The sequence below is a fragment of the Massilia sp. Bi118 genome, from assembly GCF_918697865.1.
Lineage (GTDB): Bacteria > Pseudomonadota > Gammaproteobacteria > Burkholderiales > Burkholderiaceae_D > Telluria.
The window spans coordinates 170129-285471 of the sequence record NZ_CAKKMV010000007.1 but is presented as its reverse complement, the minus strand read 5'-3'; the positions used below and the strand labels follow the sequence as shown (position 1 = coordinate 285471).

The following is a 115343-nucleotide window of genomic DNA, read 5'->3' as shown; positions in this document are numbered from 1 at the left end:
CCGGTCTACTTCCTGACCCCGGACGTCATCGGCGTGAACCTGACCGGCGCACTGCGCGAAGGCTGCACCGCGACCGACCTGGTGCTGACCGTCACCGAAATGCTGCGTAAAGAGAAGGTCGTCGGCAAGTTCGTGGAATTCTTCGGCGAAGGCACGCGCTCGCTGTCTACCACCGACCGCGCGACCATCGGCAACATGGCCCCGGAATACGGCGCGACCATGGGCTTCTTCCCGGTCGACGAAAAGACCGTCGACTACTTCCGCGGCACCGGCCGTACCGAAGAAGAACTGGCTGCCTTCGAAAACTACTTCAAGGCCCAGAACCTGTTCGGCGTGCCGAAAGAAGGCGAGATCGACTACACCCGCGTGGTGTCGCTCGACCTGTCGACCGTGACCCCGTCGCTGGCCGGCCCGAAGCGTCCGCAGGACCGTATCGAACTGGGCGCGATGAAGTCGACCTTCACCGACCTGTTCAGCAAGCCGACCACCGCGAACGGCTTCAACAAGGCCGCCGACGACCTGAACAAGGTCTACGAGACCACCGACGGCCTGCGCGTGAAGAACGGCGACATCCTGATCGCCGCGATCACCTCCTGCACCAACACCTCGAACCCGAGCGTGCTGCTGGCCGCCGGCCTGCTGGCCAAGAAGGCCGTCGAAAAAGGCCTGACCGTCGCGCCGCACATCAAGTCCTCGCTGGCGCCTGGCTCGCGCGTGGTCACCGAGTACCTCGAAGCCGCCGGCCTGCTGCCTTACCTGACCCAGCTGGGCTTCGGCGTCACCGCTTACGGCTGCACCACCTGCATCGGTAACGCCGGCGACCTGACCCCGGAACTGAACGCCGCGATCACCTCGAACGACATCATCGCCGCCGCGGTCCTGTCGGGCAACCGTAACTTCGAAGCGCGTATCCACCCGAACATCCGTTCGAACTTCCTGGCCTCGCCGCCGCTGGTCGTCGCCTACGCGATCGCCGGCAACGTGACGCGCGACCTGATGAGCGAGCCGGTCGGCAAGGGTTCGGACGGCGTCGACGTCTACCTGGGCGACATCTGGCCGACTTCGCAGGAAGTCCAGGACCTGATGAAGTTCGCGATGAACTCGGAAGTCTTCAAGGCCAACTACGCCGACGTCAAGGGCAACCCTGGCCAGCTGTGGGAAGCCGTGTCGGCAGTCGAAGGCCAGGTCTATAACTGGCCGGAGTCGACCTACATCGCCGAGCCACCGTTCTTCTCGGGCTTCGAGATGACCCCGACGGCCACCGCCGCCAACATCAGCAACGCGCGCGCCCTGGGCGTGTTCGGCGACTCGATCACCACCGACCACATCTCCCCGGCCGGTTCGATCAAGGAAGATGGCCCGGCAGGCAAGTACCTGAAAGAGCACGGCGTGCTCAAGGCCGACTTCAACTCCTACGGCTCGCGCCGCGGCAACCACGAAGTCATGATGCGCGGTACCTTCGCGAACGTCCGCATCAAGAACAAGATGATCCCGCCAAAGGCCGACGGTTCCGCAGTCGAAGGCGGCATCACCATCCACCAGCCGAGCGGCGAACAGCTGTCGATCTATGACGCGGGCATGAAGTACATCGCCGAAGGCACCCCGACCATGATCTTCGCCGGCGAAGAGTACGGCACCGGCTCCTCGCGCGACTGGGCCGCCAAGGGCACCCAGCTGCTGGGCGTGAAGGCCGTGATCGCCCGTTCGTTCGAGCGTATCCACCGTTCCAACCTGGTCGGCATGGGCGTGTTGCCGCTGCAGTTCCTGGGCGACGACAGCGTCGAAACCCTGGGCATCACCGGCAACGAGACCTACGACCTGAAGGGCCTGGAAGGCGAGATCCGCCCGCAGATGCAGGCGACCCTGGTGATCCACCGCGCCGATGGCTCCGTGAAAGAGACCTCGGTACTGCTGCGTATCGATACCCCGATCGAAGTGGACTACTACAAGCACGGTGGCATTCTGCCGTTCGTGCTGCGTCAGCTGCTGGCTGCATAGGGGTCAGAAGTCAGGAGGGGTCAGACCCCGGTTCATCCGGGTGGGGTCTGACCCCGGTGATCAGTGGCAAGCCTCAACAAGAAAGGCCGGAACCCGCAAAGGTTCCGGCCTTTTTTCATTCTCCGGCAAAAGCGCGCCTGGTGAGATTGTGAGGAATTCTGCGGCCACAATCTCGGTATCCTGCACGTTCAATGACAGATGCAGACATACCGACCATGAAATTCCGCCATATCGCCCTCGTTGGCGCAACACTCTTGTCCGGCCTTGCCGCCGCAGCCCCCGGTGTCGATCCTTTGAGCGCCGACATCGACGCCCGCGACGCGCTTCGCTTCGCGCGTCTCATGCAGAACGGCGCCGTGCCGACGGCCGAGGTGCTGCAGCGCGGCTATCTGGACGGCGCCGGACCCGGTGTGAAGATCTTCACGCCGAACCGGATCGGCGACGCGCAACGCCTGGCGCGGGTGGTGGCGGCCAAGCCCGAGAACTACCGCTATGCCATCCGCGAATGCCTGCCGCAACTGCCTGCCCTGCGCAGCGACCTGCAGGCGATCTACCTGGCTTATGCCGGCCTGGTGCCGGAACGCCCGCTGCCCGCCATCCACGTCGTCTTCGGCGCCAGCAGCTCGGGCGGCACCGCGAACGCAGAGGCACAAGTGATTGGCCTGGAAATCACTTGTCTGCCGGGCACCACGCGCCAACAGTTCCGCACCACGATGCGCAGCTTCTTTGCACATGAAACGGTGCACACCTGGCAGGCCGACAGAAGCCCGCAGGAGCTGGCCGATCCCCTGCTGAGCGAGACCTTGCGCGAGGGCGTCGCCGATTACCTGGCGAGCCTGGTGACCGGCGAAATACCGGACCTGGAGCGCGACGCGTGGGCCCGTCAAAGGGAGGCCTGGCTGTGGCAGGAATTCCAGCGCGATCGCCAGGCCATGCTGGAGGACAGCGCCAGCCTGCGCAAGCCGATGGCCAGTCCCCGCTTCCGCCGCTGGATCGCGAACTACGGCTCGCCGCCCGAAGGATGGCCTTCCGAAGCCGGCTACTGGGTCGGGATGCGCATCGCCGAAGCCTACGTGGCGCATGCGCGTGACAAACACGCCGCCATACGCGAGCTGATCGAGCGACGGGATCCGGGCGCGATCCTGAAGGCCAGCGGCTACGGATTGTGAGGCGGTCAAGCAAAGGGGTTTTGATGAAAGCACTGACGATGCGTTGTGCCGTGATACTGCTCGGTCTCGTCGTGTCGACGACGGCGAATGCAGACATGCCTTCAACGAAACGAACGAAACAACAGAAGACCTTCGCGTTCGGCGACATTCGCATCGAGCAGTCTTTCGACTCGACGAAAGACCCCATGTCGCCCGATTTCACGGTACAGGTGTACGACAAGGGACGGCTTCTGCTCCAGCTGAACGACGCGGCCTTCGACACTTTTCACGCCGCGCCGAACGGTGAAGCCTTCGTCGGATTGTCAAACAGCGGCTGGCCTGGCACTGCGGTCATCATCTTCGACAGGCGGGGCCGCATCCTGCTGCTGGCAGAGCATCGATTCGCAAGATTCGATTACTGCATGGAGACATCGACCTTTCTCAAACAGTGGTACGACCCTGAAGATCCTCATGTTACGTTCCCGCCTGTTGACTTAAGCGCCGACAAAGAACCCGGGATTACAATCAAGGACTGCCGCGGCAAAACCATCGATTTGTTAGACACTGTTCTCAAAGCGACCGCACACGGAGATATGTCTCTCCGCCGTCTAATAAATCTGATGTACGGAACGCCTTAGAGTCAGGTCTCCGCCCACTGCCGCAACAGGTTGTGATAATGCCCGGTCAGCCCCACCAGCTCCGGGCCGTCACCGTGCCTGGCCCGCAGCGACTGGATGTTCGTATCGAGTTCGTAGAGCATCGCGCGCTTCCAGTCATCCCGCACCATGCTCTGCACCCACAGGAAGGACGCCACGCGCTCGCCGGATGTCACCGGCTGCACCTCGTGGATGCTGGTCGATGGATACACGATCGCATCCCCCGCCGGCAGCTTCACCTCGTGCGTGCCGTAGGAATCGATCACGCTCAACTCGCCGCCTTCATATTCCTCGGGCTCCGATAAAAACACGGTGCAGGACACGTCGGTGCGCAAGGCCGGCCCGCCGCGCTGCGCGCGGATGGCGCCATCCACGTGCGGCCCGTAATGCTCGCCGCCGGCGTAGCTGTTAAAGAATGGCGGCAGGATCCGCAGCGGCAGCACGCTCGCAAAAAACAAGGGATGCGCCATCAGCGCCGCGGACACGATCTGCCCCAGCTCCAGCGCCAGCGGCGACCCTTCCGCCAGCTGGCGGTTGCGCTTTACCTGCGCGCCCTGGCTGCCGACACTGGCGCGGCCGTCGATCCAGTCGGTGGACGCGAGACGCTCGCGCATCGCCTTCACCTGTTCCGGGGACAGCACGCCAGGGATGTGCAGCATCATGATGTGATCAGAACTTGAAGTTGGCAGTCAGGGTGGCCGAACGGCCCGGCGCCACGCCCGCATAGTGCGGCGACGACACCTTGTCGAAGTACAGCTTGTCCGCCAGGTTCTGCAGGTTCAATTGCAGGCTGATGTCCTTGTTCAGCGCATAGCTGGCCATCGCGTCGAAGCGTGCATAGCCCGGCACCCACTTGTTGTTGTTGACGTTGGCGTAGACCTTCGACATCGCGCTCAGGCCGAAGCCGGCGGTGAAGTCCTTCGTGAAGGCATAGCTGGTCCACAGCGAGGCGCTGTTCTTCGGCGTGGTCGGGAAGCGGTTGCCGTTGAAGGGCGACGCGGTCCAGATCGGCGCTGCGGTCGTGCCGGTGTTGGTAAAGCCGTTGTCCGCGATCTCCGCGTCCAGGTAAGTGTAGCCGCCGAACACGGTCCAGGCGCTGCTCAGCTTGCCCGAGAAGCCCAGTTCGACGCCCTGGATTTCCTTGCGGCCGACGTTCTGGGTAGTGCCGTCCGGCGCCGTCACGCGGGCATTGTTCATGGTGCTCTTGAACAGCGCGCCGGTCACCGACAGGCGGCCGCCCGGCAGCAGGTCCCACTTGGTGCCCAGCTCGAGGTTGCGGCTGCGCTGGGGCTGCAGGTTCTGGATCACCGCGGTCAGCGCATCCAGGCCGTCGCCGCCGTCGTTGCCCGGCGGGGTCGCCGAACTGGCGAAGGACAGGTAGATGCTGCCGTTCTTCGAAGGCTTGTAGACCAGGCCGGCCTGGGTGCTGACGAAATCGGTGTCGACCACGGCGTGGGCGGCGACCGTGGTGGCGGTCGGCAGCGTGTCCAGGGTGCTCTGGAAGTCGTCCCAGCGCACACCCAGGTTCAGCAGCCACTGCGGGTTGATCTCGATGGTGTCGAAGGCGTAGACCGCCTTGGTTTTCGTCGACACATGGGTCAGCGCGCCCGACTTCGTACGGGTGTAGACCCAGGGGTCGTAAGGATTCGGGTTGACCAGGGTGGTGCAGTTGTACAGCGTGGTCGCACCGGAGGTCGGGCAAGTAAAGGTGTTGGTCAGCGGGTTGTTGGTGCCCGGGGTGAACAGCCAGGTGCTGCGGTCGGTGGTCTCGCGGTCGAATTCGACGCCGGTATTGAAGCTGTGCTTCAGGCCCGCGGTCGTCAGTTCGCCGCTCAGGCTCGTCACGTTGGCGAAGGTGCGCGTCTCGGTGGCGCGGGTATTGGCGCGGCGCCAGACGGTGCCGTAGCGGACCGTGTTGCCCTTCGAATCGTCGGGCTGGGTCCAGACGTAGTCGTTGTTCGACTTGCCGTAGCGGGTCACGTTGCGCAGCGCCAGGGTGGGACTGAACTCGTGGCGCAGGTCGATCGTGCCGACATCGCTCCTGGTATCGCGGAAATCGCGGTTGGCCAGGCCGTAGAAGGTCTCGCGGTCGACCGCGAACGGCGTGCCGTTGCCGTTTTTCGACACGTCGGCGCCGGTCGTGACCGGGTTGTTGAAGGGGATGCCGGTATCCGGGATTTCGTGCGAGGTCAGGTGGTAGAGGCTGACGATGGCGCGGTCCGGGCCCTTCAGGCCGAAAGTCACGGTCGGCGCTACGCCCCAGCGATTGCCGCCGACCACCTTGCGGCCGGGGACGTCGTTCTCGTGCGCCATCGCGTTCAGGCGGAAGGCGCTGTTGCTGCCCAGCGCGCGGTTGACGTCGCCGGTAATACGGCGGTACTTGTCGCTGCCGATGCCCACCGAGGCGTTGTTGAAATCGTAGCCCTGCGCCGTCTTGCTGACCAGGTTGACGCCGCCGCCGGCCGAGGAACGGCCGCCGTAGGCCGAGTTCGGGCCCTTCACCACTTCGACCTGCTCGAGGTTGAAGATCTCGCGCGACTGCGAGCCGGCGTCGCGGATGCCGTCGATATAGGTATCGGTCTGGGCGTTGTAGCCGCGGATGAAGAGGTTGTCGCCGACCGGGTTGCCGCCCTCGCCCGCGCCAATGGTGATGCCCGGCACGGTGCGCAGCGCGTCCGTCAGCGAGACGGCGCCGGTCTGGGCGATCGTGTCGGCGGTGACCACGGTCACCGATTTCGGCGTGTCCAGCAGCGGCGCGGTGAACTTGTCGTTGGCGGAGACCGGCCCAGCCTTCGCATTGGCGCCAGTCACCTGCACGGTCGGGATGCTCTGGTCGATCACATTGTCGGGCGCCGCGTGGGCGGACATGCCAAGCGTGGCCAGCATGGCGAACGCGGGTGCAGGAAGAACACGGGCGTGCTTGCGGCTCTTGATGAAGGATGCTTGCTTATTGTTCTTGGTCATGGCGGCGGACAACAGTGAAGGATAATGAGAACGATTCGCATTATGATTCCTGTTGAGTTTTTTGGCAAGCTCCGGACTTGCCTGTGTGTTACAGGCATGTGGCCGAATAAACTACAATACCGTGGATAAGGGTTTATCATGGCCCTCTGAGTCATCGTTCCACATTCAAACACCTACTATGCGTCGCTCCTCCAAAGACTCACCCAAACTATCGGCAGAAAGCCAGCGTCTAGTCAGCATCAGCCAAGCCATCGTGCAGGCCGCCAGCCGCGTTGAAGAACGGACCTGGGAGCGCAATCTCGACTCGCAGCTGCAGAAGCTGCTCAAGACCAACCACCAGGACAGCATCGACGCCGCCCTGAACGTCCTGTTCAAGGGCGACCTGGCCGTCTACGACGTGCTGATGGACGGCGTAGAAGCCGTCAGCGAATCCTCGACCATGACGGAACAGGCGGACGGCGCCGAAGTCACCTGGCAGGCCCTGCTGGTGGCCGCGCCCGTGCTGGCCTGGACCCGCTTCTCGATCGCCTCCGGCACCATCCCCAACGACATCGTCACCACCCTGTCGGCCCACTTCTCGGCCCACCTGCTGGCCGAGGGCGCCCGCATGGCGATGGCGCCGACCCTGTACTCGCTCGACCAGCTGCCGCGCACCCATGCCGAAACCTATGGCCTGACCCACAAACTGGCCCAGGCCGCGCACAAGAAAGGCGCGAGCCTGAAGCCGGCCGCGCCCGGCCCGGACGCTTCGCAATTCCTGGCCGATACCCGCTACCTGCTGGTGGCCGTGATCGCCCCGGTGGGCGCCCCGCTGTTCCGCTGGCAGGAGCCGCAGCACCACGTCAACTTCGAAGCCGTGCGTGACGCCGCGCTCGAGCAATGGCGCGCCCAGGCCGGCCCGAACGTCGCACGCCTGCTGCCCGGCTGCGGCACCGAGCTGCTGCTGCCGGAAGCCTATTACGTGGCCTGCCGCGAGGCGGACAAGCTGATTCGTCCGGTCTCGGTGCGCGCCGCCGTGCATTACCTGACCTACACGCTGGGCGTCGAACCGGGCGACCTGCGCGCCGTGATCGCCGGCTTCGGGGACGAAGTCAACGACAGCCAGGTCGACGAATACCGCGTCGGCTTCACCCTGCGCCAGTCGCCGGACGTCGTGTACGGCATCGTCTGGCCGCTGTACGGCCAGGAAGACGAGGAAGGCACGCCGATGGAAGGCCCGGCCCACAGCGACCGCCCGCTGGCGCCGATCGACGAGATCGTCAAGCACCTGAACGAGATGGGCATCGCCCACGTCAAGCGCATCGCCGAGCGTTATGTGGCCGAGTACTGCGACGACTGCGGCGCGCCGCTGTTCGCCGACCCGACCGGCGAACTGGTACATGCCGAGATGCCGGAAGATACGCCGGCGGGGAACGAGCACTTCCACTAAAGCTGGTAACGGAGTCCCCGCGCCTTAAGTACGTCGTCCCCGCGCAGGCGGGGACCCAAGTTGCACGCGTTTCGATAGCGCACGCAGAACTTGGGTCCCCGCGGCCTCACTATCGTCGTCCAGTCCCACCTGGCACTCGCGCAGCCAGTCGCTGTTCGGATCGGCGCCGACGAACAGGAACATGTGCCGGGTCTCGAAGGCCACCTCGCGGCCGTCGGCGATGCCGCGGCAGTGGACCGTGCTCAAGCCGCCCTCGTCGCCGTCCAGCGCCGCCAGGTCGAGCCGCGTGTGCAGCTGGATGTTCGGCGCTGCGGCGATGCGCTCGATCAGATAGCTCGACATGGTCTCTTCCAGCCCGCTTCGGCGCACCATCAGGTGCACGGTCTTCGCATGCGCGGACAGGAACACGGCCGCCTGCCCGGCCGAGTTGCCGCCGCCGACCAGCACCACTTCCTGCCCGCGGCACAGGCCCGCCTCCACCGGCGAGGCCCAGTAGTACACGCCGCGCCCTTCGTAGCGTTCGAGGTCGGGCAGTTCCGGGCGGTGGTAGCGCGCGCCGGCCGCCAGCACCACCGTGTTCGCGCGCAGGCAGGTGCCGTCGTCGAGTTCCACCTTCAGCGGGCGCTCATGGCACAGCAGGCGCGTGGCCTGGGCCGGGATCGCGACCTCGGCGCCGAACTTGAGCGCCTGCACATAGGAGCGCCCGGCCAGCGCGCGGCCCGAGATCCCGGTCGGGAAGCCGAGGAAGTTCTCGATGCGCGCGCTGGCGCCGGCCTGGCCGCCGTAGGCGCGCTGGTCCAGCACCATCACCGATAAGCCCTCGGAGGCCGCGTACACGGCGGTCGCCAGGCCGGAGGGGCCGGCGCCCACCACCAGCACGTCGTAGACCTTGTCGCGGTCGATGCGCGGCAAGGTGCCCAGGCAGCGCCCCAGTTCGACCAGGGTCGGATTGCGCATCACGAAGCCGTCGGGCAGCGCCACCAGCGGCCAGTCCGACTCGCTCTGCCAGTGCTCGCGCACCAGTTGCGCCGCTTCCGGGTCGCGCGCCGGATCGCGCCGCGTGTAGGGATAGGCGTTGCGGGACAGGAAGTTTTCGAGCTCGAACAGGCCGGCGTGCGCGGGCGGACCGATCAGGATCGGGCCGCCGGGATGGTCGCCGATCAGCAGCACGCGGCGCAGGATGTAGGCCCGCATCACGCGCTCGCCCAGCTCGGCCTCGGCCATCATCAGCGCGCGGATCGCCGGCGCGTCCAGCTGCAGCGCCTCCAGTTCGCCCACGGCGATGCCGTCGACCATGGGCGGGCGGCCCGACAGCTGGGCGACTTCGCCGCTGAACTGGCCCGGCCCGTAGTCGACCACCTCGACCCGCTCGCCGAGCGCATTGCCGCGGCTGCACACGAGATGGCCCTGCAGCACCACCAGCATGCCGGGCGAGGCGCCGCAGGCGTGGAACACGCAGGCGCCATCTGCCCAGCGCCGCAGCTGGCCGAAGCGGCGCACACGCTGCAGCTCGTCGCTGCTCAAGGTGGGAAAGATCTGGTGGCCGCGCGTGGCGAGGTCGACGACCGCGCGCGATTCGGGATCGGCGCCGAGGGCATCGGGTCCGAAGGTAGGGAATTGGTCTTCCATGGCGGGCACCTCATCGAGGATCACGCCCGCCAATCTACCTTACTTTTGCTTGATGGCGGCAATCACCCGCTTCGCGAACTCGGCCGTGTTCCCCGCATGCCAGCGCCACACGACAACCAGGTCGTGTTCCGGTGACACCACGATGTCATTGCTGCCCGCGCCCAGCGCCGCAAACGCGCTGGCCGGCAGGCCCGGCAAGTTCTTGCCTTTGGTGTTGAGCCACCACAGGTAACCATAGTCGGGACCGTGCTCGCTCGGCATCAACGCGGCTTTCACATAGTCCTGCGGCAGGATCTGCTTGCCATTCCAGGCGCCGCCGCGCAGCCACAGGTAGCCGAAGCGCGCCATGTCCCAGGAATTGATCCACATGCCGCCGCCCCAGCGCGTGCCGCCGCTCACCGAGGGCACCAGCTTGCCCTTGAGTTCGACATAGCTGTTCGTGTAGGGCACCCATTTCCAGGTGTTCGAGGCGCCGATCGGATCCATGACTTCCTGCTGGAACACGTCCGGCACCGGCTTGCCGAACACGCGCAGCAGCGACAGCGCAAAGCGGTTGATGCGGGCGTCGTTGTATTCGTAGTGCTGGCCCGGCGCCTCGAGGGTACGTGGCTTGCGCTCGCCGGCGCCGAAAGCTTCGTGGCCGACGAAGTCCGCGTTCTTGCCCCACATGCTGCCTTCCCACTCGGATTCCTGCTGCAGGTGATGCTTCCAGGTGATGGCGGCGTTGTGCGGCGAGGCATAGCCGCCGTCCTGCACGGTCTGGCCGACCGGCTGGTTCAGGTCGGCGATTTTACCGTCGCGCACGGCGATGCCGGTCACGGTAGACAGCATGCTCTTCGCCACCGAATAGGTCGGGTCGACGAAGTTCGTGTCGCCGAACTCGGCCACCACATAGCCTTTATAAATTACCACGCCATTGGTGGCGGCGCGCCGGGTCGGCAAGGAACCGAGCGGCTGGCCGAAGGTCTGCTGCTGGTCCGAAAAGTCTTTTGCGCGCTCGGTCTCGTGGGCACTGGCGTAGGCGATGGCCTCAAGCAGTTTCGCCGGGTCCATGCCCAGCGATGCCGGCGATTTATGGGCCCAGGAACCGGCGGGCGGGAAGTAAGCGGCGGGAGCGGAGAAGACGGGAGCGGCCAGGAAAGCCAGGGGAAGAGAGAACGTCAGCGAGAGGACGGTACGGCGCGTAACACGCATCATGTTTTGTCGTTCCACCTGGAGTATGGCAGCCGGATCAGGCTGGAATTGTAGTAACGCTTCTCGCCCGTCACTTCCTGGCCTATCCAGTCGGGCTTCTCGAAGGCCTCGTCTTCGGAGCCCAGCTCGATCTCGGCGACGACCAGGCCGGCATTCTCGCCCTCGAATTCATCGACTTCCCAGGTGTGCCCGGCATGCGCTATGCGGTGGCGCGTTTTCTCGACCAGCGGCTGCTCGCACAGGCCCTCCAACAGCTCGGCGGCGTCCGGCACGGGAATCTCGTATTCCCATTCGCCGCGGGATGCCCCCGTGCTCTTGCTCTTGATGGTGATGAGGGCGCGCTCGCCCTCGATGCGCACGCGCACGGTGCGCACCGGGTCAGCTACCAGGTAGCCCTGGCGCATCAGGGTCGGCTGGCCCAGCCCGCGCCAGCCGTCGCCCTTGAGGAGGAACTTGCGCTCGATTTCGATGCCCATGATTCTCCCCCGCTCCTATTCAGTCGCTTCAGTCGTCCAGCGACAGCAGGATGGGCTGCAGCATCGCCGCACCCAGCGCCGCGCTGCGCGCGCCGTTCCAGCCGACATAGCTGTCCGGCAGGTTGGCGTTGTCCTTGAAGGGCATCTCCAGGGTCAGCGACAGGCACTTGTAGGTGTGGCCGATGTACTTCGAAGCCAGGGTCAGCAGTTCTTCGTTGTACTTCGAGGCGGCATAGCCGTAGACGTTCTGGAAGTCCGGGCTGGACGCCATGTAGCGCTCGACGAAGGCGTTCTGCGCGGCCAGGCGCTGCGGCGTGAAGTCCTGCAGCATCTCGCTGCCGGCCACGAAGTTGTAGGGCAGCGCTTCGTCGCCGTGGATGTCGAAGAACATGTCGACGCCGGTTTCCTCGATCTTGCGCTTTACGCACAGGACTTCCGGGCTGCGCTCTTCCGACGGCGTCATCCACTCGCGGTTCAGGTTGGCGCCGGCCGCGTTGGTGCGCAGATTGCCGCGCACCGAGCCGTCCGGGTTCATGTTCGGCACGATGTAGAACACGGCGCGCTGCAGCAGCTTGCGCGAGACCGGGTTCGAGTTGTCGAGCAGCGCATCCATCATGCCCTCGACGAACCACTCGGCCATCGTCTCGCCCGGGTGCTGGCGGGCGATGACCCAGATCTTCTTCTCGGCCTGCGGATTGCCGACCACCACCAGATTCATGTCGCGGCCGTCGACCGTGGTGCCGATGTCGTGCACGCGCGCGATCGGGTTCTCGGCCACTTCGCCCAGCAGGCGCAGGTGGCGCTCCCAGGTGTAGGGCTCGAAATAGGCGTAATAGATGCTGTCGAGCTCAGGCGTGTGGTTGATGCTCATCACCTGGCCGTCGAAACTGGTCGGCACGCGGAACCAGTTCTCGGTGTCGTAGCTGGCGACCGCCTGGTAGCCCTCGAAACCCTTCGGATAAGTGGCCTGGCCGGCGTTCAGGAAGCGGATCGTGCAGGCCTGGCCGCGCGCGCCCTGCAGGCGGAAGTGGAACCACTGGTGGATGTCGGCGTGCGAATCCTTACGCAGGTTCAGGTCGATCTTCGACGGGCTCTCGGCGCTGACCACGTCGATGGCGCCGGAGTCGAAATACTGGCTGATCTTGATGGGCATGGCCGCTCCTTTATTGGTCGAGGTCGATCAGGTCCTGGCTGTAGGCGATCAGGATCTGGCGCATCAGTTCGACGTTGCTGCGGTCGAGGACCAGGGTCAGGTCGGGCTTGATGTCGAGGTTGAAGGTCATGCTGATCTTGCCCGGCTGGACCTTGCAATTGACCGTCAATGCGCGCGGAACGTTCGCATCCCAGTCCCACTGGGTGATTTGCGGACCGGCCGGCGGCGGCTGCAGGGTCGGATCCTGGTTGACCGGGAGGTTCTTGATGAGGAAGAACACGATCGAGGCCGGGATGACGAAACAGGCGTCATTCGCACCCTGTGCCGAAAACTTGGCGAGCAAGAGATTACCGACCCGGTCGCACGACATGCTCATGCTCTTGACTTGACGAATGACCGCAGTTTTCACGACAACTCCTATGAGAATGGACAAAAAGGCGCAGCGATTCTACCTTATCCCATACGCGAATTGTGTGAAAGAAAAACAAAACGGGGAGCCTGGCTCCCCGATTTTGTGCCCGGAAGGGACGGCGCCGCCACCGCCCTGCCAAAGCTGCTTACTGTTTGTTGCCGCGCGAGCCGCCGCGCGACGATCCGCCCGATGCCGACTGGCGGTTGCCATGGCTCATGCTGCCTGCGCGGCGAGCCTCTTCCGAAGTGAACTCATGCGCCGTGCCCTTCTGGTGAGCGGCCTTGCCGCCCTGGCTGGCGATTTCGCGCTGACGTTCAGGATCCATCGACGCAAAACCGCGGTTTTTCGTACCGCCACTCTGTTTGTTGCCCTGGTTGTTTGAAGCCATGGTGCTCTCTCCTCTTTGCTCTAAAAACCGCCGCGTCCTGCGGCAGGCCGATTCCGACGCTCTCGGCAGACACCGATGAGCGCCGGTCGGAATCATCTTAGGCATGCGAGATGGATGAGGCTATAGGACGTTTTCAGATGACTTTGTAGGACAATGTGAGACAGAAAATGCACAGCCGAAAGTTACTTCCGGTAGTAAATTGTCAAGAAAGGCAGTCGTCAGTATTAGTCCTACAATCACCCGCTGTCTCTTCCTATACTGAACTTGGCCTCCGGCGCGCATTATCTTTATAAGAATGCATCGTTCCAGTTGAAAGGAGACGACCATGGATGCGAACCAACGCAGCGAAGTCAACAACCAGACGAATAACGTCGCCAACGAAAAATGGACGCCCGGTTCCAAGGGCAAGACCGCGGACGACGGACCGCTCGACCACACCTATCCGCAAGGCCTGGGCGCCCAGCAGCAGGGCAACCAGGGCATCGACACCATGGGCACGCAGCAGTCCGGCGCCGGCCCGGGCGCACAGCCCGGCGGTATGGGGGGCCGCGAGGACGGCGGCAACCAGTCGCAGACGCCGGGCGGCTCCATGCAGACCCAGATGAGCGGCGGCTCCGGCGCCGTGCAAGGCATCACCGACAGCCACCAGCGCCAGATGGAACAGAAGTCCGGCGCCTACGGCCTGCTCGAACAGCCCATCGGTCACCGTTCTCATGATTCCGGCGTGAACGTGACCGAGGGACACGACATGCACCGCGACGTGGTGCGCGGCCAGATGGGTTCGCAGAACCCGAACCAGCCCGATCTGCAGGGCGGCTCGCTGGGCCCGAACCATGGCACCGGCAGCATGCAATCCGCCAGCCAGGGCGGCACCAGCGGCGGCGGCATGCACGGTCCGCAGAGCGCGCCGACCAGCCTGAACGCCGGATCCGCGACCGGCAACCGGCAGCAGGGGAGCAGCCTGTACGTGTCCGACAACTCGACCCGCAATGGCGGCGGCATGCGCGGCCCGCTGAGCGGATCGCAGGGTAACGGCCAGGAAGCCCAGCGGGGCAACACCCAGCTCGGCGTGTCCGGCTCGGGATCGATGGCGAACCAGGCCGCCAGCATCGGCGGCGTGCACGAATCGAACGACGCGGCCGGCGGCCTGCCGCGCTCGCCGGGCAACAGCGGCGCCCGCAACGCGGCCGGCAGCACCGACCGCGCCGGCTCGCAGACCGGCGCCGGCGCCGCCGAGGGCGGACCGCCTGCGCACGAGTCGAACGACGCCGCCGGCGGCTACCCGCGCAGCCCCGGCTACGCCAACAAGCTGTCCGGCGACCAGAACATGGACGACGACACCGGCTTCAAGCGCAAGCCTTGAAAACCTGAGCCCCTGAACGAACGCGCCGCCCACCGGCGCGTTTTTCTTTTTCTACTTGACGCAGATTCAGGCATTCCCGCTGCAAGGGAACCCTGCCATTCCCGCCCCGGTCGAACCCGTCACATCATTCATACGGGGGGAGGCCATGCGCCGCCTGAACATCCTGACCTGGCACACGCACGGCAGCTACCTGTATTACCTGTCCCATGTTCCGCACGACTTCCACGTGCTGGCCAAGCCCGGCCGGCCGCCCGGCTACGGCGGGCGCTGCGGTCCCTTCCCCTTCGGCCCCAACGTCCACGACCTGCCGGCCGGGCAGGCGCACGAACGCGAATTCGACTGCATCCTGTTCCAGGAAGACCACCATTGGGAAAAGGACCAGTACGAATTCCTCACCCTGGCCCAGCGCGCCCTGCCCCGCATCTACCTCGAGCATGATCCGCCCGGCATCGCCGTCACCGGCGGCGCCATGCCACGCCAGGCCTGGCCCACCGATACCCGCCACCTGGTCGACGATCCGGGCGTGCTGCTGGTCCACGTCACGCCCTTCAATGCGCTGATGTGGGACAGCGGGCGCACGCCCACCCGCGTCATCGAGCACGGCGTCGCAATCCCGCCCGGGGTCCGCTATAGCGGCGAGCTCGAGCGCGGCCTGACGGTCACCAACCACCTGGCGCGGCGCGGCCGGCGCATGGGAGCCGATCTGTTCGCCGCACTGCGCGCCGAACTGCCGCTCGACCTGCTCGGCATGGGCGCCGCGGAGCTGGGCGGCCTGGGCGAGATCGACCACCCCGCGCTACCGGCCTTCGCCGCGCGCTACCGCTTCCTGTTCAGCCCGGTCCGCTACTCCAGCCTGAGCCTGTCCACGCTGGAAGGCATGATGGCCGGGGTGCCGGTCGTGGCTCTCGCCACCACCGAAATGGCCACCGTCATCGAGCACGGCAGGTCGGGCTATGCCGTCACCGATGCGCGCGAGCTGGCGCCCTGCATGCGCGCGCTGCTGGCCGAGCCCGAACTGGCGCGCCGCCTCGGTGAAGGCGCGCGCCGCACCGCGCTCGAGCGCTTTTCCATCGCCCGTTTCAGCGCCGACTGGGACGCCGCGCTGCGCCACGTCACCAGCCAGGACGCCCCATGAAACTCGACGACGCTCCACGCATGAAGCGCATCGCCCTCATCAGCGACCACGCCTCGCCGCTGGCCTCCCCGGGCAGCATCGACTGCGGCGGCCAGAACGTCTACGTGGCCCACCTGGCGCGCGAACTGGCGATGGACGGCCACCTGGTGGACGTGTTCACGCGGCGCGACGCCATCGGTCAGAAGCAGCTGGTGCGCTGGCGCGACAACATCCGCGTGATCAACGTGCCGGCCGGCCCGGCCCACCACGTGCCCAAGGAACAGCTGCTGCCCCACGTGCAGGCCTTTGCGCGCTTCACGACCCGTTTTGCGCGCCACCAGCCGGCCCTGTACGACGTCGTGCATGCCAACTTCTTCATGTCCGGCATGGTGGCCCAGCACCTCAGGCAGATGCTCGGCATCCCCTTCGTGATCACCTTCCATGCGCTCGGCCAGGTGCGCCGCCTGGCCCAGGGCCCGGACGACGCCTTCCCGCCGGCGCGCATGCGCATCGAGACCCTCCTCATGCAGCAGGCCGACCGCATCATCGCCGAATGCGCCCAGGACCGGCTGGACATGGAGCAGCTGTACGGCGCCAGCCCCGCGCGCATCGCGGTCGCGCCCTGCGGCTTCGATCCGGCCGAACTGTGGCCGCAGGACCAGCAGGAGGCGCGCAGGCAGCTGGGCCTGGCGCCCGGCCGCTTCACCGTGCTGCAGCTGGGCCGGATGGTGCCGCGCAAGGGCGTGGACACGGTCATCCAGGCACTCGCCCTTCTGCACAGCCAGCACGGCATCGACGCCCAGCTGCTGGTGGTCGGCGGCGACATGCATGCGGGTGGACGCGATGGCTCCGAGATGGCGCGCCTGCGGGCGCTGGCGGCGCGGCTCGGCGTCCTCGGGCACGTGCACTTCGTCGGCCAGAAGCCGCGCGCCGAGCTGCGCACCTGGTACAGCGCCGCCGACGTGTTCGTGACCACGCCCTGGTATGAACCCTTCGGCATCACCCCGGTGGAGGCGATGGCCTGCGCGCGGCCGGTGGTCGGCGCCGAAGTCGGCGGCATCAAGAGCACGGTCGTCGACGGCACCACCGGTTTCCTGGTGCCCTCGCGCGATCCGCAGGCGGTGGCCGAACGCCTCGCCACGCTGCAGCGCAATCCCCTGCTCGCCCGCAGCATGGGCGAGGCCGGCCTGCGGCGGGCCTACCGCCATTACACCTGGCGCAGCGTCGCCCAGCAGGTCGCGGCGGTCTACGCCGCCGTGCTGGCCGACGCGCAGGCGCGCGCCACCACTCTGAACCAAGCCCAGGAGTCACCATGACCGAACAGTCCTTCCCCACTTCCTCAGGCGCCCTGCGCGGCAAGACCGCCTTCATCACCGGCGCCGCCAGCGGCCTCGGCGCTGCCCTGGCCGATGCGCTGGCCGCCGCCGGCGCCGACATCATCGCGGCCGACATCCGTCCCGCCGCCCTGCACGACCTGCTGCCGCGCCTGCGCGCCCACGGCGTGCGCGCGGATGCCGCCGGACTCGACGTCAGCGACCCGGCCCAGGCCTTTGATGCCATCGAGCGCACCCTCGACCGCATGGGCAGCCTCGACATCCTGGTCAACAACGCCGGCACCGACGTCACCCTGCCGATCGACGAACTGAGCGAGGAGGACTGGCTGCGCGTGATCGGCACCAACCTGAACGGTCCCTTCCTGCTGTCGAAGTACGCGGCCCTGCACATGCGCCGCCAGGGCTCGGGCGACATCGTCAACATCGCTTCCACCGCCGCCAAGCGCGCCTGGCCCAACGCCAGCGCCTACCACGCCAGCAAGTGGGGCCTGCTCGGCCTGTCGCACGCCCTGCACGCCGAGCTGCGCCCGCACGGCATCCGCGTCACCGCCGTGGTGGCCGGCGGCATGCGCACGCCTTTCCTGCTGGACCGCTTTCCCGAGCTCGACCCGAACGTGCTGCAGGACCCCGCGGACGTGGCGCAGGCCATCCTCGGGGCGCTGCTGCTGCCGCGCGCGAGCGTGGTGGCGGAGCTGACCGTGCTGCCGGTGCGGGAGACGTCCTGGCCATGAAAGCGGTCTTCCTGGACAAGGACGGCACCCTGGTCGACGACCTGCCGTACAACGTCGAGCCGCAACGCATCACCCTGTGCAACGGCGCCGGCCCGGCCCTGCGCCTGCTGTCGCGGCTCGACTACCGGCTGTTCGTGGTCAGCAACCAGGCCGGGATCGCCTTTGGCCGCTTCGGCGAAGGCGCCATGGAGACCGTCCACGACCGCCTGCAGGACCTGCTGTTCCGCGAACACCTCACGCTGGACGGCTTTTATTATTGCCCGCACCATCCGGACGGCAGCGTCGGCGCCTATGCCTGCGACTGCCACTGCCGCAAGCCCATGCCCGGCATGCTGCTGCAGGCGGCGCGCGACCATGGCATCGACCTGCGCTCGTCCTGGATGGTTGGCGACATCCTGCACGACGTCGAAGCCGGCAACCGCGCCGGCTGCCGCACCATGCTGATCGATAACGGCAACGAGACCGAATGGCGGTTGGGACCGCGCCGCATCCCGACCCGCATGGCGCCCGACCTGTATGCCGCAGCGGTACTGATCGCCAGCCATGGGGACATGGCATGAGGGCTGACATGAAACCGGCGTGGGCGGAGGCGCGCCGCATCCTGTGCGTGCGCCTGGACGCCCTCGGCGACGTCCTGATGTGCACGCCGGCGCTGCGGGCTCTGCGCGATGCCGTTCCTGGCCGCAGCCTGACCCTGTTGAGCTCGCGCTCGGGGGCCGCCGCCGCGCCCTTCATCCCCGAACTCGACGATGCGATCGTGCACGCGGCGCCCTGGATGAAGGCGGCGCAGCCGTCCCGGCCCGACGACCTGTTCGCGCTGGCGGCCAGCCTGGCCGCGCGCCGCTTCGACGCCGCCGTCGTGTTCACGACCTATACGCAAAGCGCCCTGCCCGCGGCCACCCTGTGCTGGCTGGCCGGGATCCCGCTGCGGCTGGCCCACTGCCGCGAGAATCCCTACCACCTGCTCACCGACTGGGTCGAGGAGCCGGAGCCGAAGCTTTTGGTGCGCCACGAGGTCCAGCGCCAGCTGGCGCTGGTGCGGCGCGCCGGGGCGGCGCCGCCGGCGGGAGCGAAGCAGCCGCTGTCCTTCGCGCTGCGTAACGCCGACCTGGCCGCGATGCGCGCGCGCCTGCTGCGTCTGGGCATCGATGCCGACCGGCCATGGCTGCTGCTGCATCCGGGCGCCAGCGCGGCTTCGCGCCGCTATCCCGCGGGCCACTGGGCGCGTGCGCTCGAGCTTCTGGTACGGCGGAGCGGCCTGCCTGTCTTGATCGTGGGCGGCGCGCCAGAGGCCGCCACGATCGCGGAGATCCGCGCCGGCTGCGGCGTGCCCGTGCATGTACTGGCCGGCGAGTTGAGCCTGGGCGAGCTGGGCGCCGCGCTGCGCCTGGCGGCCGTCGCCCTCACCAACAACAGCGGCCCGGCGCATGTGGCGGCCGCGGTCGGCACGCCGGTGGTCGACCTGTATGCGCTGACGAATCCCCAGCACACGCCCTGGCAGGTGCGCAGCCGGGTGCTGTTCCAGGATGTGCCCTGCCGCTTCTGCTTCAAGAGCACCTGCCCGGCCGGCCACCACCAGTGCCTGACCGGCGTGGCGCCGGAGCGGGTGGCGGAGGCCGTGCTGGAACTGCTGGAGGCGCAAGCCGAGACGCGCTGCCTGGCCTGACTCACAGGGTCTCGCGCACCTGGCGCACGGCCTCGGCGGCGTCGTGCGCGATCTCGGCGATGTCCTTGCTGCGGCGCCGCTCGAACCACAGCAGCACCGCGCCGACGATCCACCAGGCCGGCAAGCCCGCCAGCACCAGGAAAGGCGCAGCCACCATCAGCACGCCAAGTTCGGCCGGCCCGCCGGCCAGGATCGCGAACTGCCCGCTCGACGCGAACAGGGCCGGCCACCAGCAGTAGGCGGCGATGGCGAGGATCGGCCCCGCCACCGTACAGGCCAGCAGTGTGCAGACGAAGCGCGCAGCCGCCTCGCGTCCCGACTTCGGCCACAGGAACAGGAAGCCGAGGCCGGTCGCCGCCAGGCCGGCGGCAAACGGAACGGCGGCGAGCTTCAGGAACAGGATCGCGATCATGGTGTGTCTCCAACGTTGATTATTGGCCTGTAAAGGTTTAGTATTCGAAACGAGTATAGAACTCTAAACTGATCTTAGTCAAGAACACTACACCAATCGAGTTTAGGATGCTAAACATGAACTCCCTGGCAGAACGCCTGAACGTCATCCATCACGACCTGCCCGAGCTCGAAGGCGAGCGCGGCCAGACCGGCCTGGTCAAAGCCTCCGGCGCCTCGAAGAGCGTGGTCAACCAGTGGCTGACCGGGAAGATCAAGTCGATGGATATCCGCTACGCCCTGAACCTCGAGCGCGAGCTCGGGATCTCCCACATCTGGCTGATGACCGGCGAGGGCGACCGCCACCATGCGCCCCTGCACGGGGTCCCGGATGCGATGCCGGTGCGCGCCGCCGCCAACGACGACGCCGACTTCGTCCAGATCCAGATGGTCAAGCTGCGCCTGTCCGCCGGCATCACCGGCTTCCAGACCGAGCCCGAGCAGCGCGAAGGCGGCACCCTGGGCCTGCGCCGCTCCTGGATCGAGCGCCACCAGCTGCGCGCCGAGCACCTGATCGCCATCCTGGTCAAGGGCGAGAGCATGGAACCCTCGCTGTTCGAGGATGACATCGTGATCGTCAACACGCGGGACACCAAGCCGGTCGACGGCGCCGTCTACGCCTTCAACTACGAGGGCGAAGCGGTGGTCAAGCGTCTCGTGCGCGACGCCGGCCAGTGGTGGCTGACCTCGGACAATCCGGACCAGCGCCGCTACCACCGCAAGCTGTGCAAGGGCGCCGAATGCCTGGTGATCGGGCGCGTGGTGCGCAAGGAAAGCGACCGGATCTGAGATGAAGATCCGGGTCGCGCTGACGGTGCTGAAAGGCGTGCGGGTGGCGGTGGCCTTCCCGCCCCCGGCCTGGGTCGTGCCCGGCATGGGCGATGCGCTGCTGGCGCGGCTGCAGCCCTGGTTCCCTGCCCTGCCGGTGCTGCTGGCGGCGCCACAGCTGCACGGCGTGCGCGCGCACGCGGCCTTCCAGGCCCAGGCGCTGGTCGAAGGCGCAGAGCTCGCTGGTCTGGAGACGATCGAGGTCGACCTGGACCACATGCCGCCCGAGCCTGAGGAAGCGCCGCCGTTTTAGCGAATCGAATCGCATGCTTTGCCGCAACTTTGTTATGCTGGGAGACCAACATCGATAAATACGTGACGGAGACAAGGTGCCCCCATTCGAGCGTCCCGGGATTTTGGTCGTCAACGACGACCATGCCAGCCTCCTGGCGCTGTCCAGCCTGCTCGATCTCTGGGCCGAGGAACTGAACTACACGGTCGTCAGCGCCCGCTCCGGGCAGGAGGCCTTGCGCCAGGTGCTGCTGCACGACTTCGCCGTGATCCTGCTCGACGTGAACATGCCGGGCATGAACGGCTTCGAGACCGCCGAGGCGATCCAGCAGCACCCGCGCGCTGCGGAAATCCCCATCATCTTCATCACGGCTTACCAGGCCGACGAGGTCGCGCGCCTGCAGGCCTACCAGCGCGGCGCGGCCGACTTCATCTTCACGCCGGTGATCCCGCAGATCATGCGCGCCAAGGTGTCGGTGTTCGTCGCCATGGCGCAGAAGAACGAAGAGCTGCGCCGCCAGACCGCCGCGCTCGGCCAGCATACCCAGGAACTGGTCGACATCAACGAGCGGCTGACCCAGGAGATGGAAGAGCGCCACGCCGTCGAGCGCGCCAGCCATGCCAAGGACGAATTCCTGGCGATGCTGGGGCATGAGCTGCGCAATTCGCTGTCCGCGATCAGCAGCGCGGCCTCGCTGCTGGGGATGCCGGCCATCACGACCGAAATCGCCCTGCGCGCGCGCAGCATCGTCCAGCGCCAGACCAGGCAGCTGAGCGCCATCGTCGACGACCTGCTCGACCTGTCGCGCGCGATGTCGGGCAAGGTGGTGCTGGCGCGCCGCCCGCTCGACCTGGGCAAGCTGGTCGAGACCTGCCTCGCGACCTACCGCGCGACCGGGCGCGCCGAACTCCACACGCTCGGCGAACAGCTTGAGGCGGTCTGGGTGGACGGCGATCCGGCCCGCCTCGAGCAGGTGATTTCGAACCTGGTCGAGAACGCGCTGAAGTACACGCCGCCGGGCGGCGCCATCGATGTCTCGGTCAAGCGGGTCGGCGGCGAGGCGGTGGTGGTGGTCCAGGACAACGGCATCGGCATCGATACCGATCTGCTGCCGCAGGTGTTCGACATCTTCATGCAGGTGTCCAGTGCACTCGACCGCTCGCAGGGCGGCTTGGGCATCGGTTTGTCGCTGGTGCGGCGGATGGTGGAACTGCATGGCGGCGCCATTGCCGTCAGCAGCGAGGGCAGCGGACAGGGAAGCGTCTTCACGGTGCGCCTGCCGGCGATCGAGCCGGCCGAGACGGCGCAGCCCGCGCGCCAGGTAAAGGCGCCCGGCGTCAGGCCGAGCCTCCTGCTGATCGACGATAACGACGACGGCCGCGAAATGATGGCGCTCGCGCTGCGCGCCCAGGGCTACGAGGTGCGCCAGGCCGGCGACGGCATCCGCGGCATCGAAGCGGCGCTGGCGAATCCGCCGCAGGTCGCGCTGGTCGACATCGGCCTGCCGGGGATAGACGGCTACGAGGTCGCGCGGCGCCTGCGCGGGGCCCCGGCCACCAGCGGCATCAAGCTGATCGCGCTGACCGGCTACGGCCTGGTGAAGGACCAGAACCGGGCGCTGGAAGCCGGTTTCGACCTGCACCTGGTGAAGCCGGTCGCTACCAACCGGCTGTGCGGCATCATCGACGAACTCGGTCAGGCAGTACCTTAAACGCTGCTGGCCTCTTCGAGCAGCGACTGCAACGCGGCCAGCGTGAAAGGCTTCGGCAGGAACAGCGGCTTGACCTCGAGACCGGTGGACTCCGGTGCGCCGTAGCCCGACGAGAAGATGATCTTCATGGTGCTGTCACGGGCCGCCACGATGCGCGCCAGCTCCAGGCCCGACATGCCGGGCAGCGAATGGTCTGTCAGCAGCACGTCGAATTCCTTCTGCGCCAGCAGCTCGAGCGCCTGCTCGGCGCTGCCCACGCCTTCGACGCCGTGGCCGAGGATCAGCAGCAGTTCGGACAGCATGCTGCGCGCGTCCTGGTTGTCCTCGACCACCAGGATGGACAGCGGCACTTCCGCCACCGGCAGCGCCGCCTCGCCATTTTCAGCGGCCTGCACCGGCGTAGGTGCAGGTGCAGATGCAGGCACAGATGCGGGCACAATCGCGCTCGCCTCCTTGCGCGCCGTGAGCAGCTGGCGGATCTTGCGCGCCAGCTCGTCGCGGCGGTAAGGCTTGCTGATCAGCTCCACGCCCGGATCGAGACGGCCGCCGTGCACGATGGCGTTCTGGGTATAGCCCGAGGTGAACAGCACTTCGATGGACGGGAACATCTGCTTGGCCTGGCGCGCCACCTCGATGCTGCGCACCGGGCCCGGCATGACGACGTCGGTGAACAGCATGTCGACCGGGATCCCGCTTTGCAGGATGGTCAGCGCGCCCTGGCCGTCGCTCGCCTTCAGCACGCGGTAGCCGAGGCCCTGCAGCATGTCGACCACGGTGGCCTGCACCGCCAGGTCGTCCTCGACCACCAGGATGGTCTCGCTGCCGCCCAGCACCGGCGCATTGCGCAGGTTGGGCAGCTCGACTTCCGGCTGCATCGAGCGCGGCAGGTAGATCTTGATGGTGGTGCCGCTGCCCACTTCGCTGTAGATGCGGATGTGGCCACCGCTCTGCTTGACGAAGCCGTAGGCCATCGACAGGCCCAGGCCCGTTCCCTCGCCTTCGCGCTTGGTGGTGAAGAAGGGCTCGAAGGCGCGCGCGACGACGTCCGGCGGCATGCCGCAGCCGGTGTCCGAGATCGCCAGCATCACGTACTGGCCGGCCGCCACTTCCGGCTCGTGCAGCACGTAGTTATCGTCCAGCATGGCGTTATTCAGTTCGAGCGTGAGGCGGCCGTCGCCCTTCATTGCGTCGCGCGCGTTGATGGCGAGGTTGAGGATCACGTTTTCCAGCTGGTGCGGGTCGGCCATGGTGGTCCACAGGCCGCCGGCGACCACCGTCTCGATCTGCACCGATTCGCCCAGCGCGCGGCGCAGCAGGTCGTCCATGCCGCGCAGGACGCGGCCGATGTTGGTGGCCACCGGCTGCAGCGGATGGCGGCGCGCGAAGGCCAGCAGCTGCGACGACAGCTTGGCGCCGCGGTCGGCCGCGAAGGCGGCCGATTCCAGGCGGCGCTGCGCTTCCGGATTGCCCGCCAGGGACATCTGCAGCAGCTGCAGGTTGCCGGCGATGACTTGCAGGACGTTGTTGAAGTCGTGCGCGACGCCGCCGGTCAACTGGCCGATCGCCTCGAGCTTTTGCGACTGGCGCAGTTGGGCGTGGGTCTTTTCCAGCTCGGCGGTGCGCTCGCGGATGCGCGCTTCCAGCGAATTGTTCAGCTCACGCACGGCTTCCTCGGCGGCGATGCGCTCCTCCATCTCGTGCTGCATCTGCACGTGCGAGGCTTCCAGCGCCTTGGCGCGCTCGCCGACTTCGCCGAGCATGCCGTTGAAGGCGTCGACCAGCACCCCGACTTCGTCCTCGGTGGTCTTCGGTACGCGCATCGAAAAGTCGCGGCGGCGGATCACCTGGTCGACGGCTTCGGTCAGCGCCAGCACCGGCTTGATGATGGCGGCCTGCAGCCAGCTGGACATCAGCATGGCGATCAGCAGGCTGCCCACCAGCACCGCACCGAGGATGCTCAGGTAACGCTTGACCTGGGCCATCAGCGGATATTCGGCCTCGACATAGGCGATGCCGGCGGTCTCGCCGTTGCGCAGCATCCTGACGGCCACGGCGATCTCGCCGCCGGCTATGGTGCGGCCTTCGTGCGGCAGGGCTTTCGGCAGCTTGCGCGCGTCCTCCGGCGTTTTCGAGTACCAGGCGAACAGCGAACCGTCCGGCCGGTAGATGGCCGCGGTGACGATCAGCGGCCTGGCGCGCAGCTGCAGCAGGTTTTCCTGGGCCACTTTCGAATCGTTGAATTCGAGGGCCGGCTGCGTGACCGTGGCGAGGATGTCTGCCTGCGCGCGCAGGTCGTCGGCCCAGCCAGTCTGGTAATTGCGGATGTCGAGCACCAGCATCGTGGCGCAGGCCACCAGCAGCGCGCTCAGGGTGGTCATCAGCACGCCCAGCACCAGCTTGCGCGAGATCGATTGTTTAACGGCGCCAAACATACTCAATGATTCCCTTTCACCACCTTCGTGGCCACACTGAACAGGCGCGAATTCAGGCGCAGTCCGCTCTGCTCGGCCATATCGACGGAGACTTCGAACCGGACCCGCTCGTCGACGGTCCGGAAATTGATGATGCTGCCCTGCTCCAGCGCGCCGTCGGCGGCGCTGACGGTCAGGATGGCCCGGCCCTTCGCCTGGCGCAGCCATTGTCCCAGCCTGGCGCGCTCGTTGCGGCCGACGTAGAGCATGTGCAGGTCGTTCACGGTATCGCCCGGCAGCAGGCGCTTGACGATGACGCCACGGTTGTTGACGCTGCGCCCGGCGGCGATGCGCGCCAGTTCGTCGGCCACCGCATCGTCGCCGGCGACGCCGATCACGTAAGGCGTATCGGCCTGCGGGAAGGAGGCGGGCGGCCAGTCGGCATAGTTCAGGAACTTGTGCAGGTACGCGGCCTGCACCCGCTCCTCGCTGGCCGCGATCTGGGCGCCGGCCGCCACTGCGGGCACGGCGGGCGCCAGCGCGGCGGCGCCGAGCAGGAAGGCCAGGAGCGCGGCGCCAAACCGCTGGCGATGGCGCGGGCGGGTCATCTTATAAAGTCCAGACCAGTTTGAGCAGCGCAGCGCGTTCGTAGGCATGTCGTCCTCCCGCGGCGCCGGCTTCGGCGTGCTTCGGATCGAGCAGGTTACGCCCGATCAGCGACAGCTCCAGGCCCTTGCGGATCCGCCAGCCGTAACGCAGGTCGAGCGCCGTGTACGAAGGCACGACCGGTTTTTCCAGCGCGCCGACGTAACGCAGCGTGAAGTCCAGCTCCTGCCCTTCCGCCAAGTCGTGCGAGGAGCGCAGCATCCAGTAGTGGCTCGGATCGCTGGTGGCGAGGCCGGTCGCGCCGGTGCTGTCGCGGCTGCCGGGGTTGGCGGCCGTGTCGACGCGCTGCACCACGCCGCCGCCCATCAGGCGCCAGTTCTTCGTCGCCTGCCAGGTGGCCCAGGCTTCGATGCCGCGCGTGTCGCCGTGGGCGAAATTGCGGAACACGGAACCGGTGCCGTTCGGGTTCGGCTCCAGGGTGCGCAGCTTGTCGTAGCGGCCGAAGAAGGCGGTGGCCGAATACGACAGCGTTGCCATCGGCTGCGCACGGTAGCCGAGTTCGAACACGTTGGCGACTTCGGACTCGAAGTCCGGGCCGCCGGCGATGCCGTACTGCGGCACGCCATTCACGACGGCCGGCACGGTGGGCGAATACAGGTCGCGGTCGATGCGCGAGGGCGCGCGCACGGAGCGCGACAGCGAGCCCCATACCAGCGTCGACGGCTTCGGATTCCAGGCCAGGCGCAGGGTCGGCAGCACCTCCACCCCGGTGTAGTTGTTGTCCTCGAACTTCAGGCCCGCGGTCAGGCGCAGGTTCTCGCGCAGCGCGAATTCATCCTGCGCGAACAGGTTGGCCCAGTGCAGGTTCATGGTGCCCGGCAGGAAGCCGAAGGCCGGACCGTTCTGCACGCGGTCATGGCCCCAGCGGTAGCCGCCGCCCCACACCAGGCGGTTGCTGTCGCCCAGGTCGACGGCATGCTGCAGCTGCAGGTCGAGCGTGTCGAGATGCTCGACGAAGGCCAGCGGCTGATCGCGCTCGGTATGGTCCCAGTACATCTGCAGAGTCGCGGTGGAGCCGCCTGCGAAGGTCTGGTTCAGGCGGCCTAGCAGGTTGGCGCCGCTCACCTGGATGTCGGCGGTGCCGGCCTGGTGCAGCTTGCCGTCGACGACGTCGCCCTGCACCGTCAGGTTGCGGGTTTCATTGCCCCAGTCGGTGCGGAAGCCCGCCTGCTGGCGGTGCCAGCCGGTGAGCACGGTGCCGCCGTTCTCGTTGCGCAGGTCGTCGTTGTCCGCGTACTTGGCGTACACGCGGTAGTTCCCGCCCTTGCCCAGCGCGCCGCCGTAGCGCACCGCGCCGTTGCGTTCATCCTTGCCCCAGGTGGCGCTGAGCAGCGTGCCCTGGGTCGCCGCGGCCGACTTGGTGATGATGTTGATGACACCGTTGACGGCGTTCGCGCCCCACATGGTAGCGCCTGGACCGCTGATCACTTCGATGCGGTCGACGTCTTCCAGCACGACGTCCTGCACGTCCCAGTAGACGCCCGAGAACAGCGGCGAATACACGGTGCGGCCGTCGATCAGCACCAGCAGCTTGTTCTCGAAGGGGCTGCTGAAACCGCGCGACGTGACCGAATAATTACGCGCATCGACGCGCGCCACTTCCAGGTTCGGCGCCAGGCGCAGCGCCTCGGGCAGCGTGGTGACGCCGGAGCGGTGGATGTCGGTGCCGCTGATCACGAAGATCGACGATGCCGCATTCGACAGCGACTCGGGGCGCTTGGACACCGAGGTGACCTGCACGTTGGCCAGCTCTTCGAGGCTGAGGTCGGCGATGTCCTGCGGGCCCGGGTTGGGCTGCTCGGCGTGGGCGTGCATCACGAACAGGGAAAGGGCGATGCCGCTGGCGATGGGCCGCAGGCGGGGCTTGTTCATTCGAGGACGTGCCATGGGGAAGTCTATAGACGTGAAGGAAGGATTCTAAACCAAAACGTTGCAAACCGTTAAAAGCATTTGCACACGAATTCATCATTTGATGTGGATCGGCGACGGTTTGCCGATCCCGTTCTGGCGAAGTCCCTGCCTATTCGACCGGCTTGTCCAGCCGCGCATCGATCCAGGCGCGCGCCAGCTGCAGGGCGGCTTCCCTGGCCTCGTCTTCGGTGCCGTAGGTCTTGATCTGGTCGCGGGGATGTTCGTACAGGGTGCGCGTGAACATCGGATTCGTGGTCGGCTCCAGGATCATGAAGGCATCCGTCAGGCTGTCTTCAGGCCGGCCGGACGGGTGGATGGCGATGTCGTGCTCGCGGTAGCTTGCGGTGGAGGCAGCACTCGTTCCCATGGCGGATCCTTTGTGGAAAAGACAATCCTAGCATGTCGAGCATAGCTTCCCCGTCGAGTGCTGGTTCTGGGAATGTCCCTGAATTCTTACTGACCGGGCCGCAAATGAAAAAGGCCAGCTAAAAAGCTGGCCAATCTCATCAATTCCATTGGTCGGGGCGAGAGGATTCGAACCTCCGACCCCCTGCACCCCATGCAGGTACGCTACCAGGCTGCGCTACGCCCCGACTCAGCCTGCAATTATATCAGAGGCAAACAAAATGATAAGCCCTTTTGTTACTTCCATTCACCACGCAGCGCCAGCACCTGCTCGTACAGCCCCTCCGGCGTGACCTCCTGCGGCGGCACCGGCCGTCCCACCGCCAGCGCCAGGCGTGAGCGCCAGCCGCGCGCGAAGGAGCGCTCGAAGACGTTGGCCGGGTCGCGCGAGAACACGCTGCCCCACAGGCCGCGCAGGGCCATCGGGATCACCGGCACCTTGCTGCGCTCGACGATCTTGGCGATGCCGCCGCGGAATTCGTTCATCTCGCCGTCGCGGGTCAGTTTGCCCTCCGGGAAGATGCAAACCAGCTCGCCTTGGTGCAGGGCCTGGGCGATGTCGACGAAGGCCTTCTCCATCAGCCACGGGTCTTCCTTGGCGGGCGCAATCGGGATCGCCTTCGCGGTGCGGAAGATGAAGCCGAGCAGCGGCGTCCTGAAGATGCGGTGGTCCATCACGAAGCGGATCGGGCGCGGGCTGGCGGCCATGATCACGATCGCGTCGACGTAGCTCACGTGATTGCAGACCAGGACCGCGGCGCCCTCCTCCGGAATCTGCTCGGCATTCACGGTCGAGACGCGGTGGATGGTATGGATCAGCAGCCAGGCCAGGAAGCGCATCAGGAATTCCGGCACCAGCGAGAAGATGTAGATGGCGACGGCGGCATTCAGCAGGGCCGTGGTCAGGAACATCTCCGGAATCGTGAAGCCCTGGCCGATCAGGAACACGGCGACGCCGGCCGCGGCCACCATGAACAGCGCATTCAGGATGTTCATGCCGGCGATGGTGCGCGAGACGTGCTTGGGGTCGCAGCGGGTCTGGATCAGGGCGAACAGCGGGACGATGAAGAAGCCGCCGAACACGCCCAGCAGCAGCAGGTCGAGCAGGATGCGCCAGGTGCCATGCTGGTGCAGCAGGCCGAGGAAATCCACGGTCGCCGTATTCACATACGCCTGGCTGGCGAAATACAGGTCGATGCCGAACAGCGAGAGGCCGATCGCGCCGAAGGGCACCAGGCCGATCTCGACCTTGCGGCCCGAGAGCTTTTCGCACAGCAGCGAGCCGGTGCCGATGCCGAGCGAGAAGATGGTCAGCAGCAGCACGAACACGCTATGGTCGCCGTGCAGGTACTCCTTGGCGTAGAGCGGGAACTGCGACAGCACCAGCGCGCCGTAGAACCAGAACCAGGAATTGCCGAGCATGGACAGGAACACGGTGCGGTTCTGGCGCGAATAGCCCAGGTTGCGCAGCGATTCGGCGACCGGATTCCTGCTGATGGCGAGATCCGGCGCCGGCGCCGGCGAGGCCGGGATGCGCCAGCTGGTCGCCAGCCCCAGTACCGCCACGGCAATGGTGCCGACGGCCACCATGTGCACGCCCCAGGCGCCATGACCGGCCAGCACCGCGCCCATCACCTCGCCCAGCAGGATGCCGACGAAGGTCCCCATCTCGATCACGCCATTCCCGCCCACCAGCTCTTCCGGCTTCAGGTGCTGCGGCAGGTAGGCGTATTTGACGGGGCCGAACAGGGTCGAGTGCACGCCCATGCCGGCCACCGCGGCGATCAGCAGCCACAGGGTGTGCGTGTACCAGCCGATGCCGGCCACCGACATGATCACGATTTCGAGCAGCTTGACCCAGCGCGCCAGCCTGCCCTTCTCGACCTTGTCCGCGATCTGGCCGGCGGTGGCCGAGAACACGACGTAGGGCAGGATGAACAGGCCCGGGATCAGGTTGTTGAGCAGGCTGGGGGCCAGCGTCGTCCAGGACAGCGCGTCGTAGGTCAGCACGACCAGCAGCGCGGTCTTGAACAGGTTGTCGTTGAAGGCGCCGAGGAACTGGGTCCAGAAAAAGGGACCGAAGCGGCGCTGGGTCAGCAAGGAAAACTGGCTCGTGTGGCTCATGTGCTTCATCGTGGCGTGTGTTTGGATGCCACAATCTACAACACAAGCCGCACCTTGAACATAGAATGTTGCTACACGTTAAGCATAAGCATCATATTCCGATACCCTCGGCTTCACTTTCCGCCGCGACGCCGCACGAAGTCGCCGATCAAGCGCCCACGTTCAGACTCAGTGCAGCCGCTTCCAGCCCCGATAAAGCGGCCCGATCGCCAGCACCACAACCACCATGCGCGACACGTGAAAGGCCGTCACTACCGGCACGCCCAGGTGCAGCACGCGCGCCGTCAGCGACATCTCGGCAATGCCGCCCGGCGAAGTCGCCAGCAGCATGGTTCCCGGGTGCAGGCCGGTCAGCGTGGCCAGGCAGAGCGCGAAGGCGGCGGCCAGCAGCATGGTCACTGCCGTGCAGGCGGCCACGCTGGCCAGGTAGCGCGGCGCGGTGTGCACGAAGCGCGGGGTGAAGCGCGTGCCCAGCGAGATGCCGATGAAGAGCTGGCCGGCGCGGATCATCCACTCCGGCAGGCGCGAAAGCTCGATGCCGGCCGCGGTCAGCGCCAGCGCCACCAGCAGCGGGCCGATCACCCAGGCGTTCGGCAGCTTCAGGCGTTTCAGCAGCAACGCGGCGAACGAAGTCACTGCGATCAGGACCAGCAGGCCTTTCATGTGCACGTTCGCGGCCAGCGGCACGAAAGGATCGATGCCGGCGCCCCAGCCATGGCTGCTCCACCAGCGCACGGCAAAGGGGATGGTGCCGACCACCATCATGATGCGCAGGCTGTGGGCGGCGGCCACCCGTTCGACCACGGCGCCATGGCGTTCGGCCTGCACCGCCATCTCGGACGCGCCGCCCACCGCCATCGCGAAGAAACCGGTGGCGTCGTCGCAGCCGGACAGGCGGCGCAGCATGGCGCCGGCGGCCATCCCAAGACAGATCGCGAAGGCGACCGCCAGCGCGATCCAGGCCAGGTTGCGCGCCAGCGCGGCCAGCACCGGCGCACTGAAGTAAAGACCGAGGGCGGTGCCGATCGCCCACTGCCCCGCTTCGCGCGCCTGCACCGGCGCTCCCAGGCGCGCGCCCAGCATGCAGGCGATGGCGGTCGAGAACAGCGGCCCGATCATCCACGGCAGCGGGGTGTCGAGCGCGATGCAGGCTTCGGCTGCGACGAAGGCTAGTGCCAGCGCCGGCAGGAAAGTGCGCAGCGTCGCCGGCAGACGCAGTGGCAGCGGGCGTCCCGGGTTCAGAACACCCACAGTTTCTCGGCCGGCATCTCGAGCCAGTACTGGCCCGGATCCAGGCGGTGCTTGGAGTAGGCGCGCACGTGCGCATCGCCGCTCTTGAACAGGCATTCCCAGCGGTCGCCAAGGTACATGGAGGTCAGCAGCGGCAGCTCGATGCCGTTGGGGACGGGGCTGCGGCCGATTTTGACTTCCTCGACGCGGATCAGCGCCGACGCATCCTTGCCCTCGCCCAGGCCGCGCGCGGTCGCGTTCAGTTCGCGGCCGCCCACCTGCAGGCGGGCGCCGCTGCCGCTGCGCTGGACCATCTGCGCCGGCAGACGGTTGTTACTGCCCATGAACTCGGCCGTGAACAGGGTGTCCGGCGCCTCGTACATCGACTGCGGGGTGCCCTGCTGCTCGATCTTGCCGTTGTTGAGCAGGAGGATGCGGTCCGAGATCGCCATCGCCTCGGCCTGGTCGTGGGTCACCATCAGGGCCGACAGGCCCAGGCGCACGATCAGTTCGCGCAGGAAGGCACGCGCTTCTTCGCGCAGCTTGGCGTCGAGGTTGGACAGCGGCTCGTCGAGCAGGATCACGGGCGGGTTGTACACCAGCGCGCGGGCGATCGCCACGCGCTGCTGCTGGCCGCCGGACAGCTGGTGCGGGAAGCGCTCGCCCAGGTGGCCGAGGCCGAGCTGGGACAGCACTTCGTTCACCTTGTCCTTGATCGCGCGCGAGGCCATCTTGCGCAGCTTGAGGCCATAGGCCACGTTATCGAATACAGTCTTGTGCGGCCACAGCGCATAGGACTGGAACACCAGGCCGAGGTTGCGCTCTTCCGCCGGCAGTTCCAGCGCGCGTCCACCCTTGGCGCCGCCTTCGAACACGCGGCGCTCGCCGATGTCGATGGTGCCGGCCTTCGGGCTTTCCAGGCCGGCGACGGCGCGCAGCAGCGTGGTCTTGCCGCTGCCGGAAGGGCCCAGCAGCGCCACCACTTCGCCGCGCTGCAGGTGCATCGACACGCCTTTCAGGATCGGGTTGGCGGAAGCGCCGCTGCCGTAGTCGAGGTGCAGGTCGTTGACGGTCAAAACGTTCATGGTCATGTCTCGCAAAAATTAGTTGTGCAGCTTGACGCCGAAGCGCAGCGCGATGCCCAGGCCGATGGCCACGAGCGTGATGTTGATGAAGGACAGCGCGGCAACCAGGTCGGTCGAGCCGCCGGCCCACAGCGAGACCAGCATCGCGCCGATCACTTCGGTGCCGGGCGACAGCAGGTAGACGCCGGTCGAGTATTCGCGTTCGAAGATCAGGAAGACCATCAGCCAGGCGCCCAGCATGCCGAACTTGATCAGCGGGAGGGTGACGTCGCGGGTCACGCGGCCGCGGCTGGCGCCGACCGCGCGCGCCGCTTCTTCCAGTTCCGGACCGACCTGCAGCAGCGAGGTCGAGACCAGGCGCATGCCGTAGGCCAGCCACACCACCGAATAAGCGAGCCACAGCGCAAAGATGGTCGAACGCAGCTGGCGCAGTTGCGGAATGAAATGCTCGGACAGCCAGGTGGCCCAGCCGGCGTCCATCCCCTTCAGCATCGTGTCCAGCCAGCTCGGCACGAATAGGAAGACCCACAGGAAGGACAGGCCGGCCAGCAGGCCCGGCACGGCGCGCGGCACCAGCACGCTGTAGTCGAGCAGGCGGGTCACGCCGTCCGGCTTGCGGTGCATGGCCAGCGCGATGGCGGTGTAGCAGACCACGGCCAGGGCGCCGCCCACCACGCCGATCAGGATGGTGTTGACGATGCCGCGCACCAGCGACGGCTGCTCGAAGATGTCGCGGAAGTGCTGCAGGGTCAGGACGTCGGCCAGCTTGACGCCTTCGCCCCAGTACTGGACGAAGGAGCGCAGCACGATGCCCGTCAGCGGCAGCACGATGGTGACCATGATCCAGGCGCCGATGACGGCCATGGCCAGCCATTTCCACTTGCCCAGCGGGAGCGGCTTCTGGCGCGCGCCCTTGCCCTTGATCGAGACGTATTTGTTGGCCGACTTCAGCAGCCAGCGCTGCAGCATCACCAGCGGCATGGTCACCGCCACCAGGCACACGGCCACCGCCGCCATCAGGTGGTAGGAAGGGGTGCCCAATTTATTCGTGAGTTTGTACAGGTAGGTCGCCAGCACCAGGTGGCCTTCCGGGTCGCCCAGCACCAGCACCAGGCCGAACACCTCGAAGCCGAGGAAGAACACCAGCACGCCGGCATAAGCCAGGGCCGGCATGATCATCGGCAGCGACACGTTGAACATCACCTGCCACGGCGAGGCGCCGGTGGTGCGCGCCGCTTCTTCGACGTCCGACCCCAGGCTCTTCAGGGCCGAGGAAGCGTACAGGTAGACGTGCGGCACGTGGGTCAGGCCGGCGATCACGACGATGCTGGTGAAGGAATACACGTTCCACGGGATGATGCCGAGCAGCTGGTGCACCCAGGTGGTGTAGAAGCCCACCGGGCCCATGGACACCACATAACCGAAGCCCATCACCATCGGCGAGACGAAGATCGGCACCAGCAGCAGCGGCGCGATCCAGCTGCGGCCCGGCAGGTCGGTGCGCACCATCAGAAAGGCCAGCATGCCGCCCAGCGGCACCGCGATCGCCGCCAGGCCGGAAGCCAGCAGCATGCCGTTCTTGAAGGCCAGCCAGAAATCGGGGTCGTCGAAGATGAAGCGGAAGGCGTCCAGCCCGAGCTGCTTGTCGGGCATGAAGAAGGGCGCCGTGAGGACGCTCTGGTAGAAAATCAGGAACAGCGGCAGGAAGATCGCCAGGCAGGCCAGCACCACCACGATGGTACGCGGCCAGTTGAAGCGGAAGCGGCGCGCGGCAGGCGAGCCGTCCGCGCCCTGCGATTTCAGGCGGGCGCCCGGGAGTGAGAAGGTAGGCATGTGAGAGTCCGATCAGGCTGCAAAAAACGGGGTGCGGCGGGCGGGCCTGCCCCGCCGCGGGTGCTTCAGGAAGCTTTACTTCTTGCCGGCGGTGGCTTTCCACTCTTTCAGGAAGGCCATGCGGATTGCCGGGTCCAGGTACTCCATCACGGCCGGGCTGACCGGCAGCGGCTTGATGTTCTTCTCGCCGATCTGCTTGATCAGTTCGCTCGAAGTGGTCTCGCCGGTAACGTCGGCACGGATCGCGTACAGCTTGGAGGCGTTGGAGATGACGGTCTGGCCGCGCTGGGACAGGATGTAGTCCATCCACAGCTTGGCGGCGTTCGGATGCTTGGCCGACTTGTTGATGAACTGGACGCGCGACATGACCAGCGTGTAGTCCTTCGGCAGCACGACGCCGAGCGACGGATCGGTCTTGGCGCGCACCAGCGCGTAGGAGCCGATGACGTTGTAGCCGATCAGGTTCTCGCCCGAGGAGATCCGCTCCAGCATGGTGCCGGTCGAGGATTGCACCCGCACCCTGGCCGTGCCGAAGGCCTGCTCGAGCTGCTTGAACTGCGCGAAGTCGCGCTCGTCCTGGCTCATGAACATGAAGCCGACGCCGGATTTCTCGATGTCGTAGGTGGTGACCTTGTCCTGGAACTTCGGCTGGCTGATGATGCGCACGAAGTCGGCGTGGGTCTGCGGGATGTCTGCGCCGGTCACCAGGCGCTTGTTGTAGACGAAGACGGCCGGCTCGAAGGTGGTGCCGTAGGCCATGTCCTTCCACGAGGCCCAGGCCGGGATCTTCGCCGCTTCGACCGATTTATAGGCCATTGCGTAGCCGCCGGCGGCCAGCTTGATCTGCAGGTCCATCGCCGAGGACCACAGCGCGTCGGCGGTGTCGCCGCCGGCTGCCGCTTCCGAGATGAAGCGGTTGTACACCTCGGTCGAGTTCATGTCGTTGTACTCGACCGTGATGCCCGGGTACAGCGTATTGAAGTCTTTCACCAGCGGCGCGACCGCCTTGCTGTCGGTGGCGCCGTAGATCACCAGCTTGGCTTCCTTTTTGGCGCCGTCGACGATCTGCTGGTAAGCGGCCGGGTAGCCGGCGGGCACCTGGGCCAGGGCCTGGCCCGCGCACAGCGCGGCGATGGCAGTGGCGACGGCGGCGCGCAGGATGAATTTCGTGGTTTGCATGTCTTGTCTCCTTGGGTTGATACCTGGTGGCGCAGGCGTCAATGCTCGCGCACGAGCTTGAACTGCCTGGCCTTCTGTTTGTAATCGAGGACGGCCTGTTTGATATAACGGGTCAAGGGGTCGCCGGTGAGGGAAAAGGGATACAGCCCGGCCTGGGCGCGCAGCTCGGCGAATTCCGGCGTGGCTTGCAGGCGGTCGAAGGCCGCGACCCAGCGCCGGTAGTCGGCATCCGGCACGCCGGGGCCCATCCAGACGCCGCGGATCACCGGCCAGACCAGGTCGTAGCCCTGCTCGCGCGCGGTCGGGACCGCGGCCAGCACGCCGGGCAGCCGGTGTTCGGACAGGACCGCCAGCACACGCACCTTGCCGGGGCCGGCGTACATGGCGGCTTCGGAGGTGTCGCCCGAAATCGCCTGCACGTAGTCGGCCTGCATCGCCGTGAATTCCTCGCCGCCGCCTTCGAGCGCGACGAAGCGCAGCTTGCGCGGATCGATGCCGGCCTGGCGCGCCAGCAGCGCCATCTTCATCCAGTCCTGGCTGCCGATGGTGCCGGACATGCCGATCAGGACCTTCTGCGGATCCTGCTTGAGCGCCTCGACCAGCTCGCCCAGGCTGTGGTAGGGCGAATCGGCCCGCACCGCGATCATGCCGTAGTCGGCGCCGAGCGCCGCGACCCAGCGCACGTCGTCCTCGCTGGCCTTGCCGAACTTGCCCTGGGCCAGGTTCAGCAGCGAGCCGCCGGAGAACGCCACCAGGGTGTTCGGCTCGGCGCGGCGCTGCGACGATTCCATCGTGTGCCACGCTACCGCGCCGATCCCGCCCGGCATGTAGGTCAGCTTGAATTTCGGCGAGCCGGACTTGTCCTGCATGGCTTTCCGGGCCAGTTTGCAGGTCACGTCCATCGCGCCGCCCGGTTTGGACGGCACCAGGCATTCGACATCGCCGGACTGGGCCGCACCGGCCTGTGGGCAGGCCAGTGCGAGGAACGGCAGCAGGAGCAGAAGCGGGAAGGTGCGCAGTATGTTCATGGCGCCCATCATAGCGGTGCGTGGCCGGCGCCGGGTCAGAAGCGGTGCTGGATGCCGGCGGTGATGCCGGTCTGGTTCGAGGCGAAGCCCGGATCGTCGCGCGACAGGCCCACCAGCTGGCCGTGGTCGGCATTCGCATGCGCGGCGGACAGGTAGAGGTCGGTGCGCTTGGACAGCGCGTACATCGCGCGCACCACCAGCATGGTCGGGTCGGCATCCTTGTCGGCAGCCAGGTTCTTGGTGTTGACGTGGTAGACCGCACCGGTCAGGGTCCAGGCATTCGGGTTGTAGCTGACGCCGGCCCAGTAGGTGTCGCCGCGCACGTCCGGGGTCGCGGCCTTGCCCGACTCCAGCTTGTAGCCGCGCATGGCGGCGTCGATGCGCCACGGGCCGGTCCTGTAGTCGGCGCCCACGTGGAAGGCGGTGGTTTCGTCGTGGCGGCCGGTGGCGGCCACGTTCAGTCCGTTGACCTGCTCGTAGGAGGCCATCACCAGCAGGCCGCTGCCGGTCCACGAACCGCCGACCGCGTACTTGCGGCCGTCGGACGGGCTGCCCGCCTGTTCGCCCAGGCCGATGGTGGCGCCGTAGACGAAGCCGCCGGTCTTGCCGGTGTACTTGATCAGGTTGTCGAAAGCGGTGGTCATGCCGTACTTCGACGGGCCGGTGGCGTTGCCGCTGGTGGCCCAGGAATAGTTGGGCGCGAAGCCCATCGGGTCGACCTTGATCACCAGGTCATAGGTGGTGGTGAAGGAACGGCCGATCACGACGCGGCCCAAGCTGCCGTCCAGTCCGACGTAGGCCTGGCGCTTGAACAGCGCGCCGTCCTGGGCGCCGGTATCGAGCAGGATGCCGCCTTCCAGGCCGAACACGGCCTTCAGGCCGCCACCCAGGTCCTCGGTGCCGCGGAAGCCCCAGCGCGAGGTGTTCTTGCCACCCGAGACCACGCGGGTCACGCTGCCGTCGTTGGCGGCGGCATGGTTGACGTGCTCGACGCCGGCGTCGATCAGGCCATAGACCTGGACGTTGGTTTGTGCGTGGGCGGTGGTGCTCAGGGAAAGCGCTGCCAGGACGGCGAGCGCGAGGGCCGACTTCTTCATGGTGTCTCCGGTGGTTGTAATTCTTCGCAGTCTTTTAGCGACTGCTCTGTTTGCAACAACTATATGCGTGCCAAGCTTTCAATCAGCTTTCAACGCCCGACTGTGGAAAACACGTAGACGAAGCCGGCAAGCCCGGCGCTTTTCGCGGGGCTGCCTTTGCGCTTACACTGGCGGGATGAGAATCCTGTTAGTCGAAGACCACGTCGAACTGTCGCACTGGGTGTCGAAGGCCCTGCGCGACGCCAAGCTCAGCGTCGAATGCGCGGCCACCGGCGCCGACGCCGACGCCCTGCTCCATACCCAGGACTACGCGCTGGTGATCCTGGACCTGACCCTGCCGAAGATGGATGGGCTGGACGTGCTGCGCCGCCTGCGCGCACGCGGCGGCGCCCGCGGCCGCACGCCGGTGCTGATCCTGACCGCGCGCGGCGGGCTCGAAGAACGGGTGCAGGGCCTGAACCTGGGCGCCGACGACTACCTGGCAAAACCCTTCGAACTGGCCGAACTGGAAGCGCGCGTCAAAGCCCTGCTGCGCCGCAGCGTCGGCAACGAGGCGGTGGTGCATCAGTGCGGGCAGCTCAGCTTCGACACCGTCGGCCGCATGTTCAGCTATTGCGGCGAGCCGCTGGCGCTGACGCCGCGCGAACACGCGCTGCTGGAAGCCCTGATCTCGCGTCCGGGCCGCGCCATGTCCAAGGAAAAGCTGTTCGACGAAGTGTTCTCGCTCGACGACGACGCCAACCTCGACGCCATCGAGCTCTACATCCACCGCATCCGCAAGAAGCTCGACCGCCGCCCCGACGGCGGCGCCGCCATCGCGACCCTGCGCGGCATCGGCTACCTGCTGCAGGAACGCCCGGCGGCCTAGCGATGAAGACGCCCCGCTCCCCCGGCAGCCTGCGCGGCCAGCTGCTGCGCTGGCTGATCGTGCCGCTGGTGGTGCTGGTGGCGCTGAACGCGGTGTCGCTGTACCGCGATGCGCTCGATGCGGCGGACATCGCCTACGACCGCTCGCTGCTGGCGTCCACGCGCGCGCTGGCCGAACGGGTCTCGGTCCGCGACGGCAAGGTGGTGGCCGACGTGCCCTACGTGGCGCTGGACAGCTTCGAGACCGATACCCTGGGCCGCATCTACTACCGCGTCGGCGGCTTGAACGGCGAAACCGTGTCCGGCTACGACGACCTGCCGCCGGTGCCGAAGAGCGTCAAGCGCTCGGAACTCTACCCGGCCCTGGTGCGCTTCTACCATGCCGACTACAACGGCGAGCCGGTCCGCATCGCCGCCCTGCTGCAGCCGGTGTACGACGATTCGATGCGCGGCATCGCCCTGATCCAGGTCGGCGAGACCCTGGATGCGCGGCGCGCGCTGTCGCGGCGGATCCTGGTGAATACCCTGCTGCGCCAGGCTTTGCTGGTGCTGGCGGTGGCGACCCTGGTGTGGTTCGCGGTGCGCCTGGTGCTGCAGCCGCTGATGCGCCTGAAGCAGGTGGTCGAGACGCGCAAGGTAGACGACCTGTCGGACGTCGACGCCAGCATGGTGCACCGCGAAGTGCGGCCGCTGGTGGCGGCGATGAACGGCACCATGGCGCGCATGCAGACCCTGATCGGCAGCCAGCGCCGCTTCATCGCCGACGCCTCGCACCAGCTGCGCACCCCGCTCACGGTGCTCAAGACCCAGGCCGAGCTGGCGCTGCGCGAGAACGACCCGGCCGCGATGCAGGCCATCGTGCGCTCGATCGCGGCCACCACCGATTCGACCGTGCACCTGGCGAACCGCCTGCTGACCCTGGCGCGCATCGAGCACGGCAGCGGCAGCACGCCATCGCATCCGGTCTCGCTGGCGACGCTGGCCCAGCAGGTCGGCCTGGAGCTGGCCCTGCCGGCGGTGCAGAAAGGCATCGACCTGGCGCTGGAAGCCGAAGACGGCGAGGACACGACGGTGCTGGGCCAGGAACTGCTGCTGCACGAAATGCTGAGCAACTTGGCCGACAATGCGATCCAGTACACGCCGCGCGGGGGCAGCGTGCTGCTGCGCGTGCGCCGCGTGATGGATGCGGTGCTGCTGGAAGTGCAGGACAGCGGCCCAGGCATTGCCGAGGAGGAGGCCGAGAAAGTGTTCATGCCCTTCTACCGCGCCCAGGCGGCGCTGGAAACCAATCCCGGCGGGACCGGGCTGGGGCTGGCCATCGTGCGCGATATTGCCACCTTGCATGGTGCAACCCTGGCCATGGGCAGCGCCGGCGAAGGCCGCGGCCTGAAGGTGAGCCTGCGCTTCGCCGCGGCGGCGGTTGCGCGTCCGCACACGGACGACATTGTGCTTTCTCAAACCTGAACCGGCGGCCAGCGCGGAGCATGGCAAGGACTGCCAGACAGGCCCTTTAGTATCGGCAAATGCTGCTAAACAGGAGCTGTTTGGAAACGCATATTGCGCACCGACAAATATGCGAGACGGCAAAACTTTAGGCGCTTGACCGAGCACAAGACCTATTCTGGACACGCATTCTTGTGCGCTGCAGCGCGGTTAGAATTCGCACATGAACACGACCCGTCACGCTTACAGCCTCCAGGACTACAGCGCCGCCGATGCGCTGTTCGACCAGATCGAGCAGGACCTGCTCGCCCTCACGACCGCGCCGCTCGACAGCCACGCCGCGGAGCCGCCCCAGTGCGTCGACGAATTCGCCGACGACTTTTTCAGTTGCTGGAGCCCGGCGCCAGGCGGCGCCGGCGAGCGTCCCGGGCAGGCCGGGCTACCGAATTAGCCCAGGCTTTCCAGGCGAATCCGCACGACCTTGCCGACCACCGTGGACAGTGCCTCGATCTTGGCGATCGCCGCATTCACGAATTTTTCGCGGGTCTGGTGGGTGATGATGACGATGTCGGTGCGGGCCTTTTCGCCCGGTTCCTTCTGCAGCACGGCGTCGATCGAGATGCCGGCTTCGGCCAGGATGCGGGTCAGGTCGGCCATCACGCCCAGCTGGTCCTGCACGTACACGCGCAGGTAGTAGGCGGTGCGGATCTCTTCCATCGGCAGGATCGGCAGGTCGGCCAGCTCGGCCGGCTGGAAAGCCAGGTGGGGCACGCGCTGGTAAGGATCGACGGTCGCCAGGCGGGTCACGTCCACCAGGTCGGCGATCACCGCGGAGGCGGTCGGCTCGGCGCCGGCGCCCTTGCCGTAGTAGAGCGTGGTGCCGACCGCATCGGCCTTCACCAGCACCGCGTTCATCGCGCCTTCGACGTTGGCGATCAGGCGCGCGGACGGGATCAGGGTCGGGTGCACGCGCAGTTCGATGCCCTCGGCGCCGTCGACCACGGTGCGGCGGGTGATGCCGAGCAGCTTGATGCGGTAGCCCAGCTGTTCGGCGTAGCGGATGTCGACCGCCTGCAGCTGGCTGATGCCCTCGATGTGGCTGCTGGCGAACTGCATCGGGATACCGAAGGCGATCGCCGCCATGATGGTCAGCTTGTGGGCGGCGTCCACGCCTTCGATGTCGAAGGTCGGATCGGCTTCCGCATAGCCCAGCTCCTGGGCCTGCTTCAGCACGGTGCCGAAGTCCAGGCCCTTGTCGCGCATCTCGGACAGGATGAAGTTGGTGGTGCCGTTGATGATGCCGGCCACGGACTCGATACGGTTGGCGCTCAGGCCTTCGCGCAGCGCCTTGATGATCGGCACGCCGCCGGCCACGGCGGCCTCGAAGGCCACCATCACGCCCTTGGCCTGAGCCGCCTCGAAGATCTCGTTGCCGTGCAGGGCCAGCAGCGCCTTGTTGGCAGTGACCACGTGCTTGCCGTTGGCGATCGCCTGCAGCACCAGTTCGCGCGCCAGTTCGTAGCCGCCGATCAGCTCGACGACGATGTCGATGTCCGGGTTGTTGACGACCGCGAACGGGTCGCCTACCACTTCGACGTCTTCGCCGCCGCCTTTAAGCCCTATTACACGGCGGGCGCGTTCGAGATCCCGGGCGGCGACCATCGCCACTTCGATGCCGCGGCCGGCGCGACGGCGGATTTCTTCCTGGTTACGCTGGAGGACGTGGAAGGTGCCGGCACCGACGGTGCCGACGCCTAGCAAGCCTGCTTTGATGGGTTTCATAGTTTCTATTCTGTTCTGTCGTTCTCAGCGCGCGTGGCGGCGCCGGTAACCGTCGAGGTAGCGCGCGATGCGGCCGCAGGCATCCGTCAGGTCGTCGGAATTGGGCAGGAACACCAGCCGGAAGTGGTCCGGGGCGATCCAGTTGAAGCCGGTGCCTTGCACCAGCAGGACTTTTTCCTCGGACAACAGCTCGCAGATGAATTGCTGGTCGTCGGCGATCGGGTAGATCTTGGGGTCGAGGCGGGGAAACATGTACAGCGCCGCTTTTGGCTTGACGCAGGACACACCCGGAATATCGGTAAGCAGCTTGTGCGCAAGGTCGCGCTGGCGCGCCAGGCGGCCGCCGGGCGCCACCAGGTCGGCGATGCTCTGGTAGCCGCCGAGCGCGGTCTGGATTGCAAACTGGCCCGGCGCATTCGCGCACAGGCGCATCGAGGCCAGCATGTTCAGGCCCTCGATATAGTCTTTCGCATGGCGCTTCTCGCCGGACACCACCATCCAGCCGGCGCGGTAGCCGCAGGAACGGTAGTTCTTCGACAGGCCGTTCAGGGTCACGAACAGCACGTCGTCGGCCAGCGAGGCCATCGACACGTGTTCTTCGCCGTCATACAAGGTCTTGTCGTAGATTTCATCGGCGTAGACGATCAGGCCATGCTGGCGCGCCAGCTCGACGATCTCCAGCAGCACGTCGCGCGAATACAGCGCGCCGGTCGGGTTGTTCGGGTTGATGACGACGATCGCGCGCGTGTTCGGCGTGATTTTCTTGCGCATGTCGGCGATGTCCGGCATCCAGCCGGCCTGCTCGTCGCACACGTAATGCACCGGATTGCCGCCGGCCAGGCTGACCGCCGCCGTCCACAGCGGGTAGTCGGGGGTCGGCACCAGCACCTCGTCGCCGTTGTTGAGCAGGCCCTGCATCGCCATCACGATCAGCTCGGAGGCGCCGTTGCCCAGGTAGATGTCGTCGATCTTGACCCCGGAAATGTTCTTTTCCTGGGTGTAGTGCATGACCGCCTTGCGCGGTGCAAACATGCCCTTCGAGTCGGTATAACCGGCCGCGCCGTGCAGGTTGCGGATCATGTCCTGCACGATCTCGTCCGGCGGATCGAAACCGAACACGGCCAGGTTGCCGATGTTCAGCTTGATGATCTTGTGGCCGTCATCCTCCATCTGGCGCGCTTTCTCGAGCGCGGGGCCGCGGATTTCGTAACACACGTCATCCAGCTTGTTCGATTTCAGGATCGGTCGCAAAATGTCACCCTGCCAAAAATAAAATTGTTGCAATGCGAAAAATCCCATTCTGCCCAAAGCGCCGGGATTAAGCAACTGACGGCTGGCGTTGCAACTAAACCCAGTTACAATACGCGGCTTGCGATCCTTGCCATGGCTTTCCTATGAAGCTACATACCAGCAATACCGAAAAATACCAGACCGTCACCGGCTACGACCAGTCCGGCGTCGAGATCAACGCCAAGCGCTACGACTACAGCGTGCTGGTGATGCCCGAGACGCCGCCGCGTCCCTGGAACGTGACCCGCTTCGAAGACCTGACTGCCGAGCATTTCGAGCAGATCGCTCTAGATGCGCCCGACGTGGTGGTGCTGGGCACCGGCGAACGCCAGCGTTTCGTGCACCCGCGCCTCATCGCCAGCCTCTTTAGCAAGCAGGTGGGCGTGGAAAGCATGGACAGCCATGCCGCCTGCCGCACCTATAACATCCTGATGGGCGAAGGCCGCAAGGTAACGCTGGCGCTGATCATCGAATGAGAGAACTGCACAAGAACAAGACGCTCGTCTGGACCCTGTTCCTCGCGTTTGCCGCCGTCCTGCTGGGCGTGCTGAAGATGCGGACCCTGGTCCCTCCCGACGAAGGGCGCTACGCCGAAATGGCGCGCGAGATGTTCGCCAGCGGCGACTGGATCACCACCCGCCTGAACGGCATCAAGTACTTCGAGAAGCCGCCGCTGCAGACCTGGATGAACGCCCTGACCTTCGAGATTTTTGGTCTGGGCGAATGGCAGGCGCGCCTGTGGACCGGCCTGTGCGGCCTGCTCGGCGTCGGCCTGACCGGCTACACGGGCATGCGCGTGTTCGGCAGCCGCGTCGGCTTCTACGCCGGCCTGGTGCTGGCGTCCTCGCTGTACTGGGTCATCTGCAGCCAGGTGAATTCGGTCGACATGAGCTTATCAAGCATGATGACGATCGCCCTGTGCGCCCTGCTGATCGCGCAGCGCGACGAGGCGACGCCTTCGGAACAGCGCAACTGGATGCTGCTGTGCTGGGCCGGCATGGCCCTGTCGGTGCTGGCGAAAGGCCTGATCGGCCTGGTGCTGCCGGGCGGCATCCTGGTCTTCTATACCCTGTTTTCCCGCGACTGGACGATCTGGACCCGGCTGCACCTGGTGAAAGGCCTGCTGCTGTTCTTCCTGATCGCCGCGCCCTGGTTCGTGCTGGTCGGTCTGAAGAATCCGGAACAGCCGCACTTCTTCTTCATCCACGAACACTTCGACCGCTTCCTGAAGAAGGAACACCACCGCGAAGCCGCCTGGTACGTGTTCTTCGTCCTGCTGGCGGCCGGTAGCGTGCCCTGGGTGGGCGTGCTGGTGCAGAGCCTGTGGCTGGGCGCCAAGCGCACCCTTGAACCGGGCCGCTTCAAGCCGCGCCTGATGCTGCTGGTCTGGACCGCCTTCATCATCCTGTTCTTCACCAAGTCGAATTCCAAGCTGCCCGGCTACATCGTGCCGGTGTTCCCGGCCGTGGCCCTGCTGGTCGCCAACTACCTCGAAGACGGCAGCCGCCGCGGCCGTATGCTGACCGCCGGCCTCACCGCCCTGCTGGGTGCGGGCCTGCTCGGCTTCGTGCCCTTCATGCTCAAGCTGGCCCGCCATCCGGGCGAGGACGTGCTGTACGCGGCCTACCAGCCCTGGGTGCTGGCGGCCGGCCTGGTGCTGCTGATCGGCGGCGCCCTGGCCATGCTGTACACGCGCCAGATGCAGCGCGACCTGACCGTGCTGGTGCTGGCCATCGCCGGTTTCGCGGGCGTGCAGCTGCTGCTGGTTGGCTTCGAGCCGATCGGCCAGGTGCGCGCCGGCGCCGGGCTGCTGCCCGCCATGAAGGCGGCCGGCGCCGCCAACCCGGCTACCCGCGTGTACTCGGTCGGCATCTACGAGCAGTCGCTGACCTTCTACCTCGGCCGCCCGGTCACCCTGGTCGACTACACCGACGAATTCGCCTTCGGCCTGGAGCAGCAGCCGGAACTGGGCATCCCGACCATCCCGGCCTTCCTGGAGCGCTGGCGCGCCGACGCCGCCGCCGGCGTGACGAGCATCGCCATCGTCCGTCCGGAATTCGTGGCCGAGTTCCAGCGCCAGGGCGTGCCGCTGCGCGTCGTCGCGGGCGACGCGCGCCGCACCGTGATCGCTACCCGGTGATCGCCCTTATCAATAAGTCATGAACCTCACTACTTTCGCATTCATCATTTCCGGCGTGCTGCTGAACGCCGTCGCCCAGGTGCTGCTCAAGGCCGGCACCAACGCCCTCGGCGGCGCCATCCACCTGACGATGGGCAACGCCTTCGAGACCTTCATCCGGGTCGCCACCCAGTTGCCCATCCTCGGCGGCCTGGCCTGCTACGGCCTGTCGCTGGTGGTGTGGATCATGGGCCTGTCGCGCACCGAAGTGAGCATCGCCTACCCGATGCTCTCGCTGGGCTACGTGGTGGCCGCGGTCGGCGCCTGGCTGTTCCTGGGCGAAACCATCTCGCCGCAGCGCATGCTGGGCATCGCCGTGATCCTGATCGGCGTGGTCGTACTGGCGCGCTCCTGAGCGTCCCGCGGCCGAGCAGGCTGATAAAATGACATCCGCATTTCCACCGATAACATCTACGAACCGATAGCCCTTCCCATGACTGCCGAGCTGCCCTTCCTGCCCTTTTCCCGGCCCACGATCGACGAAGAAACCATTGCCGCCGTCGGCGAGGTGCTGCGCTCCGGCTGGATCACCACCGGTCCCAAGAACCAGGCCTTCGAAGCCCTGCTCTCCGAGTACTTCGGCGGCCGCCCGGTACGCACCTTCAATTCCGGCACCTGCACCATGGAGATCGCCCTGCGCATCGCCGGCATCGGGCCGGGCGACGAAGTGATCACCACCCCGATCTCCTGGGTGGCGACGGCCAACGTCATCATCGAAGTGGGCGCCACCCCGGTGTTCGCCGACATCGACCCGGTCACCCGCAACATCGACCTCGACAAGCTGGAAGCGGCGATCACCCCGCGTACCAGGGCCATCATCCCGGTCTACCTGTCCGGCCTGCCGGTCGACATGGACCGCCTGTACGACATCGCGCGCAAGCACGATCTGCGCGTGGTCGAAGACGCGGCCCAGGCCCTGGGCTCGCAGTGGAAGGGCAAGCCGATCGGCTCCTTCGGCGACTTCGTCTCCTTCAGCTTCCAGGCCAACAAGAACATCACCACCGGCGAAGGCGGCTGCCTGGTCCTGAACAATGCGGACGAAGCGCGCCTGGCCGAGAAATACCGTTTGCAGGGCGTGACCCGCAGCGGCGTGGACGGCATCGACGTTGATGTGCTCGGCGGCAAGTACAACATGAGCGACATCAACGCCGCCATCGGCCTGGGCCAGATGAAGAACCTGGAAAAGCTGACCGCCCACCGCGCGTCGCTGGCCCAGCACTACTTCGACTGCTTCGGCGACGACTTCGAAGCGAAATACGGCGCCCAGCTGCCGGTCAAGGCCTTCGGCACGAGCAACTGGCACCTGTTCCAGATCATCCTGCCGGACAACGGCCCCGGCACCCGCGCCGAGTTCATGACCCGCCTGCAGAAGGAACACAATGTCGGCACCGGCTACCACTACGCGCCGATCCACCTGTTCACCATGTATCGCGAGCGCGGCTTTACCGAAGGCATGTTCCCGGTTTCCGAGAAGATCGGCCGCCTGACCGTGACCCTGCCGATGTTCAATGCCATGAGCAAGGCCGACGTCGAGCGCGCCGTGGCGGCTGTCAAAGCGGTGCTGGCAAAATGACGGTCATGGGCATGAAGCCGGAACTGTCGATCGTCATTCCGGTCTATAACGAGGAAGCCGGGCTGGGCAATCTGTTCGCGCGCCTGTACCCGGCCATGGACAAGCTCGGCATCCCCTACGAGGTCGTGTTCATCAACGACGGCAGCCGCGACAACTCGGTCTCGATCCTGGCCGAGCAGTACCGCCTGCGCCCGGACGTGACCCGCGTCGTGCTGTTCAACGGCAACTACGGCCAGCACATGGCCATCCTGGCCGGCTTCGAACAGACCCGCGGCGAGATCGTGATCACCCTCGACGCCGACCTGCAGAACCCGCCGGAAGAGATCCACAAGCTGGTCGCCAAGATGCGCGAGGGCTACGACTACGTCGGCTCGATCCGCCGCAAGCGCCAGGATTCGGCCTGGCGCACCTATGCTTCGAAGGCCATGAACCGCCTGCGCGAGCGCATCACCAACATCCACATCACTGACCAGGGCAACATGCTGCGCGCCTACGGCCGCAACGTGATCGACCTGGTCAACCAGTGCGCGGAGGTGAACACCTTCGTGCCGGCGCTGGCCTATAAATTCTCGCGCAAGCCGACCGAGATCGTGGTCGAGCACGAAGAGCGCGCGGCCGGCGAATCGAAGTATTCGCTGTACAGCCTGATCCGCCTGAACTTCGACCTGATGACCGGCTTCTCGCTGGTGCCGCTGCAGTTCTTCTCGCTGCTGGGCATCACGATGTCGCTGCTGTCGGCCTTGCTGGTGCTGTTCCTGCTGATCCGCCGCTTCATCCTGGGCGCCGAAGCCGAAGGCGTGTTCACCCTGTTCGCGATCGCCTTCTTCTTCATGGGCGTGATCCTGTTCGGGATCGGCCTGGTGGGCGAGTACGTGGGCCGGATCTACCAGCAGGTGCGCGCACGGCCGCGCTATGTGGTGCAGACCGTGCTGCAGGGCGTGCCGGCGGCCGAGGCTGCAGCTGACGAGGTCGAGAAGCGGCACGTGGTGCGCTGAAAAAAAACACCCGAACGCATGAATATCGTCGTCCCCGCGCAGGCGGGGATCCAAGTTTCGGGCTGAGCCACGAACTTGGGGTCCCCGCCTGCGCGGGGACGACGGCTCATCGGTTATCGCTTAATTGATACGAACATGACCCAACAACCCAAACGCGCAGTCGTCTTCGCCTACCACAACGTCGGCGTCCGCTGCCTGAAAGTCCTGCTTGCCGGCGGCGTCGATGTCGCCCTGGTCGTCACCCACCAGGACAGCGCCACCGAGAACATCTGGTTCGAGTCCGTGCAGTCGCTGTGCGAAACCGAAGGCATCCCCTTCATCACGCCGGACGATCCGAAATCCCCGGAGCTGCTGGCGCAAATCAAGGCCGCCAGGCCGGACCTGATGTTCAGCTTCTACTACCGCAACATGCTGCCGCAGGCCATCCTCGATGTCGCCCCGGCCTTCAACATGCATGGCTCGCTGCTGCCGGAATACCGCGGCCGCGCGCCGACCAACTGGGCGGTACTGCACGGCGCGCGTGAAGCCGGCGCCTCGCTGCACGAGATGACGGCCAAGCCGGACGCCGGCGCCATCGTGGCCCAGCAGGCCGTGCCCATCCTGCCCGACGACACCGCCTTCGAAGTCTTCGGCAAGGTCACCGTGGCGGCCGAACTGGCGCTCTATAAGGTGCTGCCGCAGCTGCTGGCCGGCACCGCGCCGCGCACGCCGAATGACTTGTCGAAAGGCGGCTACTTCGGCGGCCGCAAGCCCGAAGACGGCCGCATCGACTGGAGCCAGCCCGCCCAGCAGGTCTACAACCTGCACCGCGCGGTGGCTCCGCCCTATCCCGGCGCCTTTACGGACATCGGCGCGCGCCGTTACGTGATCGAACGCGCTCGCCTCTACCGCGGCGATCTGGCTGAGAAAATCGCCGGTTTGCCGCCTGGCCTGGCGGTGGTGGATAATGCGATCCTCGGCGTGTGCGGCGACGGCCGCGCCCTCCTCATCCACAGCCTGCTGGCCGATGGCATGCGCATCTCGCAGGCCGAACTGAAAGCCTCGCTTTGAAGACCACCTTATGAAAAAAGTCCTTATCCTCGGCGTCAACGGCTTCATCGGCCACCACCTGTCCAAGCGCATCCTCGAGTCCACCGACTGGGAAGTCTATGGCATGGACATGAGCACGGACCGCATCAAGGACCTGCTGGCCCATCCGCGCATGCACTTCTTCGAAGGCGACATCACCATCAACAAGGAATGGGTCGAGTACCACGTCAAGAAGTGCGACGTGATCCTGCCGCTGGTGGCGATCGCGACCCCGTCGACCTACGTCCAGCAGCCGCTGCGCGTGTTCGAACTGGACTTCGAGGCGAATCTGCCCATCGTCCGCTCGGCCGCCAAATACGGCAAGCACCTGGTGTTCCCGTCGACCTCGGAAGTCTACGGCATGTGCCACGACGGCGAGTTCGACCCGGAGAACTCGGAACTGGTCTACGGCCCGATCAACAAGCCGCGCTGGATCTATGCCTGCTCCAAGCAGCTGATGGACCGCGTGATCTGGGGCTACGGCATGGAAGGCCTGAACTTCACCCTGTTCCGTCCCTTCAACTGGGTCGGCGCGGGACTGGACTCGATCCACACCCCGAAAGAAGGTTCGTCGCGCGTGCTGACCCAGTTCTTCGGCCACATCGTGCGCGGCGAAGCGATCTCGCTGGTCGACGGCGGCGCCCAGAAGCGCGCCTTCACCTACATCGATGACGGCATCGACGCCCTCATGAAGATCATCGAGAACAGGGACGGCAAGGCCAGCGGCCAGATCTACAACATCGGCAACCCGGTCAACAACTACTCGATCCGCGAACTGGCCGGCATGATGCTGAAACTCGCCGCCGAGTATCCGGAATACGCGGCCGGCGCCGCCAGGGTGCAGATCGTCGAAACCAGCTCGGGCGCCTACTACGGCGCCGGCTACCAGGACGTGCAGAACCGCGTGCCCAGGATCGAGAACACGAAGCAGGACCTCGGCTGGGCCCCGACCACCGGCATGGCCGACGCACTGCGCCACATCTTCGACGCCTACCGCGGCCAGGTTGCCGCGGCCCAGGCGCTGATGGATTAAGGGCGCATCTTGGCTCAGTTAGTCCCTCCCCTGCTCGTCCTCAAGATCGACGTCGACACCTACCGCGGCACGCTCGAAGGCGTGCCGAACCTGGTGCGCATGCTGACCCGCCACGCCGCCGGCGCGACCTTTCTGTTCTCGCTCGGCCCCGACCATACCGGCTGGGCGATGCGGCGCGCGCTGCGTCCCGGCTTCTTCCAGAAGGTCTCGCGCACCTCGGTAGTCGAGCACTACGGCTTCAAGACCCTGATGTACGGCGTGCTGCTGCCCGGTCCGGACATCGGCCTGAAAGGCGCGGCCGAGATGCGCGCCGCGCGCGACGCCGGCTTCGAATGCGGCATCCATACCTGGGACCACGTGCGCTGGCAGGACAATGTCCGCGCCCGCGATGCGCAGTGGACCGATGCCATGATGCGGAAGAGCGAGCAGCGCTACGCCCAGGTCTTCGGCGAAGCGCCGCATACCCATGGCGCGGCCGGCTGGCAGATGAACGAGCACGCCTTCCGCCGCCACGATGCGCAGGGCTATGCCTATGCCTCCGACGGCCGCGCGATGCTGCTCGACAGCGGCGCGATGGCCGACCCGCACGCCGGTCCCTACCGCTTGACAAGCATGCGCCACATCCAGATGCCGACCACCCTGCCCACGCTGGACGAGCTGCTGGGCCGCGAAGCCGACGGCGCCGAGCTGACGACGGCGAACATCGCCGCCCACATCCTGAAGCTGACGGCGCAAAACCGCCGCGATCACGTCTATACCTTGCACGCGGAACTTGAAGGACAGAAACTTGCCCCCATCTTCGAGCAGCTGTTGTCAGGTTGGAAAGCCCAGGGCTACCATCTTGCCTCGATGGCGGACTACTATGAGAAGATAAAGCATGACCCGCTGCCCGAATATCCGGTTCAGTGGGGAGAATTACCGGGACGGTCGGGAGAGCTGATCGTCCTTGATACCTGATCCTGACAGGAGAGAACCGTGGCCGACAGCCCCAGCGCAGCACCCACCGCGAATACCCAGCTTGCCAACTTCAGCGCCCCGATGACGGGCGAGCAGACCTTCGAACTGCAGGGCCGTCCGGCCAAGTACACGGTGCTGTATTTCTATCCGAAGGACAACACCCCCGGCTGCACCACGGAAGCCATGGCCTTCCGTGACCACCACGACGAATTCACCGGGCTGGGCGCCGCCATCTACGGCCTCAGCCGCGACTCCCTGCGCTCCCACGAGAGCTTCAAGTCCAAGCTCGGCCTGCCCTTCGAACTGATCTCGGACCCCGAAGAGGCGGTCTGCACCCAGTTCGATGTCATGAAGATGAAAAACATGTACGGTAAGAAAGTACGGGGGGTCGAGCGCAGTACGTTTGTCATTGACGCTAACGGCAAAGTGGTGAAAGAATGGCGTGGCGTGAAAGTCAATGATCACGTCAATGAAGTGCTGGAATTTTTGAAGAGCCAGCCCTGAACGGATGGCTCGGTTAACACTAACCTGATGCCATTACGTCGCCCATTTTGAGTCCCAGTTTTACCTCAACGCATCTTTCCAATCTGGCCACCGGCCCCGCACTCATTTCGAGACGGCCGGTAGCCGCGCAGCTCCCCCCACGGTTGCATCTGTCCTGCCCGGCGGCGCCTACGCCCGCACGTGCATTTTTCCGACTTCCATACGATTGAGAACCTGATGCCACTACCGAAAATACCAAGCAAGCCGGCGACCATTCTGCTGGCAAAAGATTACCCCAAAGCCGAACCCGGCAAATCGCCTGTCCGCGCAGCCGCGAAGGCGGAGAACGACCCCGTCGAAGACCTGATCAGCGGCGAAGCCGTGCCGGCCAAGCCCGCGCGTGCGCGCAAGTCCAAGGCCGCGCTGCTGGTCGAAGCGCCGTCGCGCGAAGCCGTTCCCGAAAATGGCACCGCGAAGGCTGCGCCTTCGCCAGTTCCCGCCCCTGCCCGCGCAGACCGGAGCGGCAAGACCGGCGCCGAAGGAAATAAAACTGCGAAGCTGCGCGAGACCGACATGAACGAGCCGCATCCGGTCAAGCACAAGCCGGTCGAGGTCAACGTCAAGTCTTCGGCCAGCCGCAAGGCCGACAGCGCCGGCGTGGCCAAGATGTTCGTGCTCGACACGAATGTGCTGATGCACGACCCGACCTCGCTGTTCCGCTTCGAGGAGCACGACGTCTACCTGCCGATGATGACGCTCGAAGAACTCGACAACCACAAGAAGGGCATGTCGGAAGTCGCGCGCAATGCACGCCAGGTATCGCGCACGCTGGACGCGCTGATCGCCAACACCGACGACGACGCCATCGAGACCGGCATCCCGCTGGCCAAGCTGGGCAACAAGGATGCGCGCGGCCGCCTGTACTTCCAGACCCGCCTGAACGCCGCCAGCCTGCCGGAAGGCCTCCCCGCGGGCAAGGCCGACAACCAGATCCTGGGCGTGGTTCGTGCGCTCGAAGCGGACCAGTCGGGCCGCGCGATCGTGCTGGTGTCGAAGGACATCAACATGCGCATCAAGGCGCGCGCCCTGGGCCTGGCCGCCGAGGACTACTTCAACGACCACGTGCTGGAAGATACCGACCTGCTGTACTCGGGCATCGTCCAGCTGCCGGACGACTTCTGGACCAAACACGGCAAGAACATGGAGTCCTGGCAGGAGATCAAGGGCGGCAATTCGGCCACCTATTACCGCGTCACCGGCCCCTTCATCCCATCGCTGCTGGTGAACCAGTTCGTGTTCTTCGAACCGAACAACGGCGAAGCGCCCTTCCAGGCCCAGGTCAAGGAAATCAACGGCAAGACCGCCGTGCTGCAGACCCTGCGCGACTTCAGCCACAACAAGAACAACGTCTGGGGCATCACCGCGCGCAACCGCGAGCAGAACTTCGCGCTGAACCTGCTGATGAATCCGGAAGTCGACTTCATCACCCTGCTTGGCCAGGCCGGCACCGGCAAGACCCTGCTGGCGCTGGCGGCGGGCCTGGCGCAGGTCCTGGAAACCAAGGTCTACAACGAGATCATCGTTACCCGCGTGACGGTGCCGGTCGGTGAAGACATCGGCTTCCTGCCGGGCACCGAGGAAGAGAAGATGTCGCCCTGGATGGGCGCCTTCGACGACAACCTCGAAGTGCTGATGAAGGGCGACGGCGACGCCGGCGACTGGGGCCGCGCCGCGACCCAGGACCTGATCCGTTCGCGCATCAAGATCAAGTCGCTCAACTTCATGCGCGGCCGCACCTTCGTCAACAAGTTCCTGATCATCGACGAAGCGCAGAACCTGACGCCCAAGCAGATGAAGACCCTGGTCACGCGCGCCGGTCCGGGCACCAAGATCCTCTGCCTCGGCAACATCGCCCAGATCGACACGCCTTACCTGACCGAAGGCTCGAGCGGCCTGACCTACGTGGTCGACCGCTTCAAGGGCTGGAGCCACGGCGGCCACGTGACCCTGGCGCGCGGCGAGCGTTCGCGCCTGGCGGATCACGCGAGCGACGTGCTGTAAGTTTCAGGTCGCTGCAAAACGAAAGCCTGCGATCCCGAGAGGGACGCAGGCTTTTTATTTGCCCGACGGATCAACGGTTTCGTTCCATCATCGAACGATGCAGTCCACGCCACCCTTGTCCGGCGAACTACCGCTGTTCGACGCCTGCGGCCCTGACGCCCCGCCGTTGAAGCTCGGCGGCGGCGTGAACTGCAGGCCCGTATTCGGCGGCACGATCACCGGCGCCTGGTTCACGCCCGGCACGTAGCCGAACTGGCCGGCCTGGAAGCCGAGCGAGCCGCCGTTGTTCGTCACGACGATCGCGCCTTCCGTGACCGAGACGTGCAGGCCCGGCGGCAGCGCTGGAGCGCCCACCGGCGCCTTCTGCTGCGCCGCGTCCGGCGTGGGCGCCGGCAGCTTGCCCGCCCCCACGCCGACCTCGGTCAGCGGGCTCGGATTCGGATTGATGCGCATCGCGTCGCGTTCCGGCGCCGGCGGCGGCGGCGGCACATACTGCGCAATGAAGGTGGTGCCGCGGATGCCGATGGTGGCGCTCGGCGTCTTCAGCGAGAACTTCTCCTTGTTGCGCTTGCCCAGTAGGCCCGTGATCGAGCGCAGGCCGCCCTTCACCAGGTCGAAGGAGGCGCTGTCGGCCTCCGGCTTGCCGGCATCGTAGTTGAAGTTCTCGACGCGGAAGGTGGTGCCGGGCTTCAGCGTGATCTCGCTGTTGTCGACGAAGCGGATCTGGGCGTAGGTGTTTTTCTCGGACACCAGGGTATCGCCGTTCTCGATTTCCGACTTCGGTCCCAGCACCTTGACGCTGCCGTCGGCCTTGCGGTCGAGCAGCGGGCCGCTCAGGTGCGCCACCACGCCGACCACTTGTGCGGCCCAGGCGCTGTCGCCGGCCAGCAGCAGCGCCGCGCACACCAGGGATTTCAGCATGTTCGCCATCCCCCCAGTGACTAGCTTAGTTGCAGTACAGTTTGGTCGCTGGTTTTTCATTCTTTGCTCCGGTGTTTTCCGCTTGCGCCGGCCCGGCGGCGCGGCCGCCCTGGCCAGGATTCTTGTCGTCTTGTGCCTCGCCCTGCTGACCCGCGCCTGGCGTCGTGGCGCCCGGCTTGCTCTGGTTGATCAGCTGGACCACGCCCTGGACCGCCTGCGCGACCTGCTTGCCGTCCGCGTTCTGGGCGCTGCCGCCGTTGCCGGTGAAGATGGCGCAGCTCAGGTCGGCCGGATGGGCGCCGCAGAAGTCGGGCTTGGGCAGCACCGCTTCGCAGCCCGCGGTCGACGGCGAGGCAGCGCAAGTCTGCAGGCTGGGCAGGCGCACGCCGCAGCCCTGCAGCGAGGGGCTGCCGATACATTGGGCCAGTGTCGGCAGCACGGCGTCGCAGCCGCGCTCGGCGCTCTTGATCACGCACTGCGACAGGGTCGGCAGCACGCCGCTGCAGCTTGGATCGTTCGGATTGGCCAGGCAGGACAGGAAGGTCAATTCCAGCACCTGCGCGCAGCCCTCGGCCGACGGCGTCAGTTTGCAGACCGGCAGCTTGGGCAGCACGTTCTCCAGGCAGCCCGCGCCTTCCGGATGGGCCACGCAGCCCAGGAACCGGTCGCGCGCCAGCACCGGCGCGCAGCCGTAGACGCCGGCGTCGGCGCGGCACTCGGCCAGGGTCGGCAGGGTCTGGGCGCAGCCCGGCGCCTGCGGATTGGCGATACAGGCGCTGACTGCGTCGTGGCGCTGGATCACGGTGCCGCAGCCGTACGACGACGGCGTGGCCTTGCAGGCATCGTAGGTCGGCAGCGTGGCGCCGCAGCCCGGCAGCTTCGGATCGGCCAGGCAGACGTCGATCTCATGGCGGGACAGCACGACGCTGCAGCCCGGGGCCGCCGGGTTGGCCTGGCAGGTCTCGAGTTTCGGCAGCACCTGCGCGCAATTGGCGCCGTTCGGGTCGATGGTGCAGGCCTGCACCGCTTTCGAAATGACGTCCGCGCAGCCGGCCGCGCCCGGGGTGACAAGGCAGGTTTCCAGGGTCGGCGGCTTGTTCTGCCCCGGATCCGGGTCCTGGCCCGGTACAGGATCGGGCTGGCCGCCGGTCGAGCCGCTGTTCACGTGCAGCTTGTCCGGGCTGGACACGCTGATCGCATTCGCCGCGATCTGGGTGGTGCCGGCGGTGATGCTCACGCTGCCGCTGGCGGAGGCCACGCGCGCGCCCTCGGCGATGGTCAGGGCGCCGCCATTGTCGGCGACCAGGCGCACGTTGCCGCTGTCGGTGGTCACGCGGCCCAGGATGCTCAGCGGGCTGTGCGTGGTCAGGCTGATGTCGCCGCTGCCGGTGCGCACGTCGCCGACCGAATAGCCCGGCTCTTCGTTGCCCGCATAGGCCGGCACGGTCATGCCGCCCACGCTGTCGATCGCGATCGCGCCCGTGTTGGCGGGGCCGTCCTGCACCGCGCTGATCAGCACCAGCGCGCCCTGGTTGGCGATGTTGATCGGGCGGCTGCCCTCGCCCGCGTTCCAGGCCATCAGGGCCTTCGCCTCGGTATGCAGGGGCGCGGTGGCGCTGCCGATGCCGCTGGTGGTGCGCAGGGAGACCGTGTCCGCCTGCAGGGTGCCGTTGCCGCTCACGCTGCCGGCTTCCAGCTGGGCCATCACGCCGCCGCGGACATCGGCATCCAGACGCAGGTTGCCGGCCACCTTGAACTGCAGGGCGCCGCCGTTCGCGCTGACGCCGCTCAAGCCGTCGACGCTGCCGATGGTGAGCGCGCCGTCGTTGGTGAGCTGGAAGACGTTGGCGCCGTCGCTGTTGCTGGCGAAGGTGCCGATGCGGTTGGCGCCGCTCAGCACCACCTGGCCGCCGCGCACGGCGACGGCGCTGGCCTCGATTGCGCCTTCCGCAGTCTCGTAGATACCCAGGCCCGAGTTCAGGGCCACGGTGCCGGCGCTGAGCAGCGGCGCGCGGATCGCCAGTTCGCCGCTGCCGGCGTCGAGGACCAGCTTCGGCAATGCGCCTTCGCCGGTCAGGTTGACCATGCCCGCGACGTCGAGGCCGCCGGTGCCGCCGGCCAGGCCGCCGATCGTCAGGGTCGAGGCGTGGATGCTGGACAACGCGTCCTGGCCGATCGAGAAACCGACTTCGTTGCCCGCACCGCCGATCGTCATGTCGGTGCCGGTGTTATTCGGCATCAGGGTGACGCTGCCGCCCGCGCCGGTGGCGTTGACGGCGGCGGCTATCCAGACGCGGTCGCCCTGCAGCAGCACCGATTTCGATGCCGTCACCGGGTTGCCGACCTGGATCAGGCCATTCGACCCGCCGTACAGGCTGGCGATGAAGCGGCTGTCCGGGTTCGCCGTCAGGTTGACCGGCGCCTTTACGTAGATCTTGCCGCTGTTTTCGAGGACCAGGTTGGAAGACGCGTTCAGCGCCGACTCGATGGACACCGGCCCGGTATGCTGGCTGTTGCCCAGGTTGATCTCGAACAGGCCGGCACTCAGGCGGCCCAGGGTCGCCGCATCCAGCCACAGGATGCCGGCATCGCTGCCTGCGCCGACCGCGATCGTGCGGCCAGGGTCGGTCGACGTCAAGGTCAGGATGGGCAGCTGCGTGCCGGTGCCCTTGCCGACCGCGCCGGCCAGCGTCACCTTGTTGGCGGCGATGTCGATGTAGTTGCCGGTTTCGAGCGAGCCGGCGGCGCCGAGATGGAAGGCGTTCCCGGCGCGGAAATCGAGGTCGCCGTCGCGGCTGGCCACGCGGGCGTTCACGGTGATGTCGTTGCCGGCCTGTGCGCGCACGCTGCCGGCGGCTTCGATCGTGTCGCTGATGGTGAGGTCGTGCTGGGCCTGCAGCACCACGTCGGTGCCCGCGGCCGTCAGCGTCGACGGCGCGACGCGGGTGAGGCCGGTCTGCGCGCCGCTGGTGCTGGAGCGCACGTCGTTCACGCCGGCCGTGCCGCCGGCGACCACTTCGATGTCGTAGGGATCCAGCAGCCAGCTGCCGTTCTTCCCCAGCTTGCCGCCGGCCGCGCTGACGGCGATGCCGTCCACGTCCAGCACATGGCCCGAGGTCTCGACCAGGCCCCCGTTGCCGCCGCCGATGCCGCGCGCGGAGATGCTGCCGGCCGCGCGGGTCTCGCCGTCCGACCACAGCACGACCTTGCCGCCCTTGCCTTCGACGGTGGCGTCGGCGCGGATGCCGGCGCCGGCGTCCATGCGGGTGGACTGCGCGCGCTGGACGCTGCTCAGTGTTCCCAACCCGCCTTGATAGTCGCCGCCCACCAGCACCGTGCCGCCGCCCTGCTTGCCGCTGGCGTCGACGCTGGCCCGGCCTTCGATGGCTACCTGCTTGCCCAGCACCTGGATCTCGCCGCCCTGCCCCGCGCCGCTCGCGCTGGTCGTGCTGCCGGCGGCGAGAAGCGTGCTGCCGCTGGCCTTGAGGACGATCTTGCCGTTCGCGCCGACCACGGCGCTGTCCGCGTTCACCAGGCCACGCTGGTTCACCAGCGCGCCGAAGATGCCGATGCGGCCGCCCTGGGCGATGAGCGTGCCCAGGTTGAGCGCCTGGTCGCCGGGCGCCGACACCACCACCTGCAGGTTCGGATCGCTCGAGTCGACCAGCTGCACGCTGCGTCCGGCCGCCAGCACCACTTCGCCGTCCGGCGCCGTGACGATGCCGGTATTCTCGATGTTCGGTGCGACCAGGAAGACCTTGCCGCCGTTCGGCGTGGCGATCGCGCCCTCATTGCGCACCGCGCCCGGCGTCGTGCCTGCGCCGGCCTGGAAGTTCTTCTTCCCGGCCAGGAAATCGGCATCCGACAGGTTCAGGGTCGAGGCCACCAGGCCGTTCACGTCCACCCGCGCGCCCTGGCCGAACAGGATGCCGTTCGGGTTGATCAGGAAGACCTTGCCGTTCGATTGGAGGGCGCCGAGGATCTTCGTCGGGTCCTGGCCGAGGATGCGGTTCAGCACCGCGCTGTCGCTGTTCTGCTGGATGAAACGGGTGATCTCGCCGGCCCCGATATTGAAGCTCTGCCAGTTGATGATGGTGCCGGGCGTGTTCGTGATCGAGAACACGTTGCCCTGCTGGTTGAAGCTGGCCTGGCCGGCCACCACTTGCGGCAGGGTCGGCGCGGCTTGCGCGGCCGGGCCGGCCAGGTAGCAGGCGGCGAGCAGCATTGGCAGCAACTGCGTCGCCTTGCGGCGGAAGCTGCCTCGTTGGATAGTCGTCGTCATTCTCGTTCTCCCTAGTAGGCCAGGCCTACGCGGACATGAAGCTTGTTCTTGCTGGTGGCCTGGACCTGGCCGGTGTGGATGCCGTGGCCGTAGTCGAGCTGCACGCTGGCTTTGGCGCCAGCCGCGAAGCGCAGGCCCAGGCCCACGCTGGAGATCGCGGTGCGGCGCAGTTCACCCGGCAGGATGTGGTTGCGCTGGCCCCAGGCGCTGTCGTAGAAGCCCAGCAGGCGGCACTGCCAGAAAGCGCGCGTGCACAGGTTGGGCGTGTACAGCTCGACGTTGGTGACGAAGCCGGAATCGGTGGCCAGGTCGCGCTCGCCGAAGCCGCGCACCGTGGTCGAGCCGCCGGCGCCGAACTGCTCGCCCGGCACCAGCGCATCGCCGGTGGCCTGGCCGTTCAGCAGCACGCGGGTCTGCCAGTCGCCGGCGATCACGTTCGAGATCGCGGCCGAGAAGCGCAGCATGGTGTAGCTGGCCTTGGCGTTTGCGCGCACCGCGTTGAAATCGCGGGCGCCGCCGCGCGAGCCGCCGGCGATGTTCTGCAGCAGGGTCAGCGCCAGGTTCGCTTCGCCGTCGCTCATGACCGCATTGCCGGCCCAGCCGATGCTGAGCGGGTGCACGGTGACGTCGTTGCCGAAGTTCTGGCCGCCGAACACGACGTTGTTCTTGTAGGCCTTGTAGTCGGCGCCGTAGACCAGGCGCGACTCCAGCTGCCCGCGCTTGGCCAGCGCATGCGTGTAGCGCGCGCCGTAGACCGCACCCTTGCCGCTCAGGGCCAGGTCGAAGATGCCGGCATTGACGGTGCCCGAATCGACGTTCGAGTAGCTGGCGAACAGGTCCACCGAATCGCCGAGCGTGTACAGCGGGATGTGGTAGCCGGCCGACCAGACGGCCACGCGGTCCGGACGCTCGGCGGTGGTGGTGTACTGGAGCGAGCCGACATGGTCGCGGCCCCACAGGTTCGCATGCTGGAGCATCACGCCGGCATGGGTCTCGCCGGTGGCCTCGGTGCCGGTGTTATCGGCGCTGAACATGACTTTCCAGGGGCGCTCGTCGACCACCTCGACACGGGCTTCGACCTCGTCCTCTGCGTCGGCGCCGGCCAGGTTCAGCTTCACCTTCCTGGCGGGGTTCTCGTTCACCAGGCGCAGGTTGGCGGAGACCTCCTGCAGGTTCGGCGTCCGGCCCGGCTGCAGCGACGGCAGGCCGGCGCGGATGTTCGCTTCGCTGAAGTACTGGTTGCCGCTGACGGCCACGCGGGACAGGCGGGTCTGGATCACATTCAGGCGCACCACGCCGCCGTTCAGCTCCTGCTCGGGCAACTGGACGGTGACCACGTTGTAGCCGCGCGCGTGGTACAGCGCCTCGAGCGCTTCGAGGGCGCGCTGGACGTCGCCGAAATCGCGTCCCTGCCCGGTCCAGGGCGCGACCGCGGCCTGCACCTCGGCGGGCGCCAGCAGGGTATTGCCGCTGACCTCGAAGCGGCTGATCGGGAAGCGGACTTCGTCGTCCGCCCATGCCGCGCTGACGGCGGCTGCCAGCACCGATCCTGCGAACAGGCGGGCCAGGCGTAAAGTCATGTTCTTGTTCATTTTTTGTGGAAGAAATCCCAGTGACGGCGAGTGTAAACAAGGTTCACTTGCCCAGGAGAAAATTTCATGAAATTAGGGAATCTTCCCCTCGGGATGGGGGGATGCCGCCGCTGCCTGCGTTGCAGGGGCGATACAGGCTTCGGCTGGACCGAAGGCTACTTGCTGTCGAACGTCGTGACGCCGTCCCACCCCTCGCCCGGCGGCTGCGCGCGCCAGACGGCGATGCGCTCCAGGTAGAGCTGGTAGAGGCCGCGCTCCGGATGCGCTGCGCGCAGCGCCTCGATGCGGCCCTGGGCCTGGTCCCACTGCTGGGCGCGCACCAGCGCCAGCGCCGCATCCCAGTCGCGCAGCTCCTCGAGCACGCCCGGCGCCAGTTCGGCCGCTTTGCCGAGCGGCTCGAAGATCGCCACCGGCTCGTTCTTGCCCTTGACCCGCACCAGGTCCAGCTCGCGGTAGACGAATTCCGGCGCCGCCAGGCGGGTAGCGGCGCCGACTGCGATGCCGACGCCGTAGACCTTGGTGATGCCCTCCAGGCGCGAACCCAGGTTCACGGCGTCGCCCATCACGGTGTAGGCGCGGCGAATGCTGGAACCCATGTCGCCCACGTGCATGTGGCCCGTGTTGATGCCGATGCCGATCTTCAGCTCGGGCCAGCCGCGTTTCAGGAAATCGCGGTTCAATCGTTCGCTTGATGCCTGCATCCGCAGCGAGGTCGCGACCGCGCGGCTGGCATGGTCGGGAAAGGCCACCGGCGCGCCCCAGAAGGCCATCACGGCATCGCCGATGTACTTGTCGAGGGTGCCCTGGTGACTGGCGCGGATGTCTTCCGACATCGCGGTCAGGTAGATGTTGATGTACTCGCGCAGGGCCTTCGGGCTGAGTCCCTCGGAGATGGTGGTGAAGCCGCGCACGTCGACGAACATCACCGACAGCTCGCGGCTCTCGCCGTCCATATTGTAGGCTTCCGGGTTCTCGGCCATCTTTGCCACCAGCTCCGGCGCCACGTATTCGCCAAAGCGCGAGACCAGCGCCCTGCCCTTGCGAAATTCGAAGAAGTATCCCCAGGCGAGGTTCAGCACGAACAGCCCGGCGATCAGGGTCAGCGACATCCCCAGGCGCAGCATCCAGTCGAGCGTGTGGTAGGCGTAGTAGTTGAAACCGCAGACCGCGCCCGCCAGCGCCAGCGTGAGCAGCACGGCGGGCAGCGGCGACAGCAGCGGCAGGGCCAGCGCCAGGGCGATGCCGCTTGCGACCAGCACGATGGCGTCGACGGCATCGGCGTAATCGGGCCTGAACTTGATCGTGTCGTCGAGGATGGACTTGATCATGTTGGCGTGGACCTCGACCCCGGGATATTCCGGGTTCACCGGCGTCGACCGCAGGTCGTTCAGGCCCGGTACCGTGGTGCCGACCAGGACGATGTTCCCTTCGAGCAGAGGCTTTTGCACCCTGCCTTCGATGACGTCGCTGGCCGACACGTAGGTAAAAGCCCCGCCCTTGCGGCCACCGGGACCGCGGAATTCGATGGCGTCGCTCAGGTTCTCGCCGACCCTGACCTGCAGCTGCCGGCGCTCCTTGCCGCTGCCGATCCACAGGCCGATCGCTTCCGGCGCCGCGGTCGCGAGCTCGCTGGCTGACATCTGGTCGGCAGGTTTGGGGAACACCGGCTTCGGCGGACTGGCGCCGAGCGCCGCCGCCACCGTCGCCAGCGACAGGGTCGGGTAGTAGCCGTCACCGATCCTGACCAGCAGCGCGGCGTTGCGCAGAATGCCGTCCGCGTCGAGACTGGCGGTGAAGACCCCACCGCCGGCAGCGGCGTCCTGCAGGCGCGGCAGGTTGGCGATATAGCCCTTGCTGCCGGACGCGGGCACCACCCGCCCGTTCAGGTCGTCGACACGGAAGGCCGGCGCCGGCAGCTTGCCCTTGCGCTCGGCGTCCGTGAAGGTATAGCCCAGAACCACCGGCCTGTCCCGCAGCGCCTTGACCAGCAGGCCGTCGTAGTCGAGGGCTTCCTTCAATCCCCCGACCTTCTGCGCGAAGCCCGGCACGTCTTTCAAATCCTTGTGCGCCAGTTCGTCGAGAACCCCGTAACCCGAACTGTCGTCCGCTTCCGCGAACACGATGTCGTAGCCGACCGCCGCCACGCCGTAATGCTCGGTCAGCCGGGAGGTCAGCTGCGCCATCACCTTGCGGTTCCAGGGGAAGTGGCCGATCTTCGCGATGCTTTTCTCGTCGATGTCGACGATCACGATGCGCGGGTCATGCACGGCCGGCGTCAGGCGCATGCGCAGGCCGGCGATGAAGGTGTCGAGACGCTCGATGGGGTCCAGGCGCAGGTCGCCCGACACCTGCAGCAGGGCCGCCAGGCACAGTAGCAGTCCCGCGGCCCAGCGTGCCCCGACTTTGCGAAACCGTTCGCGCACGTCGCGCCCTTACGCCCGATAGCCCGGAATCGTGCTCTCGTCGACCGGGTCGACCTGGTGCGCATCCATGTGCTCCTGGGCGAACTTCAGGTAGACCTTCTCGCGCACGAAGATGTCAAACAGGTCGGGGTCGATGTGCCCGTTCTGGGCGAACTTGCCGAGGATGGCGAGCGACTCCGACAGCGTCTTGCCTTTCTTGTAGGGGCGGTCGGCGGCGGTGAGGGCCTCGAAGATGTCGGCGATCGCCATGATGCGCGCCTGCACCGACATCTGGTCGCGGGTCAGGCCGCGCGGATAGCCCTTGCCGTCCATGCGCTCGTGGTGGCCGCCCGCGTATTCCGGCACGTTCTTCAGGTGCTTGGGCCAGGGCAGCGATTCCAGCATCCGGATCGTGACCCAGATGTGGTTGTTGATGATCTTGCGCTCGTCGTCGGTCAGGGTGCCGAAGCGCACCGTGAGGTTGCGGACTTCCTCTTCGTCGAGCAGGTCGCGCTCTTGTCCGCCCGGGCCGGTCCAGCGCTGGCGCGCGATGCGGTACACGCGCTCCTGGTCGGCGGGCAGCATGCCCTCGCCGCCGACGTTGGCGCGGCGCAGGAATTCGCGGTCGTCAACCAGGCGCTTCTGCTCCGAGGCCAGCAGGTCGTCGATGGCCGCGTGATTGGCGCCTGGCTCGAGCCTGGCCTTCAGCGCGCGGATCTCGGCGTCGCGCAGCATCACCTCGATGCGGGTGTCGACCATGTGGATGCGGTCGAAGATGGTCTCCAACTTGGTCGACTTGTCGACCACGTGAACCGGGGTCGTGATCTTGCCGCAATCGTGCAGCAGGCCGGCCAGCCACAGTTCCTTGCGGTCGGCGTCGTTCATGCGGAATCCGGCCAGCGGCCCCTTGTCCGTCTTGTGCACCGCCTCGGCCAGCATCATGGTCAGCTCGGGCACGAACTGGCAGTGGCGGCCGGTGTAGGGCGACTTCTCGTCGATGCCGATGTTGATCAGGTTGACCAGCGCTTCGAGCAGGTTCTCGAGCTGCTGGATCAGCTGCTCGCTGGTGAGCGCCACCGCGGCCTGCGAAGCCAGTGCCTCGATGAAGCGCTGGTCGGTGCTGGAGAAGCTGCGGATCGCGCCGGTCTCGGGATCCATCGCGTTGATCAGCTGGAGCACGCCCACCAGCTCGCCCTCGTGGTCGGTCATCGGCACCGTCAGGAAGGATTGCGAGTGATAGCCGAAGGTCTGGTCGAACAGGCGCATGCCCGAGAAGTTGAAGACGTCGGCCTTGTAGACGTCCTCGATGTTCACCGACTGGTTGAAGTTGGCCGCGTAGGCCGCCACCGAGGCCAGGTTCCTGCTGCCGTAGGCATCGAGCAGCGGGATCGGCGGCAGGTCGATCCTGTTGCCGCTGACTCCGCCCTGGTGGATCTCCAGTGTATCGTTCAGCGAGATGTGGAAGGCCAGGCTCTGGCCGTCCGGGCTGGGCCGGTACAGCGTGCCGCCGTCCGCATTGGTCATGCCCTTCGCCACCCGCAGGATGCGCTCGAGGAAGGCCTCTATGTCGTGGTTCTCGCCGAGGGCGACGCTGACTTCGGTGAGCAGGTGCAGCCGCTCGGCGATATGGGACGGGGTAAGCTCTTGCATGGCGGGAGGGGTTGGTGTTGCCGGTGTGTAATAACCAACAGTGTAGCCTCCTTGTCCTTACATGTACAAGCTGGTGATGCGTAAATGCAAATTTAGAAAAATCCCCTCCCCGATGGGGCTATCATGGGCGGATGCACAGGCTGTAAAAAGAATATAAATAATCAGGGACAGACATGAAATTCCGATTCTGGGGCGTGCGGGGATCGATCCCCTCCCCCGGGCCGCGCACCGTCCGCTATGGCGGCAATACCACCTGTATCGAAGTTTGCAGCCGTGCCGGCGCCACGATCGTCCTCGACGCCGGCACCGGCATCTACGCGCTGGCGCAGGCGCTGATGGCGCGCCGCGCCGCGGGCGGCGGCGACATCCGCGCCGACATCTTCATCACCCACAGCCACTGGGACCACATCCACGGGCTGCCCTTCTTCGCGCCGCTGTTCGTGAAGGGCACGCAGGTCTGCCTGCACGGCGCCCACGATCCAGTCACCGGCAAGGGTATCGAGCACGTGATGGGCGTGCAGCTGCAGAACAGCTACTTCCCGGTCAGCGAAGAACGGATGGACGCCACCATCGCCTACCGCACCCTGGAGGCCGGCGAGCCGCACCACCTCGGCGACGTCCGCGTCGACAACGTGGTGATGAACCACCCGGTCACCAATCTCGGCTATCGCATCAGCTGCGACGGCGCATCGCTGTTCTTCACCGGCGACCACGAACCCTTCTACAATCCTTACGCGCCGGACCATCCCGGGCACGCGGCGGCGGCGCGGGAGATGGCGCGCCGCCAGCAGGAGATCGACGCGGTCATGGCCGGCGTCGACGCCCTGATCGTCGACTGCTCGTACACGATCCAGGAATACCCGGCCAAGCAGGGCTGGGGCCACGGCACCTTCGATGGCGCGCTGGAGATGGCGCTGCGGGTCGGCGCGAAGGCGCTGTACTGCACCCACCACGAACCGACCCGCAGCGACGACGAACTGGAAGCCGTGTTCGCCGAGGCCTTGTCGCGCTTCGAAGGGCGTTTGCACGGCCTGCGCGTGGTGCTGGCCCGCGAAGGCCTGGAGGTCGCGCTGTGAGCAGCGAGGCCTTCTTCCGCAAGCTGCAGGAGGTCACCACCAAGATCCACGCAACCGCCAACCTGGACGAGATCATGCTCGACCTGGGCCTGGACTTCTGCGACCTGTTCGACAGCGACCGCTTCACCCTGTACGCGGTCACGCCGGAAAAGGACAGCATCGTCTCGCGCGTGAAGACCGGGCTCTCGTCCTTCCGCGACCTGAAGCTGCCGCTCGGCCCCGGTTCCGTGGCCGGCTTCGTCGCGCAATCGCGCCAGACCGTGAACATCACCGACGTCTACGACGAGCTCGAGCTGCGCCGGCTTTCGCCCGAGCTGCAGTTCCAGCGCGGCGTCGACCAGCGTACCGGCTACCGCACCCGCGAGATGCTGGTGGCGCCGCTGGTGGCCAGGCATGGCGAGTTGCTGGGCGTGGTCCAGTTCATCAACCACCGGGGTGGCGGCCCCTTCCCGGCCATCTGCGTGGAAGGCGTGAAGCAGCTGAGCGAAACGCTGTCGGTGGCGCTCGGCCAGCGCCTGCGTCCACAGCGCCCGCGCGGCAAGTACGACGCCCTGGTGCAGGAAGCGGTGCTGTCCGGCGCTGAACTCGAGCAGGCCACGCGCACCGCGCGCGACCGCGACAGCGAGGTCGAGACCGTACTGATCGAGGAATACCGGGTGCGCCCGGCCACCATCGGCGTGGCCCTGTCCAGCTACTTCGGCGTGCCCTATGAACCGTATCGACCGGACCGCATCAAGCCGGTCGAACTGCTGCGCAACCTGAAGCAGCAGTACGTCGAGGAAAACGGCTGGCTGCCGCTGGAAGACGGCAAGGATGGCCTGGTGGTGATGGCACTGGATCCCGAGCGCGTCGGCGCCAGCCGCATCGTCGGCCAGGTGTTCCAGCGCGCCCGCGTATCCCTGCGCGTGACCACGCGCCACGATCTGCGGCTGTCGATCGAGCAGTTCTTCGGGACCGCAACGACGGACAACGCCTCGGTCGGCGAGCTGCTGTCCAACCTGGACGAAGGCGACGAAGACTACGAGGACGGCGGCGCCGACGTCTCGGAAGCCGTCGAGAACGAGCTGGTCAAGCTGGTCAACAAGATCATCGTCGAGGCCTACCGCCAGGGCGCCTCCGACATCCACATCGAGCCGCAGCCGGGCAAGGGCAAGACCGGCGTGCGCTTCCGCAAGGACGGCACCCTGGTGCCCTATATCGAGATCCCGGCCAGCTACCGCAGCGCGCTGGTGGCGCGCATCAAGATCATGTGCGACCTCGACATCTCGGAGCGCCGCAAGCCGCAGGACGGCAAGATCAAATTCAAGAAGTACGGCCCGCTCGACATCGAGCTGCGCGTGGCGACGCTGCCCTCCGCCGGCGGCGTCGAAGACATCGTCATGCGCATCCTGCAGGCCGGCGAGCCGATCCCGATGGCGCAGCTGGGCATCCTGCCGCACAACCTCGAACGCCTGAAGGGCGCGATCGAAAAACCCTACGGCCTGTTCTTCGTTTGCGGCCCGACCGGCTCGGGCAAGACCACCACCCTGCACTCCATCCTCTCGCACCTGAACACGCCGGAGACCAAGATCTGGACCGCCGAAGACCCGGTCGAGATCACGCAAAAGGGCTTGCGCCAGGTACAGGTCAACCGCAAGGCCGGCATGGATTTCGCCACCGTGATGCGGGCCTTCCTGCGCGCCGATCCGGACATCATCATGGTCGGCGAAATGCGCGACCGCGAGACCGTCAGCACCGGCATCGAAGCCTCGCTGACCGGCCACCTGGTGTTCGCCACCCTGCACACCAACAGCGCGCCGGAATCCATCGTGCGCCTGCTGGACATGGGCATGGACCCGTTCAACTTCGCCGATGCGCTGATCGGCATCCTGGCCCAGCGCCTGGCCAAGCGCCTGTGCAGCCACTGCCGCGAGGCCTATGCGCCGGATGAAGACGAAGTGCGGGCGCTGCTGGCGGAATTCTGCGAGGAGCTGCAGGCCACCGAATCCTTCAGGCGCGACCCGGAAGCCGCGCGCGAACAGGTGCTGGCCGGCTGGCGCGAGCGTTACGCCGGACCCGATGGCCGCTTCACGCTCTACCGCGCGGTCGGCTGCGCCGAGTGCACCAGGGGTTACCGGGGCCGGGTCGGCCTGCACGAGCTGATGCTGGGCAGCGACAAGACCCGGCGCCTGCTGACCGAGCACGCGCGCGTGGCCGCCCTGCTCGCCCAGGCGCTGGAGGACGGCATGCTGACGCTGAAGATGGACGGCATCGAGAAGGTGCTGGCCGGGATCACCGACATCAAGATGGTGCGCGCGGTGTGCGTGAAATAGGGATTTTCAACCGCAGTACTTTTACGAGGAGAGAGAATGAAGCATCTGGTTCTGCTGGCCGCGGCGTGTTCCGCCCTGCTGGCCGGCTGTGCGGCCGAATCGCAAGACAGCGCCGGGAAGGCCGGTCCGGAAGAGACCTGGGTCCCGACCGGCAGCCTGATCGCGCGCCGCAATGTCGACCGCGCCAGCGCCGTGAAGTCGGCCAGCAAGGAAGAAATGGAGAACTCGCGCGTGATGGGCGGCGGCGCCCTGAATTTGCCGCGCAACTGAAGCACCCTGTTTCATGAAAAACGAAGGGCCAGGAGCTTGCAACTCCCGGCCCTTTTCATCTGCGTCTCAGCTTTTTAGTCGTTGGCGTTTTGCACGAACACCGCCGTGGTGCGCGCCGGGATGCTGAAAGTGCCGCCGTTGCGCTCGAAGTCGGCGGCCTTCACCACCTCGTCGCTGCCGTTGCGCTGGATGCGGTGCAGCTGCAGCTTGCGGCCTTTCAGGGCCGGCACGGTGATGGTCTTCGCCACTTTGTCGACGTTGAACACGACCACCACGCCTTTATATTGCGCGCCTTTGTACTTGCCCGGGTCGTTGCCGTCGATTTCCATCACGATCGCGCCTGGCACCTGGTCGGGGCCGACGTTGTGGAACTTCAGGCGCTCGATCACGTCCTGGGCCGTGCGCAGGCGGAACAGGGTCGAATCCTGGCGGATCGCCAGCAGGTCCTCGAACACCGCTTTTGCGGACAGGATGGCGCGCATGTCCGGCTTGATCAGCGGATTGCGCAGGATCGGCGCCATGATGCCCCAGTTGTCCTGGTTCGGTCCCGCCATCGGCAGGCCGACGCCGAAGTTGTTGGTCGCGTAGCTGTAATCGAGGCGGTTGAACCAGTCGCCGGCGTTGTAGCTGTCGCGGTCCAGCGACTTCGAGCGCAGGATCTCCTGGCCTGCGTGGATGAAGGGCACGCCCTGCGACAGCAGCACGATGGCCGCGCCCAGGTTCTGCACCCGCACCCGGTCCGCCAGCGAAGTCGCTTGCGGCAGGCGGAAGGCGTTGATGTCGAACAGGGTCTGGTTGTCGTGGGCCTCGATGTAGTTGATGGTCTCGGACGGCTGGGCCGCGAAGCCCGCCTGCTGGCCGAAGTAATCGATCTGGGCATTGCTACGCAGGGAGCCGAAGCGGTCGGTGAAGCGGTAGTCGCGCAGGGTGCCCGACAGCGCCACACGCACCATGTCGGCCAGGCGCAGGGCGTCGTCGCGGCTCTGGTTGGCTTGCCCGTTCGGGTCGTACCATACGCCGTTGATGAAGCCCTGCTGGCTGACGAGGGCATCGCCATTGTCGCAGCAGCCGCCGCCGCGCACGGCGTCGCGCATGCGGTCGTTGAAGGAGCCGATGCCGGTGCCCGCCATGTTGGCCTGGCGCGCCTGCACGAAGCGGGCGTCGTTGGCGACGCTGCCGAAGTTCCAGGCTTCGCCGTACAGGTAGATGTCGCGGCCGGCGGCCTGGTTCACCGAAGCCTGCAGGCGCTTGAGCAGATCCAGCGGCGTGAAGCCCATGATGTCGAAGCGGAAGCTGTCGACCTTGTACTGCTTCGCCCACAGCGACACCGAGTCGATCATGAGTTTGCCCATCATGACGTTCTCCTGGGCGGTATCGGCGCAGCAGCTGTCGTTCAGGATGTTGCCGTTCGCGCCCAGGCGGTAGTAGTAGGTCGGCACGATGCGGTCCAGCACCGACAAGGGTCCCTGCTGCGACTGGCTGGTGTGGTTGTAGACCACGTCCATGGTCACGCGCAGGCCGGCATTGTGCAGGGCCTGCACCATGGAGCGGAATTCGAGGATGCGCGCGGCGCCGTCATTGGCATTGCTGGCATAGCTGCCTTCCGGCGCGCTGTAGTGCACCGGGTCGTAGCCCCAGTTGAAGCAGTCGCTGTCCGCTACCTTCGCGACGGCGGCCTGCTGGTCGGTCCAGTCGGGGCCGGCGTTCGGAATGGCCGGCGTCACGCAGCCGGCTTCGTTGACGCTGGCGAAGTCGAAGCTGGGCAGCAGGTGGACGTGGGTCATGCCCGCCTTCGCCAGCGACTTCAGGTGGCGCATCGGGTTCGCGTTTTCGTCCGTGAAGGCCAGGTACTTGCCGCGGTGGGCCTCCGGAACCGTCGTGTCCATCGCCGAAAAGTCGCGGATATGCAGTTCGTACAGCGCGATGTCGGTGGGCGCATCCAGCTTCGGAATGTGCTGTCCTTCCCAGCCGGACGGCTTCAGGGCCGGGCTGTCCAGCTCCGCCGCGAAGCTGCGCGTGCTGTTGGCGTTCAGGCTGAGCGAGTACGGGTCGGTGACGGTATTCGTCACGATCGTGTTGTTCGCCCAGCGCGACAGCACCTGCACCGTGTAGGTGTACCAGATGCGGTTCGACTGGCGGAATTCGTTCGAGCTGTACGTCCACACGCCGCTGGCCTCGTCGCGCTTCATCGGCACCGTGGTCGCCGTTTTCGCGTCGGCGCTGGCGTACATGTTCAGCGACACGGATTTCGCCGTCGGCGCCCATACGCGGAAGGTCGGCATGCCGACCACGTTGAAGCTCACGCCCAGGTCCATCTTCGAGGCCCTGGCCGCGAACACATCGTCCAGCATGCCGGCCATCTGCAGCGAAGTCGCCTGCACCAGATTGCCGTTGGCGTCGTACTGGGCGATCGCGAACTGGCCGCTGGCCTGCTGCGCGGCTTTTGCCGCATCGGCGTTCGACAGCTGCAGGCCGGTGGTCCCTAGCAGGTGCGGGTATTTCTGGCGCAGTGCGTCGGACAGCGGCGCCGGCGTCAGATCGAAGCTGCCGTTGGCGCCGGTCAGGCCGGTGGCGGCGTCGGGGGTGGCGCTGAGGCCGCCATTGGTCGCATAAAACAGTTTGTAGCTGGCGCCGGCGGCCGGCGCGCCCGGCCAGGCCAGGGCCGTCGCGGACAGCCAGTGCGCGCTGGCGTTGCCGAGGTTGCCGTAGCTGAGCGCCGGCTGGCTGGCGTAGACCGTGCAGTCGCCTTCCAGCAGCCAGACTTCCTGGCCTTTCGTGTAGACGTCCGCGTTCAGGTCGGCGTGCTGGTCGTTGCCGCAGTTCTTGAAGCCGGTGCCGTCGGTGACCAAGAACCAGATCGCGCTTTTGGCGGCGGCCAGCGGGATGTCGACGTAGCCGCCGAAGGCATCCGTATTCGCGAACATGAAGCGGTCGGTGATCCAGGCCGAGCTCGGGCGCTGCGGGCCGTCCCAGGAATACACGCCCCATTGGGCGGTGTCGTTCTGGATGCGGTGGAAGTGCATGCGGATGCTGCCGGGCGCGACCGGCGCCGCGGATGCGCTGGGCGCCGCGGCCAGCAAGCGCGTGCCGGAGGCCGTGCCCTGCTGCACGTCGGCACTGTCGCCGGCGCCACATCCAGCCATTGCGCCGGCAAGCAGGACGGATGTGCAAACGGCTGCGGCAAAGCGCAGCCGTGAAGTCAAACTACGTCTGATTAGCATAGTGTCCCCTATCGTTGTTATCGGTGGCAAGAGCCACTATGTAATATTACTACTTACGATAACAAAAAAGTAAAGGAACGCTGTTGCGTGGCGTGCACAAACAAAAAGGGCAGGATTTACTCCTGCCCTTTCCGGTTTGAAGCCAGTTCTGATTACAGCACGTGGGTGCCGATCCACCACGCAATCGCCGACATGAAGGCCGAGGCCGGGATCGTGAAGACCCATGCCCAGACGATGTTGCCGGCCACGCCCCAGCGCACCGCCGACGCCTTCTGCGCCGAGCCGACGCCGACGATGGCGCCGGTGATGGTGTGGGTGGTCGAGACCGGCACGCCGATCGCGCTGGCCAGGAACAGGGTGATCGCGCCGCCGGATTCGGCGCAGAAGCCGCCCACCGGTTTCAGCTTGGTGATCTTCTGGCCCATGGTCTTGACGATGCGCCAGCCGCCGAACAGAGTGCCGAGCGAGATCGCCGTATAGCAGGAGATGATGACCCACAGCGGCGGCGTGGCATCGCCGGCGTTCGAGACGCCGGCGAAGATCAGCATCATCCAGATGATGCCGATGGTCTTCTGGGCGTCGTTGCCGCCGTGGCCCAGGCTGTACGAAGCGGCCGAAACCAGCTGCAGGCGGCGGAACCAGGTGTCGACCTTGCGCGGCGGGGTGCGGACAAAAATCCAGGACACCGCCAGCATGACGATCGAACCGAGCAGGAAGCCCAGCAGCGGCGACAGGATGATCCAGGTGACGGTCTTCAGCAGGCCGCCGCCGACCAGGGCGCCGGTGCCCGACTTGGCCACGGCCGCGCCCACCAGGCCGCCGATCAGGGCATGCGAGGACGAGGACGGGATGCCGTAGTACCAGGTGATGATGTTCCAGACGATGGCGCCGACCAGCGCGCCGAAGATCACGTACTGGTCGACGATGGCGGGATCGACCGTGCCCTTGCCCACGGTGGACGCCACGTGCACGCCGACCGTGAAGATGGCGACGAAGTTGAACAGCGCGGACATGGCCACCGCCGTCTGGGGCTTCAGCACCCCGGTCGACACCACCGTCGCGATCGCGTTGGCGGCGTCGTGAAAGCCGTTCATGAAGTCGAAGACCAGCGCTAAAAGGACGAGCAGGCCCAGCACGTAGATGCTGATATGAAGATGATCCATATTGTTTTTATTGTTATGGTCTTACGCGTTTTCGACGATGATGCCTTCGATGATGTTGGCGACATCCTCGCAGCGGTCGGTGACGGTTTCCAGGATCTCGTAGATGGCCTTCATCTTGATCAGGTTGCGCACGTCCGGTTCGTCGCGGAACAGCTTGGACATGGCGGCGCGCATCACGTGGTCGGCGTCCGATTCCAGGCGGTCGATCTCTTCGCAGATCGCGACCATCTTCTGGGCGTTGTCCATGTTGTGCAGCATACCGACAGCCTGCTGGACCTTTTCGCAGCAGGCCAGGCACAGCTCGGCCAGGCGCTTGGCTTCCGGGGTCACGGCGTGCAGGTCGTACAGCGAGATGGTCTGGGCGGCGTCCTCCATCATGTCGAGGATGTCGTCCATGCGGGTGATCAGCTTGTGGATGTCGTCGCGGTCGAGCGGGGTGATGAAGGTCTTGTGCAGCAGGTCGACGCACGCGTAGGTGATCTTGTCCGCCTGTTTTTCGATGCTCTCCACAGCGTGGGTGCGGTTTTCCAGGTCGTCGAAGTTGGTCATCAGGCCGACCATTTCCTGCGCACCCTTCACGCACAGCGCCGCGTGCTGGTTGAACAGATCGAAAAATTTGCCCTCGGTGGGCATCAGGCGTCCAAACATATGGTTCTCCGTTGGTAATTCTCTTGGAACTTGCTTAAAAGGCTGCGGAGGGGTCAGAGCCCGGTGTTGCTTTTAAAAGGGCTCTGACCCCGGTGTTCAAACGCAGCGGTTATCGGCTTAATCGCCCTGGTAAATACTAAGGCTGCCGCTGTAATTGCCGAACTTGGTGTACATGCCCATCCAGGTCAGTCGAATCGCCCCGATCGGGCCGTTACGCTGTTTGCCGATAATGATCTCGGCGGTACCTTTGTCGGGCGAGTCCGGGTTATAGACTTCATCGCGGTACAGGAAGATGATGACGTCCGCGTCCTGCTCGATAGCGCCCGATTCGCGCAGGTCGGACATGACCGGACGCTTGTTCGGGCGTTGTTCCAGCGATCGGTTCAGCTGGGACAGTGCGATCACCGGACAGCCCAACTCCTTGGCCAGGCCCTTCAGGCTACGCGAAATCTCGGAAATCTCGGACGCACGGTTGTCGCCCGGTTTCGAACCCTGCATCAGCTGCAGGTAGTCGACGATGATCAGGCCGAGCTTGCCACATTGGCGCGCAAGGCGGCGCGCGCGGGCGCGCATCTCGATCGGGTTCAGCGCCGGCGTCTCGTCGATGAAGATCTGGGCGTCGTTCATCTTCTGGATCGCATGCGTCAAGCGCGGCCAGTCTTCGTCGATCAGCTTGCCGGTACGCAGGCGGTGCTGGTCGAGCTGGCCGATCGAGCCCAGCATACGCATGGCCAGCTGGGCGCCGCCCATCTCCATCGAGAAGATCGCGACCGGCAGGCCGGCCTCGACCGCAACGGCCTCGCCGATGTTGACCGAGAATGCGGTCTTGCCCATCGACGGACGGCCGGCGACGATGACCAGGTCGCCCGGCTGCAGGCCGGAGGTCATCTTGTCGAGGTCGATGAAGCCGGTCGGGACGCCGGTGATCTCGCCCTGGTTCTCGCGGCTGTAGAGTTCGTCGATACGCTCGACCACCTGGGTCAGCAGCGGCTGCACCGGGATCCAGCCCTGGGCGCCGCGGGCGCCCTGCTCCGCGATCGCGAAGATGCGCGATTCGGCTTCGTCGAGGATCTGCTTGACCTCGGCGCCCTGCGGATTGAAGGCCTTGGCCGAGACTTCGTCGGCCACGGTGATGAGCTGGCGCAGCACGCCGCGGTCGCGCACGATCTCGGCGTAACGGCGGATGTTGGCGGCGGACGGCGTGTTCTGCGCCATCGCGTTGAGGTACTGCAGCCCGCCCACTTCCTCGGCCTTGCCGAGCTGGACGAGCGACTCGTACACGGTGATCACGTCGGCGGGCTTGCCGGCGTTGATCAGGCGGACCATCTGTTCGAAGATGATCCGGTGGTCATAGCGGTAGAAGTCCTCCGCATGCATGAAGTCGGCAATACGGTCCCACGCCGCGTTATCGCGCAGCAGGCCGCCGATGACGGACTGTTCTGCTTCGATGGAATGCGGGGGAATGCGGAGCGACTCGATCTGCGGGTCTGCTGGGGTGTTCATGGCCGACATTATACCTTTTCCGCATCGACCGCTGAAATGATTGGTGATTTTCCAAATAGAAAAAACGACACCCTGAAAACCTCGTTTCAGCGCCCTAAAAACGTCGTCCCCGCGAAGGCGGGGACCCAAGTTCTGTTTGCGCTACCTTAGCGCCTGCAAACTTGGATCCCCGCCTGCGCGGGGACGACGGGGTGAAACTGTGTTACTTAGGCAGCTTCGCCAACCACGGACACGGTCACGTCGACAACGACGTCGGTGTGCAGGGCGACGGCAACCGGGTGCTCGCCGGTGGTCTTCAGCGGGCCGGTCGGCATGCGGACGTTGGCCTTCTCGACGGCGAAACCTTGCTTGCTCAGGGCTTCAGCGATGTCGAAGTTGGTCACGGAACCGAACAGACGGCCATCGACGCCGGCTTTCTGGGCGATGGTGATGGTCATGCCGTTCAGCTTCTCGCCCTGGCCTTGTGCGGCTGCCAGTTTCTCGGCGGCTGCCTTTTCCAGTTCGGCGCGCTTGACTTCGAACTCGGCCACGGCCGATTCGGTTGCACGACGGGCTTTCTTTTGCGGGATCAGGAAGTTACGTGCGTAACCGTCCTTGACCTTGACCACGTCGCCCAGGTTGCCGACGTTGACGACTTTTTCCAGCAGGATGACTTGCATATTATTCTCCAGTATACGTGTCGTGACCGACGATTAAGCGTTGTGCAGGTCGGTGTACGGCAGCAGGGCCAGGTAGCGGGCGCGCTTGATGGCGGTGTCCACTTGGCGCTGGTAGTGCGCCTTGGTACCGGTCAGGCGTGCCGGCATGATCTTGCCGTTTTCCTGGACGAAATCCTTCAGGGTGTCGACGTCTTTGTAGTCAACCTGTTCCACGCCTGCAGCGGTGAAGCGGCAGAATTTCTTGCGCTTGAACAGCGGGTTCTGCTGTTTGCGCTTCAGTTTTTCTTTAGCTTTGTTTTTGTCGAACTTTTTACCGAATGCCATTTTAGGCTCCTGTATCTAATCTGTTGAAATCAATGATGTGAAACACCAGGGCTTTGCTGTTGCGGTTCTTCCTGGCCAAAAACCCGCGGAACTGGTGCACGGCACCAAGTTCGGCATCGGCAAACCGGCTTGAAATCTCGCCCGCGGCCAGCGCGGACATCTCAAACTCGACCTGCCTGGCGATCCCTGCTTCCATCTGCTGCGATCCATGTTGCAGGATCCCGCTGACGATGGGGATGCCGGCCGGGGTGTAGCGCAGGCTGTCGCGTTCCGCGATGCTTGCGACCAGCAACAGCTCGTTCACTGCCCCTTGTGTATTAAGCAGCAGCGGCCGGAGCAGCTGCCTGCTCGGCGCGATGGCTCTTGGCTGCGTCTTCGCGCTGGACCGATTTCATCATCGGCGACGGTGCGGTTTCGGCCTTCTTCATCTTGACGGTCAGGTGACGCAGCACGGCATCATTGAATTTGAATGCGGTTTCCAGCTCGACCAGGGTCTCGTTGTCGCACTCGATGTTCATGCAGATGTAGTGTGCCTTCGGCAGCTTCTGGATCTGGTAAGCCATTTGACGGCGGCCCCAGTCTTCGACACGGTGGATGTTACCGCCGCGCGAGGTGACCGTGGTCTTGTAGCGCTCGATCATCGCCGGGACCTGCTCGCTCTGGTCCGGGTGGACGATAAACACGATTTCATAATGACGCATGCAACACTCCTTAAGGACGTTTAAACAAATGCCCACCTCGGCGTCAAGACGAGTGTGGGAAGGGAAAGCCCGACATTATAACCGTAAAAACGTCAAGAGCTCAATCACCATCTGCGGCGCCCGCCGCCGATCGCCTTGCCCTGTTGTTATCGGCTGTGCCCGCCAAGCAAAAAAAAGCGGCGAAAGCGACGGATTCCCCTTGCGCCCGGCGCAATACTGTACAAAAATACAGGGTATCGGGTGTCGCTCGCAGACGCTCCCTTACTTACACCTATTGAACATGCTTAAGCTCACCGCACGGCAAGAACAGATCCTCAACCTGATCAAGGAAGCCATCGACAACACCGGCTTTCCGCCCACCCGCGCCGAAATCGCGCAGGAGCTTGGCTTCCGCTCGGCCAACGCCGCCGAGGAACACCTGCAAGCCCTGGCGCGCAAGGGCGCGATCGAAATTTCTCCCGGCACGTCGCGCGGCATCCGCCTGGTCGGTGCGGCCGCGGACAGCGCCCCTGTGCCGGCCGTCCCGGCCGCCCTGTTGATGTCGCTGCCGCTGGTCGGCCGCGTGGCCGCCGGTTCGCCCATCCTGGCCCAGGAACACGTCGAGACCACCTACTCGGTGGACCCGGCCATGTTCTCGGCCAAGCCCGACTTCCTGCTGAAGGTGAAGGGCTGGTCGATGCGCGACGCCGGCATCTGCGACGGCGACTTCCTGGCCGTCAAGAAAGTGGATTCGGCCAAGAACGGCCAGATCGTGGTCGCCCGCATCGGCGATGAAGTCACCGTCAAGCGCTACCGCAAGACCGGCGGCACCATCGAACTGCTGCCGGAGAATCCGGACTTCTCCGTCATCACGGTCGATCCGCACAGCGACGAGTTCGCGCTGGAAGGTTTGGCTGTCGGCCTGCTGCGCTCGTGGCACTGAGTCGGCAGTGAGATAATTTTGCCAGATGGCAAAACGCCCCGCCCGGTTCGCGCCGGCGGGGCGTTTTACTTTCAGCGCGGTCCCGCTTATTTGCCTGGCGGGGCGTAGTTGTTCTTGCGGGCCTGCAGCTCCTGCTCGCGCTCCGGCGTCGGTGCACCCTTGACGATCTCATTGTGCTGCGAGACATAGGCATCGGTGGCGTCGCGCCAGACCGTGAAGTCCGAAACGACCATCCTGGCGCCGATCTTGGCATCTTCCGACAAGTTTTCCTGCACGGCATTCAGATGAGCCGTGGCCTGCTCGATTTCGGCCTTGGTCATCAGCTTCTTGACGTCCTCCGGAATGCGCTTGGTCAGCGGCGTCACGGCGTTCAGGTGCGCGGCATAGCGGTTGTAGCATTCCTGCCAGGCCTTCATCTTGGCGCTGTAGCGGTCGATCTCTTCGGTCTGGCGCGAGATGGCCGGGAAGCGCGGCGCAGGGCAGCGGTATTCCTCGGTACGGACGTCCGAGCCGTCGTATTTCGCAATCCAGTAATCGAGCTCGGCGCGGCGCTTGTCGCGCTGCTTGATCATCTCGAGCGAGGCGATGGCCGTGGCATTGCCCTTGGCGGCCGCCTTGCGGAACCAGCCGCTCGCCTTGTCGACATCGACTTCGCCGGCTTCGCCGTAAAAATACATCTCGCCCAGGTGCTGCTGGGCCGTCACGTTGCCGGCACTCGCCAGCTTGGTGTATTTCTGCAGGGCTTCGGGATAGGCTTTCTTGGCGAACAGGGCGTCGGCATCCGCCAGTTCGTCGGCACAGGCAGTGCCGGCCAGCAGCAGCGCTGCGCAAAACAGGAGAGTCTTCATGGAAACAGGGCTGTGAAAAAGGAAATCCATGATAACCCGCACAGCCCGGCCAGCTCAACCAGCTGCTGCTACTTCCCGCCCTTGCCGATCTGGCTGTTGTCGGACTTGCGCATTTCATCCATCCGCCGCTGGTCGTCGAGCAGCATTGCCTTGTCCGCCGCCTTTCTTTTCTCGGTCTGCGTATTGGCCTCGAGCACGAATTCATTGGTGGACTTGTGCCAGGCGTCGCGCTCCGAGGTAAAGCTCAGCGCCTCGTTCTGACGGCGCGTGACCACGTTGACCGTCGCATCGTCGACGTGCGCGATTGCCTGCTCCGCTTCGCGCGGGCTCATCAGCTGGAGCACATCGGCGGGGATGCGCTTGTTGGCCGGCGGAAGCTGGTTCACGCCGGCGACGAAGTCGTTGTAGCAGGTTTCCCAGGCTGCAATGGACTCGCTGACGGCCTTGATCTCGGCATTGGTCTTCGACACCGCTGGAATCTTCGGCATGGGGCAGGCATATTTTCCCGAAACAAGATCGTCGCCCTTGTACGCGCTGGTCCAGTAGGCCAGATCGGCGGCGCGCTGTTCGCGCTTTTGCAGGATCGCTAGCGTTTCCTTGGCGCCGTTGTGGCCGCTGTCCGCGGCCTTTTGCAGCCAGGTTTGCGACTTGGCCATGTCGACGGCGGTGCCGTCGCCATACCAGTACATCTCGCCCAAGCGGAACTGCGCCTCGGCATTGCCGGCATTCGCCAGCTTCGTGTAGATCGGCAAGGCCTTGTCGTATTCCTTCGCGCGCAAGGCTTTTTCGGCATTACCCAGGTCGTCGGCCGAGGCCAAGCCAGCCGCGAGCATCAGCAGGGCAAATACAATTCGTTTCATCGTCTCTCCTCCGGATACAGAAGTGGTGGTAAGACGATGATAGATGTGTGATTACTTTATGACAATGCAATCAGGGTAATGCTGAACGGAAATCTTCTACCAGGTCGGCGGTGTCCTCGATTCCCACCGACACCCGGATCAGGGACTCGGCAATGCCCATGCTGGCGCGACGCTCCGGGCCCATCTCGAAGAAGATCGTGTGCGCGACCGGGATCACCAGGGTGCGGGTGTCGCCCAGGTTCGAGGCCGGAATCGCGATATTCAGGCGGTTCAGGTAGTCGAAGCAGTCGATGCCCTCCTTCAGCTCGAAGCTGAACAGCGAGCCGTAGGCGCGGAACAGGTCCGTGGCCAGGGCGTGCTGCGGGTGCGAGGCCAGGCCCGGGTAGTGGACCGCGGCCACACGTGGGTCAGCCTCCAGCATTTGCGCCAGCGCCAGCGCGTTCGCGCTGGTGCGCTCCATGCGCAGCGCCAGGGTCTCCGCGCCGACGGCGATGTGGTGGGCGGCTTCCGGCGCCAGCGAGGCGCCGAAGTCGCGCAGCGATTTGGCGCGCAGCTGGGCAATGCCCTGGGCGGCAGGCGGCTGCTTGCGGAAGTTCGGGGCGATGTTCGGGTAAGTGCTCCAGTCGAACAGGCCGGTATCGGTCAGGGCGCCGCCCAGCGCCATGCCGTGGCCGCCGATCGACTTGGTCAGCGAATTCACCACCAGGCCGGCGCCTACCGCCTTCGGGCGGAACAGCCAGGGCGTGGTCATGGTGTTGTCGACCACGTAGAGGATGCCGCGCTCGCGGCACAGCTGGCCGATGCGCGCGAGATCCGCGATCTGGGTGCGCGGGTTGGCGATGGTCTCGACGAAGACCAGGCGCGTATTCGGCTGCAGCGCGGCTTCGACATTGGCGGCATCGGTGGCATCGACGAAGGACACCTCGGTGCCCTGCCCCGCCACCGTATTCCACAGGCTGTTGGTATTCCCGAACAGGAACGACGAGGACACGACATGGTCGCCTTCCTTCAGCAAGGCCTGCGCCAGCGCGCCGATCGCCGCCATGCCGGTGCCGAAGCACAGGGTGGCGACGCCGTCTTCCATCTTGCTGATCTTGTCTTCCAGCGCGGCGACGGTCGGGTTGCCCTGGCGGCCGTAGCGGAAGCCCGGTTCCTTGCCCTGGAAGACCGAGGCCAGCTGGCGCGCATCGCCGTAGCCGAAGGCCACCGAGGTATGGATCGGCTTGTGCAACGAGCCCTGCTCGATGGTTTTGCGGCGGTCGTTGTGGAGGATGGTGGTGGTGAAGCCGTAGTTGTTCTTGGTGTCGCTCATGATGGTGTCGTGCAAAATGAAAAACGGGCGCACGCGGCGCCCGTTCGATGATACGTGATTTACTCCGCTGCGACCGGCGGATTCAGATTCAGCTGCGTCCGCACCAGATCTTCGGACGACTTGCCCGAGCTCTTGTGGCGGTGGTTTTCCAGCTTGTCCAGGTACTCAGGCGAGATGTCGCCGGTGATGTAGACGCCGTCGAAGCAGGAAGCTTCCACGCTGGTCAGCGCCGGGTTCACGTCCATGATCGACTTCTTCAGCGCCTCGATGTCCTGGTAGACCAGGCGGTCGGCCGTGATCTCGCGGCAGACTTCCTCGACGGTGCGGCCGTGGGCGATCAGCTCGTCGCGGGTCGGCATGTCGATGCCGTACACGTTCGGGTACAGCACCGGCGGCGCGGCCGAAGCGAAGAAGACCTTGCGGGCGCCGGCTTCGCGCGCCATCTGCACGATCTCGCGGCTGGTGGTGCCGCGCACGATCGAGTCGTCGACCAGCAGCACGTTCTTGTCCTTGAACTCGGCGGCGATGGCGTTCAGCTTCTGGCGCACCGACTTCTTGCGCATGCCCTGGCCGGGCATGATGAAGGTGCGGCCGATGTAGCGGTTCTTGATGAAGCCTTCGCGGTACTCGACGCCGAGTTTCAGCGCGAGCTGGATCGCGGCCGGGCGCGAGGAATCCGGAATCGGCATCACGACGTCGATTTCCTCGACCGGGATCTCCTGGCGGATCTTGTCGGCCAGGTATTCGCCCATGCGCAGGCGGGTCGCGTAGACCGAGGCGCCGTCGATGACCGAGTCCGGACGGGCCAGGTACACATATTCGAAGGCGCAGGGATTCAGCGACGGATTCTCGGCGCACTGGCGCGCGTGCAACTGGCTGGCGTCGTCGATGAAGACCGCCTCGCCCGGCGCGATATCGCGCACGAAGCGGAAGCCCAGGCCCTCGAGCGCGACGGACTCGCTGGCGACCAGGTATTCCGGGCCATTCTCGGTCTCGTTCACACCCAGGCACAGCGGACGGATGCCGAAGGGGTCGCGGAAGGCCAGCAGGCCGTGGCCGGAAATCTGGGCGATCACGGCATAGGCGCCGCGCACGCGCTTGTGCACCATGGCAACCGCCTTGAAGATCGCTTCCTGGTCCAGCGAGTAGCCATTGGCGGCGCTCTGGATTTCATGGGCCAGCACGTTCAGCAGGACTTCCGAATCGGAGCCGGTATTCACATGGCGGCGGTCGATGCGGAACAGCTCGTCCTTCAGTTGCTCCTGGTTGGTCAGGTTGCCGTTGTGCGCCAGCGTGATGCCGAAGGGCGCGTTGACGTAGAAGGGCTGCGCCTCTTCTTCGCTGGACGAACCGGCGGTCGGGTAGCGGCAGTGGCCGATGCCGGAATTACCCATCAGCGAGCGCATGTTACGGGTGCGGAACACGTCGCGCACCAGGCCGTTGGCCTTGTACATCGAGAACATGCTGCTGTGGTTGGTTGCGATACCCGCCGCATCCTGGCCGCGGTGCTGCAACAGCAGCAATGCGTCATACAGCAACTGGTTGACGGGGGCTTGCGAGACGACGCCGACGATGCCACACATGGTGCGCTCCTAAACAGCTGAACAAAAGATTTTTAAAACTGCACATGCTGCGCAAAGGCAGCGGGCAAGAAAGGCTTGACTGTACGCGCCCCGGTTTCCGCCATGGGAGAGAGCAGCGCGTTTTTCCAGAAATCTTGTTGAGGGATGGAAGTCATTCCACACAATATGACGCCGGCCAGCACGATTACAATGCCCCGGCCCAGTCCGAACAGGCCGCCGAGTCCGCGATCGGCCAGCGACAGCCCGGTGGCCTCGATCAGGGCGCCGATCGCCAGCGCCAGCAGGCCCATCAGAATACGTACGCCGAGGAATAATACGATGAAGGCAACGATCAGCCTGAGCGCCTCGCCCGGAACCACCGATGGTAGCATGGGCGCCAGTTTCGCGCCGAAGGCGTTCGCCACCACGAAGGCCGCGATCCAGCCTACCAGGGACAGGATTTCCTTCACCAGCCCGCGCATGGTGCTGATGACGACCGACGAGATCAGGATGAACAGGACGATGTAGTCGAAAATCGTCACGGCTTCAGGCGGGGGTCTGGAAGCCCGACAGGCCGATGCGGCCCAGCTTGGCGCGCACTTTCTCGGCTTCTTCCTTGCTGAGCGGGCCGATCTTCACCTTGACCAGTTCGCCGGACTTCTGCGTATACGAGCTGATGCCGGCGCTGTGCAGCCTGGCCTGCAGCTCGGCGGCCTTTTCCTGGCTCGACATCGCGGCAACCTGCAGCACGACCTTTTGCGAACCGGTGTCCGCAGGCTTGTCGGCCTTATCCGCCTTGTCCGCGGCCTTCCCTTCCAGGATGGCCAGCGCGCGCGAGTCGTCGTGCGGCTTGACCGGCTTGTCCTCGCTCTTCGGTTTCACGGGCTTGTCGGCTTTATCGGCCTTGTCCGCCAGCTTGTGCTCGGCCTTGGCGTCCGGCTTGTGCTCGGGCTTGTGTTCCGGCTTCGGTTCAGGCTTGGCTTCGGCCTTCGCTTTCGGCGGCTCCGGCTTGCGTTCGGGCTTCGGCAGGTCGACGGCGGCAGGCGCCTTCGCGACGGGCCTGGGCGCCGCGGGAACATCCTGCAGCACTTCCTCGCCCTTGTCGACGCTGTCCGCCGCGGCCACGGTCTTCACGCCGCGCGAGGCTTCGGCTGCGGACACCGGCGCCGGCGCCGTCACCGGCGGCAAAGGCTCGGCCGGCACCGGCAGCGGCGCCGCCTTGTCCTTGGCCGGGATCTGGATCGCGATGTCGCCGGCCAGCGGCTTGGGCTGCGAATCGAGCAGCATCGGCAGGCCGACGGCGGCCGCCAGCGCCAGCGCAATAGCCCCTACCAGGCGGCGCCGGGCGCGCTTCTTCTCGGGCAGCAACGGGTCGTTGCCGGTGCCGCGGCCGCGCGTGCTGCCGGCGACGGCGCCCGCGCTCGAGGCACGCTTGGAACGGGCACGTTCGCCGAGTGCGGCGTCGTCGTCCTTGCTGTAGAAACGGCCGCTGTCCTCGGCAGCGCGGCCTTGCTTGTTTTTACCGAAGAACGAGAACAAGCCCATGCGTTGTCAGGTCAATGAAGAGAGGATTTACGGGCCGCCATCACGCCAGCCACGGTATAGAAGGAGCCAAAGACCACTATTCTATCATCCTGTCCGGCCCGGCTAGTTGCGTCCTGGAAGGCCGCGCCCGGATCGGCGAAAGTCGTCACCGAAAATTCGTCCGGCTTGGCCCCTGCGGGCATCGATGCTTCGAGCTTCTTCGCGAGTTCGTCGGGGTTGGCCGAGCGCGGCGACGGCAAGGCCGCCACGCACCAGTGATCGACGCAAGGGGCCATGTGGGCAATCACGGCGTCGATGTCCTTGTCCTGCATGATGCCGAATACCGCGTAGGTGAAGCGGTGGTAGCCCATGTTGCCCAGGTTCTGGGCCAGGGCCGCCGCCGCGTGCGGGTTGTGGGCCACGTCCAGCACCGTGGTCGGGCGACCCGGCAGCACCTGGAAGCGCCCCGGCAGTTCGACCATCGCCAGGCCGGCGCGCACTTCCTGCGCACCCACCGGCAGCACCAGGCGCAGCGCTTCGAGCGCGGCCAGCGCGGCCGAGGCGTTCAGCAGCTGGTTCGCGCCGCGCAGGGCCGGATAGGCCAGCGAATTGCGGCGCTGCGAACGGCCGCCGTAGGCCCACTGCTGCTTGTCGCCCTGGTAGTTGAAGTCGCGGCCGATCAGCCACAGGTCGGCGCCGATTTCCTCGGCATGCTTGATCAGCGAAGCGGGCGGCTGCGGATCGCTGCAGATCGCCGGTTTGCCGCTTCTGAAGATGCCGGCTTTTTCGAAGCCGATCTCTTCGCGCGTGTCGCCCAGGTAGTCCTTGTGGTCGATGTCGATGCTGGTGACGATGGAGACGTCGGCGTCGATCACGTTGACCGCGTCCAGGCGTCCGCCCAGGCCCACTTCGAGGATCGCGACGTCGATCTGCGCGGTCGACAGCAGCTGGCAGATCGCCAGCGTGGTGAACTCGAAATAGGTCAGGTCGATGTCGCCGCGCGCATTCTCCACCACGTCGAAGGCGGAGACCAGGGCTTCGTCGCTGGCCATCTCGCCGTTGATGCGGGCGCGCTCGTTAAAGTCGAGGAAGTGCGGCTTGATGTACAGGCCGGTGCGGTAGCCCGACTGCAGCAGCATCGCTTCCAGCATGGCGCAGGTCGAGCCCTTGCCGTTGGTGCCCGCGACCATGATCACGGGGCAGGAGAAGGCCAGCTGCAGGCGCTCCTTGACGGCGCGGACGCGGTCCAGGCCCATGTCGATATGGGTCTCGGCATGGCGCGACTCGAGCAGCGCCAGCCAGTCGGGCAAGGTGGTGGGGGTAGTGGGCATGATGATCGATGCGTGACGCAAAAGGCGGATGAACGTCGTCCCCGCGGAGGCGGGGACCCAAGTTATGCCAGCGTCATCGCTTCGCATGCAAACCTGGGTCCCCGCCTTCGCGGGGACGACGTATTGAATCAAGCGATGACGTCGGCCGGCTGGCTTTGCAGCAGCGCCAGCAGGCGCGCGATTTCTTCGCGCATCTTGCGGCGGTCGACGATCATGTCGACGGCGCCCTTCTGGACCAGGAACTCGGCGCGCTGGAAGCCTTCCGGCAGCTTTTCGCGCACGGTGTTCTCGATGACGCGCGGACCGGCAAAGCCGATCAGGGCCTTCGGCTCGGCGATCACGACGTCGCCCATGAAGGCGAAGGAAGCCGAGACGCCGCCCATGGTCGGGTCGGTCAGTACGCTAATGAAGGGCAGCTTCTTCTCCGACAGCTTGGTCAGCATCGCCGTGGTCTTGGCCATCTGCAGCAGCGACAGCAGGCCTTCCTGCATGCGCGCGCCGCCGGTGGCGGTGATGCAGATGAAAGGCACCTTCTGTTCCAGGGCCACCTGGGCGCCGCGCGCGAAACGCTCGCCGACCACGGAACCCATCGAGCCGCCCATGAATTCGAATTCGAAGCAGGCGACCACCACCGGCAGGCTCATGATCGAGCCGCCCTGCACGATCAGCGCGTCGGTTTCACCGGTCGCTTCCATGGCTTGCTTGAGACGGTCCGGATACTTCTTGCTGTCCTTGAACTTCAGGGTGTCGACCGGCAGCGCATCCTGGCCGATTTCATAGCGGCCGCCTTCGTCCAGCAGCGCGTCGAGGCGCGCGCGGGCGCGGATGCGCATGTGATGGCTGCACTTCGGGCACACATGCAGGTTGGACTCGAGGTCGGTCCGGTACAGCACCGCTTCGCAGGACGGGCACTTGACCCACAGGCCCTCGGGCATGGTCTGTTTTTTGGCGGCATCGGAGCGCTGGATCCGGGGGGGCAGCAGTTTTTCCAACCAACTCATGTGTTCTCCTTTGCGGCAAGTCTGAATTTGGCGGTAGTGTAGCCGGTCAAGTCCCGATTGTCGAATGCTTGCTCTAAATTACTTGCCAGTTGAGCAAGCTTGAAAGCCAGGCCAGATGCGGCTTGCAGCGGATCAGGGCAGGATCGTTTCGGCCAGCTCGAAATGCAGGGTGACGAACTCGAAGTCGGGATGCAAATCGTATTGCGGCAGGCAGGCGATGTGCACGTCCTGGAACTCGCGCGCGCTGGCGAAGCCCTCGCCGCGCCAGACTTCTTCGGGGATATTGCCAAAGCGGATTCTTTCAACTTTGGTCGCGCGGATCAGGCAGCGCAGGCGCTGTTTCAGGTCGTACACCTCGATCAGATCACCGGCCGCGTAGCTGCCGTCGCCATACTCGCCGTAGGGCTTGTAATAATCCTCGACGGTGTCGGCGGTGACGGTCTTGCGGCCTTCCATGACGGCGCGCGGCAGGCTGTCGTCGTCTTCGTCGGCGCCCCAGAAGGTCAGGCGTTTCAGGCGGCTCATTGTTCGAAGTGTTTCAGGTACTGGGCCAGCGGTTCCATGCCCATGGCCGCGCGGCGCTCGTCGACGTGTTCGCGGTCGGCGATCGGGTACAGCGTCATCTTGCCGCCGATATCGCCGCGCAGCTGGCTGCCGTAAATTTGCGGCTTTTCGTCGTTCATCAGGTCGCGGTCGATCGACAGGGCAAGCGAGCGCGGCGCCATCTCGCCCTTCTCCGCCGCTGCCTTCATGAGCGGCAGGCAGCGCTTCAGGAAGGCTGTGGAACCGTGCTGGGCGATCAGCCAGGCACTGTTCGCCGCCTCATGCCCAACCATCGAGGCAGTGGGCCAGCCTTTGGCCGCGATGATCTCGCCCAGGCGCTTCTCGCGCTTGGGGTCGTCCTCCTGCATGCGCCTGGCCATGTCGGCGCCGATCGTGGCGCTGGGGCCGGAACGGATCGCCTGGTCCTGCTCGCCCATCTCGATCAGCTCGGCCGCCAGCGCCGGTTCCGGCACCTCGGCCGGATAAAGGAGGAAATCGAGCGCGCCGGCGGTCTTCGGATCGAAGACGATCCTGGGCGCGGCATCCCAGCCCGCAGCCTGCAGACGAATGCGGAACATGCCGCTGTCCGGCAACTCGATGCGGTAGCGGCCGTTCTCGGCCTTGCCGGCGATGACGGGCAGCTTGTCGGCACGGTCGGCGAAGACTGCGATAGCGGCCGGCAGCGTGCCGGTAGAGCTCCGGATGGCGCCGGAGAGCTCCACCGCGAACGCGGGCGCGGCCAGCATGCAGGCAATGACTGAGACGGCCGCGAATCGGGTGGTCGTCAGCATCAGTCCTCGCCGCGCTCGGCCAGCGTGAATTCGATGCCGCCGATCCAGCCGGTGACGCCGTTGTAGATCCAGGCGCCGAGGAAGGTGAAGATGAAGCCGAAAATGGCGTACAGCAGCGGCATCCACCAGAGCATGCTTCATTGCACCGGCTGGTGCGAGAAAAGCATGGGCACGGCCGCCATCAGCATCAGGGGCAATGAAATGACCAGGTACAGCACGGCCATCACTTTCGAGGTCTGTAGTTTCGAGATATGGACGATCTGGGTTTTCATGTCGGCAGGATATTAGTTGCACTGACGACAATGTAGCGCAAGTTTTCCGTGAAGCAAACAAAAACCGGATGGGTCTTCTTGCCCCCAGGCTTCAGCTGGCGCTGTTGGTGTACGATGGTGTCCTAATCCACGCCGGACCCGACGAGAAGCCGCCATGCGTAATCGCTCAGCTGCCGTATTGAATGCATTACTGGTTGCCCTGATCTTTGCCATCGCTTTCTGGACGATCGGCGGCCTGCCAGGCGCCGGCCAGGTCGCGATTCACTGGGGGCCGGATAATCGCGCCGATGCCTGGATCGGAGGCTCTGCAGCCTACCTGGTGAATCCCCTGACCGCCCTGGTCATCTGGTTTCTTTTTTCAATGCTGGGGACTTTTCACGTCCGGTTTTCCAGCATCTTCCTGATTCAGCTGGCGCTTCAGCTGCTGATCGCGATCCACGCGCTGGGCTTGTTGCCGTTTTGATTGACGCGTAGCCCGGGGCGCATGGCCCCGGTCGTCTACTACGGCTGGCGCCCGCTTAACGGGCGTCCAGCGCCGAACGGATCCCCGCCACGAAAGCCCGCACTGCCTCCGGGCCCTGCTCCTTCGGCGTGTTCTCCAGCTCCTGGATGATGCGGCTGCCGATCACCACGGCGTCTGCCACCGCCGCCACGGACTTCGCCGTCTCCGCATCGCGGATGCCGAAGCCGACGCCGATCGGCAGCTTGACGTGTTCGCGGATCGCGGCCACGCGGCGCGCGACATCTTCCGTGTCGATGCCGCCGGCGCCGGTGACGCCTTTCAGCGACACGTAGTACGAGAAGCCGCTGCCATGCTGCGCCACCTGCTGCACCCGCCTGGTGGTCGAGGTCGGGGCCAGCAGGAAGATGAGGTCGAGGTCGTTCGCCTTCATCTCGGCGGCGAAGGCTTCGCACTCTTCCGGCGGATAATCGACCACGATGGCGCCGTCGGCGCCCGCGGCCCTGGCGCGACGGATAAACTCCGATTGCCCCATCCGCTCGATCGGATTCGCGTAGCCCATCAGGACCACCGGCGTGTGCGAGTCGGTCTTGCGGAATTCAAGCACGTAGTTGAAGACGTCGTTCATGCTGATGCCGAAGGCCAGCGCGCGTTCGCAGGCGCGCTGGATCACCGGGCCTTCCGCCATCGGGTCGGAGAACGGGACGCCGAGTTCCAGCACGTCGGCGCCGCCCGCCACCAGGGCGTGCATGATGGGCACGGTGAGGTCGGGGCCGGGGTCGCCCGCGGTGACGAAGGTCACGAGTCCGGTCTTGCCCTGCTCTTTCAGAGCGCTGAAGGTGTGTTCGATTCTGGACATGTGTGCTCTCTTATTGTTATCAACCGAAGTTCAGGCCGGCGCGCTGCGCGACCGTGTGCATGTCCTTGTCGCCGCGGCCGGACAGGTTCACCAGGATGATCTGGTCTTCAGGGAGCGTCGGCGCCAGCTTGGCCGCGTAGGCGATCGCGTGCGAGGATTCCAGCGCCGGGATGATGCCTTCGATGCGGCAGCAGTCGTGAAAGGCCTGCAGCGCTTCCTCGTCGGTGATCGAGACGTACTGGGCGCGCTCGATGTCCTTCAGCCAGGCGTGCTCGGGGCCGACGCCGGGATAATCCAGGCCGGCCGACACCGAGTGGGTCTCGATGATCTGGCCATTCGCATCCTGCAGCAGGTAGGTGCGGTTGCCGTGCAGGACGCCGGGGAAGCCGGCCGTCAGCGAGGCCGAGTGCTTGCCGCTGTCCAGGCCCTCGCCCGCCGCCTCGACGCCGACCAGCTTGACGCCGGCTTCGTCGATGTAGGGATAGAAGATGCCCATCGCGTTCGAACCGCCGCCGATGCAGGCCACCACGTAGTCCGGCTGGCGGCCGGTCATCTGCGGCATCTGCACGCGGCATTCCTCGCCGATCACCGACTGGAAGTCGCGCACCATCATCGGATACGGATGCGGGCCGGCCACGGTGCCGATGATGTAGAAGGTGTTTTCGATGTTGGTGACCCAGTCGCGCATCGCTTCGTTGAGCGCATCCTTCAGCGTCCTGGAGCCTGACTCCACCGGCACCACGGTCGCGCCCAGCAGTTTCATGCGGTAGACGTTCTGGGCCTGGCGCTTGACGTCCTCGGCGCCCATGTAGACGACGCATTCGAGGCCGAAGCGCGCGCAGATGGTGGCGGTGGCGACGCCGTGCTGGCCGGCGCCGGTCTCGGCGATGATGCGCGGCTTGCCCATGCGTTTTGCCAGCAGGGCCTGGCCGATCACGTTGTTGATCTTGTGGGCGCCGGTGTGATTCAGGTCTTCGCGCTTGAAGAAGATCTGGGCACCGCCGCCCTGCTGCGACCAGCGCTTGGCGTGGTACACGGGCGACGGCCGGCCGACGAAATGGGCCAGCTCGTAGCGGAACTCTTCCAGGAACTCGGGATCCTGGCTGTAGCGTGCATAGGCTTCGTTCAGCTCGGCCAGCGCGTGGCTGAGGGTTTCGGCAACGAAGCTGCCGCCGTAGGGGCCGAAGTGGCCGGAGGTGTCCGGCAGCTGGTATTCGGGGGTCTTGAACAGACCTTTAGGTGCTTCCTTCATGGTGTGACTCGCTCATATCGGGTGATGCATCGGCAGCCCGCACCGCGTCGACGAACGCGGCGATCTTGCGGGCATCCTTGATCCCCTTGCTTTCTTCGACACCACTGCTGATGTCGACCGCAAAGGGGCGTACGCGCATCACCGCGCTAGTCACGTTTTGCACGCTCAAGCCACCACTCAAAACGACCCGAGGCGCGAGCTCTTTTGGAATAAGAGACCAATCGAAAACCTTTCCTGCACCGCCGTAGGCATCGACCCAGGTGTCGAGCAACAGACCCGAGAACCAGGCGCTGGCGGCGCGGTATTGAGCTTCCGATTCTAGCAAATCGCCAGCGCTTGTGTCGGGTTTGACGCGGAAAGCCCGCGCGAAGGGGCGTTTCACCACAGCGGCGATGGCGGCGCACTGCTCGGCCGTTTCGTCGCCGTGGAATTGCAGCAGTGCGACCGGGCCGGCATTCACCGCCTCGCGCACCTCGTCCACGGTGGCGTTGACGAACAGGCCGACGCCGCTGACGAAGGGCGGCACGGCGGGCGCCAGCGCGGCGAACTGCGCGGGGGCGATGTAGCGCGGGCTCTTCGGATAGAACACGAAGCCGAGGGCGTCAGCGCCGGCGGCGACTGCCGCGCGCAGGTCTTGTTCGCGGGTGATGCCGCAGATTTTGATTCTGGTTCTTTGCATGGCTGCAGGGGTCACCGCAGGGGTCAGAGCCCGGTGTTGGTTTTAAAAAGGGCTCTGACCCCGGAGTTGCCGACGTTTGAGCAGCCGCAGTGAAGCTTGCCACTGACCACCGGGGTCAGAGCCCCTTTGAAAGCAACACCGGGCTCTGACCCCTATAGGCATGACCCCTATAGGCAGAACGGCTGAACAGCCTCCTGCGGCAGCCCCCACTTCGGATCGTAGTCGATTGTAGCAAGATACAAACCGTCCGGCATGAAGGTCGGCGCCGCCGCGTCGCGCGAGCGGGCTTCCAGTACCTCGGCCATCCAGCCCGGCTCGTTGCGCCCGGTGCCCACATAGATCAGCGAGCCGACGATGTTGCGCACCATGTGATGCAGGAAGGCGGAGGCGCGCACCGTGAAGACGATCACGTCGCCATGGCGCACGATGTTCAGCTCGTGCATCTGCTTGATGGGCGTGTTGGCCTGGCAGCCGGAAGCGCGGAAGCTGCTGAAATCGTGGGTGCCGATCAGGTGCCTTGCCGCTTCCTGCATGCGCTCAACGTCCAGCGGACGGAACACCCAGCCGGCGCGCCCGGCCAGCAGGGCCGACGGGTTCGAATGGTTGTACAGCACGTAGTGGTAGGTGCGGGACCTGGCCGAGAAGCGCGCATGGAAGTCCTGCCCTTCCGCATCCGGCGCGACCACGTGCGCCCAGCGCACCACGATGGAATCCGGCAGGAAGGCGTTGGTGCCGCGCACCCAGGATTGCGGCGGGCGGTCGAGCTCCGTATCGAAGTGGACGACCTGCTCGATCGCGTGCACGCCGGCGTCGGTGCGGCCGGCGCAGGCGGTGGCGATCGGTGTGCAGGCAAATTTTTCGAGCGCGATTTCGAGCCGGTCCTGGACCGTGTCGCGCGATGGTTGTTTCTGGTACCCGTTCCAGTCGGTGCCGATGTACTGGACACCCAATGCGATTCTTGTCACCCGGCCGGCCTCACGCGAGCTGTGCGCGCATCGCGTTGGCCTTCGTGACCTGTTCGCTGTTGCCGCCCTTGATGACTTCCTCGAGCAGCTCGCGCGCGCCCTCCTTGTCGCCGATTTCCTGGTACGCGATGGCCAGATCCAGCTTGGTTTCCATCTCCATGTGCGCGGCCGTCAGTTCGACCGGCGCAGCGGCAGGCGCCGCCACGGTCTCGAGATCGGGCAGCGCATTGCTCTCGCCCGGCAGGTCGAGGTCGAAGCCGCCGAGGTCGAAGGCCGGCTCGACCTTCGCCGGTTCCAGCATGTCGTGCGGCGCGTAGTCCGCGGTCTCGACCGGGGCCGGGGTCGCGGCCGGCAAGTCCGGCAAGTCCGGCAGGCCGAACAGTTCGTCTTCCAGCGACAGCGCCGGGGCCGGCGATTCGGCTTGCGCCGGCTTCACCTCATCGGCCAGGCCAAAGTCCATGGTGTCGAGGTCGAACAGCGGGTCCTTCAGCTCGGTGGCCGGGCTGGTCTCTTCCGGCGCGGCCGGGATGGCCGGCAGGTCGAATTCCCTGGCCAGGTTGGCCATGTCGAAGTCGCTGTTGGCGAATTCGGCGGCCGGCGCCGGCGCCGCGGCGATCTCCGAAGCTGCGCCTGCGCCCGGGACGGTATCGCCGAGGTCGAAGTCGCCGAAGGTCAGGTCGTCCACGGTCTCGAGCGGCTGGACGGCCGGTTGGGGGACCGGATTCGCGGCCGGGGCGCCGAAGTCCATGTCGAAGGAAAAGTCGAGCGGTTCCTCGGCGGCTGGGGCCTCCGCCGCTTCGGCATGCGCCGCCACCGGCTCGGCCGGGGTGACGGCCGGCGCGGCATCGAAGCCGCCCATGTCGAAGTCGAGCAGGTTATCGTCATGCGCGGCCTCGGCCGGCTTGCTCTCCTCGGCCTGGACCGGCTCGAAGGCCAGGCCGCCGAGATCGAAGTCCAGGGTGTGCTCGTCCTCGGCCGGGGCTGCGGCCGCTTCCGGCTGGATGGCCGGCTGCGCAGTGTTCATCGCGTCCGCAAAGTGCTGGTCGAAGCTCATCGCCTCGTGCGCGGCGACGGCGCCGGCGGCGGTGGCAGCAGCGGCCGGGACCGCGGTGCGGTCGGCATCGAAGGCATCGTCGAAGTCGTGCGAGCTCAGCGCAGGCGCCGCATCGCCCGGCGCCGGGACGACGTCGGGCTGCGGGCTGCCGGCCGCGTACAGCGGGTTCAGCGGATCGATGGACAGGCCCAGTGCGGCGGCCTGCGCCCATTCGTCGCCCTGGCCGCGGGTCATGCTGTACAGCTCACCGGCCTGGGTCTCGAAGGCGCGCTGGTCCTTGCGGGCGGCGTAGATCTCGAGCAGTTTCAGGCGCACCGGATAGCGTTCCGGATGGGTGCGCAGCGCTTCCTTCAGGATCTCTTCGGCCTGAGCGTCGCGGCCATAGGCGATGTAGACGTCGGCTTCGGCCACCGGGTCGACCTCGTTGGTGTCGAGCTGGCTGGCCGAGGGCGCGAAGCTGGAGTTGAACACGCTGTTGTTGGTGTCGACGCTCTGGCCGCCGGTCTCGGCGAACAGCGAGTGCGCCGGTTCGGTCGGCACGCCCAGGATCGAGGGTTCGGGGACGGCCTTGACTTCCTTCTTCTTGCGGCGCTGGGCAGCGAACAGGCCGCCGAGCAGCAGCACGGCCGCGCCGCCGCCGAGCAGCGGCAGGTTATCCAAGAGGAAGTCGAGCAGGCCCGGCTCGGCGACCGGCGAGGCCGGCTTGGCGGCCGGCTTGATGGTCGCCAGCTTCTTCTGGGCCGGCTTGTCCTGCGGTGCCGCCGGGGCCGCGGCCGGCGCAGCCGTCGATGCTGCGTTCTGCTGGGCCTCGGCGCCGCCCTTGCTCTTCACGGTCGCGAGTTTCTCGAGATCGTTGACGTTCTGCTCCAGCTCCTTCACGCGCTTCTGGGCTTCTTCCAGTTCGCGCTGCTTGGCGATGGTGTCCTCGGTGCTCATGGTCGAGCCCTTGCCGGCAGCGGCGCCGCCCGCCGGCGCCTTCGACAGGCGCAGCTGGTCCTGGGACTCGTTGGCGGCCGTCGGGCGTTCCTCGACCTTGGCGGTGATCTTGCCGCCGGCGCTCTGGCCTGCCGACGGCGTCTTGACCGGTTCCGCGGCGCCGACCTGGCCCGCCAGCTTGTTGCGGTAGGCATTGAAGTCGGCCGCGTGGGCGACCACGACGCCGTGGGCCTCGCCCTCGTTCAGCGACTGCACGCTGCCTGCGTCCGGCACCGACAGGATACGGCCCGACTTCAGGCGGTTCATGTTGTTGCCGATGAAGGCGTCCGGATTGGCGCGGTACAGCGCCACCAGCATCATGTCGAGCGAGACGTCGACCGGCTTCAGCTGGGCGGCGATGCGGCCCAGGCTGTCGCCCGGCTTGACGCGGTATTTCGCGGTCCCGCGGTCGGGCGCTGCTGTGCCTGCGCCTGCGGATGCGTTGCCGGCGGCGGGGGCCGGCGCGGCGCCCTCCTCGGCACGTGCGCGGCTGCCGCGGCGCGGACGTTCGGATGCCGCCGGGGCTGCCGCAGCCGCTGCTGCAGCAGGAGCTTCCGTGCGCGGACGCGCGGCCGGCGGCGCTTCGTTCGAGGCCACCTGCGCCGACTGGGTCGCGCGCAGTTCGGCCGGGTCGAGCAGGAAGGTGTATTCGCGCACCAGGCGGCCGTTATTCCAGCTCAGCTCCAGCAGCATGTCGACGAAGGGCTCATTCAGCGGCTGGGTCGAGCTTACGCGGATGAACTGGCGGCCGTTGCGCTGCTCGACCGCGAAACGCAGCGACAGCAGGGCCGGGTTGAATTCGATGTTCGCGGTGCGGAAGGCCTCCGGCGAGGCCAGCTTGGCCACCAGGCCGCTTGCCTCCTCGCTGGACACCGCCGTCAACTCGATTTCGGCGCGCAGGGGCTGGCCGAGCGCAGACAGCACAGTGAGTTTGCCGAGGCCTGCCGCGTGGACGGCCGAGCTCAAAACCAACGCACTGGCAACCGCCGCGGTGAGCTTCTTCAGCGCGGACGACTTCATCGAGGGACGGTGAGTGGAATGCATAATTCGACTGAGTGAGTTGAACAGGACCTGAGGCAAGCCCGGTGGTCTCGGCAACATAGCATCATGCACTATGGCACGCAAGCTCTACGGGGAGAAACATTCACCGTCCGTGAGATATGTAGACGGTCTATTCAGCGAACTGATGTTTTTTGGCTCAAACCATAACATTTCGTTAGCACCTATTGCCATGCCGACCACAATGAAAAAGGCGGCCCGCAGGCCGCCCTCATTGTACCCCGACACTTGCCAGACTTACTTGTCCAGTACGATGCGCAGCATGCGGCGCAGCGGCTCGGCGGCGCCCCACAGCAGCTGGTCGCCGACGGTGAAAGCCGAGATGTATTCCGGGCCCATGGACATCTTGCGCACGCGGCCGACCGGGATCGTCAGGCTGCCGGTGACGGCGGCCGGGGTCAGGTCGCGCATCGAGTCTTCACGCGTGTTCGGCACGAACTTCACCCACTGGTTGTCCCTGGCGATGATGTCGTTGATCTCGTCCAGCGGCACGTCTTTCTTCAGCTTGATGGTCAGCGCCTGCGAGTGGCAGCGCATCGCACCGATGCGCACGCACAGGCCATCCACCGGGATGACGTTACCCGTCGCCGAGCTGCGGCCGAGGATCTTGTTGGTCTCGGCGCCGCCCTTCCACTCTTCCTTCGACTGGCCGTTGCCCAGGTCCTTGTCGATCCAGGGGATCAGGTTGCCGCCCAGCGGCACGCCGAACTGTTTGGTCTCCTCGGCCGACATGCCATGCTGGGTCGCCAGCACGGTGCGGTCGATCTCGAGGATGGCCGAGGCCGGGTCGTCCAGCAGCGGCTTGACGGCCGCGTTGATGGTGCCGAACTGGGTCAGCAGTTCGCGCATGTGCTGGGCGCCGCCGCCCGATGCCGCCTGGTAGGTCATGGAGGTCATCCAGTCGACGAGGTCGTGCTTGAACAGGCCGCCCAGGCCCATCAGCATGCAGGACACGGTGCAGTTACCGCCGACGAAGTTCTTCACGCCGCGGGTCATCGCATCCTTGATGACGTTCAGGTTGACCGGGTCCAGCACGATCACGGCGTCGTCGTTCATGCGCAGGGTCGAGGCGGCGTCGATCCAGTAGCCGTTCCAGCCGGCTGCACGCAGCTGCGGGAACACTTCGGTGGTGTAGTCGCCGCCCTGGCACGAGATGATGATCTCGCACTTCGACAGCTCGGCGATGTCCGTGGCGCTCTTCAGTTTGGTCTCGTTCTTCGCCATGGCCGGCGCAGCGCCGCCCGGGTTCGAGGTGGTGAAGAACACCGGCTCGATGTGGTCGAAATCGCCCTCATCCTGCATGCGCTTCATGAGCACCGAGCCGACCATGCCGCGCCAACCAACCAGACCAACTAGTTTCATTTCCATTTCCTCTTTTATCTATTTGTGCTCGTGGGCACGGGGTGCCCACGATTACCGCGCATAACGTTTGATTATGCCAACGCGTTGACCACCGCATCGCCCATCTGTTCGGTGCCGACGCGCGTCGTGCCTTCCTCGAAAATGTCCGGCGTGCGCAGGCCCTGGGCCAGCACGGCCTTGACCGCGTTCTCGATGCGGTCCGCCTGCTCGGCCTTGCCGAGCGAGAAGCGCAGCATCATCGCGGCGGACAGGATGGTCGCCAGCGGATTCGCCACGCCCTTGCCGGCGATGTCCGGCGCCGAGCCGTGCGAGGGTTCGTACAGGCCCTTGTTGTTCGCATCCAGCGAGGCCGAAGGCAGCATGCCGATCGAGCCGGTCAGCATGGCCGCCGCGTCCGACAGGATGTCGCCGAACATGTTGCCGGTGACGATGACGTCGAACTTCTTCGGCGCGCGCACCAGCTGCATCGCGGCGTTGTCGACGTACATGTGCTCGAGCTCGACGTCTTGGTAATCCTTGTGCACTTCGGTGACGATGTCGCGCCAGAACTGGAAGGTCTCCAGCACGTTGGCCTTGTCGACGCTGGTCACGCGCGAGCCGCGCTTGCGCGCTGCCTGGAAGGCGACGTGGGCGATGCGGCGGATCTCGCCTTCCGCATAGCGCATGGTGTCGAAGCCTTCGCGCTGGCCGGCGAACGGACCGTCCGGGCACTCGCGCACGCCGCGCGGCTTGCCGAAATAGATGTCGCCGGTGAGCTCGCGGATGATCAGGATGTCCAGGCCGGACACGACTTCCGGCTTGAGCGTCGAAGCGCCCGCCAGTTCCGGGTACAGGATGGCCGGGCGCAGGTTGGCGAACAGGCCGAGCTCCTTGCGCAGGCCGAGGATGGCCTGCTCGGGGCGCAGCGCGCGGGCCAAGCTGTCGTACTGGTAGTCGCCGACGGCGCCGAACAGCACCGCGTCGGCGGACTTGGCCAGCGCCAGGGTCTTCTCGGGCAGCGGATGGCCGTGGGCCGCGTAGCCGGCGCCGCCGACTTCCGCGCTCTCCATCTCGAAGGATTCGCCCAGCGCCTTCAGGACCTTGACGGCTTGCGCCGTGATTTCCGGACCGATGCCGTCGCCCGGCAGGATGGCAATCTTCATGTGTTTCCTTGCTTAGATCGTGTTGGCGAGCCAGGGTTGGGCGCGCAGGTGGCGTTCCTCGAAGGCGCGGATCTCGTCGGCGTGGCGCAGGGTCAGGCCGATGTCGTCCAGGCCGTTCAGCAGGCAGTATTTGCGGAAGTCGTCGATCGCGAATTCGAAGCCCAGCTGGCCGTCCGGCGTGCGGATCACCTGCTGCTCGAGGTCCACCACCAGCTTGAAGCCGGGGAAGGCCTTCACTTCATTGAACAACTGGTCGACCTGCTGTTCGCTCAGCACGATGGGCAGCAGACCGCTCTTGTAGCAGTTGTTGAAGAAGATGTCGGCGAAGCTCGGCGCGACGATGGCGCGGAAGCCGTACTGCTGCAGGGCCCAGGGCGCGTGCTCGCGCGAGGAGCCGCAGCCGAAGTTCTTGCGGGCCAGCAGGATCGAGGCGCCGGCGTAGCGCGGCTGGTTCAGCACGAAGTCCGGATTGACCGGACGCTTGCTGTTTTCCATGCCCGGTTCGCCATGGTCCAGATAGCGCCACTCGTCGAACAGGTTGGGGCCGAAGCCGGTACGGCGGATCGACTTGAGGAACTGCTTGGGGATGATGGCGTCGGTATCGACGTTGGCGCGGTCGAGCGGCGCCACCAGTCCTTCTTGTACGATGAATTTTTCCATGGTTTGTCCGGAGGGGTCAGAGCCCGGTGTTGCCGCAGGGGTCAGAGCCCGGTGTTGCTTTTAAAGGGGCTCTGACCCCGAAGTTCGCGGCGTGTGCAAATCGGTAAATCGTTACTTGCCGCCCGCGCCCGTGATGACCTGGCCAACCTTCTGCACGTCCTTGCCGACGCCGGAAATGGTATTGCAGCCAGTGACAACGAATGCGATGAGTGCGAGAGCGATTGCTTTTTTCATGGTTTCCTATGTTTTGATGATCATGTATCCGGAGGGGTCAGAGCCCGGTTTTCTCGGGTGGGCTCTGACCCCGAAGTTGCTTGCTGCCGAGCAGCCCTTGGTCAAAGTGCGCGCACGTCGACGAAGTGCCCCGCGATCCCCGCCGCCGCCGCCATTGCCGGCGACACCAGGTGCGTACGCCCGCCCTGCCCCTGCCGCCCTTCGAAGTTGCGGTTCGAGGTCGAGGCGCAGCGCTCGCCCGGATCGAGGCGGTCGGCGTTCATGGCCAGGCACATCGAGCAGCCCGGTTCGCGCCATTCGAAGCCGGCGGCCTTGAAGATCTGATCGAGGCCTTCGCGTTCGGCCTGTTCCTTCACCAGGCCCGAACCCGGCACCACCATCGCCAGCTTCACGTTCGAGGCGCGCTGGCGGCCGCGCACGATGGCGGCGGCGGCGCGCAGGTCCTCGATGCGCGAGTTGGTGCAGGAGCCGATGAAGACCTTGTCGATGCGGATGTCCTCGATCGGGGTGTTCGGCTTGAGGTCCATGTAGACCAGCGCCTTTTCCATGGCGTCGCGCTTGACCGGGTCGCGTTCCTTGTCCGGATCCGGCACGCGGCCGTCCACGGTCGTCACCATCTCGGGCGAGGTGCCCCAGGTGACCTGCGGACGGATCTCGGCGGCGTTGATGGTCACGACCATGTCGAACTTCGCGCCCGGGTCGGTGTGCAGGGTGCGCCAGTAGCCGACGGCCTGCTCCCACTGCGGGCCGGCGGGTGCGAAGGGACGGCCCTTCACGTAGTCGATGGTGGTGTCGTCCACGGCCACCATGCCGGCGCGCGCGCCCGCCTCGATCGCCATGTTACAGACCGTCATCCGGCCTTCCATCGACAGCGAGCGGATGGTCGAGCCGGCGAATTCGATCGCGTAGCCGGTGCCGCCTGCGGTGCCGATCCTGCCGATCACGGCCAGCACGATGTCCTTGGCGGTGACGCCGGCCGGCAGCGCGCCGTCGACCTGCACCAGCATGGATTTCGACTTCTTCGCCAACAGGGTCTGCGTGGCCATCACGTGCTCGACTTCCGAGGTGCCGATGCCGTGCGCCAGGCAGCCGAAGGCGCCGTGGGTCGAGGTGTGCGAGTCGCCGCAGACCACGGTCATGCCGGGCAGCGTGGCGCCCTGCTCCGGGCCGATCACGTGGACGATGCCCTGGCGCTTGTCGTTCATGTTGAAGTAGGTGACGCCGAAGGCTTTCGCATTGCTGTCGAGCGCTTCGACCTGCAGGCGCGAGGTCGGGTCCGCGATGCCGTGGCTGCGGTCGGTGGTCGGCACGTTGTGGTCGGCTACGGCAAGGTTGGCGGAGGTGCGCCATAGCGGGCGGTCCGCCACGCGCAGGCCTTCGAAGGCCTGGGGGCTGGTCACTTCGTGAACCAGGTGACGGTCGATATACAGCACGGTGGTGCCATCAGCATCGGCACGCACGACATGCGAGTCCCAGAGTTTGTCGTAGAGCGTTTTTAACATGACCAATCCATTCAAACCCTCGCCTCATGCGAGTGTGGTCTTTGATTATGCCATATTTGTGCACTGCGTCACCGCGGGCTTCTTGCACGATTATTTCAATGGATTGCTGCAGGTGCAAATTTTATTTGCATGAAAAATCAAACATGCAAATAAAAATAGCCTGCACCGTTTCCGGGCAGGCTATTCTTGGCTTTGTAAGCTGTTGCTTTTATGCAGCGAGGCGCACTGAGGAGCGGCAGCCGTCCATCAGGAAGGACAGGCCCACCACCAGCACCAGCGAACCCTCGGCGGAGCGCGCGGTACCGGTGATGCCTTCGACGTGCAGCGCCGTCATCGGCTTGATCACCAGGTCGGCCGTGCCGTCCACGGCTTCCACCGCGATGATGTAGGGCTGGGGCGCGTTGATGACGATGCCGACGCGCTCCGAGCACTCCTCGTAGCCCAGCGAGGCCGCCAGCGAGCGCACCGGCAGCGGGCGGCCCTGGTCTTTCAGCACCGGGGCGCCGCCGACCTGCATGAAGGTTTCCGGCAGCTCGACCACGCGCTCGACCACCGCCATCGGCAGGGCCAGCTGGGCGCCCGAGGTGGACACCAGCATGGTCGGCACGATCGACAGTTCGATCGGCAGGCGGATCGAGAACTTGGTGCCCGTGCCGAGGTTCGAGTCGATGCGGATCGCGCCGCGGTTCTTTTCGACGGCGGTCTTGACCACGTCCATGCCGACGCCGCGGCCCGAGACCGAGGACGCCACTTCCTTGGTCGAGAAGCCCGGCAGGAACACCAGTTGATACGCTTCGTCGTCCGACGTCGCCTGGTGCTCGGAAATCAGGCCCTTCTCCATCGCCTTCTTGCGCAGCTTGGCCGGGTCCATGCCGCGGCCATCGTCCTGCAGCACGATCATGACGCTGTTGGCTTCCTGCCAGGCTTTCAGCAGGATGTAGGCCTTGGCAGGCTTGCCGTTGGCGACGCGGTCTTCCGGACCTTCGACACCGTGGTCGAGCGCATTGCGCAGCATGTGCACCAGCGGGTCGTACAGGCTGTCCACCACAACGCGGTCGACTTCGGTCTCCGCGCCTTCGATGGTGAGCTCGACTTCCTTGCCGAGGTCCTTGGCCAGTTCGCGCACCAGGCGCGGGAATTTCTGGAACAGGCGGCCCACCGGCTGCATGCGGGTCGCCAGCGTGGCGCGCTGCAGCTCGGCCGAATAGCGCGAGGCGCGCTCCAGGGTCTCGGTCAGGGTCGCCATCAGGGTGGCGGCCTGGCCTTCGAACTTGAACTGCGACAGGCGCTCCAGCAGCACGGCGGCCTGGTTGGCGGCCTGCACCGATTCGCCGGCCACTTCCAGCAGCGCATCCAGCTTGACCGCGTCGATACGGATGCTCTCGTCGGCCTTGGCGGCGGCGTTCTGCGCCGGCTTTTCACTGCCGCGACGCTCGATGCCGTCCCAGCCCGGCTTGGCCGGAGCGGATTCGGCGGCGGCAGCAACTTGCGTCGCCACCGCTGCGGCCGGCGCCGCCTCCTGAGCAGCTTCTGCCGGGACATGCGTGCCCGCCGGGACCACCGCCATGTACATGGCTTCCCAGTCCAGGCCATCGTCGCCCACGGGAGCGGCTGCGGCCGGCGCTGCAGTGGCGACAGGCGCCACCGGGGCCGCTGCGGGCGCAGGCGCAGGCGCGGCGGCGGCCGGTGCGGCAGCCTTCGGCGCATCCTTGCCGTCGATCGCATCCTTCAGCAGGCGCTCGAGGTCGGCCGGCATCGGCGCCAGCTGCTCCGGCGCGGTGCCGTTGTTCAGATCGTTGAGCTGGTCGGCGACGAAGCCGGAAGCCTGCAGCGACGCCTCGATCGCCGACGGCGTGACCGGGGCCGCGCCGGTGCGCAGCGCGTCGAACAGGTTTTCCGTCAGGTGGCAGGCGGTCACCAGCGCAGGCAGTCCCATGAAGCCCGCGCCACCCTTGATGGTGTGGAACGAGCGGAACACCGCGTTCAGCGTTTCCTTGTTATCCGGATCGCGTTCGAGGCGGAGCAGATGCTCCTCGACGTTGGTCGCCAGATCCAACGCCTCGATGACGAAATCCTTGAGCATTTCATCCATTAGAATCCCAGATCGGCAAGAAGGTCATCGACACTATCCTGGTCCAGCGCCGCGGTCGGCACCGAGGGGCCCTGCATCAGCTCAGCCGGCTTTTCCTGTTCCTGCACAGCCTGTTTCTGCGCCAGCTTTTCCTTGACCTCGGCCGGGGCGCTGTCGCGCAGCAGCTGGGCCAGCTCGTTCTCGACGGTCTGGGTGATCTTCACGACCTTCTTGATCAGCTGGCCGGTGATGTCCTGGAAGTCCTGCGCCATCATGATTTCGAGCAGGCGCGCCTTCTCGGCTTCGGTCGCTTCCGACACGGCCTGGGCGAAGCCGCGCGAATCGCCGGCCAGCGCCTTGAACTGCTCGATCGACAGCTTGCCGGCGAACAGGTCGGCCCAGCGGCTTTCCATGTCCTTGGCCTGCTTCGACAGGATGTCCTGGGCCGGCATGCCTTCGTCCAGTGTGTTCAGGACCTTGTTGGCGGCCTGCTCGGTCAGGCTGGCGACGTATTCCAGGCGGTCCTGGGCGTCCACGATTTGCGACGAGGCTTCAGTGAGCGCCTTGTCGTAGCCGAGTTCGCGCAGCGAGTCGTGCATGATGCGCACGATGCTGCCCAGGCGGGCGTACATCACCTGGCCATCCGGATCGTCGGTGGCTTCGGTGGCGGCGGCCGGCGCCGGTGTGCCGGCCGGTGCAGCTGCAGCCGGTGCGGCGGGCGCAGCGCTTGATGCTACCTGGTCGAACAGGGCCTCGAGGTCGTCAGTGTCGTCACTGGCGGCGGCGGGCTCGGGCGCCGGAGCCGGAGCCGGAGCCGGGGCCGGCGCGCTGGCTCGCTGCGCTGCCACTTCCTCGAATAATGCGTCGAAATCGTCAGCGGCGTCGGTCATAGTCCCTGCTTCTCCATAATGTGTAAATGTCGCGATGATCTGTACTGTGCTTGCTGCCGTCAATACGTTGACGGCAAGGGTATTGCAGGGAGTGTAGCAGCGTGGTTGCCGTAGGTAAATCTCGGAAAAGACACCGTTGCGCATTGGCGCAATAAACTTAGTCAATCGACCATCATTTCCAACTGTTTCTGAATATTTTCACAAAGCAAGTGTTGTATTTTTTTATCGCGGGCTTTATGTCAGTCAATGTTTTCAAGGCAGAAAGCAAACACATCACTGAGCAAGATCAAGCATTTACCATCTGCCAAGGATGATCAGGAGGACTACAATAAGCAGGTAACGTGACGTGAGGGAGGGCTCACCATGTACCAGAAAATTCTGATCACCACCGACGGTTCCGCGGTGTCCCAGCACACCGCCTGCGCCGGCGTCCAGTTCGCGCAACAGATGGGAGCCGAAGTGCTCGCGCTGTTCGTCGCGCCCGACTACCAGTATCCCGTGTATGTCGAAATCATCCCGCCTTCCTACCCCAGCGAGGAGGAATACATGGCGCAGATGCGGCGCATGGGCGAGGAGTACATGGGCAAGATCATGCGCTCGGCGGACCAGGCCGGACTGAAGCATTCCTGCATGACGGCGTTTTCGGACTCGGCGGCGCTGAAGATCGTCGACGTGGCTGAACAACAACACTGCGACCTGATCTTCATGGGCTCGCACGGCCGCAGCGGATGGGGCCAGTTGCTGCTCGGTAGCGTCACGAACAAGGTGCTGTCGCAGACCAGCAAGCCGGTCCTGGTGCACCGCCTGATCCGCGAACCCGGTACCTGAACCATCCATTCAGGCTATAGGGTCATTCCAAAAATAATACAATTTATGTTCTGGCAATGTGCTAGCGTGTAATTTACGCTGCACATTGCACTCTGGGGAACCTCTATGATTCGCATAGTCATCGCTGACGACCACACCATCATGCGCGAAGGCCTCAAGCGCATCCTCGACGGCGCCCTCGACATCGAGATCGTCGGCGAAGCCATCAACGGTTTCGAAGTGCTGTCGCTGGTGCGCCAGGGCGGTTTCGACCTGCTGCTGCTCGACCTGTCGATGCCGGGCCGCAGCGGCGTCGACCTGATTCGCCAGGTGCGCAGCGAAGCGCCCAAGCTGGCCATCCTGATCCTCACCATGCACGAGGAAGAGCAGTATGCGGTGCGCGCGATCCGCGCCGGCGCCCAGGGCTACCTGACCAAGGAGAGCGCCGGCACCCAGCTGGTCGGGGCGATCCGCAAGGTGGCCTCGGGCCGTCCTTATATCAGTACCGAAGTGGCCGAGCAACTGGCGCTGAACATCATGGCGCCGAACGAGCAGCTGCTGCACAAGCAGCTGTCGGACCGCGAGTTCGAAGTCTTCTCTCTATTAGTAGGCGGCAAGTCGATCACCGAGATCGCCAACAACCTGCATCTTTCGGTGAAGACAGTGAGCACTCACAAGACGCGCATCATGCAGAAGATGGGCATGACCTCGCTGTCGGAAATGGTGCAGTACGCGGTGGCCCACCGGCTGCTGGCGCCGATGAAAGCCTGAGCACCACCCAATTCGTCTTAGACATCATGGCCTGACTGTGGTTTCCACGCCCAGTGCGTGACGCCCAGGAGACGGCCTCTTCACCGCAGCTATCCTACACGGATATGCCCTGCTCTCCCTCGGAAGCGGCAGCAGTCAGTAAGAATATTCCTAAGCCCTGCCTCACCTTCCTACCTACACATTCAGCCGTTGCTGATATGAATGCCGAACTCGTGTTGGCATACTGACTTCAGCGTTTCGACTTGCTTGCGGTCCATTCTCCGCATTGAGCCGCCAGAAATTTCATGTTCCTAAACCTGGAGATGAGTATGCAGTCCCAGCCAATGTCAGAACAGCGTAACGCCTCCCCCTCGACTCTGCACTCGTCACAGATGGAAGCCGGGCGCCAGCGCCAGGGTCGCCTGTGGTCCAACCTGAAAGAGGTCTGCGACCTGCTCCATATCCCGGCCGCCGTATCGATGAATACCGAGGAACTCCTGTTCCAGCACGTGCAGTTCAAGACGGGCCAGCGCGTGCACACGATCGGACAAGCCTTCGACACCCTGTACATCGTCAACTCCGGCTTCCTGAAAACGGTGCTGATCGACGAATTCGGCAACGAACAGGTGCTGAGCTTCCCGATGAAGGGGGACATGCTCGGCGTCGACGGCATCCACACCCGCCATTACGCCTCGGAAGCCGTCGCCCTGTCCGACTGCGACCTGATCCTCGTACCGTTCAAGAAGCTCACTGCCCTGGGGAGGGTGCATGCCGAGCTGGAGAACCTGATGTACGGGGTGATGAGCCGCGAACTGGTGCGCGAACAGGCCATGATCGGCATGCTCGGCGCCCTGTCGGCGGAAGCGCGCGTGGCCCGCTTCCTGATCTCGCTGGCCGATCGCTTTGCCGCGATGGGCTACTCCAGCAAACTGTTCAACCTGCGCATGACGCGTCACGAGATCGGCAGCTACCTCGGCCTGACCCTCGAAACCGTCAGCCGCACGCTGTCGGCCTTCAACGAGATCGGCCTGATCACCGTCGACCAGCGCACCATCGGCATCAAGGATCCGGAAGCACTCAAGACCCTGCGCCGCCTGCCGCCCTCGCGCTCGCGCGCCAAGCAGAACGCCAAGCACAAGGCGGACGCCGAGTCCTCGGGCGACGGCGCGGTGCTGGCAGCGGTCTGAGCGCCATGAAGCAGCCATAAAAAAGCCGGCCCCTTGCGGAGCCGGCTTTGTCGTTTCTGGCACCGGATAAAAGCCCCCAGGGCAAGGCGCATCGTCGAAGACAGTACGTTAGTACGGCGAGACGATGCAACGCCGCCATGGGGGCTTTTGGTCAGTTCCGGGTCAGAACGCCATCGGCGACCTTGACCTGCTCCCCCACGCGGAAGCCCGGGTCGTTGTCGTAACGGATAGACTGGGTTGCGCCGTTTTCATAGCGCACCACCACCTCATAGCGCGGTGCGCGGGCGTTGCGCTCGATCGCGCGTCCGGCGATGGCGCCGCCGACCGCACCGGCCACGGTCGCCGCCGTACGGCCGCTGCCGCTGCCCACCTGGTTGCCCAGCAGGCCGCCCACCGCGGCGCCGCCCAGCGTACCGGCCGCGCCGGCTTCGGCTTCGATCACGTTCACCGATTCCACCGTTGCGCAACTGGTGCAATAACGGGCCACGCGCTGGCTGTCGTCGGCACGGCGGTCGTCGCGCCGGGCATCGCGGCGATCATCCATGCGGTCGCCACGCACGCGTCCACCCGCCAGCAGGGGCTGGCCCAGGGTCGCGGTCGAATAGCGGCCGTTGGATTTGATGGTTGCCGTCACCGAGGCGTCCGGTGCGATATTGTCGCCGCGGCGGATCGTGTACACGCCGTCGTACTCGCCCGGCCGCACTTCCGGCAGCGTGAAGATGCCGGAGGTGCCGGCGATCTGGACTTCAACCCGCGCGCCCGGCGTGCCTGCCACGGTAAAGCGCAGCTCGTGGCCAGGACCGAGGTCGTCGCTGCCGCGCACGTCGAAGGATTGCACGCGCGGCGTGCCGGCCATGGCGCGGTCGGCGGGGCTCACGCGTTCCGGCACGCGCACGATGGTGGCAGCCAGGGCCTGGGTCTTGACCATGCCGTTCACGCGCAGGTTGGCGGTGACGCCGCTGTCCGGACGGATGCGGTCATGGCGGCCGATCGTGTAGGTGCCCGAGTAAGTGCCGGGACGGGTTTCGACCAGGTTCAGGTTGCGGGTGGCGCCGTCGATGCGCACCGAGGCGTTGCCGCCCGGCGTGCCGAAGACTTCGAAGTTCAGTTCGGCGCCAGGTTCGATGCGGCGCAGCTCGTTGACGTTGAAGCCTTCGATGCGCGGCTCCATCTGGCGGGCACGCGGATGTTCCTGGGCCTGCACAGGGGCCGGCACGGTGGCCGCGAAGAGCGGCAGCGCGGCAACCACGGCCGCGGCGAGTGTCTGTCGGGTTGTTGCCATGGTGTCCTCCTGCGAACGGAAATTATCAATGTGACCAGCTTACGCCGCACACGACCGTATCTCGGTGCGCTAACGTACGCTGTGCACCGCCTCGCCCGAGCTCACCCATACGCGCTCGCCCGGCTCGGGCTTGAGTGCGTGTCCGCCGGTAAATGCCCCGAAGGACGGCAGGATCATGCGCTGTGGCCCGGCAATAAAGCACGGCAGGCGCAGCGCGTCCGAGCGGGTCGCCAATACATAGACCGGGTGCACGTGTCCGGCCAGCACGTAGCCGGGCGCAACGATGTCCGGGTGGTGGCAAAAGGAAAACGGCCCCACCGTCCAGGGCTCGTCGACGAGATCGATGCCGAGCTCGCCGGCCGGGTCGCCAGCATGCTTGTCGTGGTTGCCGCGCACCAGGGTCAGGGTCAGCTCGCAGCGTTTGCGGCGCCAGGCCAGCATCGCCGCCTGCGTCGACGCCGCGTGGGCCGCGCGCGCGTGCAGGAAGTCGCCCAGGAAAAGCACGTGCCTGGCGCCGGTCAGGTCGATCAGTTCGTCGAGGCCGTGCAGGTTTTCGCTGGTCGTCCCTTTCGGCACCGGAATGCCGAAGGAGCGGAAAGCCGCCGCCTTGCCGAAGTGAATGTCGGCGATGATCAGCATGCGCTCGCGCGGCCATAACGCGGCTTTCTGCGGCAGCAAGACCAACTGGTCTCCGCCCAGCTCGACCGTCAGCGCACCAGGAATCGCCTTCATGCCGCAGCCGCCTTTTCCAGTTCGCGCACCATGCGCGCCACGCGGTCGGACAGCTTCTCGGTCGAGACCTTTTCGCGGAAGCGTTCGACCATCAGCGGAAAGCCGAAGGGCGTGGCGCGTTTGACTTCGTGGAAGGACACGCGGCGCGCGTGCAGCTCGGTAAGCGTATCGCGCAGGCGCGTCAATTCGAGCTCCTGCTCCAGCACCTCGCGCTCGGCCTGGGTCAGCAGCAGGTTGCCGCTGTCGTGCTTGCGGAAGACTTCATAAAAGAGCGCGCTCGAGGCCTGCACCTGGCGCATCGACTTGCGCTGGCCCGGAAAACCCTGGTTCACCAGTCCGGCGATGCGCGCCACCTCGCGGAAGCGCCGCTGCGCCAGCTGGGTCGCGTTCAGGCTGTCCAGCACATCTTCCAGCAGGCGCCCGGTATCGAACAGCCCGACATCCGCGCCCGTCTCCGCATCGAACATGCGGGCCCAGTCCACCGGTTCCGGTGACAGCAGCTCGAAACCATAGTCATTGACCGCCACCGAAAAGGTCGAGGGCATCAGCTTGCCGACGCGGAAAGCGACCAGAGAGGCCAGGCCGGTATGCACCGAGCGCCCGCCGAAGGGATAGACGAACAGGTGATAGCCCTCGCGGCTCTTCATGCTCTCGATGACCAGCACCTCGCCCGTCGGCAGCGCAGACCAGCGCGCCTGTACCTCCAGCAGCGGCCGCACCGCCTGCATTTCCGGGCCTTCATAGATGCCGCGCGAGGCGCGCTCCAGCTCTTCCAGTCCGGCGCGCGCCATCTCGGCGCTGAGCGGGACCTTGGTGCCGCCCCAGCGGCTGATCGCGCCCTTGGTACTGGCGCTGCGCTTCACGTAAGCCGTCATCTCGTGGACCCGCACCAGTTCCAGGATGCGCCCGCTGAACAGGAAATGGTCGCCTGGCTTCAGGCGGCCGACGAAGGATTCCTCGACGCTGCCGATCCGTCCGCCGCTCACGTACTGCACCTGCATCTGCGCGTCCGAGACGATGGTGCCGATGCTCATGCGGTGCCGCCGGCCGATGGTGGCATCGGGCACGCGGTAGACGCCCTCCTCGTCCGGCAGCACGCGCCGGTACTCGGGATAGACGGACAGGCTCTGCCCGCCGCGCGCGACGAAGTCCAGCGCCCACTGCCACTCTTCCTTCGTCAGGTGACGGTAGGACCAGGCAGTCGTCACCTCTTCATACAGCTCCTCGGAGCGGAAGCCGCCGCCCAGCGCGATCGTCACCAGGTGCTGCACCAGCACGTCGAAGGGCTTGTTCGGCACCTGCCGCGCTTCGATGCGGCGGGTGGCCACGGCGCGCCTGGCGCCGGCGGCTTCCAGCAGTTCCAGGCTGTTGGTCGGCACCAGGGTCACGCGCGAGATCCGTCCCGGCGCATGGCCGCTGCGCCCGGCCCGCTGCAGCAGGCGCGCGATGTTCTTGGCGCTGCCGACCTGCAGCACGCGCTCGACCGGCAGGAAGTCCACGCCCAGGTCCAGGCTGGCCGTGCAGACCACGGCCTTGAGCTCGCCGTTCTTCAAACCTTTCTCGACCCAGTCGCGCACTTCGCGGTCGAGCGAGCCATGGTGCAGGGCCACCGTGCCGGCCCAGTCGGGCCTGGCCTCGATCAGGTTCTGGTACCAGACCTCGGAGGAGGAACGGGTGTTGGTGAATACCAGGGTCGCGCCGTTCTTCTCGATCTCGTCGATGACAGGCTGCAGCATCTGCAGGCCCAAGTGGCCGCCCCAGGGAAAGCGCGAAACATTCTGCGGAATCAGGCAATCGACCACGATCTGCTTTTTCAGGTCGCCCTCGACCAGCACGCTTTTGCTTTCATCGGCGCCGGTCCCCAGCAGCACATTGCGCGCATCCTGCAAATTGCCCATGGTGGCCGACAGGCCCCACACGACCAGTTCCGGATTCCAGCGCCGCAAGCGCGCCAGCGCCAGCTGCACCTGCACGCCGCGCTTGCTGCCCATCAGCTCGTGCCACTCGTCGATGATGATCATGTCGAGATGCTTGAACTGGTCACGCGCGCCCGCATGCGAGAGCAGCAGGGACAGCGATTCCGGCGTCGTGATCAGCGCGCCCGGCAGGTTCTTGGCCTGGCGCGCACGCTCGCCTGATCCGGTATCGCCGGTGCGCGCGCCCAGGGTCCAGGCGCCGATCGCATCGGGACTGGCGGCGCCCAGCTCTTCGGCCGAGACTTCGAGCGAACGCTGGGTGTCGGCAGCCAGCGCGCGCATGGGCGTGATCCACAGCACGCGCAGGCCGGTACGGTCGCGCCGGGAACGGTTTGCGCCGCGCAGCATCGCTGCGAACCAGACGGCATAGGTCTTGCCCGCACCGGTGTTCGCGTGCAGCAGCCCGGACTGCCCGGCCAGGGCGGCCTTCCACACGGCGCGCTGGAAGGGAAACACCTTCCAGCCGCGGCCCGCGAACCAGGCGTCGACCGCCTGCTCTGCCTGCGACTTGCTCATGGCTGCGCAGCCTCTAATAAACCCTTCAGGGTATCGAGTGTATCGGCTTCTTCGACAGGCTTGTCGTCGCGCCGGCGCAGGATGCGCGGGAAGCGCACCGCAATGCCGGCCTTGTGGCGCGGCGACAGCGCGATGCCCTCGAAGCCCAGCTCGAACACCATGGTCGGCTTCACGGAACGCACCGGGCCGAACTTCTCGACCGTGGTCTTGCGGATGACGGCGTCGACCTGGCGGATCTCGGCGTCCGTGAGCCCCGAATACGCTTTCGCGAAAGGCACCAGGCGGCGCTGTTCGCCTTCGCCGTCCCACACCGCGAAGGTGTAGTCGGTGTAGAGCGAAGCGCGGCGGCCGCTGCCCGGCTGGGCGTAGATCAGCACCGCGTCCACCGCATACGGATCGATCTTCCACTTCCACCAGGTGCCGACGTCCTTGGTGCGGCCCACGCCGTACTGGGCGTTGCGCGCCTTCAGCATCATGCCTTCGACGCCGCGTGCGCGCGATTCTTCGCGCAGCTTGCCAAGGTCATCCCAGGTATCGGCTGTCACCAAGGGTGAAATGCGCAGCTGGGGCTTGGCCACACCCGTCACCAGGGTCTCCAGCAGCGCGCGCCGCTCGTGCTGGGGCAAAGCCCGCAGGTCGACGCCGTCCAGCTCCAGCAGGTCGTAGGCCAGCAGCACCGCAGGCAGCTCGGCCAGCAATTTGGCGCTCAAGGTCTTGCGGCCGATGCGCTTCTGCAGGTCGGCAAAGGGCGCGGGAGAATCGCCCCCAGTCCAGATCAGGACTTCGCCATCGACCACCGTCCCTTCCGGCAGGCCGAGTGCGGCCAGCTCCGGGAAGCGCTCGGTGATCAGGTCCTCGCCGCGCGACCACAAATAGTTCTGGGCGCCGCGCCGTACCAGCTGGGCGCGGATGCCGTCGTACTTCCACTCGACCTGCCAGTCGGCGAGCAGCCCCAGCTCGGCCGGGTCGCCGTTCAGCTGGTGCGCCAGGAAGAAGGGATAGGGCTGGCCGCCGCGCAGCTTGTGCTCGTCTTCGGACTGGGCCGCGATCAGCTGCAGGAAGCCGGCCGCCGTCGGGCGCACGCGGCCATCGGTCCAGCCCATCAGGCGCTGGGCGATCAGCTTGGCGTCGACGGCCGCGATGGCCGCCAGCGCGCGCGTCACCAGCAGCTTCGACACGCCCACGCGGAAGCCGCCGCCGATCAGCTTCACGAACAGGAAGCGCTCGCGCCAGGTCAGCTCGTCCCAGTACTCGAACAGCTTTTCGCGGATGAAGCCGGGGTCGGCGCCGCGCAAGGGGCCGATCCGCTCTTCCATCCAGGTCGCCAGGCCGATGTCGCTGTGGCGCTTGGGCGCCGGCAGGATGTGGGCGATGGTCTCGGCCATGTCGCCGACCGCGGCGTGGGACTCCTCGAACAGCCACTCGTCCAGGCCGGCGTATTCGATGGCCGCTTCGCGCAGCACCCTGGTCGGCACGGCCTGGCGCGGCTTGCCGCCGGCCAGGAAGTAGACGGCCCAGGCGGCGTTCTCGGGCGCCGTGTGCTCGAAGTAGTTCTGCAGCGCTTCCAGCTTGCGGTTGGTAGCGGTGGTTTCGTCGAGTTCGGCGTAGAGCTGGGCGAATTCACGCATCCTTTGTCTCCTTCTTCGCTTCCCCCTCTTCCGGAGTTGCCGAACCCGTCGCCTCGTCGTTCGATGACGCGACGTCAGTCGCCTCATCGTCGCCGTACTCGGTATCGAAAGCCTTCGCATCCAGTCCGATCTGGCACAGCCAGCGCACCATCACCGGAATCGAGCCGTGCGTGACCACCACCTGCTGCGCGCCGGTAGCCTCGATGGCACTCAGCAGGCCTGGCCAGTCGGCATGGTCGGACAGCACGAAGCCACGGTCGACGCCGCGCCGTCGCCGCGCGCCGCGCAGCAGCATCCAGCCGCTGGCGAAAGCGTCGGAGTAGTCGCCGAAGCGGCGGGTCCAGGTCGAGCCGGCGGCGGACGGCGGCGCCAGGACTAAAGCGCGCTTCATCTCGTCCTTGCCGGTCTCGCTCACCAGTTGGGTATGCGGCAGCACGACCCCGCCCTCGCGGTAGACGCGGTTCAGCGGCTCGACCGCGCCGTGGCAGACGATGGGACCGATCGAGGTGTCCAGCCCGGACAGCACGCGCTGGGCCTTGCCGAAGGCATAGGCGTAGAGCACGCTGGTGCGGCCCTCCTCCGCGTTGCGGCGCCACCAGGCGTTGATGCCGTCGAAGACTTCCTGCTGTGGGTCCCAGCGGTAGATCGGCAGGCCGAAGGTGGATTCGGTGATGAAGGTATGGCAGCGCACCGCCTCGAAGGGGGCGCAGGTGGCGTCGGGTTCGACCTTGTAGTCACCGGAAGCGACCCAGATCTCGCCCTCATGTTCCATGCGCACCTGGGCCGAGCCGAGCACGTGGCCGGCCGGGTGCAGCGAGACGGTAACGCCGTTATGGACGATGCGTTCGCCATAGGCCAGGCCGTCGATGTTGATGTCGGCGCCCAGGCGCGACTTCAGGATGTTGACGCTCGCATCGGAGGCCAGGTAATGCTTGTGGCCCCAGCGCGCATGGTCGCCGTGGGCATGGGTGATGACGGCCCGGTCCACCGGCCGCCACGGGTCGATGTAGAAATCGCCAGGTACGCAGTACAGGCCCTCCTTCCTTACGACGACCATGTCACCCATAGAGCTCCTTATTCGATATGTTCCACGAAGTCTTTCATGAAGGACCGCTGCTCGCCATCCGGGAACTCGATACAAACCTGGTCGCCGGCCACCGAGAACACCACGCCCTCGCCATACTTCGGCACCTTCACGCGCGCGCCGGGTTCGAAGGAGCTTGCAGGATCGGGTGCCGGCTCCGGTTCGCGGTCGAACTCGTCGTCGCGGATCTCGATATCCTCCAGCACGGCCGCCGGCGGATTCAGACAATTATCGCAGCGGCAGCATTTCTCGAAGCCGTCGACCTCGTCGCCGAAGTAATCGAGCAGCAGCTTCCAGCGGCAGAAACCGCTCACCGCATAGCTGACCATCTGCTCCAGGGACTCCTTGTCGTGTTCCTGCTTGCGGCGGTAGACCTCGGCCATGGCTTCGAACAGGCTGTCCTTCGGCACCTGGGCGGTCACGTTGTAGGCCAGCTTGCGCGACTGGCGCAGCAGCTTGGCGTCCTTCAGCAGCTTCAGGCAGACCTTCAGGTGCGGACCGGCCAGCTCGCCGGCGACGTCGTCCACGCGCTCGGGCGTCGCGGTCTCGTTCTCCGCCAGTTCGCGCACGGCCTCGTAGACATGGCGGATTTCCTCGGCGGTCGGGTAGTGCTTCACCAGGAAGAACTGCTGCACTCTTTTATCGTCTTGCAGGAACAGCAGCGTGCATTCGGCATCCTTGCCGTCGCGGCCGGCGCGACCGGATTCCTGGTAATAGGCTTCCAGGTTGGCGGGAATCTGCATGTGGATCACGAAGCGGGTGTCCGGCTTGTCGATGCCCATGCCGAACGCGTTGGTCGCCACCATGACCCGCCGCTCGTCGTTCATGAACAGGTCCTGGTTGGCCTTGCGCTCGGCGGCCGGCAGCTTGCCGTGGTAGAGGGTGACGGATTCGCCGGCCTCCGCCAGCAGGTGATACACCTCTTCTGCCACCTTGACGGTGGCGGCGTAGACGATGCCCTTGCCCTCGGTCTCGCGGACCAGGCGCTGGGCTTGCTCCAGTTTTTCGTCCGGATTCGTCACCTGCAGCACGCGGTAGTGCAGGTTCGGGCGGTAGACGCCGGTGTTCACCACGTACATCCGTGGCCGGTTGAGCTGGCGGCCGATGTCCTCGACCACTTCCTCGGTGGCGGTGGCGGTCAGCGCCAGTACAGGCGGACGGTCCAGGGCTTCGATCGCGCCCGCCATCTCGAGATAGGCCGGGCGGAAGTCGTGCCCCCATTGCGAGATGCAGTGGGCTTCGTCGACCACCACCAGGGCGATCCTCACCTGCTTCAGTATCTCCACGAACTCCGCCATCACCAGGCGCTCGGGGGTGCAGAACACGATTTCGCAGCGGTTTTCCCCAATGGCGGCAAGCGATTGCCGCTCCTCCTCGGCGGACAGGCTGCTGTTGACCTGCACGGCGCGGATCCCCATCTCTTCCAGCTTTTCGAGCTGGTCCTTCATCAGGGAGATGAGCGGGGAAACGACGATGGTCATCCCTTCCAGGATGCGGGCGGGAATCTGGTAGCACAGCGATTTACCGCTGCCGGTGGGCATGATCGCCAGCGTGTCCTTACCGTCGAGGACGCTGTCGATGACGCGTTGCTGGCCGTCGCGCAATTGCTGGATGCCGAAAACGGTATCGAGCAGGCGGCGGATGGTGTTGCGGCGGACCGCAAGCAGGCCCTTGTGCAGGAGTTTGGGTTCGTGTCGGGTCATGATGGCCTCACTCTAAATAAGGCCGAACTGAACCGCTATAGGACGCAACCTACAGCTACCGTAGGAGCGCCACTAGAGCTTTCTGCCACCGCTCAGACAGGTCGACAAGGCGTTTTCCTACAATGCGGCGGAATCCCCGCCGATACTTGCCATTTTGCAGTCGACCTATCATGGAACCATATTCTCCTGCAACCGGCACACAATTGGAGTTCGATCATGATTCGCATCTTCCCCGCTACCTGGACCGCTCTCCACGTCGGACTCATCAGCATTGCTACCTGGCTGCTGGTAGAAACGGATGCCTTGAGCGGCATGGCGCCGATGTTCTTCCACTGAGCAACGCGGCAAAACCTGCAGTTCACCCTCCTTACTTGCCGCCTCTTTGCGCGGGGCGGAACTTCACCGCTGGCGCTTTGCAGCAGGCATCCAGTAAGCGCATTTCCACCCATTCGACACGGGCCGGACCGACGCCGTTGTTGTCGATCCGGTAGCCCATCAAGTGCTGGACACGCTCCGCTTCCGATCCACGGCTGCCCGGCATTGGTCCGCATCAGCTCTACGTATGGGTAGACGCGATGCGCGATTCAGTAAGGGTTACGCAAGCGCGATAGTTCGACGTTTCGGCGGACGAAGGCGCCCAGCAGGCGCCAGTCGGCGCCGCCGCCAAGCGCAATCGGACGGACCGCCGGGCGCGTGCCCTCGTCCGGTAGCATGCGTTTGACGCCGATGTCGACCACGCCTGGCTTGCCATCCTCGAATACCAGCACTTCGGCGGCGGCCGTATTGGCGTTGACGTCGACCGCGTACACTTGGCCATCGTGCGATGTGCTTACCCGGTCGACCAGGGTGTGGCCGACGACGATGCCGGTGGCGCCGAAATGCTGCAGCACTCCCGCGACCTCGGCGCTGCCGGCGCGCGCGTACCGCTCTTCGCCGTCTTCGAAATAGCCGCGGTATTGCGTTACGCCGGCGGGACCGATGACGGCGTCCAGCAAGGGCGAGCGCGCCGTGTCGCCGCGCCAGTACTGGCGCATGGCCTGGTTGAGGGCACTGACGCTGAAGCCTCCTGCGGCGACCTCGGGTGCGATGCCGCCGTGCGTCACCAGCACCGTTCCCGCCTTGAGCACGACCGGCTGGGCGCGCAGCCAGGCGCCGATCACGGTGTCGGCGCCAAAGGCGGACGCATGGCCTCCCATCTGTTCGAGCGCGTACAGATGCTCCTTGTGGGCCCGGGTCGTGTTATCGCGC

100 protein-coding genes and 1 tRNA gene (2 of these 101 running past the window's edge) are annotated in these 115343 nt (G+C 65.8%); 34 read left to right on the top strand and 67 right to left on the bottom strand.

What is annotated here, in order from left to right:
- From acnA to LQV39_RS12915, 3 genes are all read left to right on the top strand, one after another.
- A protein-coding gene (gene acnA, locus LQV39_RS12925) for an aconitate hydratase AcnA (RefSeq protein ID WP_230026102.1) crosses the window boundary here: on the top strand, window positions 1-1998 show its 3' portion. 711 nt of this gene lie to the left of the window's left edge; the window shows 1998 of its 2709 coding nt (coding positions 712-2709); its start codon lies beyond the left edge, outside the window; it ends in the stop codon at window positions 1996-1998.
- A gap of 215 nt (window positions 1999-2213) precedes the next feature.
- Window positions 2214-3167 carry a DUF2268 domain-containing putative Zn-dependent protease gene (locus tag LQV39_RS12920; protein ID WP_230026100.1) on the top strand — a complete coding sequence of 318 codons (954 nt, stop codon included), beginning with the start codon at window positions 2214-2216 and terminating at the stop codon, window positions 3165-3167.
- A 23-nt stretch (window positions 3168-3190) separates the two neighbouring features.
- Window positions 3191-3784, top strand: coding sequence for a hypothetical protein (locus tag LQV39_RS12915; RefSeq protein ID WP_230026098.1), 594 nt, complete (start codon window positions 3191-3193; stop codon window positions 3782-3784).
- A 2-nt stretch (window positions 3785-3786) separates the two neighbouring features.
- Here LQV39_RS12915 and LQV39_RS12910 read toward each other — a convergent pair whose 3' ends face one another.
- Window positions 3787-4464: a Fe2+-dependent dioxygenase gene (locus tag LQV39_RS12910; protein ID WP_230026096.1), complete on the bottom strand. Its 678-nt coding sequence runs from the start codon at window positions 4462-4464 to the stop codon at window positions 3787-3789.
- A 7-nt stretch (window positions 4465-4471) separates the two neighbouring features.
- A complete protein-coding gene (locus LQV39_RS12905; RefSeq protein WP_230026094.1) occupies window positions 4472-6766 on the bottom strand; it encodes a TonB-dependent siderophore receptor in 2295 nt (764 codons plus the stop codon).
- A 178-nt stretch (window positions 6767-6944) separates the two neighbouring features.
- Here LQV39_RS12905 and LQV39_RS12900 point away from each other — a divergent pair, with 178 nt between their 5' ends.
- On the top strand, window positions 6945-8195 hold the full coding sequence (locus LQV39_RS12900; RefSeq protein WP_230026092.1) for a DUF2863 family protein: 1251 nt from the start codon (window positions 6945-6947) through the stop codon (window positions 8193-8195).
- A gap of 24 nt (window positions 8196-8219) precedes the next feature.
- Here the strand turns inward: LQV39_RS12900 and LQV39_RS12895 are convergent, their stop codons facing one another.
- From LQV39_RS12895 to LQV39_RS12870, 6 genes are all read right to left on the bottom strand, one after another.
- Window positions 8220-9824 carry an FAD-dependent oxidoreductase gene (locus LQV39_RS12895; protein ID WP_230026090.1) on the bottom strand — a complete coding sequence of 535 codons (1605 nt, stop codon included), beginning with the start codon at window positions 9822-9824 and terminating at the stop codon, window positions 8220-8222.
- Window positions 9825-9863: 39 nt separating this feature from the next.
- Entirely contained in the window at window positions 9864-11021 is a 1158-nt protein-coding gene (locus LQV39_RS12890) for a serine hydrolase (RefSeq protein WP_230026088.1), read from the bottom strand.
- A complete protein-coding gene (locus LQV39_RS12885) occupies window positions 11018-11494 on the bottom strand; it encodes a CYTH domain-containing protein (RefSeq protein ID WP_230026086.1) in 477 nt (158 codons plus the stop codon). The genes LQV39_RS12890 and LQV39_RS12885 overlap by 4 nt, the downstream gene beginning before the upstream one ends.
- Before the next feature lie 28 nt (window positions 11495-11522).
- Window positions 11523-12647, bottom strand: a complete 1125-nt coding sequence (locus tag LQV39_RS12880; protein ID WP_230026084.1) for a M14-type cytosolic carboxypeptidase — start codon at window positions 12645-12647, stop codon at window positions 11523-11525.
- Window positions 12648-12657: 10 nt separating this feature from the next.
- Window positions 12658-13056, bottom strand: coding sequence for a hypothetical protein (locus tag LQV39_RS12875; RefSeq protein ID WP_230026082.1), 399 nt, complete (start codon window positions 13054-13056; stop codon window positions 12658-12660).
- A gap of 148 nt (window positions 13057-13204) precedes the next feature.
- The gene (locus LQV39_RS12870) at window positions 13205-13447 is read right to left on the bottom strand and encodes a KGG domain-containing protein (RefSeq protein WP_230026080.1); all 243 of its coding nucleotides are present in this window, start codon (window positions 13445-13447) and stop codon (window positions 13205-13207) included.
- Between the two features lie 325 nt (window positions 13448-13772).
- On the opposite strand from LQV39_RS12870, the gene LQV39_RS12865 reads away from it, so the two are divergent.
- The 6 genes from LQV39_RS12865 (at window position 13773) to waaF (ending at window position 19655) form a co-directional block, all read left to right on the top strand.
- Window positions 13773-14810: a hypothetical protein gene (locus tag LQV39_RS12865; RefSeq protein WP_230026078.1), complete on the top strand. Its 1038-nt coding sequence runs from the start codon at window positions 13773-13775 to the stop codon at window positions 14808-14810.
- Between the two features lie 145 nt (window positions 14811-14955).
- A complete protein-coding gene (locus tag LQV39_RS12860; protein WP_230026076.1) occupies window positions 14956-15945 on the top strand; it encodes a glycosyltransferase family 4 protein in 990 nt (329 codons plus the stop codon).
- On the top strand, window positions 15942-17240 hold the full coding sequence (locus LQV39_RS12855; RefSeq protein ID WP_230026074.1) for a glycosyltransferase: 1299 nt from the start codon (window positions 15942-15944) through the stop codon (window positions 17238-17240). The genes LQV39_RS12860 and LQV39_RS12855 overlap by 4 nt, the downstream gene beginning before the upstream one ends.
- Entirely contained in the window at window positions 17237-17989 is a 753-nt protein-coding gene (locus LQV39_RS12850) for an SDR family oxidoreductase (protein ID WP_230026073.1), read from the top strand. The genes LQV39_RS12855 and LQV39_RS12850 overlap by 4 nt, the downstream gene beginning before the upstream one ends.
- The gene (locus tag LQV39_RS12845; RefSeq protein WP_230026071.1) at window positions 17986-18549 is read left to right on the top strand and encodes an HAD-IIIA family hydrolase; all 564 of its coding nucleotides are present in this window, start codon (window positions 17986-17988) and stop codon (window positions 18547-18549) included. Before LQV39_RS12850 ends, LQV39_RS12845 begins: the two co-directional genes overlap by 4 nt.
- An 8-nt stretch (window positions 18550-18557) precedes the next feature.
- Window positions 18558-19655: a lipopolysaccharide heptosyltransferase II gene (gene waaF, locus LQV39_RS12840; protein WP_230026069.1), complete on the top strand. Its 1098-nt coding sequence runs from the start codon at window positions 18558-18560 to the stop codon at window positions 19653-19655.
- A gap of 1 nt (window position 19656) precedes the next feature.
- Here waaF and LQV39_RS12835 read toward each other — a convergent pair whose 3' ends face one another.
- Complete coding sequence (locus LQV39_RS12835; RefSeq protein WP_230026067.1) at window positions 19657-20067, bottom strand: hypothetical protein; 411 nt, start codon at window positions 20065-20067, stop codon at window positions 19657-19659.
- Between the two features lie 116 nt (window positions 20068-20183).
- On the opposite strand from LQV39_RS12835, the gene LQV39_RS12830 reads away from it, so the two are divergent.
- The 3 genes from LQV39_RS12830 (at window position 20184) to LQV39_RS12820 (ending at window position 22876) form a co-directional block, all read left to right on the top strand.
- Window positions 20184-20894: a S24 family peptidase gene (locus tag LQV39_RS12830; RefSeq protein WP_230026065.1), complete on the top strand. Its 711-nt coding sequence runs from the start codon at window positions 20184-20186 to the stop codon at window positions 20892-20894.
- 1 nt (window position 20895) lies between these two features.
- Window positions 20896-21186 carry a hypothetical protein gene (locus LQV39_RS12825; protein ID WP_230026063.1) on the top strand — a complete coding sequence of 97 codons (291 nt, stop codon included), beginning with the start codon at window positions 20896-20898 and terminating at the stop codon, window positions 21184-21186.
- A gap of 76 nt (window positions 21187-21262) precedes the next feature.
- The gene (locus LQV39_RS12820; RefSeq protein ID WP_230026061.1) at window positions 21263-22876 is read left to right on the top strand and encodes a response regulator; all 1614 of its coding nucleotides are present in this window, start codon (window positions 21263-21265) and stop codon (window positions 22874-22876) included.
- On the opposite strand, the gene LQV39_RS12815 is transcribed toward LQV39_RS12820, so the two are convergent.
- The 12 genes from LQV39_RS12815 to LQV39_RS12760 form a co-directional block, all read right to left on the bottom strand.
- The gene (locus LQV39_RS12815) at window positions 22873-25308 is read right to left on the bottom strand and encodes a response regulator (protein ID WP_230026059.1); all 2436 of its coding nucleotides are present in this window, start codon (window positions 25306-25308) and stop codon (window positions 22873-22875) included. The genes LQV39_RS12820 and LQV39_RS12815 overlap by 4 nt on opposite strands.
- Before the next feature lie 2 nt (window positions 25309-25310).
- Entirely contained in the window at window positions 25311-25895 is a 585-nt protein-coding gene (locus LQV39_RS12810) for a YfiR family protein (RefSeq protein ID WP_230026057.1), read from the bottom strand.
- 1 nt (window position 25896) lies between these two features.
- A complete protein-coding gene (locus LQV39_RS12805; protein WP_230026055.1) occupies window positions 25897-27825 on the bottom strand; it encodes a TonB-dependent siderophore receptor in 1929 nt (642 codons plus the stop codon).
- A 148-nt stretch (window positions 27826-27973) separates the two neighbouring features.
- Window positions 27974-28231, bottom strand: coding sequence for a hypothetical protein (locus tag LQV39_RS12800; RefSeq protein WP_230026053.1), 258 nt, complete (start codon window positions 28229-28231; stop codon window positions 27974-27976).
- Window positions 28232-28380: 149 nt separating this feature from the next.
- Window positions 28381-28457: transfer RNA gene (locus tag LQV39_RS12795), tRNA-Pro, on the bottom strand.
- Between the two features lie 49 nt (window positions 28458-28506).
- Window positions 28507-30393 (bottom strand): MFS transporter, encoded by a 1887-nt coding sequence (locus LQV39_RS12790; RefSeq protein ID WP_230026051.1) that lies wholly within the window; start codon window positions 30391-30393, stop codon window positions 28507-28509.
- Window positions 30394-30561: 168 nt separating this feature from the next.
- A complete protein-coding gene (locus LQV39_RS12785) occupies window positions 30562-31644 on the bottom strand; it encodes an AbrB family transcriptional regulator (protein ID WP_307727845.1) in 1083 nt (360 codons plus the stop codon).
- Entirely contained in the window at window positions 31632-32708 is a 1077-nt protein-coding gene (locus tag LQV39_RS12780) for an ABC transporter ATP-binding protein (RefSeq protein ID WP_230026049.1), read from the bottom strand. Before LQV39_RS12780 ends, LQV39_RS12785 begins: the two co-directional genes overlap by 13 nt.
- Before the next feature lie 18 nt (window positions 32709-32726).
- Window positions 32727-34541 (bottom strand): iron ABC transporter permease, encoded by a 1815-nt coding sequence (locus LQV39_RS12775; protein ID WP_230026047.1) that lies wholly within the window; start codon window positions 34539-34541, stop codon window positions 32727-32729.
- A gap of 75 nt (window positions 34542-34616) precedes the next feature.
- Entirely contained in the window at window positions 34617-35720 is a 1104-nt protein-coding gene (locus tag LQV39_RS12770; RefSeq protein WP_230026045.1) for an ABC transporter substrate-binding protein, read from the bottom strand.
- Window positions 35721-35758: 38 nt separating this feature from the next.
- The gene (locus LQV39_RS12765) at window positions 35759-36748 is read right to left on the bottom strand and encodes a tripartite tricarboxylate transporter substrate binding protein (RefSeq protein WP_230026043.1); all 990 of its coding nucleotides are present in this window, start codon (window positions 36746-36748) and stop codon (window positions 35759-35761) included.
- 35 nt (window positions 36749-36783) lie between these two features.
- A complete protein-coding gene (locus LQV39_RS12760) occupies window positions 36784-37845 on the bottom strand; it encodes a porin (protein ID WP_230026041.1) in 1062 nt (353 codons plus the stop codon).
- Window positions 37846-38020: 175 nt separating this feature from the next.
- On the opposite strand from LQV39_RS12760, the gene LQV39_RS12755 reads away from it, so the two are divergent.
- From LQV39_RS12755 to LQV39_RS12745, 3 genes are all read left to right on the top strand, one after another.
- Window positions 38021-38713 carry a response regulator gene (locus LQV39_RS12755; RefSeq protein ID WP_230026040.1) on the top strand — a complete coding sequence of 231 codons (693 nt, stop codon included), beginning with the start codon at window positions 38021-38023 and terminating at the stop codon, window positions 38711-38713.
- Between the two features lie 2 nt (window positions 38714-38715).
- Window positions 38716-40176, top strand: coding sequence for a sensor histidine kinase (locus LQV39_RS12750; RefSeq protein ID WP_230026037.1), 1461 nt, complete (start codon window positions 38716-38718; stop codon window positions 40174-40176).
- A 202-nt stretch (window positions 40177-40378) separates the two neighbouring features.
- Entirely contained in the window at window positions 40379-40606 is a 228-nt protein-coding gene (locus tag LQV39_RS12745) for a hypothetical protein (protein ID WP_230026035.1), read from the top strand.
- On the opposite strand, the gene LQV39_RS12740 is transcribed toward LQV39_RS12745, so the two are convergent.
- Complete coding sequence (locus tag LQV39_RS12740; RefSeq protein WP_230026033.1) at window positions 40603-41937, bottom strand: homoserine dehydrogenase; 1335 nt, start codon at window positions 41935-41937, stop codon at window positions 40603-40605. The two genes, LQV39_RS12745 and LQV39_RS12740, sit on opposite strands and share 4 nt — an antisense overlap.
- Window positions 41938-41961: 24 nt before the next feature.
- Window positions 41962-43188, bottom strand: a complete 1227-nt coding sequence (locus tag LQV39_RS12735) for a pyridoxal phosphate-dependent aminotransferase (RefSeq protein ID WP_230026031.1) — start codon at window positions 43186-43188, stop codon at window positions 41962-41964.
- 143 nt (window positions 43189-43331) lie between these two features.
- Between LQV39_RS12735 and LQV39_RS12730 the strand changes: the two genes are divergently transcribed.
- From LQV39_RS12730 to LQV39_RS12685, 10 genes are all read left to right on the top strand, one after another.
- On the top strand, window positions 43332-43703 hold the full coding sequence (locus LQV39_RS12730; protein ID WP_230026029.1) for an Mth938-like domain-containing protein: 372 nt from the start codon (window positions 43332-43334) through the stop codon (window positions 43701-43703).
- On the top strand, window positions 43700-45367 hold the full coding sequence (locus tag LQV39_RS12725) for a glycosyltransferase family 39 protein (RefSeq protein WP_230026027.1): 1668 nt from the start codon (window positions 43700-43702) through the stop codon (window positions 45365-45367). The genes LQV39_RS12730 and LQV39_RS12725 overlap by 4 nt, the downstream gene beginning before the upstream one ends.
- Window positions 45368-45386: 19 nt before the next feature.
- Window positions 45387-45761 carry an EamA family transporter gene (locus LQV39_RS12720; protein ID WP_230026025.1) on the top strand — a complete coding sequence of 125 codons (375 nt, stop codon included), beginning with the start codon at window positions 45387-45389 and terminating at the stop codon, window positions 45759-45761.
- Window positions 45762-45839: 78 nt separating this feature from the next.
- Window positions 45840-46979, top strand: a complete 1140-nt coding sequence (locus LQV39_RS12715; RefSeq protein WP_230026023.1) for a DegT/DnrJ/EryC1/StrS aminotransferase family protein — start codon at window positions 45840-45842, stop codon at window positions 46977-46979.
- An 11-nt stretch (window positions 46980-46990) separates the two neighbouring features.
- Entirely contained in the window at window positions 46991-47974 is a 984-nt protein-coding gene (locus tag LQV39_RS12710) for a glycosyltransferase (RefSeq protein ID WP_230026020.1), read from the top strand.
- Between the two features lie 135 nt (window positions 47975-48109).
- Window positions 48110-49024, top strand: a complete 915-nt coding sequence (locus tag LQV39_RS12705; protein WP_230026018.1) for a formyltransferase — start codon at window positions 48110-48112, stop codon at window positions 49022-49024.
- Between the two features lie 10 nt (window positions 49025-49034).
- Entirely contained in the window at window positions 49035-50075 is a 1041-nt protein-coding gene (locus LQV39_RS12700) for a bifunctional UDP-4-keto-pentose/UDP-xylose synthase (RefSeq protein ID WP_230026016.1), read from the top strand.
- 9 nt (window positions 50076-50084) lie between these two features.
- On the top strand, window positions 50085-51032 hold the full coding sequence (locus LQV39_RS12695) for a polysaccharide deacetylase family protein (protein ID WP_230026014.1): 948 nt from the start codon (window positions 50085-50087) through the stop codon (window positions 51030-51032).
- 18 nt (window positions 51033-51050) lie between these two features.
- Window positions 51051-51536, top strand: a complete 486-nt coding sequence (locus LQV39_RS12690) for a peroxiredoxin (RefSeq protein WP_290368584.1) — start codon at window positions 51051-51053, stop codon at window positions 51534-51536.
- A 216-nt stretch (window positions 51537-51752) separates the two neighbouring features.
- Window positions 51753-53576: a PhoH family protein gene (locus LQV39_RS12685; RefSeq protein WP_230026012.1), complete on the top strand. Its 1824-nt coding sequence runs from the start codon at window positions 51753-51755 to the stop codon at window positions 53574-53576.
- Between the two features lie 87 nt (window positions 53577-53663).
- Here LQV39_RS12685 and LQV39_RS12680 read toward each other — a convergent pair whose 3' ends face one another.
- The 5 genes from LQV39_RS12680 to LQV39_RS12660 form a co-directional block, all read right to left on the bottom strand.
- Window positions 53664-54497 (bottom strand): FecR domain-containing protein, encoded by an 834-nt coding sequence (locus tag LQV39_RS12680; protein WP_230026010.1) that lies wholly within the window; start codon window positions 54495-54497, stop codon window positions 53664-53666.
- A 25-nt stretch (window positions 54498-54522) separates the two neighbouring features.
- Window positions 54523-58779: a filamentous hemagglutinin N-terminal domain-containing protein gene (locus LQV39_RS12675; RefSeq protein WP_230026008.1), complete on the bottom strand. Its 4257-nt coding sequence runs from the start codon at window positions 58777-58779 to the stop codon at window positions 54523-54525.
- Between the two features lie 11 nt (window positions 58780-58790).
- Window positions 58791-60359, bottom strand: a complete 1569-nt coding sequence (locus tag LQV39_RS12670; protein ID WP_230026006.1) for a ShlB/FhaC/HecB family hemolysin secretion/activation protein — start codon at window positions 60357-60359, stop codon at window positions 58791-58793.
- Between the two features lie 167 nt (window positions 60360-60526).
- The gene (locus tag LQV39_RS12665) at window positions 60527-62794 is read right to left on the bottom strand and encodes a CHASE2 domain-containing protein (protein ID WP_230026004.1); all 2268 of its coding nucleotides are present in this window, start codon (window positions 62792-62794) and stop codon (window positions 60527-60529) included.
- A gap of 9 nt (window positions 62795-62803) precedes the next feature.
- Window positions 62804-64423 (bottom strand): HD family phosphohydrolase, encoded by a 1620-nt coding sequence (locus LQV39_RS12660; protein ID WP_230026002.1) that lies wholly within the window; start codon window positions 64421-64423, stop codon window positions 62804-62806.
- A 173-nt stretch (window positions 64424-64596) separates the two neighbouring features.
- Here LQV39_RS12660 and LQV39_RS12655 point away from each other — a divergent pair, with 173 nt between their 5' ends.
- From LQV39_RS12655 to LQV39_RS12645, 3 genes are read left to right on the top strand one after another with little or no spacing between them, the layout of a single operon-like run.
- A complete protein-coding gene (locus tag LQV39_RS12655; RefSeq protein WP_230026000.1) occupies window positions 64597-65499 on the top strand; it encodes an MBL fold metallo-hydrolase in 903 nt (300 codons plus the stop codon).
- Complete coding sequence (locus tag LQV39_RS12650) at window positions 65496-67811, top strand: GspE/PulE family protein (protein WP_230025998.1); 2316 nt, start codon at window positions 65496-65498, stop codon at window positions 67809-67811. The genes LQV39_RS12655 and LQV39_RS12650 overlap by 4 nt, the downstream gene beginning before the upstream one ends.
- A 36-nt stretch (window positions 67812-67847) precedes the next feature.
- Window positions 67848-68081, top strand: coding sequence for a hypothetical protein (locus tag LQV39_RS12645; protein WP_230025996.1), 234 nt, complete (start codon window positions 67848-67850; stop codon window positions 68079-68081).
- Between the two features lie 74 nt (window positions 68082-68155).
- On the opposite strand, the gene pulA is transcribed toward LQV39_RS12645, so the two are convergent.
- From pulA to rpsF, 8 genes are all read right to left on the bottom strand, one after another.
- Window positions 68156-71224, bottom strand: a complete 3069-nt coding sequence (pulA, locus tag LQV39_RS12640) for a pullulanase-type alpha-1,6-glucosidase (RefSeq protein WP_230025994.1) — start codon at window positions 71222-71224, stop codon at window positions 68156-68158.
- Window positions 71225-71454: 230 nt separating this feature from the next.
- On the bottom strand, window positions 71455-72465 hold the full coding sequence (locus LQV39_RS12635; protein ID WP_230025992.1) for an inorganic phosphate transporter: 1011 nt from the start codon (window positions 72463-72465) through the stop codon (window positions 71455-71457).
- 21 nt (window positions 72466-72486) lie between these two features.
- A complete protein-coding gene (locus LQV39_RS12630) occupies window positions 72487-73113 on the bottom strand; it encodes a DUF47 domain-containing protein (protein ID WP_047823888.1) in 627 nt (208 codons plus the stop codon).
- 117 nt (window positions 73114-73230) lie between these two features.
- The gene (locus LQV39_RS12625; protein ID WP_230025990.1) at window positions 73231-74616 is read right to left on the bottom strand and encodes a replicative DNA helicase; all 1386 of its coding nucleotides are present in this window, start codon (window positions 74614-74616) and stop codon (window positions 73231-73233) included.
- Window positions 74617-74822: 206 nt separating this feature from the next.
- A complete protein-coding gene (rplI, locus tag LQV39_RS12620; RefSeq protein WP_230025988.1) occupies window positions 74823-75275 on the bottom strand; it encodes a 50S ribosomal protein L9 in 453 nt (150 codons plus the stop codon).
- 33 nt (window positions 75276-75308) lie between these two features.
- Window positions 75309-75599, bottom strand: coding sequence for a 30S ribosomal protein S18 (gene rpsR / locus LQV39_RS12615; RefSeq protein ID WP_036249492.1), 291 nt, complete (start codon window positions 75597-75599; stop codon window positions 75309-75311).
- Between the two features lies 1 nt (window position 75600).
- On the bottom strand, window positions 75601-75903 hold the full coding sequence (gene priB / locus LQV39_RS12610) for a primosomal replication protein N (protein WP_230025986.1): 303 nt from the start codon (window positions 75901-75903) through the stop codon (window positions 75601-75603).
- 13 nt (window positions 75904-75916) lie between these two features.
- A complete protein-coding gene (rpsF, locus tag LQV39_RS12605; protein WP_036232978.1) occupies window positions 75917-76300 on the bottom strand; it encodes a 30S ribosomal protein S6 in 384 nt (127 codons plus the stop codon).
- A gap of 280 nt (window positions 76301-76580) precedes the next feature.
- Here rpsF and lexA point away from each other — a divergent pair, with 280 nt between their 5' ends.
- A complete protein-coding gene (gene lexA, locus LQV39_RS12600; protein WP_230025984.1) occupies window positions 76581-77222 on the top strand; it encodes a transcriptional repressor LexA in 642 nt (213 codons plus the stop codon).
- A gap of 86 nt (window positions 77223-77308) precedes the next feature.
- Here lexA and LQV39_RS12595 read toward each other — a convergent pair whose 3' ends face one another.
- The 12 genes from LQV39_RS12595 to LQV39_RS26395 form a co-directional block, all read right to left on the bottom strand.
- On the bottom strand, window positions 77309-78070 hold the full coding sequence (locus tag LQV39_RS12595) for a tetratricopeptide repeat protein (RefSeq protein WP_230025982.1): 762 nt from the start codon (window positions 78068-78070) through the stop codon (window positions 77309-77311).
- Window positions 78071-78138: 68 nt separating this feature from the next.
- Window positions 78139-78930, bottom strand: a complete 792-nt coding sequence (locus tag LQV39_RS12590; RefSeq protein WP_230025980.1) for a tetratricopeptide repeat protein — start codon at window positions 78928-78930, stop codon at window positions 78139-78141.
- Between the two features lie 70 nt (window positions 78931-79000).
- Window positions 79001-80242, bottom strand: coding sequence for a cystathionine gamma-synthase family protein (locus LQV39_RS12585; protein ID WP_230025978.1), 1242 nt, complete (start codon window positions 80240-80242; stop codon window positions 79001-79003).
- Between the two features lie 59 nt (window positions 80243-80301).
- Entirely contained in the window at window positions 80302-81825 is a 1524-nt protein-coding gene (gene purF / locus LQV39_RS12580; protein ID WP_230025976.1) for an amidophosphoribosyltransferase, read from the bottom strand.
- Window positions 81826-81857: 32 nt separating this feature from the next.
- Window positions 81858-82346 (bottom strand): CvpA family protein, encoded by a 489-nt coding sequence (locus tag LQV39_RS12575; protein ID WP_230025974.1) that lies wholly within the window; start codon window positions 82344-82346, stop codon window positions 81858-81860.
- 4 nt (window positions 82347-82350) lie between these two features.
- The gene (locus LQV39_RS12570) at window positions 82351-83349 is read right to left on the bottom strand and encodes an SPOR domain-containing protein (protein WP_230025972.1); all 999 of its coding nucleotides are present in this window, start codon (window positions 83347-83349) and stop codon (window positions 82351-82353) included.
- Between the two features lie 11 nt (window positions 83350-83360).
- Window positions 83361-84659: a bifunctional tetrahydrofolate synthase/dihydrofolate synthase gene (gene folC, locus LQV39_RS12565; RefSeq protein WP_230025970.1), complete on the bottom strand. Its 1299-nt coding sequence runs from the start codon at window positions 84657-84659 to the stop codon at window positions 83361-83363.
- Window positions 84660-84787: 128 nt separating this feature from the next.
- Window positions 84788-85660: an acetyl-CoA carboxylase, carboxyltransferase subunit beta gene (gene accD, locus LQV39_RS12560; RefSeq protein WP_230025968.1), complete on the bottom strand. Its 873-nt coding sequence runs from the start codon at window positions 85658-85660 to the stop codon at window positions 84788-84790.
- A gap of 132 nt (window positions 85661-85792) precedes the next feature.
- Window positions 85793-86185 carry an ASCH domain-containing protein gene (locus LQV39_RS12555; protein WP_230025966.1) on the bottom strand — a complete coding sequence of 131 codons (393 nt, stop codon included), beginning with the start codon at window positions 86183-86185 and terminating at the stop codon, window positions 85793-85795.
- Window positions 86182-86994, bottom strand: a complete 813-nt coding sequence (locus tag LQV39_RS12550; RefSeq protein WP_230025964.1) for a DUF6624 domain-containing protein — start codon at window positions 86992-86994, stop codon at window positions 86182-86184. The genes LQV39_RS12555 and LQV39_RS12550 overlap by 4 nt, the downstream gene beginning before the upstream one ends.
- Entirely contained in the window at window positions 86994-87128 is a 135-nt protein-coding gene (locus tag LQV39_RS26400) for a hypothetical protein (protein WP_290368583.1), read from the bottom strand. Before LQV39_RS26400 ends, LQV39_RS12550 begins: the two co-directional genes overlap by 1 nt.
- Window positions 87129-87131: 3 nt before the next feature.
- Entirely contained in the window at window positions 87132-87266 is a 135-nt protein-coding gene (locus LQV39_RS26395; protein WP_290368582.1) for a hypothetical protein, read from the bottom strand.
- 154 nt (window positions 87267-87420) lie between these two features.
- Between LQV39_RS26395 and LQV39_RS12545 the strand changes: the two genes are divergently transcribed.
- Window positions 87421-87729 carry a hypothetical protein gene (locus LQV39_RS12545; RefSeq protein ID WP_230025962.1) on the top strand — a complete coding sequence of 103 codons (309 nt, stop codon included), beginning with the start codon at window positions 87421-87423 and terminating at the stop codon, window positions 87727-87729.
- Window positions 87730-87784: 55 nt separating this feature from the next.
- On the opposite strand, the gene trpA is transcribed toward LQV39_RS12545, so the two are convergent.
- The 12 genes from trpA to LQV39_RS12485 all read right to left on the bottom strand — a co-directional run bounded on the left by trpA (window position 87785) and on the right by LQV39_RS12485 (window position 102430).
- Window positions 87785-88585 carry a tryptophan synthase subunit alpha gene (trpA, locus tag LQV39_RS12540; RefSeq protein WP_230025960.1) on the bottom strand — a complete coding sequence of 267 codons (801 nt, stop codon included), beginning with the start codon at window positions 88583-88585 and terminating at the stop codon, window positions 87785-87787.
- 19 nt (window positions 88586-88604) lie between these two features.
- On the bottom strand, window positions 88605-89837 hold the full coding sequence (gene trpB / locus LQV39_RS12535; RefSeq protein ID WP_230025959.1) for a tryptophan synthase subunit beta: 1233 nt from the start codon (window positions 89835-89837) through the stop codon (window positions 88605-88607).
- On the bottom strand, window positions 89821-90516 hold the full coding sequence (locus LQV39_RS12530; RefSeq protein WP_230025957.1) for a phosphoribosylanthranilate isomerase: 696 nt from the start codon (window positions 90514-90516) through the stop codon (window positions 89821-89823). Before LQV39_RS12530 ends, trpB begins: the two co-directional genes overlap by 17 nt.
- Window positions 90517-90683: 167 nt before the next feature.
- A complete protein-coding gene (gene truA / locus LQV39_RS12525; RefSeq protein ID WP_230025955.1) occupies window positions 90684-91481 on the bottom strand; it encodes a tRNA pseudouridine(38-40) synthase TruA in 798 nt (265 codons plus the stop codon).
- Between the two features lie 10 nt (window positions 91482-91491).
- Entirely contained in the window at window positions 91492-94554 is a 3063-nt protein-coding gene (locus tag LQV39_RS12520; protein ID WP_230025953.1) for a FimV/HubP family polar landmark protein, read from the bottom strand.
- Between the two features lie 252 nt (window positions 94555-94806).
- Complete coding sequence (gene asd, locus LQV39_RS12515) at window positions 94807-95931, bottom strand: aspartate-semialdehyde dehydrogenase (protein WP_230025951.1); 1125 nt, start codon at window positions 95929-95931, stop codon at window positions 94807-94809.
- Between the two features lie 71 nt (window positions 95932-96002).
- Window positions 96003-97073, bottom strand: coding sequence for a 3-isopropylmalate dehydrogenase (gene leuB, locus LQV39_RS12510; RefSeq protein WP_230025948.1), 1071 nt, complete (start codon window positions 97071-97073; stop codon window positions 96003-96005).
- 12 nt (window positions 97074-97085) lie between these two features.
- The gene (gene leuD / locus LQV39_RS12505) at window positions 97086-97733 is read right to left on the bottom strand and encodes a 3-isopropylmalate dehydratase small subunit (RefSeq protein WP_230025947.1); all 648 of its coding nucleotides are present in this window, start codon (window positions 97731-97733) and stop codon (window positions 97086-97088) included.
- Between the two features lie 111 nt (window positions 97734-97844).
- Window positions 97845-97967, bottom strand: coding sequence for an entericidin A/B family lipoprotein (locus LQV39_RS12500; RefSeq protein WP_230025945.1), 123 nt, complete (start codon window positions 97965-97967; stop codon window positions 97845-97847).
- A gap of 101 nt (window positions 97968-98068) precedes the next feature.
- Window positions 98069-99469 carry a 3-isopropylmalate dehydratase large subunit gene (gene leuC, locus LQV39_RS12495; RefSeq protein WP_230025943.1) on the bottom strand — a complete coding sequence of 467 codons (1401 nt, stop codon included), beginning with the start codon at window positions 99467-99469 and terminating at the stop codon, window positions 98069-98071.
- Between the two features lie 208 nt (window positions 99470-99677).
- Window positions 99678-101561 carry a chemotaxis protein CheA gene (locus LQV39_RS12490; RefSeq protein WP_230025941.1) on the bottom strand — a complete coding sequence of 628 codons (1884 nt, stop codon included), beginning with the start codon at window positions 101559-101561 and terminating at the stop codon, window positions 99678-99680.
- Complete coding sequence (locus LQV39_RS12485; protein WP_230025939.1) at window positions 101561-102430, bottom strand: protein phosphatase CheZ; 870 nt, start codon at window positions 102428-102430, stop codon at window positions 101561-101563. The genes LQV39_RS12490 and LQV39_RS12485 overlap by 1 nt, the downstream gene beginning before the upstream one ends.
- 363 nt (window positions 102431-102793) lie before the next feature.
- Between LQV39_RS12485 and LQV39_RS12480 the strand changes: the two genes are divergently transcribed.
- From LQV39_RS12480 to LQV39_RS12470, 3 genes are all read left to right on the top strand, one after another.
- Window positions 102794-103258, top strand: a complete 465-nt coding sequence (locus LQV39_RS12480; RefSeq protein WP_230025937.1) for a universal stress protein — start codon at window positions 102794-102796, stop codon at window positions 103256-103258.
- Between the two features lie 105 nt (window positions 103259-103363).
- Window positions 103364-104008 (top strand): response regulator transcription factor, encoded by a 645-nt coding sequence (locus tag LQV39_RS12475; RefSeq protein ID WP_036232923.1) that lies wholly within the window; start codon window positions 103364-103366, stop codon window positions 104006-104008.
- Between the two features lie 371 nt (window positions 104009-104379).
- Window positions 104380-105174: a Crp/Fnr family transcriptional regulator gene (locus tag LQV39_RS12470; protein WP_230026176.1), complete on the top strand. Its 795-nt coding sequence runs from the start codon at window positions 104380-104382 to the stop codon at window positions 105172-105174.
- A gap of 151 nt (window positions 105175-105325) precedes the next feature.
- Here LQV39_RS12470 and LQV39_RS12465 read toward each other — a convergent pair whose 3' ends face one another.
- From LQV39_RS12465 to LQV39_RS12435, 7 genes are all read right to left on the bottom strand, one after another.
- Window positions 105326-106456 carry a glycine zipper 2TM domain-containing protein gene (locus LQV39_RS12465; protein ID WP_230025935.1) on the bottom strand — a complete coding sequence of 377 codons (1131 nt, stop codon included), beginning with the start codon at window positions 106454-106456 and terminating at the stop codon, window positions 105326-105328.
- A 69-nt stretch (window positions 106457-106525) separates the two neighbouring features.
- Window positions 106526-107188, bottom strand: coding sequence for a ligase-associated DNA damage response endonuclease PdeM (gene pdeM / locus LQV39_RS12460; protein WP_230025934.1), 663 nt, complete (start codon window positions 107186-107188; stop codon window positions 106526-106528).
- Window positions 107185-109680, bottom strand: coding sequence for a ligase-associated DNA damage response DEXH box helicase (locus LQV39_RS12455; protein ID WP_230025931.1), 2496 nt, complete (start codon window positions 109678-109680; stop codon window positions 107185-107187). The genes pdeM and LQV39_RS12455 overlap by 4 nt, the downstream gene beginning before the upstream one ends.
- On the bottom strand, window positions 109677-111308 hold the full coding sequence (locus tag LQV39_RS12450) for an ATP-dependent DNA ligase (RefSeq protein WP_230025929.1): 1632 nt from the start codon (window positions 111306-111308) through the stop codon (window positions 109677-109679). The genes LQV39_RS12455 and LQV39_RS12450 overlap by 4 nt, the downstream gene beginning before the upstream one ends.
- Complete coding sequence (locus LQV39_RS12445; RefSeq protein WP_230025927.1) at window positions 111301-112374, bottom strand: ligase-associated DNA damage response exonuclease; 1074 nt, start codon at window positions 112372-112374, stop codon at window positions 111301-111303. Before LQV39_RS12445 ends, LQV39_RS12450 begins: the two co-directional genes overlap by 8 nt.
- 8 nt (window positions 112375-112382) lie before the next feature.
- Window positions 112383-114095, bottom strand: coding sequence for an ATP-dependent DNA helicase RecQ (locus LQV39_RS12440; protein ID WP_230025925.1), 1713 nt, complete (start codon window positions 114093-114095; stop codon window positions 112383-112385).
- Window positions 114096-114679: 584 nt separating this feature from the next.
- Window positions 114680-115343 carry the 3' portion of a metallophosphoesterase gene (locus LQV39_RS12435; RefSeq protein ID WP_230025923.1) on the bottom strand. The gene runs 638 nt beyond the window's last position, so only the last 664 of its 1302 coding nucleotides appear in the window; its start codon lies off the right edge, out of view; the stop codon is at window positions 114680-114682.

What these genes read in the sequence shown, in the direction of transcription:
- LQV39_RS12920 (WP_230026100.1), top strand. Translation starts at nt 2,214, where the DNA reads ATGAAATTCCGCCATATCGCCCTCGTTGGCGCAACACTCTTGTCCGGC.
- LQV39_RS12915 (WP_230026098.1), top strand. Translation starts at nt 3,191, where the DNA reads ATGAAAGCACTGACGATGCGTTGTGCCGTGATACTGCTCGGTCTCGTC.
- LQV39_RS12910 (WP_230026096.1), bottom strand. Translation starts at nt 4,464, where the DNA reads ATGATGCTGCACATCCCTGGCGTGCTGTCCCCGGAACAGGTGAAGGCG.
- LQV39_RS12905 (WP_230026094.1), bottom strand. Translation starts at nt 6,766, where the DNA reads ATGACCAAGAACAATAAGCAAGCATCCTTCATCAAGAGCCGCAAGCAC.
- LQV39_RS12900 (WP_230026092.1), top strand. Translation starts at nt 6,945, where the DNA reads ATGCGTCGCTCCTCCAAAGACTCACCCAAACTATCGGCAGAAAGCCAG.
- LQV39_RS12895 (WP_230026090.1), bottom strand. Translation starts at nt 9,824, where the DNA reads ATGGAAGACCAATTCCCTACCTTCGGACCCGATGCCCTCGGCGCCGAT.
- LQV39_RS12890 (WP_230026088.1), bottom strand. Translation starts at nt 11,021, where the DNA reads ATGATGCGTGTTACGCGCCGTACCGTCCTCTCGCTGACGTTCTCTCTT.
- LQV39_RS12885 (WP_230026086.1), bottom strand. Translation starts at nt 11,494, where the DNA reads ATGGGCATCGAAATCGAGCGCAAGTTCCTCCTCAAGGGCGACGGCTGG.
- LQV39_RS12880 (WP_230026084.1), bottom strand. Translation starts at nt 12,647, where the DNA reads ATGCCCATCAAGATCAGCCAGTATTTCGACTCCGGCGCCATCGACGTG.
- LQV39_RS12870 (WP_230026080.1), bottom strand. Translation starts at nt 13,447, where the DNA reads ATGGCTTCAAACAACCAGGGCAACAAACAGAGTGGCGGTACGAAAAAC.
- LQV39_RS12865 (WP_230026078.1), top strand. Translation starts at nt 13,773, where the DNA reads ATGGATGCGAACCAACGCAGCGAAGTCAACAACCAGACGAATAACGTC.
- LQV39_RS12860 (WP_230026076.1), top strand. Translation starts at nt 14,956, where the DNA reads ATGCGCCGCCTGAACATCCTGACCTGGCACACGCACGGCAGCTACCTG.
- LQV39_RS12855 (WP_230026074.1), top strand. Translation starts at nt 15,942, where the DNA reads ATGAAACTCGACGACGCTCCACGCATGAAGCGCATCGCCCTCATCAGC.
- LQV39_RS12850 (WP_230026073.1), top strand. Translation starts at nt 17,237, where the DNA reads ATGACCGAACAGTCCTTCCCCACTTCCTCAGGCGCCCTGCGCGGCAAG.
- LQV39_RS12845 (WP_230026071.1), top strand. Translation starts at nt 17,986, where the DNA reads ATGAAAGCGGTCTTCCTGGACAAGGACGGCACCCTGGTCGACGACCTG.
- waaF (WP_230026069.1), top strand. Translation starts at nt 18,558, where the DNA reads ATGAAACCGGCGTGGGCGGAGGCGCGCCGCATCCTGTGCGTGCGCCTG.
- LQV39_RS12835 (WP_230026067.1), bottom strand. Translation starts at nt 20,067, where the DNA reads ATGATCGCGATCCTGTTCCTGAAGCTCGCCGCCGTTCCGTTTGCCGCC.
- LQV39_RS12830 (WP_230026065.1), top strand. Translation starts at nt 20,184, where the DNA reads ATGAACTCCCTGGCAGAACGCCTGAACGTCATCCATCACGACCTGCCC.
- LQV39_RS12825 (WP_230026063.1), top strand. Translation starts at nt 20,896, where the DNA reads ATGAAGATCCGGGTCGCGCTGACGGTGCTGAAAGGCGTGCGGGTGGCG.
- LQV39_RS12815 (WP_230026059.1), bottom strand. Translation starts at nt 25,308, where the DNA reads ATGTTTGGCGCCGTTAAACAATCGATCTCGCGCAAGCTGGTGCTGGGC.
- LQV39_RS12810 (WP_230026057.1), bottom strand. Translation starts at nt 25,895, where the DNA reads ATGACCCGCCCGCGCCATCGCCAGCGGTTTGGCGCCGCGCTCCTGGCC.
- LQV39_RS12805 (WP_230026055.1), bottom strand. Translation starts at nt 27,825, where the DNA reads ATGAACAAGCCCCGCCTGCGGCCCATCGCCAGCGGCATCGCCCTTTCC.
- LQV39_RS12800 (WP_230026053.1), bottom strand. Translation starts at nt 28,231, where the DNA reads ATGGGAACGAGTGCTGCCTCCACCGCAAGCTACCGCGAGCACGACATC.
- LQV39_RS12790 (WP_230026051.1), bottom strand. Translation starts at nt 30,393, where the DNA reads ATGAGCCACACGAGCCAGTTTTCCTTGCTGACCCAGCGCCGCTTCGGT.
- LQV39_RS12780 (WP_230026049.1), bottom strand. Translation starts at nt 32,708, where the DNA reads ATGAACGTTTTGACCGTCAACGACCTGCACCTCGACTACGGCAGCGGC.
- LQV39_RS12775 (WP_230026047.1), bottom strand. Translation starts at nt 34,541, where the DNA reads ATGCCTACCTTCTCACTCCCGGGCGCCCGCCTGAAATCGCAGGGCGCG.
- LQV39_RS12770 (WP_230026045.1), bottom strand. Translation starts at nt 35,720, where the DNA reads ATGCAAACCACGAAATTCATCCTGCGCGCCGCCGTCGCCACTGCCATC.
- LQV39_RS12765 (WP_230026043.1), bottom strand. Translation starts at nt 36,748, where the DNA reads ATGAACATACTGCGCACCTTCCCGCTTCTGCTCCTGCTGCCGTTCCTC.
- LQV39_RS12760 (WP_230026041.1), bottom strand. Translation starts at nt 37,845, where the DNA reads ATGAAGAAGTCGGCCCTCGCGCTCGCCGTCCTGGCAGCGCTTTCCCTG.
- LQV39_RS12755 (WP_230026040.1), top strand. Translation starts at nt 38,021, where the DNA reads ATGAGAATCCTGTTAGTCGAAGACCACGTCGAACTGTCGCACTGGGTG.
- LQV39_RS12750 (WP_230026037.1), top strand. Translation starts at nt 38,716, where the DNA reads ATGAAGACGCCCCGCTCCCCCGGCAGCCTGCGCGGCCAGCTGCTGCGC.
- LQV39_RS12745 (WP_230026035.1), top strand. Translation starts at nt 40,379, where the DNA reads ATGAACACGACCCGTCACGCTTACAGCCTCCAGGACTACAGCGCCGCC.
- LQV39_RS12740 (WP_230026033.1), bottom strand. Translation starts at nt 41,937, where the DNA reads ATGAAACCCATCAAAGCAGGCTTGCTAGGCGTCGGCACCGTCGGTGCC.
- LQV39_RS12730 (WP_230026029.1), top strand. Translation starts at nt 43,332, where the DNA reads ATGAAGCTACATACCAGCAATACCGAAAAATACCAGACCGTCACCGGC.
- LQV39_RS12725 (WP_230026027.1), top strand. Translation starts at nt 43,700, where the DNA reads ATGAGAGAACTGCACAAGAACAAGACGCTCGTCTGGACCCTGTTCCTC.
- LQV39_RS12720 (WP_230026025.1), top strand. Translation starts at nt 45,387, where the DNA reads ATGAACCTCACTACTTTCGCATTCATCATTTCCGGCGTGCTGCTGAAC.
- LQV39_RS12715 (WP_230026023.1), top strand. Translation starts at nt 45,840, where the DNA reads ATGACTGCCGAGCTGCCCTTCCTGCCCTTTTCCCGGCCCACGATCGAC.
- LQV39_RS12710 (WP_230026020.1), top strand. Translation starts at nt 46,991, where the DNA reads ATGAAGCCGGAACTGTCGATCGTCATTCCGGTCTATAACGAGGAAGCC.
- LQV39_RS12705 (WP_230026018.1), top strand. Translation starts at nt 48,110, where the DNA reads ATGACCCAACAACCCAAACGCGCAGTCGTCTTCGCCTACCACAACGTC.
- LQV39_RS12700 (WP_230026016.1), top strand. Translation starts at nt 49,035, where the DNA reads ATGAAAAAAGTCCTTATCCTCGGCGTCAACGGCTTCATCGGCCACCAC.
- LQV39_RS12685 (WP_230026012.1), top strand. Translation starts at nt 51,753, where the DNA reads ATGCCACTACCGAAAATACCAAGCAAGCCGGCGACCATTCTGCTGGCA.
- LQV39_RS12680 (WP_230026010.1), bottom strand. Translation starts at nt 54,497, where the DNA reads ATGCTGAAATCCCTGGTGTGCGCGGCGCTGCTGCTGGCCGGCGACAGC.
- LQV39_RS12675 (WP_230026008.1), bottom strand. Translation starts at nt 58,779, where the DNA reads ATGACGACGACTATCCAACGAGGCAGCTTCCGCCGCAAGGCGACGCAG.
- LQV39_RS12670 (WP_230026006.1), bottom strand. Translation starts at nt 60,359, where the DNA reads ATGACTTTACGCCTGGCCCGCCTGTTCGCAGGATCGGTGCTGGCAGCC.
- LQV39_RS12660 (WP_230026002.1), bottom strand. Translation starts at nt 64,423, where the DNA reads ATGCAAGAGCTTACCCCGTCCCATATCGCCGAGCGGCTGCACCTGCTC.
- LQV39_RS12655 (WP_230026000.1), top strand. Translation starts at nt 64,597, where the DNA reads ATGAAATTCCGATTCTGGGGCGTGCGGGGATCGATCCCCTCCCCCGGG.
- LQV39_RS12645 (WP_230025996.1), top strand. Translation starts at nt 67,848, where the DNA reads ATGAAGCATCTGGTTCTGCTGGCCGCGGCGTGTTCCGCCCTGCTGGCC.
- pulA (WP_230025994.1), bottom strand. Translation starts at nt 71,224, where the DNA reads ATGGCTGGATGTGGCGCCGGCGACAGTGCCGACGTGCAGCAGGGCACG.
- LQV39_RS12635 (WP_230025992.1), bottom strand. Translation starts at nt 72,465, where the DNA reads ATGGATCATCTTCATATCAGCATCTACGTGCTGGGCCTGCTCGTCCTT.
- LQV39_RS12630 (WP_047823888.1), bottom strand. Translation starts at nt 73,113, where the DNA reads ATGTTTGGACGCCTGATGCCCACCGAGGGCAAATTTTTCGATCTGTTC.
- LQV39_RS12625 (WP_230025990.1), bottom strand. Translation starts at nt 74,616, where the DNA reads ATGAACACCCCAGCAGACCCGCAGATCGAGTCGCTCCGCATTCCCCCG.
- rplI (WP_230025988.1), bottom strand. Translation starts at nt 75,275, where the DNA reads ATGCAAGTCATCCTGCTGGAAAAAGTCGTCAACGTCGGCAACCTGGGC.
- rpsR (WP_036249492.1), bottom strand. Translation starts at nt 75,599, where the DNA reads ATGGCATTCGGTAAAAAGTTCGACAAAAACAAAGCTAAAGAAAAACTG.
- rpsF (WP_036232978.1), bottom strand. Translation starts at nt 76,300, where the DNA reads ATGCGTCATTATGAAATCGTGTTTATCGTCCACCCGGACCAGAGCGAG.
- lexA (WP_230025984.1), top strand. Translation starts at nt 76,581, where the DNA reads ATGCTTAAGCTCACCGCACGGCAAGAACAGATCCTCAACCTGATCAAG.
- LQV39_RS12595 (WP_230025982.1), bottom strand. Translation starts at nt 78,070, where the DNA reads ATGAAGACTCTCCTGTTTTGCGCAGCGCTGCTGCTGGCCGGCACTGCC.
- LQV39_RS12590 (WP_230025980.1), bottom strand. Translation starts at nt 78,930, where the DNA reads ATGAAACGAATTGTATTTGCCCTGCTGATGCTCGCGGCTGGCTTGGCC.
- LQV39_RS12585 (WP_230025978.1), bottom strand. Translation starts at nt 80,242, where the DNA reads ATGAGCGACACCAAGAACAACTACGGCTTCACCACCACCATCCTCCAC.
- purF (WP_230025976.1), bottom strand. Translation starts at nt 81,825, where the DNA reads ATGTGTGGCATCGTCGGCGTCGTCTCGCAAGCCCCCGTCAACCAGTTG.
- LQV39_RS12570 (WP_230025972.1), bottom strand. Translation starts at nt 83,349, where the DNA reads ATGGGCTTGTTCTCGTTCTTCGGTAAAAACAAGCAAGGCCGCGCTGCC.
- folC (WP_230025970.1), bottom strand. Translation starts at nt 84,659, where the DNA reads ATGCCCACTACCCCCACCACCTTGCCCGACTGGCTGGCGCTGCTCGAG.
- accD (WP_230025968.1), bottom strand. Translation starts at nt 85,660, where the DNA reads ATGAGTTGGTTGGAAAAACTGCTGCCCCCCCGGATCCAGCGCTCCGAT.
- LQV39_RS12555 (WP_230025966.1), bottom strand. Translation starts at nt 86,185, where the DNA reads ATGAGCCGCCTGAAACGCCTGACCTTCTGGGGCGCCGACGAAGACGAC.
- LQV39_RS12550 (WP_230025964.1), bottom strand. Translation starts at nt 86,994, where the DNA reads ATGCTGACGACCACCCGATTCGCGGCCGTCTCAGTCATTGCCTGCATG.
- LQV39_RS26400 (WP_290368583.1), bottom strand. Translation starts at nt 87,128, where the DNA reads ATGCTCTGGTGGATGCCGCTGCTGTACGCCATTTTCGGCTTCATCTTC.
- LQV39_RS26395 (WP_290368582.1), bottom strand. Translation starts at nt 87,266, where the DNA reads ATGAAAACCCAGATCGTCCATATCTCGAAACTACAGACCTCGAAAGTG.
- LQV39_RS12545 (WP_230025962.1), top strand. Translation starts at nt 87,421, where the DNA reads ATGCGTAATCGCTCAGCTGCCGTATTGAATGCATTACTGGTTGCCCTG.
- trpA (WP_230025960.1), bottom strand. Translation starts at nt 88,585, where the DNA reads ATGTCCAGAATCGAACACACCTTCAGCGCTCTGAAAGAGCAGGGCAAG.
- trpB (WP_230025959.1), bottom strand. Translation starts at nt 89,837, where the DNA reads ATGAAGGAAGCACCTAAAGGTCTGTTCAAGACCCCCGAATACCAGCTG.
- LQV39_RS12530 (WP_230025957.1), bottom strand. Translation starts at nt 90,516, where the DNA reads ATGCAAAGAACCAGAATCAAAATCTGCGGCATCACCCGCGAACAAGAC.
- LQV39_RS12520 (WP_230025953.1), bottom strand. Translation starts at nt 94,554, where the DNA reads ATGCATTCCACTCACCGTCCCTCGATGAAGTCGTCCGCGCTGAAGAAG.
- asd (WP_230025951.1), bottom strand. Translation starts at nt 95,931, where the DNA reads ATGAAACTAGTTGGTCTGGTTGGTTGGCGCGGCATGGTCGGCTCGGTG.
- leuB (WP_230025948.1), bottom strand. Translation starts at nt 97,073, where the DNA reads ATGAAGATTGCCATCCTGCCGGGCGACGGCATCGGTCCGGAAATCACG.
- leuD (WP_230025947.1), bottom strand. Translation starts at nt 97,733, where the DNA reads ATGGAAAAATTCATCGTACAAGAAGGACTGGTGGCGCCGCTCGACCGC.
- LQV39_RS12500 (WP_230025945.1), bottom strand. Translation starts at nt 97,967, where the DNA reads ATGAAAAAAGCAATCGCTCTCGCACTCATCGCATTCGTTGTCACTGGC.
- leuC (WP_230025943.1), bottom strand. Translation starts at nt 99,469, where the DNA reads ATGTTAAAAACGCTCTACGACAAACTCTGGGACTCGCATGTCGTGCGT.
- LQV39_RS12490 (WP_230025941.1), bottom strand. Translation starts at nt 101,561, where the DNA reads ATGGATGAAATGCTCAAGGATTTCGTCATCGAGGCGTTGGATCTGGCG.
- LQV39_RS12485 (WP_230025939.1), bottom strand. Translation starts at nt 102,430, where the DNA reads ATGACCGACGCCGCTGACGATTTCGACGCATTATTCGAGGAAGTGGCA.
- LQV39_RS12480 (WP_230025937.1), top strand. Translation starts at nt 102,794, where the DNA reads ATGTACCAGAAAATTCTGATCACCACCGACGGTTCCGCGGTGTCCCAG.
- LQV39_RS12475 (WP_036232923.1), top strand. Translation starts at nt 103,364, where the DNA reads ATGATTCGCATAGTCATCGCTGACGACCACACCATCATGCGCGAAGGC.
- LQV39_RS12470 (WP_230026176.1), top strand. Translation starts at nt 104,380, where the DNA reads ATGGAAGCCGGGCGCCAGCGCCAGGGTCGCCTGTGGTCCAACCTGAAA.
- LQV39_RS12465 (WP_230025935.1), bottom strand. Translation starts at nt 106,456, where the DNA reads ATGGCAACAACCCGACAGACACTCGCCGCGGCCGTGGTTGCCGCGCTG.
- pdeM (WP_230025934.1), bottom strand. Translation starts at nt 107,188, where the DNA reads ATGAAGGCGATTCCTGGTGCGCTGACGGTCGAGCTGGGCGGAGACCAG.
- LQV39_RS12455 (WP_230025931.1), bottom strand. Translation starts at nt 109,680, where the DNA reads ATGAGCAAGTCGCAGGCAGAGCAGGCGGTCGACGCCTGGTTCGCGGGC.
- LQV39_RS12450 (WP_230025929.1), bottom strand. Translation starts at nt 111,308, where the DNA reads ATGCGTGAATTCGCCCAGCTCTACGCCGAACTCGACGAAACCACCGCT.
- LQV39_RS12445 (WP_230025927.1), bottom strand. Translation starts at nt 112,374, where the DNA reads ATGGGTGACATGGTCGTCGTAAGGAAGGAGGGCCTGTACTGCGTACCT.
- LQV39_RS12440 (WP_230025925.1), bottom strand. Translation starts at nt 114,095, where the DNA reads ATGACCCGACACGAACCCAAACTCCTGCACAAGGGCCTGCTTGCGGTC.